The sequence below is a fragment of the Gordonia alkaliphila genome, assembly GCF_023017165.1.
GTDB classification, from domain to species: domain Bacteria; phylum Actinomycetota; class Actinomycetes; order Mycobacteriales; family Mycobacteriaceae; genus Gordonia; species Gordonia alkaliphila.
The window spans coordinates 227,592-341,668 of sequence record NZ_JALKBW010000001.1 but is presented as its reverse complement, the minus strand read 5'-3'; the positions used below and the strand labels follow the sequence as shown (position 1 = coordinate 341,668).

Sequence of the window (114,077 nt, the reverse complement as noted above, 5' to 3'; positions counted from 1 at the left end):
TCGCTGCGGAAACATCTGAACGACAAGCTCGTTCGGTCCGAGACAGCCGCGAAGCTCCAGCAGCGCATCCAGACCTCGGCGGGCAAGGTGACTGGGCAGCTTCGCGGCGTTCGGTCCTTGATTCAGGCAGCACAGCCGCACGCTGTCACGATGGGACAGTCTGCGTTGCAGACGTCTCTCTTGGAGTGGTCGAATGACCTTGCCGCGTTCGAGGCGAAGCTGGCGACAGTCGAGTCCGTCCGTGACGAGTCCGAACGCGTCACCACCGATCCGTTGGACACTCCGTCATCGATCGCTGATGGATTGAAGGCGCTTCGAGCGACGATCGAAGCACTGCCAGACCAGACCACGACCGAGGCCGCACGGACCTTCCTCACTGTTGCCCAAGATCGTTGGACTCAACTACGGCAAGCGCGGGCGAAAGCAACGAAGGCAACCGCAGCTCAGAAAGCGGCGAACGAGGTCTACGAGAAGTACAACTCTGTGGCAGACGCGGCACTGACGACGCTCTACAAGACTGTCGAGACCGACTTCAGCAACTTCTATCGGCAGATCAACTCTGATGACGAATCATCCTTCAAGGCAGGGCTGTCACCCACCGCTGGGAAGCTCGACCTCGAAGTCGACTTCTACGGGCTCGGCATGTTCCCACCGATGGCCTACCACAGCGAAGGTCACCAGGACGGGATGGGGGTCTGCCTCTACCTGGCCCTGATCAGGCAACTCCTCAAATCGGATTTCCGACTCGCCGTTCTCGACGATGTCGTAACCTCCGTGGACGCCAACCACCGACGACAGTTCTGCAAGCTGCTCAAAGACGTCTTCCCTGACGTCCAGTTCATCATGACGACCCACGATGAGGTCTGGGCGCGCCAAATGCAGTCCTCGGGTCTCATCGCTCGACGTTCGCTCGCTCGATTCCACGGCTGGACCGTCGATGGGGGACCGTTCTATGGTCAAGGCGGCGACTTCTGGACTCAGATCGAAGCCGACCTTGCCAGCGACGATGTTCCTGGCGCTGCTCACAAGCTGCGACGCAATCTGGAGTCGTCGCTGGCCGACGTCGCTGCGAGCATCCAAGGTCAGGTCGTGTTCCGCGCCGACAACAACTACGACCTCTCATCCTTCTTCTCCGCAGTCAAAGGCCGACACGGAGATCTACTCAAGAAGGCCACCGCCTCAGCGAACTCGTGGAACAACGACGCCGCGAAACAGAAGGTCGAAGCGTTGAAAGACGAGCGAGCGAAGGCGATCCTCGCTCAGGATGGGGAAAACTGGGCGATCAACGCCCTCGTCCACAACAACGATTGGGCGACCATGACGAAAGCGGACTTCGCACCGGTCGTTGAAGCCTGCAAGCAGTTCCTCGAACTGTTCACCTGTAGTAACGATGCGTGCGACGGGTGGATCTACGTTCTCGGCATCCCTGGAAAGGAAGAAGAACTCCGGTGCTCCTGCGGGGACTTCAACCTGAACCTACGGAAGAAGTAACGCCCTGCCTCGTGTGCTCCACATGGTCGCCCGGAGGTTCATGCGACTGGCTAGTGAAACGTCACCACTTCTCCCGAGTGGCTTGCCGGGGAGTACTTGACCCCGACCTGGTAGCGGCGGACCGTGCCGGTGTCGTCGGGGAACTCCACTGGCACCGTGAACATAAGCGCGTCGTTCTCGGGAGCGGGCTCGCCGTCACGGGTCCCATGGACGAAGCGCAGGTTGAACATGAGGCCGCGCCGGATCTTGGCCTCAATAGCCTGCGCGAGCTCCTCAGGGCTTAGCCCATCTAGCCCGGCTTTGCGCACCGAGGCTCCGTGACCGTCAGCATCGCTCGTCAAGTAGATGAATCGTCGTTCGTCGAGATCAAGCTTCAACTCACTGAGCGGGCTCTGCGCGCCACCAAGCGCGGTCAGTGTGAGCGCGCTGTCTTCGTCGGCCCACTCCGGTACGCCGTTGTCCATGCGGTGCTCGAGTACCACGCCGTAGAGCGTCTGCTCGACTCCGACGATCCGGAAACCGTGGTCTCTGGTGGGCGGGGTAATGTGCGGTGAGCCGTCCTCGTCGGCTGGAACGACGAGCGCATCGCCGTCGCGAATCGCGTACTGCGGAAGCAGCATGAACGACTTGAGTGGAGTCCATGTCGAGCAGTCGATGTATCCCAAGTACGCGACCGTCGAATCTCGCAGCGCGGCGTCCATCGCGCCGACCTGTGTTCGCGACAAGTTCGTGAGATAGAGGACGTAGTACTGCTCAGTGGCCAATCGAGGAAAGTCGTTCGTGCGGACCAGGTTCTCGTCGAGTGCGTTCCACACCCAACCGGGCGGCGCGTTGAGGATGTCGCCCTGGCTGATCGCAGTCCGCTGAGGCCCGTGGCGCCAGAGCGCCGGCAACCAACATTTCGAGAGTTCGAAACCATAGTGGTCGCTCCCGGCGGCGGTGGAGTCGAAGAGGAAGGCGACCTCCGCATGCGTCGCTCGGGGAGTCAGCGCCCACCGCAGGTTAGCGTACTCCACGCCGCCCTTGACGAGTTCGTGGGTCGTCTCGCGATGCAGCGCACGAATCAGGTCGCCGACGTGTTTGCTGTCGAGGTCGAGCGCTGTCGCACTCGATGAGACGTACACATTCGTGTAGTTGTTCAGCGAGTGAATAGTGAAAGCGAGACCTGTTGCGCCGGTAGGTACTTCGGACTCGCTACTCATGTTCCGATCGTCCCACACTGAGTGTTCCGCTTGAGGACGGCGGCTACTCGATCTGAGACGTCACTGTCTTGCTGTCGCGGCCTTGTGATCGACTGTCCCTGTTACTCCGGGTGCGTTCCTGTGTCGGCCAAAGACCCCGCCCCGCAACGACTGCCAGTCCGTCGGTGAGGGTCCAGTGCTCGCTTGGATCACGACAGCAAGTCCTTCGTGTGTGTCCACACCGTCATCCGATGCACGCCGAAGCTTCGACAGATCGAGACCACGCTCTCGCCGTTCGCGCGCGCAGTTCGGATAGCGTCCACTTGGCTTTCTGTCAGCGGTGTTCTAGCTCGTCTCCTAGGGTTCGCTACGACCTCGGGCTCGTCCTCGGCTGCATCTTGAGGCTCGTCGCCAAGACCGAGTTTCGCCTGTTCCCACGCGGAACCCAGCCGCTCGAACCGCTGCCAGGTGTTCGGTTTGAGTCCACCCGCGTCCACCCATGAGAAACCCGCTCTGACCTGCGTCGGAGCGGGTTTTTTCTTGTCGAGACCGTTGGCTGCGGGCTGGCTTCCTGGGGTCGGTTGGGAGTCGGTTTGGCGGACGAAAGTCCTATCGGGTAATCTCGCCGTGTCCTTGCCGATTCCAAATCGTTACCAAACTCGAAACGGACCTGATTGTGCCGCAATTCCGCGTGAATGCCGATAACTCCATGAACCCCGCCGCTGGTCAGACCGGCCGGGGTGGCCGCCATCGCGTCGCTCGGTCGGCCCGGACGTCGATCCCGGTCCGCGTCGGCGCGCTCGCCGCGTTCACCGGCGCTGTCGGCCTGGCTACCGTCTCGGCCGGCGAAGCCGCCGCCAAGCCCGCGGCGAAGTCCGACGCGCCCGTGGTGCTGCCCGGCAACATCACGGTGCCGGCGAACCTGGATCTGCCGAAGGAACTCGACAACGCGATCCGTGGCCTGGCGCTGCCGACGCTGCCCGTTCCCGGCCAGGCCGTGAAGCCCGCGTCCGGAACCGTCACCTCGAACTACGGCGCGCGTTGGGGTGCCCACCACAACGGCGTCGACATCGCCAACAAGATCGGCACCCCGGTATACGCGGTGACCGACGGTGTCGTCCTCGAGTCCGGCCCGGCATCGGGCTACGGGCAGTGGATCCGCGTCCGCCAGGACGACGGCACCACCGGCATCTTCGGCCACGTCGACCAGAGCTTCGTGAAAAAGGGCCAGCGGGTCACCGCCGGCCAGCAGATCGGCACCGTCGGCAACCGCGGCAACTCGACCGGCCCCCACCTGCATTACGAGGTCTGGAACGCCGGTGGCTCGCCGATCAACCCCCACACCTGGCTGGCCAAGCGGGGCGTGCATCTGTAGAGCTTCGCTGCTCCATTAACTTGCAGCAGACGCCGCGGTCCGGTGCCGAATTTCTGGCACCGGGCCGCGGCGTTATGCGTCGGGCTTCGGTCAGGCGAGGGGAGTCCCGGCCCACTCCCGCAGTCGCGGCAGTGGCCAGGTGGTGACGATGCGGTCCGGGTCGATACCGTGCTGCACCGCCCGCACCGCGCCGAGACGGGTGAACTCGAGTTGGCCCGGTGCGTGCGCATCCGAATCGATGGCGAACAGGCAGCCGAGATCCCTCGCCAGGGTGAGTAACTCGTCGGGCGGGTCCACGCGTTCGGGGCGGGAGTTGATCTCCACCGCGGTGCCGGCGGCGGCGCACGCCTCGAAGACGGCCTGCGCGTCGAACGTCGACGGCGGACGCCCTCGACCGGCGATCAAGCGGCCGGTGCAATGGCCGAGTACCTGGACGCGCGGGTTCGACGCCGCGGCCACCAGACGTCGGGTCATCGCCGGGGCGTCCATGCGCAGCTTCGAATGCACCGAGGCGGTCACCACGTCGAGTCGGTCCAGCAGTGCGGGCTCCTGATCCAGCGACCCGTCGTCGAGGATGTCCACTTCGATGCCGCGCAGCAGGGTCAGGCCGTCGTCGTGGGTGCGGTTCCAGGCGTCGATGACGTCGATCTGCTGCGCGAGGCGCTGCGCGCTGAGACCGTGCGCGATGGTCAGCCGTGGTGAATGGTCGGTCACGGCAAGCCATTCGTAGCCGAGTTCGCTTGCCGCAGCGGCCATCTCCGACGGCGGTGCGCCGCCGTCGCTCCAGTCGGTGTGCGAATGCAGGTCACCGCGGAGCAGGGGGACCAGCGTCGGTGCGTCGGGCATCGGCGACGGCGTCTGTTGCAGCCGGTCGAGATAGCCGGGCAGCTCTCCGGCGGACGCCGCGGTGATCACCGAAGCGGTCGCTGTACCGATACCGGAGACCTCGGTGAGCGTAGAAGCCCGCAGCCGTCGGCCGAGTTCGTCGTCGTCCATGGCGGCGACGATCCCGGCGGCCTTGCGAAAGGCCTCCACGCGGTAACTGCGCTGGCGGTCGCGTTCGAGCAGCCAGGCGATCCGCGACAGAGCGGTCACCGGGTCGACGGGCGCGGTCAGCGGGGAGAAGGTTCTCATGCCGGCCCCGGATCGTCGGGATCGCGAATCTCGTCGGTGAGCCAGCCGAGGTAGCGCGCGGCGGAGGCGTGGACGGCTGCGCGCGCCGCGCTGTCGATGATGTTCCCGAACGCCCCGTAGATCCGGTCGTAGGCGACGGTGTCGAGTGCGGCGACGATCTGCCGCACCAGCCTCGGCGACAGCGGGATCAGATTCGGGTAGCTGCGCATGAACGAGACGGTGGCCCGGTCCGGATTCACCATCACCGTGTCGCCGGACAGCAGCGCGCCGCGGCCCTCCGCGGCGGTGCCGATCTGCAGCACGCAGCTGCCGGGGAAATGGCCGCCGCAGCGCACCAGCCGGATGCCCGGTGCGATCTCGCGGTCGGCGCGCCAGTGCACGACGACATCGTCGGGCCGGGTGACCCAGCGTCGATCCAGCTCGTGGACGTACACCGGGACGCGGCCGAGGAGATGACTCAGCGCGACGCTGGCGCCGACCAGGTGCGGATGGCTCGACGCGATCGCCGCGATCGGACCGGCCGCGCGCAGCCGCTCGACGAGTGCGGAGCCGACGAAGCCGGGCGGTTCCCACACCACGAGTCCGCCCGCGGACTCCACCAGGAAGGTCCGCTGCCCGATGCCCACCCGCGGATCGACGGTGAGTTCACGCAGCCCAGGCTCCAGATCGCGGATCGCCACCGACCGCTCTTCGTCGAGCCGGAGCGGCCGCCACTGCTGCCCGGCGGCCGGGACGTACTGCCGGTCGTCGACGCAGATCAGGCACTCGTCCGGTGGCGTGGGTGCGGGCGGATACTCGTTCCCGCACGTAACGCACAGCCAGCTCCGTCGGCCTGCCCGGTCCATCGCCGGTCGACCGGCGATCGGCGCGGATTCGGGTCCGGAGCTCATGCCGCCACCATAGAACGACGGCGTGGCCGATGCGCGACACCCGTTTATCGGACGGGCGTACGGGGTACCTGTCCGGTGATGAACCGACGAGACGACGAACCCGACGCGGCTTCGGGTCAACACGGCAAGGTGGACTCGCCGACCGATCTGACCAAGCCGCAGCTGGTGTACGTGCTGCGCAGGACCGGTCGCGAGTTCTCTCGCGACCAGTGCACCGACTTGGCCGCGGCGCTCACCTATTACGCCGTGCTCTCGCTGTTCCCATCGCTCCTGGTGATCGTCTCGCTGCTCGGTGTGTTCGGGCAGGGTGAGAAGACGGTCGACGCGGTGCTGGACCTGGTCGGCGACCTCGGTCCGTCGTCGGCGGTCGACACCCTGCGTGGGCCCGTCGAATCCCTCGTCGCGGCACCGACGGCCGGGTTGGCCCTGGTGATCGGTCTGCTCGGCGCGCTCTGGTCGGCGTCCGGCTATGTCGGCGCGTTCGGCCGTGCGATGAACCGCATGTACGAGATCGACGAAGGCCGCCCGTTCTGGAAGCTGCGCCCGGCGATGCTCGGTGTCACTCTCATCGTGTTGATTCTGGTGGCATCGATCGGTCTGATGCTCGTCGTCAGCGGACCGATCGCCAAGTCCGTCGGCGACGTGATCGGCGCCGGCGACACCGCGCTTCTGGTCTGGAACATCGTCCGCTGGCCGGTGATCCTGATCCTCGTCGTCATCGCTGTGGCGCTGTTGTACTACGCGACCCCGAACGTGGCGCAACTGAAGTTCCGATGGCTCAGTGCCGGCGCCTCCCTGGCGATCGTGGCGTGGATCCTCGCTTCGGTGCTGTTCGGGGTCTACGTCAGCAACTTCGCGTCGTACAACAAGACCTACGGCGCCCTCGCCGGCGTGATCGTGTTCTTGCTGTGGTTGTGGCTGACCAACCTGTCGCTTCTGTTCGGAGCCGAGTTCGACGCTGAACTCGAACGAGGACGGGAATTACAGTCCGGACTGCCCGCCGAGGGGACCATTCAATTGCCCGCCCGCGACACTTCCGTGTCCGACAAGAAGGCTGCCGCGCGCCTCGAGGACGTCGAGCGGGCGCGTGCACTGCGGTTGTCGCGCGGCCACACCGAGGACCTCCACACCGCTGCGGTCGACGAAGGGCCGCGCCCACCGAAAGGAGCTCGCATGACCGAGTCGGATGACCACGATCGTCCCGCCGAGGAGTTGAGCACCCTCGAATTGATCGAGCGGCTCAACACGCAAGTCACCACCCTGATCCGCACGGCGATGTCGTCGGCGGTCGAGGAGATGAAGAGCAAGGCAGCCGCGTGGGGTGGGTGTCGGGGTCTCCGGGTGGGCGTGCTGATCGCGCTGTTCGGGCTCGGGCGCTCGTGGCCGCCGCGATCCTGGGCCTGGCCACCGTGCTCTCGGGTTGGCTGGCCGCTCTGATCGTCGGCGGTGCGCTCGTCGGGATCGGCGCGATCGCCGCCGGACTGGGCGCCATGCGGGCGCGCGCTGCCGTACCCCCCGTCCCCGAGAAGACGGCGGCGAGCGTTCGCGCCGACGCCGAAACCGTGAAGGAGCACCTGTGAGCAACGAACCGAACAACGACCGCACCGCACACCACGACCCGCTGCCGCCTGCCGTCGATGACACGGTCGCCGACGCGGCCACCACGGACTTCGTCGACCCGGATCTGGCTACGCGGTCGCCCGCGGCGCCGCCCGAGAACGACGACGACAACGACGACACCGACGACGAACCGCCGCCGGTGGCTGAGCAGCGCGCTGAACTCGCCGACACCGTGGACGCACTGAGCGCGCGTCTGGACGTGCGGGAGCGCGCCAGAACTCAGGCCCACGCGAGTGCCGAACAGCTCAAGCAGCAGGCGGGCGGCCACCCGGCCGCGATGGTCGGTGCGGCCGGAGCGCTGGCAGCGGTGGTGGTGACGCTGCTGGTCCGCCGTCGGCGGCGTCGTCGGCCGCCGGCCGATGCGAGGAAATGAAGCCTCCGGGCCGGACCGGCCTAAGCGACTTCGCGGGGCGAGCACCGCGAAGGGACATCCCACACGAACGCAAGTGAGCAGGAGAACGCCATGGGTGCGGTCACCACAACTATGTACAAGCCTCTGTCGTTGGCGACGAGCGTGGTCGGCGGCATGCTCGCCGGCGCGGCGTTCTCGCGAGTATGGGGGCGGTTCAACGATGACGATTCCGTGCCCGATCCGAAGGATCTGCGACGCAGCAAACGCGAAGTGCTGATCGCCGCCGCGGTGCAGGGGTTGATCTTCGGGGTGGTCAAGGCGGCCGTCGATCGGGCAGGCGCCCAGGGTTTCCGCAAGCTGACCGCCTCGAATCCGCCGGTGTCGTGACCCGCTGGTCGGGCGCGGCAGTCCGTTCCGGTGACGACCACCAGTGGACCGCGCCGTCACGGGACACCGGGTGGGGGCACCGCTCGAGTGAAAGTGGTGGCCCGCCGCGCGCCACGTAGCCTGTTGTCGTGCGTTCACCGATTCCGGACTATCTCACCGATGCCCTCCGCGCTGTGGAGCCCGATCAATCCGGCGCCACCGCGGACTACATTCCCGAGCTCGCCCAAGCCGATCCGGACCGACTCGCCGCGGCGCTCTGCACCGTCGACGGCCATGTCTATTCGGCCGGGGATTCCACCGTGGAATTCAGCATCCAGTCGATCTCCAAGCCGTTCGCCTACGCACTCGCACTAGCGGATCGCGGGTTCGACGCCGTGCTGGAGAAGGTCAGTGTGGAGCCGAGCGGCAACGCGTTCAACGAGATGTCGGTGGAGCCGGCGACCGGACGTCCGCTGAACCCGATGATCAATGCCGGTGCCATCGCCACGCACAGCCTGACCGGTCCGCTCGGCGCGACGCCCGACGAACGGGTGGCCCGCGTGATCGACGGCCTCAGCGCCTTCGCCGGACGGCGCCTGGAGGTCGACGAGTCGGTGTACCGGTCCGAGATCGGGCACGCCTATCGGAACCGGTCCCTGGCGAACATGCTGCGTGCCTACGACATCATCGCCGACGATCCACTCGTGGCTGTCGCCGGTTACACCCGGCAGTGCTCGGTGCGGGTGACCACCGAGGATCTCGCAGTGATGGCGGGAACCCTGGCCAACCGGGGCGTGAACCCGCGCACCGGTCGCCCCGTGGTGTCGGCCGCAGTGGTCCGACAGACGCTCAGCGTGATGGCGACCTGCGGCATGTACGACGGTGCCGGCGATTGGATGACCCGCGTCGGCGTGCCCGCCAAGAGTGGGGTCGCCGGCGGTTTGATCGGCGCGCTGCCCGGCCAGGTGGGGATCGCGACCTTTTCGCCGCGCTTGGATCGGCACGGTAACAGCGTTCGTGGGGCCGACCTGTTCACCCGGTTCACCGCGGACATGGGCATGCACCTGATGGAGGTGCCGCCCGCCGGACCGTCGGCGATCCGCAGTCGGCGGATCATCGGACCGGCCGACGACGAGGTCGCGCTCTTCTCGCTGCAAGGCGACCTGCGGTTCGCCGCCGCCGAACGTGTGGTCCGCGAGTTCCAGGAGAATCCGCCGGAGCAGAGTCGGGTGGCGATCAGCCTGCGCCGGGTGTTCTCGATCGATGCCGTCGCCCGCCGGATGGTGCTCGAGGCGGTGCGCCGCCTGACCCTCGACGGGTACGACGTCTACTTGATCGACCCGGACACGGTGCTTCCCGACCCGGACCCCGGCACCGGCGGCCGCGTGCAGGTCCTGCACGACCTCGAAAACTTCGACCCCGCCTGACCCTCCCGCTCCCTGAGCTTCCCTGCCGCTCCCTGAGCTAGTCGAACGGCCGCCCCCGACCCTGCTCCCGCGAGACCTTCCCGCTCGCGCGAGAGGATTCCGTTCCCGCGGCACTTCGGTAGGCCCGCGGGAACGGCGAGCTCTCGCGGGAAGCGGGCCGGGGGAGAGTTGAGTTTCCGTCCGGGGCCGCGCCGACAGTGCGGTGGGGCAGACCAGCGAACGGGTCGTTAGGCGGGCATACCGAGGGTGTAGGCGTCCATGGACAGCGAGCCGGCGGCGTAGCCGTCGACCAGCAGATCCAGCGGATCGCTCTCGGCGAGGCCGGCCAGGTACAGCAGCGGCAGAAAATGGTCGGGGGTGGGCACCGCGGCGGCGAAGTCGCGGTGCCCGTCCAGGGTCAGGATCTCCGACGGGTCGCTGCGCAGCAGGTCGGCGGCGGCCTCGTTGAATCGCTGCGCCCAGGTGAACCCGGCGTCGGGCTGGGAGAAGTCGACGGCGGCCAGGTTGTGCACGATGTTGCCGCTGCCGACGATCAGCACGCCCTGCTTGCGCAGCGGTGCCAACTTCCGGCCCAGCTCCAGGTGGTACTCGAGGCCCTCATAGCCGTTGAGCGACAACTGAATCACCGGGATCGACGCGTCCGGGAAGGCGTGCCGCAGCACCGACCAGGTGCCGTGATCGATACCCCAGCTGTCGGTGTCCATGCCCACCCACGTCGGCTTCACCACCTCGGCCACCAGCTCGGCGATCTCCGGATCGCCGGGTGCGGGGTACTCGACGTCGAACAGTTCCTGTGGGAAACCGTAGAAGTCGTGGATGGTGCGAGGATCGCGCATCGCGGTCACCGCGGTGGCGTTGATATACCAGTGCGCGGAGATCACCAGAATGGCCCGCGGACGGGGCACCGACCGCCCCAAGTCCTCCCAGGCCCGCGTGTACCGGTTGGTCTCGATGGCGTTCATCGGATTGCCGTGGCCGAGGAAGGCCGCGGGCATCAACGACGGGGTGGCAGTGCTCAACGGGGGCGCCCTTCTCCGATCGACGATCTGTGCCGTCGACGGTACGCGCACCAGCCGATATGCCGCGCCGCGTCGCCGGGTGCGACCATACGACTATGACTGCCACGCTCGTCGCCAAAGACGTCTCCGGTGGATACGCCCATCGGGTGCTCTTCGATCACCTCGATCTGACGGTGACGCCGGGCGACGTGGTGGGCGTGGTCGGCGCGAACGGGGCGGGTAAGACGACGCTGCTGCGCGTGCTCGCCGGCGACCTCGCGCCGTTGGCGGGCACCGTCTCGCGGGCCCCGGCCGACGCCTTCGTCGGCTGGCTGCCGCAGGAGCACGACAGGGTGCCCGGCGAGACCGTCGCGCAGTACGTGGCTCGACGCACCGGCTGCGCGGCGGCGACCCGCGCCATGGACGACGCGGCCGCGGCGCTCGCCGAGGACCCGCCCGCCGGCGGCCCGGACCCGGCCGACGTCTACTCAGCCGCATTGGATCATTGGCTCGCGACCGGCGCCCCGGACCTCGACGAACGACTGGCCGTCGTGCTCGCCGAACTGGGCCTGAGCACCGGCGTGCAGGCACCGGAGGACGCGTTGATGACCGCCCTGTCCGGCGGCCAGGTGGCGCGGGTGGGCCTGGCGGCCCTGCTGTGCTCGCGGTTCGACGTCGTGCTGCTCGACGAGCCCACCAACGACCTCGACCTCGACGGCCTCGCCCGACTCGAAGAGGTGGTGGCCGGCATGCGCGGCGGCGTGGTGCTGGTGAGCCACGACCGAGAGTTCTTGTCCCGCTGTGTGACTCGCGTGCTCGAGCTCGATCTGGCGCAGCACGCCAACACCGTCTACGGCGGCGGGTACGACAGCTACCTCGAAGAGCGGGAGGTGGCCCGCCGCCACCGCCGCGAGGAATACGAGGAGTACGCCGAACGCAAGGCCGACCTCGTCGCCCGGGCCCGCACCCAACGCGAATGGTCCAGCCAGGGCGTCCGGAATGCGATGCGCAAGGCCCCCGACAGCGACAAACTGCGCCGCAAGGCCGCCAGCGAATCCAGCGAGAAGCAGGCGCAGAAGGTGCGGCAGATGGAGAGCCGGATCGAGCGGCTCGAAGAAGTGGTGGAGCCGCGCAAGGAGTGGGTGCTCGAGTTCACCATCGGCGCCGCACCGCGCTCGAGCGCGGTGGTCGCCACCCTCAATCAGGCGGTGGTACGCAACGGCGACTTCGTGCTGGGGCCGGTGTCACTGCAGGTCAACGCCGGCGAACGGATCGGGATCACCGGCCCCAACGGCGCGGGCAAGTCGACGCTGCTGCGCGCCCTGCTGGGCACCCAGGAACCCGACGACGGCACGTCGCAGCTCGGCGCCAACGTCGCGGTGGGGGAAGTGGATCAGTCCCGCGCGCTCTTCACCGGAACGCAGCCGCTGGCCGCGCGCTTCGAAGAACTCATGCCCGAGTTCACCACGGCCGACGTGCGCACGCTGCTCGCGAAGTTCGGGCTGCGCGCCGACCACGTGGACCGGCCGGTCGATCACCTGTCGCCGGGCGAGCGCACCCGCGCGGCACTGGCGCTGCTGCAGGCGAAGGGCACCAACCTGCTGGTGCTCGACGAACCGACGAACCACCTCGACCTGCCCGCGATCGAACAGCTCGAATCCGCGTTGGAGTCCTACGACGGCGCGCTTCTGCTGGTGACGCACGACCGCCGAATGCTCGACACGGTGCGGGTGGACCGCCGCTGGCACGTCGACGGCGGGCACGTCGTCGAACTCTAGCGGCGGCAGCTCACGCGAGCATGTCCTTCACCATCGGCACCACCTTCTCGCCGTACAACTCGATGGAACGACGCTGCGCCGCGTGCGGCACCGGCTGGTCGTACTTGAGGTCGAACCGGTCCACCTTCAGGACGTCGAGGGTGGCGGCGATCTTGCGGGCGACGGTCTCCGGGGACCCGACGTAGAGCGAGCCGCCGGAGATCTCCCGCTCGAAATCGCCGGGCGCCGGATCGGGCCAGCCGCGCTCGCGTCCGAGGCGCAGACGGAACTCCAGCCAGCCGTCGTACACGGTCTCGCGCGCGAGTTCGTCGCTCGCGGCGACGAGGCCGGGGGAGTGCACGGCGACGGGTGCGCGCGGTACTTCGAGCTGGTCCTGCGCGCGCTCGAACAGGTCGATGTAGGGCGCGAATCGCTCGGGGGCGCCGCCGATGATCGCCAGGAACAGTCCGAATCCGTGGCGCGCGGTGCGGACCACCGATTCGGGGCTGCCGCCCACGCCTACCCAGGTGGGGATGCCGTTCGCAGTCTCCGGGTATACGCGCTGGTCGGTGAGCCCGGCGCGGGTGCTGCCGGACCAGGTGACCGGCTTCTCGGTGAGCAGCGCCGCCAACAGGCCGAGCTTCTCCTCGAAGAGCACCTCGTAGTCGCTGAGGTCGTAGCCGAACAGCGGGAACGACTCGATGAACGAGCCGCGGCCGGCGACGATCTCGGCGCGGCCGTTGGACACGGCGTCGAGCGTCGCGAAGCGTTCGAAGACGCGGACCGGATCGTCGGAGCTCAGCACCGTGACGGCGGAACCGAGACGGATCTTCTCGGTCCGCGCCGCGATCGCCGATAGCACCATCTCGGGGCTCGACACCGCGAAGTCCGGGCGGTGGTGCTCGCCGACGGCGAAGAAGTCCAGGCCGAGCTCGTCGGCCAGGACTCCGTCCTCGACGAGGTCGCGAATCACCTGCGCGTGCGAGATGGGGTTGCCCTCGCCGTCGTCGGTCAGACCCCCGAAGGTGTCCAGGCCGAACTCGATCTCACTCATGTCGTCTCCGTCGTTGCTGTCGTGGTGGGGAAGTGGGGGGCCGGACTACTGCTGGCGAGCGTTGACCGCGCGCAGGTGCGTCGGCGTGGGCTTGACGACGTGCGCGTCGTACTCGGGGTGGCGGGTCAGCCACTTGGCCACGTAGGGGCAGACCGGGACGATGGCGTAGCCGCGGGCCACGACGTCGGCGACCACGTGCTGAACCAGGAACGACGCCAGGCCCTGACCGCCGTAGGCCTCGTCGACGCCGGTGTGGAACAGAACGCGCTCCACCGTGCCTGCGGCGTCGACGTCGACGTACGATTCCTCGCCGGCCTCGCGGCCGTCGGAGCTCTGGTCGACGAGGACGTAGCGCGACTCGTCGGGGCGGTCGACGACGGCGAAGGTGGTCTCGGTCATGGCGGTTCCTTTCGGGGTGGTCTCCGGGGTGCTACTGCTATTCAACTGTTCGGTGCGGCCGTTGTTCCCGGGCGCGATGCGCGGCGATGCCAGAATGGCGGGCGTGCGGGAGATTCTGCGGCGCGAAGTGACCCTGGCGGTGGTGCTGTCGGCCGCGGCCGGCTACATCGACGCCGTGGGCTACCTCTATCTGGGTGGCAACTTCGTCTCGTTCATGAGCGGCAACACCACGGAGCTGGCGGCCGGCGCAGCCCACGGCGACTGGTCTGTGGTCCGTCTGGTCGCCACCCTGCTCGGCTGCTTCTTCGCCGGCACCGTGCTCGGCGCGCTGCTGGTTCGTGTCGGCGACGGCCGCACCACCGTCCTGACCGCCAGCACGGTGCTGGTGGCACTGACCGCGATCCTGGCCGACGTCACGGACTCCACGATGCCGGCCACGCTGCTGCTGCCGCTGTCGATGGGCGTCATCAACGCCACCTTCCTCACCGCGGGTGAGGCCAGCATCGGCCTCACCTACATGACCGGTGCGCTGGTGAAGGCCGGTCAACGATTGGTCGATGCGTTCTTCGGCGGGCCGCGCATGGTGTGGATACGACACCTGGCGCTCTGGTCGGCGCTGCTCGTGGGTGGCGTGTTCGGGGCGTGGATGTGGTTCCAGACCGGGCTGACCGGGGCGCTCTGGCTGATCGTGGGGGTGCTGGCGCTCGTCACCGTGGCGGTGGTGATCACCCGCCTGCGGACCGGTCGCTTCGCCGCGCCGCCGGAGCGACGCGAGATCGTGGTCCTCGGCCCCGACGCCACCGGTCAGCCGCCGCACTAGTGTCCCGTGTTGGAAATTCATTGTTGGTATCCCTCGGCCAGATGAACGCCTGGCGGCGTTGTCGTCGGTCGCTGTAGCTGCCGCTACGGCTCCCTCCTCCGCCTTGCCATCCGCCCATCTGACTCGCGGGAACCATTCACCAATTTCCAACACGGGACACCAGACAGCGGGCCGAATCGCGGGCGCCGGTACCACTAGGCTGACTGCCATGCCGGAGACCACCGATCAGTTGGCGGCCACACTGCTCGAGGCGCAGGTGGCGTACACCCTGTCCCAGTTGACCGATGACGCGAAGTTCGCAGAATTGGTCGACGACGAGATCGCCTCGTTCATGGTCGAGTCGGGCACGGTGCCGCTGGAGACGGTGATGCCGCGCGCGCTGATCAAGGCCGTGGCCCGCAAGTACACGATGCAGTTCCCGGTGGAAGGTGCGATCCCGGAACTCGTCGGCCAGGTGGCCGGGCGGCTGTACCGGCACGAAGTCCATCGGACGACGGTGCTCTCCGAGGTGATCGACACGCGCCGCTTCGAGGAACTCGCGGCGGTGGCCACCGAACTGCCCGTCGCACGACGGGCCGTCGATCAGGTGCTGGCCAGCCCGGCGACCACCGACACCGTGGTCGAGGTGGTGCAGCGGGCCGTGGAACGCCGTGTGGGCGTGCGCGCCGGACGACGACTCGCCGGACTGGTGGAGCGGTGGACCCGGCGCGGGACCGCCGCGGTCCTCGGGTCGGTGCAGGAGGACTCCGACGACCTGCTGCTGGACGGTCTGCGGGAGTTCTGGCGGGGCCGATCGGGTGACGCCGTCGACGGTTTCCGGGACACGGTCGACGAGGCCGACGTGGAAGACGTCGTGATCCTGGTCTTCGAGTTCTGGCGCAGCTTCCGGCAGACCGACTTCTTCCGAACGCTGCTCGACGCGGGCATCGATGAGGTCTTCGATACGTACGGCGCCACGCCGATCGCCGACGTGCTGGCCGATCTGGGCGTGAGCGAGGCCGATCTGCGCGAAGAGGCCATGCGCTTCGGGCCGCCGGTGATCGGGCATCTGGACACCACCGGTTTCTTGGCGCAGTTGATCCGGCGGCGACTCGCGCCGTTCTACGCCTCCGCGCAGTTCCGTGAGGCGCTCGCGAGTCGCAGGTGATGCACACCATCACGGTCTGCGGCACGATATGCCGGGACGCCCGGCGTCCCGCAATCGTGTTGGGGCGCCGGGCGTCGATCGTGTGTGTCGTTGTAGGTCTACCTCGATGACATCACCTCCAGAGGTCACGTACGTGCTCTTCTGTCACGGCCACACGCCGGGAGGGGAGGCTCCGCTGCCCAGCATTTCGGACCGATCTGGGAACTCGTACGGATACGCATCGACGTGATCGTCGAAGAATTCGATGTCAGTGTGCTGGTCCAGCCAGTCGAGCGGGCTGGCCTCCAGTGCTATACCCATCATGTGCCTCCTCGAAAGAAAGTCCCATCATGAATTCAGCGGCGGCTACCTCAGGTTGATGTCGCGGTGATCGAGGCCTGTGGTTGCTCGGACTGTTCCACCGTGATCTTGCGAGCCTTAGCCTTCTCGTCAACCGGGATGACCACGCTGAGAACGCCGTTGTCGTACTTCGCACTGATGGCCGCGGTATCGATGCCGTCGCCCAACGTCACCTGCCTGCGGTACGTGCCAGCGAATCGCTCGCTGGCAAGCCACTTGACGCCTTCATCAGACGCGACCGATCGTTGGGCGGACAGGGTCAACACGCCGTTGTCGACGCTGACGTCGACCGAGCCCGGATCGACTCCGGGAAGATCAGCGGTCAAAACGTAGCGATCTTCGATCTTGTACAGATCCATCGGCATGAACCGTGGCGTCCGCATGGTTCCGCTTTGCTGCCCACTCAGCACGCCACGAGCCAACGAGTCGAAGTCTGTGAAAGGATCAAAACCAAGCACAGCAACACACCTCCTGTTTCGCTTCCGCACCAGCCCGGCTGCCGGTGCTCCTCATCACTGTGCGATACCTGATTAGCACTCAACGCCATCGAGTGCCAGCTTTTGAGGCGTCAGTCGCTCCATCGAAATAATGATCGCCGCAGCCTCGTTGAGGGGCTGCGGCGATCGTCATACGGCTCGCGCTGATGTCGCTCGTTGGCGGCAGCTGGTGCGTCAGTGGGCCGCTTCGTAGGCGGCGATGATGTCGGCCGGGATACGGCCGCGATCGCTCACGGTTAAGCCGTTCTCGTTGGCCCACGCGCGCACGGCGCGGGTGTTCGTGGTCGACTTGCCGGCAGCGCGACGCGTGCTGCGCCCGCCGACCACGCGGGAGACGCCCACATAGGTGGCCACCGCATCGCGGAACGCTGCGGCATTCTCCGGCGAGGCGTCGAACTCGTAGCTCTTTCCGTCGAGCGACCATCGGACGGTTTCGTAGTCGTCCAGCTCGGCGCCGTCGATGTCGTCGACGATCATGATCTTGGTTCGCTTCGCCATGAAGGGCCCTTCTCGGTGGTTTCTCAATGGAGATATTGCATGAAATATGCGGACGTCCCGAGTCTACAAAAATTGTCGCGAATGTAAAAGGCGAAATGCGTGATCGATATCAGCGAGTAGGAGTGGGGGCGGTGGAACGCTGACTATTGCGGGCGGATTCCCCGAGCAGTTCGGAGGGGGCTCGGTCGTCGCCGTGAATCTCCGCATATCCGTCCGAGGTCAGCGCGAATCCGGCGTTCGAGTCTGATTCGAGGCAGTACAGGCCGTCGACGTCGCTGAGGCAGCTGAAGCCGCCGGCGACAATCGTCGAGCCGAATTCGAGGATGTGCGACCGGAAAAGCACCGGATACAGATTGGCGCAACCGCCCGCCGCTACGGACTCGGAATTCAGTACCGCGAGGTTCCTATTCCATTCGCAACCGGCCGGACTGTTCGGCGGGGGCGTCGTTCGTCCGTCGATCCGATCGCCCGCGCAGACCAGGGCGCCGGAGCCGTTGTTGCCGGTCGAACAGCGAATCGTGCGGTCCGGGGTGGAGAAGTGGACACCGGAGAGGTCGTCGAGTCGTTCGCCGGTATCGGTGGTGGCACCGACGTGGTAATTGCTCACCCCGACCCGCGGTGCCGTCGAGATGGCGCTGGCCATGCTGTCGGCGGCGTCGGTGGTGAAGCTGCGAGTGGACCGGGACTTCGGAGCGGTCGTCGCCGTCGGTGCCGCCGTCGACGACTCGGTGATCAGCGCATTCCTCTCCGGAATCTGAATCGCGGTGGGGCCCTGCTGCTCCTCGAGCAGCCCGCAGGCGCTGGTGGCGGTGAGCGCCGCCGCAGCCAGCGCCGCCGCGGCGAGGCGGAGGGGTCGACGAGTCCGACGTCCGGTGGTCGGCGGGTGCCCGGTGGATCCGTACCCTTGCACTGTGGCCACTCCCAAGATCGTGTTGTTCTACGTGTTCACGCCGCTGCCGGATCCAGACGCTATCCGACTATGGCAGCAGGCGGTCTGCGAGTCGTTGGGCCTGCGCGGCAGAATCATCGTGTCATCCCACGGCATCAACGCGACAGTGGGTGGTGATCTGCCCGACGTCAAACGGTACGTACGCGCCACGCGCAGCTACCCGGCTTTTCGGGATGCCGATATCAAGTGGTCCGAAGGAGTCGGCGACGACTTTCCCCGGTTGAGCGTCAAAGTCCGCCCGGAGATCGTCACCTTCGGTGTCCCCGACGAAGTGGTGGTGGGTGCGGAGGGAATTGTCGGCGGCGGCGACCGATTGTCGCCCGAGCAGGTCCACGACTTGGTCGCCGAGCGCGGAGACGACGTCGTCTTCTTCGACGGACGCAATGCGATCGAAGCGCAGATTGGGCGATTTGCCGGGGCGGTGGTTCCCGAAGTGGAGACGACCCGCGATTTCGTGCCGTTGATCGACAGCGGCGTGTTCGATCATCTGAAGAATCGTCCGGTAGTGACCTATTGCACGGGCGGCGTGCGGTGTGAGGTGCTCAGCGCACTTCTTCGTAATCGTGGATTCACCGAGGTGTATCAGATCGACGGCGGAATCGTCCGCTATGGAGAAGCGTACGGAGACGACGGACTGTGGGAAGGTTCGCTGTATGTCTTCGATAAGCGTATGAGTCTCGACTTCTCGGAGAAGGCGAGGGTTCTCGGCACTTGTGTGAACTGCGGGGCGCCGACCAATCGGATCGCCAACCATCCCGACGAACTCGGGCGGGAGCTCGCGGTGCTCTGTCCACAGTGCCGCCCCGCGTCGCAATGACGGCGCGCGCGGTGCCGGTGGTGGTTCTCGCCGGATTCCTCGGTGCGGGAAAGACCACGGTTCTCAACCACCTGCTGCGCCACGCCGACGGCCGACGATTCGGCGTCCTGGTCAACGACTTCGGCGCGGTGAACATCGACGCGTTGCTGGTGTCCGGGCAGTCCGCGGGCCGACTCGACCTGGCGAACGGATGCATCTGCTGCACCACCGACGCCGAGGGGCTGCGTGAGGCGCTGGCGGCGCTGGCGGCATCGGGCGTCGACGCGATCGTGATCGAGGCCAGCGGGATCGCCGAACCCAAGGCGTTGGTGCGTCTGGTGCTCGCGGCGCGCGACGAGCGTGTGGCCTACGGGGGCCTGGTCTACCTGGTCGACGCCGCGCATGTGGAGCAGACGCTCGCCGAGCATCCCGCGGTGGCCGGCCACGTGGGGGTGGCCGACCTGGTGGTGTGCAGCAAGACCGACCTGGTGTCCGCGGACCAGCTGGCCCGGGTGCGCGGCACGCTCGCCGGGCTGAATCCCACGGCGCCGATCGTGTCGGTGGTCGGGGGAGTGGTCGACCCCGGGTTCTTCGCCGAGGGGATCGGGGGAGTCGGCGAGCACGAGCAGCCGCGTCAGCTCTCGATCGGCGAACTGCTCGACGATGAACCCGACTATCCGCACGGGCACCTGCACGAGGCCTTCGAGTCGGTGTCGCTGGACGCGGCCGGACCCGTCGACCCGCGGCGGCTGGCGGCCTTCCTGGAGCGGCCGCCGGCCGGCGCCTACCGCTGCAAGGGGCTGGCCTTCGTCGACCTGCCCGGGCACCGCGAGCGCGCCTACGAGGTGCACGCCGTCGGCGGATTCGTACGGGTGGGGCGTCGGCCCTGGCCGGGCGGGGTGCGCGCCACCAGTCTGGTGACCATCGGCGCCGGGCTCGACGTCGACGCGACGCGCGCGGCGATGGCCGACGTCCTGGTCCCGGCCGATCCGGCCGACGAGAACGGCATCCTCCATCTGACTCGGCACCTGGTCACAGGCGACTAACGATTTCCCCGGTGTGACGGGGATCGGGTTGCCACGGGTCGACTCCCGCTGATTCACTTGAGGCAGAAGTGACTGGTGTGACTTCTGATGATCTAAGGGGTTGTTCATGTCTGTTGTGTCTGTTCGTCGTCGTGCCCTCGGTGGGTTCGGTCTGGCCGCGGCCGGTCTGCTGACCGCCGGTACCCTCGTCGCGGTCCCCGCGGCGGCCGAACCGCAAGCGCCGAAGGCAGGATCGTTGAGCGGTCGGACGGTCTTCCTGGATCCGGGACACCAGGGGTCCGCCGCCGGGCACTCGTTGAACAAGCAGGTCCAGGACGGCCGCGGCGGCACCAAGGACTGCCAGACCACCGGCAGTACCGCCCTGGGCGGCAAGGCTGAGCACACCATCAACTGGGACGTCGCGCAGCTGGTCAAGGCAGGGCTGGAAGCCGAAGGCGCCCGCGTGGTCTTCAGTCGGCCCGACGACACCGGATGGGGCGGCTGCGTGGACGAGCGGGCCGCCGCCGCCAACGACTCCAAGGCCGACCTCGCCGTCAGCCTGCACGCCGACTCCACCAGTCGCAGTGCCGACGAGGGCAAGTCCGGTTTTCACCTGATCACCCCGGTGCTGCCGGTGCCGGACGCCACCGTCACCTCGGTGCAGGCCGGCAAGGGGCGCCAGGCCACCGAGGCCATGCGCGACGCCTTCAAGCGCTCGGGCTTCACGCCGGCCAACTACGGCGGCGCGAAGAACGGCATCGTGGCGCGCTCGGACATCGCGGGCGTGAACCTGACCCGCGTGCCGATCGTGTTCGTCGAGATGGGCAACCTCTCGAATCCGAAGGAGGCCGAGGAACTCTCGTCCGCGAAGGGTTCGGCCGCCTACGCGCTGGCGATCACCAACGGTGTGAAGAACTACCTCTCCACCGCACCCGCTTCCGAGCCGGTTCCGCTGGCCCCCGGTGAAGCCGGACAGTACGGCGACGCCGGCGGCGACGCCGCCGACCTCGCGGCGCTGGCCGCGGTGGGACCGCTGATCGAGCAGCTCTCGGCCGCCAAGAGCCTCGACGAGGCGCAGGCGATTCTGTTGGCGCAGGGCTCGGACGTCTCCGCGCAGGTGCTCAAGGCGATGCTGGCCGTGGTCTACACCGTCTTCGGCGGCAAGCTGCCCATCTGATCCGGGGCGGCCCGAGCTGGGCGGCGCGATCTGGATGGCGCGATCTGGGCGACGAAGCCACCGGGCACACCGACATCGGCACTAGAGTCGAGGCATGGGACTGCTTTCGAGTGTGAAGACCATCCGCGACCTGTTCTACATGCCGACCCCGGTGCCGAGTTTCGCCGGCCGCAAGGTGCTGATCACCGGTGCGGCCAGCGGGATCGGGAAGGCCGCCGCTGAGGCGGTGGCACGGCGCGGCGGTGAGCTGGTGCTGACCGACGTGCAGACCGGACTGCTCGACCAGGTGGTCGCCGAGCTCTCCGCGACCGGCGGCACCGTGCTCTATCACCGGGCCGGTGACGTGTCCGACTACGACTGGGTCGCCGCCTTCGCGCGCGACGTCGAAGCCGAAGTCGGCGTGATGGACGTGGTGATGAACGTCGCCGGAATCTCGGCGTGGGGCACCGTGGAAAACCTGGAGCACAAGCAGTGGCGGCGCATGGTCGACGTCAACCTGATGGGGCCGATCCACATCATCGAGTGCTTCGTGCCGGCGATGGTGCGGCGCGGCAAGGGCGGCCAACTGGTCAACGTGTCGTCGGCCGCCGGGCTCCTCGCACTGCCGTGGCACGCGGCCTACAGCGCCAGCAAGTTCGGCATCCGCGGGGTGTCCGAGGTGCTGCGCTTCGACCTGCGCAGGCACGGTATCGGCGTCAGCCTCGTCTGCCCGGGCGCCGTCGCCACCCCGCTGGTGGACTCCGTCGAGATCGCCGGGCTCGATCGCAGCAATCCGGTGATCGCCAAGCAGGTCGGCGGTTTCCATCGGATCGCGGTGACACCCGAGCAGGCCGCCGAATCGCTGTGCAAGGGCGTCGTGCGCAACAAGTTCATGGTCTACACGTCGTTCGACACCCGCTTCGGATACTGGTGGGCCCGCAAGTTCGCGCTGCCCTATGAGATCGTCATGCGGATCGCCAACAACCGCTTCGACCACCTCGCGCGGATCAGCGCCGTGAGTGCGGGCGCGTCGGACGCCACCGACTCGTCGTCGACGCCCGCGGATAACCGTGGCTGACGCGTTCTCGTCGGCCGTGCCCGACGACGTTCTCGTCGTCGCCGCCACCCGAGCCGAAGCCGCGCATGTTCCCGGCGCCGCGCAGCTCCTCATCACCGGCCTCGGCAAGGTACGCAGCGCTACCGCGCTCACCCGCCGTCTCGCCGCCGAGCCCGGACGCTACGTGCGCGTGGTGAACATCGGCACGGCGGGCGCCCTGCACCGGCATCACGCGGGCCTGTATCTGCCGTCGACAGTGATCGAGCACGACCTCAGCGCAGCCGACCTGGCCGCCCTCGGCTACCCGGTCACCGACACCTGGGAGATTCCCGGGGGCGACGGTACCGTGCTGGCCACCGGCGACACTTTCGTCGCCGACGAAGGGCAACGGGACCGGTTGGCCGCCCGCGCCGATCTCGTCGACATGGAAGGCGCCGCGCTGGCGCACGTCTGCGCCGACTTCGACGTGCCGGTTCGGCTCGTCAAGGTGGTCAGCGACTACGCCGACGACTCGGCCATGGACTGGCCGTCCGCGCTCGATGCGGCCGCGCGCGATCTCGCCGCCTGGCTGGTGGACAGCCGGTGGGGGCTGGTGCAGGAGAGCCCGGTCCGGGCGTAGTCCGATCTGGCGGGATCAGTCGTCGAGACCGAGTGTCAGATCCTCCACGGCGCCCTGATCGCGCAGCTGCTGGCCTGCGGTGCGGCGCGGATGATCGGCGTTCGGCCGTGCTGGGATCACCTGGGGCTCGGCACGGCGCACCGGACGATTCTGCGATTCGCCGACGGCGGTCGGCGACTTGCGGACCGGCCGCGGCTGCTCAGGAGCGGCCGCCGGCGTGGGACGGGGGCGGGCCGGAGCTCGGCGATCGGTGGCGTCGGGACCGGGACGTGCGGCCGGTCGCGTCGGATCGGCGGGGCGTGCTCCGGCGGCATTCTGTCCGGCAGCGGTGTGGGGTCCGCGACGGGGATCGACCCCCCGGCGTTCCCGAGCCGGCGTTCCGGCCGCGACCGGCGCATCGGCGGTGGGCTCGGGACGACGACGTCGTCGAGCGGCCGAGTCACCGGCGTTCGGCTCGGGGGTCTGCGGTGCACCCTTGCGGGCGGCGTTCTTGCGGGCGCTGTTCTTGGGGGAGGCGGTCCCGCTCTTGGCCGTCGAGCGCGGGGTGCGCTTGCTGCGATCGACCTCGGCCCGGTCGCGGGTCGGGCGGTCCCGCTGGGCGCGGTCGTCGTCCTTGGCCGGGCGACGACGTGCCGTCGCCTGCTCGGCGGCATCCTCGCGGGTGAAGTACCAGCGCGCCACGGCGATCGCCACACACAGCACGAACGTGGTGATGATCCACGGGAAGAGGTTGGAGTACGGCATCGCGATGTTCAGAACGGTCTTGCTCAGGCTCTGCGGTTTGCCGCTGGTGTTGCTGATCGAGACCAGGCTGAACAGCGAGATCAAGCCGATGGTGAGGGTGATCAGCGGTGGCTGTACGGCGGCGGTGAACAGCGCGCGTCGTCGCACCGCGAGAGCGGCCACGACACACCCGATCAGAAAGAAGAGGTTGTAGATCAGACCCAGCGAGGAGTTGATCAGGCTGTCGATGGTGGCGCCGAGCGCGGTGCACCCGGCGGCGATCAGCAGGGCGCCCCACCAGGGCACTCCGACGAATCCGGGCAGCACGCTCTGCTTGTCCGCGGGCACCGGGGTGCGGTTCGTGAGGGTAGAGAGCACGGATCAACGGTACCGGGTGCAGCGAGTGCCATGCAGACGCCAGGCCGGTGGCGTCGTGATCGGTCAGGTGTCGCAGGTCGCAGTGCGGACCGCGACGTCCACCACCGGCAACCGTTCGCGCGGCGGACTGGGAGCGCCGCCGACGTCGCCGAGCGCCTCGAGTTCGGACAGTCGACGGGCCGTCACCGACAGTCGCGAGTCGATCGCGCCGATCGCCGAGTTGTACGACTCCACCGCCCGGCGCAGTGCGCTGCCGGTCTTCTCCAGGTGCCCCAGGACGCCGTCGAGCCGCTGGTACAACTGGCGGCCGAGGGTGTGGATGGTGGCGGCGTCCTCGGCGAGCGCGTGCTGACGCCAACCGAGGGCGACGGTCCGCAGCAGCGCGATCAGCGTGCTCGGCGTGGCGAGGACGACGTTGCGGGCGAAGGAGTAGTCGAGCAGCGTCGGATCGGCGCGCGTGGCGGCCTCCAGCACGCCGTCGCCGGGGAGGAACAGCACGACGAACTCGGGTGAGCTCTGCTGCGCCGCCCAGTACGACTTGGCCGACAACGTCGTCACGTGGCTGCGCACCGCCTGCGCGTGGCGGGTCAGCAGCGTCGCTTCGTCGACGGGACCGGGAGCTCCGGCGGTGGCCTCCAGGTAGGCCGACAGCGGGGCCTTGGCGTCGACGACGATGGTGCGCCCGCCGGCCAGATGGACCACCAGGTCCGGGCGCAGGCGCCGGTCGTCGCCGTTCACGGTCTGCTGGGTGGTGAAGTCGCAGTGCCGGGACATGCCGGACAGTTCGACGATGCGTTCCAGCTGCACCTCTCCCCAGCGGCCGCGGATCTGCGGTGCGTGCAGGGCGCCGGCCAGGCGGCTGGTCTGCTCCTGCAGCCGCACCGAGGTCTGCGCCATGCCGCGAACCTGCTCGGTGAGACCGGCGTAGGCGTGGATGCGGTTGTTCTCGGTGCGCCGCAGTTCCTCCGACAGCTGGGTCAGCGTGTGCCGCAGGGGCTCGACGATGTCGTTCACCTCGTCGCCGAGCACCGCGGACTGCTCGCGCGTGGCCTCAATAGTGGCCGCGCCGACCGTCCCCGCGGTGAGGTGGTGTGCGAACCACCCGGCGACGACGCCGACGATCAGGCAGACGAGGCCGGTGATGGCCAGGGAAGCGGTCATGGCGTCATCATGACGGTCCCCTCCGACAATTCCGCGGGCTCGGCGTGGGCAGTCGGTTACTTCTCGCGGTCGATCAGGGCTTCCTTGATGTCGAGCCCGTAGCGGAAGCCGCCGAGCCCTCCGTTGCTGCGGACCACCCGGTGGCACGGCACGAACAGCGCGGCGGCGTTCTGCGCGCAGCAGGCGGCCGCGGCGCGGACGGCTGCCGCGTTGCCGGCCCGTTCGGCCAGTTCGCTGTAGGTCACCGGGGGACCGGCCGGGACGTCGCGGAGCGCCGCCCACGCGGACTGTAGGAACGGCCCCGAGTGCTGGCGGACCGCGATGCGCGACGGGGCGTCCAGATCGCCCGCGTAGTAGGCGCGCACCGCCTCGACGATGTCGCCGCCGGGCCGCTCCTCGAGGGTCTCGGGTCGCAGCGTCGGGTGGATCAGGGCGCGCAGGTACTCGCCGTCGTCCACCCAGCCGGAGGCGTAGACCACGCCGTCGTCGTCGAACAGGACCGTGAACGGGCCGTCGTCGGTGGCGACGGTGGTGCAGCCGAGGATTGCGGTCGGGGCGGGTGCGTCGGTGGTGGTCATGGCGTGCCTCTCTGGTGCGCCGGGCCGGTGGCCGCGGCGGTCGATGTCAGACGGTGGCGCCACAGGTGCATGGCCGCGTACGACCGCCACGGACGCCATCGTTCGGTACGGGCCAGGTCGATGCCTAGGTCGGCGGCGGCGCGGACGATCACCAGGTCGCCGTGCGGCAGCACGTCGGGATCGCCGGTCACCCGCATCGCCACCTGATCGGCGGTCCACGGTCCGACGCCGTCCAGAGCGAGCAACTCGGTCCGTAACTTAGACGTCTGCGACCCCGCGTGCGGTTCCATCGCGCCGGAGGCGATCGCACGGGCGGCGCCGACCACCGCCCGGGCCAGTCGCCGCGGACCGGCGATCGCGTCCTCGCCGGCAGCCGCGACGGCTGCCGGCGTGGGGAACAGGCGGTCGGGCACCTCCGGTCCGGCGGTGCCGTGCCACGGGGCGGGCTCGCCGAGGTCGGCCACCAGCGCGCCCAACCGGGTGCGCGCGGCGGCCACGCTGATCTGCTGGCCGATGATCGTGCGGAGCAGGGTCTCGTGACCGTCCACCCCGCCGGGGATCCGAATGCCGGGTGCGGCCGCCACCAACGGCGCCAGGATCGGATCGGCCGACAGCGCGGTGTCCACCGCGATCGGGTCGGCGTCGAGGTCGGCGAGTCGACGCAGGCGGTTCACGGCCACGCTCAGGTCGCGCAGGTCCAGGTGCTTCAGGCGGGCGGTCGCGTGGTCGCCGTGCAGGGTCAGCGCGACCAGCGCCGGACCGTGCGGCAGGCGGAGCGTGCGCTGCAGCGTGGCGCCGTCCACGTGCTCGACCCCGCCGACGGCGTGCGCGGCGAACCCCCGGACGGTCCAGTCGACGTCGTACGGGGTGCGCAGCGGCAGGCGGAGCGTCAACGCCGGCCCGGACTGTGCGGCGGCGCCCCGGTAACGCTTGCGCAGTTCGCTCGGCGTGCGGTCGTACGTGTCCCGCAGGGTGTCGTTGAACTGGCGGATGCTGGCGAAGCCCGCGGCGAAGGCCACGTCGGAGACCGGCATGGACGTGCTGATCAGCAGGATTCGTGCGGTGGTGGCCCGGTGCGCGCGGGCCAGTGCCAGCGGCCCGGCGCCGAGCTCGGCGCGCAGCACCCGACCGACGTGGCGAGGCGTGTAACCCAGGGCGCGCGCCAGGCCGTCGACCCCGTCGCGATCCACCACGCCGTCGGCGATCAGCCGCATGGCGCGACTGGCCAGGTCGGCGCCGGTGTTCCAGCGCGGGCTGCCGGGCGTCGCATCCGGCAGGCAGCGGCGACAGGCGCGGAAGCCGCGCGCGACGGCTGCCGCCGAGGTGGGCACGAAGTCGACGTTGCCGCGCTCGGGGGTGCGCGCCGGGCACGACGGTCGGCAGTAGATGCCGGTGGTCCGGACGGTCACGAAGAACTGGCCGTCGAACCGGCTGTCCCGCGCCGACAGCGCCTTGTAGCAGTGCTCGAAGGGGAGTTCGAGCACTGCGGGAACGGCGGCGGGGGCGGTCACAGACACGAGTCTGCCCGTCGCCGAGTCCGTCGGCTAGCGGTTTTCGGACTCGACGATGAGCGAGTGCGCCGCGGGTTGTGACACGCGCCAGTCGCGAGTGTGTGTGACGATTGCACGCGTGAGTAATGAAAACGATGACCTGCGGGACGCGTCGGGTGTCGACGACGCCGAGGCGGAGGCGATCGACCGGGCCGAGGAGCAGGCGCGGAGCGAGCCCGACGACCTGGCGTCGGTCACCGAGCGGGTGATGACCGACCCGCGGACCGGCAAGCCGTATCCGAGTCGGTCGCGCGTTTTCCTGACCGGACTCCGCTCGTCGGCCATGGTGTCGATGCAGGCGATCCTCGTGCTGGCCTTCCTGGCCGTGGTGATGTGGATCCTCGGCAAGCTCTGGGTGATCGTGCTGCCCGTGGTGCTCGCGATCATCATCGCGACTGTGCTGTGGCCGCCGGTGCGGTGGCTGCGTAAACGTCGGGTGCCGCCTGCGCTGGCCGCGCTGAGTGTCGTGCTGTTGGCGTTCCTGGTGGTCGGCGGCGTCATCGGGGCCATTGCGCCGTCGGTGATCGATCAGACACCGATCCTCGTGAACCACGCCATCGACGGCGTCAAGAAGGTTCAGGACTGGGTGCAGGGGCCCCCGCTGAACGTCGACGACCAGCAGATGTCCGGCTTCGTCGACACCATCATCGAGAAGCTGCAGAAGAGCGCCACCACCATCGCGTCGGGCGTGTTCAGCGGTGTCGGTGCCGCCACGTCGGTCTTGATCACCGGCTTCACCTCGCTGGTGCTGGTCTTCTTCTTCCTCAAGGACGGGCCCAAGTTCATTCCGTGGCTCAACCGCACCGTCGGCATGCCGACCGGCTCGCACATCGGCGAAGTCCTGATGCGCATGTGGAACACGCTCGGCGGGTTCATCCGGACCCAGGCGATCGTGAGTGCCGTCGACGCCGTGCTGATCGGTATCGGCCTGGTGGTGCTCGACGTGCCGCTGGCCGGGGTGCTGGTGCTCATCACGTTCATGGGCGGCTTCGTGCCGATCGTCGGTGCGTTCGTCGCCGGCGCCCTCGCGGTGTTGATCGCCCTCGTCGTCAACGGGCTGACCACGGCGCTGATCGTGCTCGCGATCATCCTGCTGGTGCAGCAGCTGGAGGGCAACGTCCTGTCGCCGTGGCTGCAGTCCAAGGCCATGGAACTGCACGCGGTCATCGTGCTGCTCGCCGTGATGCTGGGCGGCACGCTGTTCGGCATCATCGGCGCCTTCCTGGCCGTTCCGACGGCGTCGTGCCTGGCGGTGCTGTTGCGCTACGTGCTGGAACAGATCGGGATGGCGGCCGGTGAGCGGATCGTCGCCGAGGACGCCGAAGCCGAGGCCGCGGCGTCCCAGAAGCGCAAACTGATGTCCCGGTTCCGAGCCGGATCTCAGGGCGGTCCGAGCGCGTCCTGACTAGGCGATAGACTCAACTCCCGTGAGTCTCACCCTCGGAATCGTCGGACTGCCCAACGTCGGCAAGTCCACCCTGTTCAACGCGCTGACCCGTAACGATGTGCTGGCGGCCAACTACCCGTTCGCCACCATCGAACCCAACATCGGGGTGGTGGAGCTTCCGGACGTGCGGCTCAATCGTCTCGCCGAGATCTTCGCCAGCGAGAAGATCCTGCCCGCCGTGGTCTCGTTCGTCGACATCGCCGGCATCGTCAAGGGCGCCTCGGTGGGTGAGGGCATGGGCAACCAGTTCCTGGCCAACATCCGCGAGGCCGACGCCATCTGCCAGGTGGTGCGCGTCTTCGCCGACGAGGACGTGGTGCACGTCGACGGCCGCGTGGACCCCACCGCCGACATCGAGGTGATCGAGACCGAGCTGATCCTCGCCGACATGCAGACCCTCGAAAAGGCGCTGCCGCGGCTGGAGAAGGACGCAAAGAAGAACAAGGAACTGGCGCCGCTGGCCGACGCCGCGCGCACCGCGCAGGAGCTGCTCAACAGCGGCAAGACCCTGTTCTCGGTGCAGGACTCCTTCGACCTGTCGAGCGTGCGCGAGCTGCACCTGCTGACGGCCAAGCCGTTCCTGTACGTGTTCAACGCCGACGAGTCGGTCCTCACCGACGACGCCCGCAAGCAGGAGCTGCGCGACCTCGTCGCCCCGGCCGACTGCGTGTTCCTCGACGCCAAGGTGGAGAGTGAACTGCTCGAGCTGGACGAGGACGACGCCCAGGAACTGCTCGACTCGATCGGCCAGGACGAGCCGGGCCTGCGTCAGCTGGCGCGCGCCGGCTTCCACACCCTCGGTCTGCAGACCTACCTGACCGCCGGGCCCAAGGAGTCTCGCGCCTGGACCATCCGCCAGGGCGACACCGCACCCAAGGCCGCCGGCGTGATCCACACCGACTTCGAGAAGGGCTTCATCAAGGCCGAGATCGTCTCGTTCGAGGACCTCGACGAGGCCGGCTCGATGAACGCGGCCAAGGCCGCGGGCAAGGTCCGCATGGAGGGCAAGGACTACGTCATGGTGGACGGCGACGTCGTCGAGTTCCGCTTCAACGTGTAGGCCTGCCCGAATAGGAGATGGGGGACTTGCGGCAGGTGGACAAGGAAGTGCACCCGCGATATGCATTGTCGTTCACCAGCGGAGGCCTCCTGTCCCGTGAGGGTGAAATCATCGCCGCGGTCTACCTCGACTCTCGCGACTGGCAAGCGGCCCGTGCCCGAGTGGTCGACGAGAACCTTTTGCAGGCCCGTAGCACCTCATCGCTGATCAGACTCGCACGCGAGACCATTCAGCGACTTGAGGCGCTCGACGATGGCGAAATCGAACTGCTTGTCGATAGCAGCCCTACGGAACAGCATCATCTGATGTGGGCCGCGGCGTGCCGTCGCTACACGCTGATCGGGGACTTCGCCGAAGAGGTGCTGCGCGAGCGGTTTCTGCTGATGACGCCGACGCTCGACACCGACGACTTCGACCGGTTCATTGCGGGCAAGAGTCTCTGGCATTCCGAGCTCGACGACCTGAAACCGTCGACGCGGCAGAAGCTTCGGCAGACGTTGTTCCGGATGCTCCGCGAGGCAGATTTGTGTACCGATGCCGGCGCCATCGTCCCCGCCGTGATGTCCGAGCGTGTCGCCGAGATCCTGGACCGCCGCACGCCCAGTGACCTCCGATTCTTCCCGACGACCACACCATTCACCTCCTCAGGCAGTCAGGTGCAGCGATGAGATCGACCCAGCGAAACCTCGCTCACGACGAGACGCATGTCTACAACGTGCTGCGCAGCGACCGGTTCTTGAGGATGGAGGGTCTCTCCAAGGAGGTGCCCTTCTTCATCTATCACTTCCCGCCCGCCTGGGCACTCGACGTCGACGCCATGCGTGGTCGGGTCACCACGAAGCTGCAGAGCGATGAGGGGATCAGCGTGGTCGAGATCAATCTCTACGATCTCGCTGTCGAACTCCTCACCGAGCGGGGGGTCTGGGACCGCGTTCTCCAGGCGGAGCCGGTGATGGACAAGATCGAATTCCGCGAGATGCTCCAGGGCATGCTCGATCCTCACGATCACCTCGCCCCGGCGATCCGCGCCCGGCTGGACGTCGAGCCGAGAACCGAGCCCAACACGACCGTCGTCTTCCTCACTGGAAGCGGCGAGGTGTTTCCGTTCATCCGCACACACACGGTGCTGGAGAACTTGCAGAGCGTGGTGGTGGGACACCCGATGCTGACGTGGTTTCCCGGGACGTACGAGTTCACCCAGTCGGCCGGACACCAGCTCCGCGCGCTGAACCTGGGCGCGAGTGACAACTACTACCGGGCCAAGGACATCCTGGAGCAGGAGGCATGACTGTGACCACGATCAACGAGATCTTCGCCAAACCGATCGACCGCTCGATCGAGGGCGTCATCAAGGCCGACGACACCTCCCAGCTCGCGACGGAGGTGGAGGAATACGTCCTCACCAACGAGGCCGCCAAGGGCGTCGAGCAGGTGCTGGAGGCGTACACGAACTACACGAACGCCAATGGCGTCTGGATCTCCGGCTTCTTCGGCTCGGGCAAGTCGCATCTGCTGAAGATGCTGGCCCATCTCCTCGGCGACATCGACGGCCACGATTACCCGCGTGCCGATGTCTGCGCCCAGTTCCAGGCGAAGGCCGACGATGCATTCCTGCCGCCGTTGATCGACAAGGCCGCGCGGATCGAAGCGAAGAGTCTGCTGTTCAACATCGATCAGAAGGCCACCCTGATCTCGAAGGACCAGAACGACGCCCTGCTGAAGGTGTTCGTGAAGATCTTCGACGAGTCCCGCGGCTACTACGGCAACCAGGGTCACATCGCCCGTTTCGAACGCGACCTCGACTCTCGAGGCCAGTACACCGCCTTTCAGGAGTCCTTCGAGCGGATCGCGGGTATCCCCTGGACCCAGGGGCGCGAACAGGCGGCGCTCGAAGCAGGCAACATCGACGCCGCTTTCGCCGAGGTCAACGGTTCCGAGAGCCCCGGCATCATCCGCCAGTACAGCGCGAACTACTCGGTCTCGATCGAAGATTTCGCTGACGAGGTCGCGGCCTGGCTCGACCGGCAGCCTGACGGCTACCGGCTGAACTTCTTCGTCGACGAGGTGGGCCAGTTCATCGGAGCCAACACCCAGCTCATGCTGAACCTTCAGACCATCGCCGAATCGCTGGCCACCAAATGCCGGGGGCGGGCGTGGATCTTCGTGACCTCGCAGGAGGACATGGAGAAGGTTGGCGGCGACCGCACCAAACAGCAGGCCAACGACTTCTCCAAGATCCAGGCCCGCTTCAAGAACCGGCTCAAACTCACCAGCCAGGACGTCGAGGAGGTCATTCGCAAGCGTCTGCTGGCCAAGACTGATCGCGCGAGCACCGAGGTCGAGGCGATCTACAGCGCGGAGCACGCAAACTTCAAGACCCTGTTTGATTTCGTCGAGGGCCGGCACTACCCGAACTACCGCGACGAGCAGCACTTCGTCGGTACCTACCCGTTCGTGAGTTACCAGTTCCCGCTGTTCCAGGCCGCAATCGAGTCGATCAGTGACCACAACCTCTTCGAGGGCCGCAACAGCTCGGTCGGTGAACGCTCCATGCTCGGCGTCGTGCAGGAAGTCGCCATCGGCCTCACCGGCCGGCCGCTCGGCACCCTCGCATCCTTCGATCGGATGTTCGAGGGCATCCGGGCATCGCTCAAGTCCGCGAATCAGCGCGCGATCCTGAGCGCCGAGAACGCTCGCGACAGTGGCAAACTCAGCGCACTCGCGGTGCGGCTGCTCAAGGCGCTGTTTCTCGTGAAGTACGTCGACAGCTTCAAAGCCACGCCCCGTAACCTCACGGTGCTCGTCTACGACCGCTTCGGAACCGACCTGACGCAGCTCGGCCGGGATGTCGTCGAGGCGCTGAACACGTTGGAGGCGCAGACCTACATCCAGCGAAACGGCGACCTGTACGACTATCTGACCAACGAAGAGCAGAAGATCGAGCAGGAGATCAAGGACGTCGACATCGACAGTGCGGAGGTCTCCGCGAAACTCAACAAGTTGCTCGCCGAGTCGGTGGTGAAGACCACGAAGGCCACCGCCAAGAACGGCCAGATCTTCCCGTTCGGTTACAAACTCGACGGTGTTCCGTACGGCAAGCAGTACGAACTGTCGCTGCACTTCATCAGCCCCGAAACCGATTTTTCTCTGGAACAGATCAAGATGCAGAGTGCCGGGTTCGATGAGCTCCGGGTGGCGCTTCCGGTGGAAGCCAACCGGATCCTCGCCGATCTGCGACTGCTGCTGAAGACGGAGAAGTACGTCAAGCGGGCTCAGGGCTCCAGTCGCACGGCGGTCGAGACTCGGATCCTCGGCGAGAAGGGTTCTCAAAATGCCGAGCGGGAGAAGGAGATCGTCGAACGTCTCCGGGCTGCCGTGGGGTCGTCGACCCTGATCCACAATGCCGGTGTCCTCGAGGCGAGTGCCACCGACCCGCAGATGCGCGTGAACGACGGTTTCGGGAAGGTCATCGCGGCCACCTACACCAATCTGGGCATGCTCGGCGGGAAGACCTTCGGGGAGCAGGATCTGGGTGGGCTGGTGAACCCGATCGACGATGCGCTCGACGGAATCGGCGGGCACCTCGACGTTCCCTCCGACGATGTGCTCGCTCATCTGGCGATGCGGGGCAAGCGGCACGAGATGGTCACGATGAAGCAGCTCGTCGAGCGGTACACCACCAAACCGTACGGCTGGGACCAATGGTCGGTCGCGGCCGTGGTCGCTTATCTCGCGGGGCAGGCGAAGATCGAGATCCTTCTCGACGGGAAGACTCTCGCGCGCACGGAGACCGTCGGGGCGCTGCGCAATACCCAGCGGTACCCGAATCTGATCGTCGCTCCGCAGCGAGTCTATGACCAGAAGGTGGTGAACTTGTTCCGGAAGTTCGTCATCGAGTTCACCGACGACGGCGCCGTCACCAAGGATGCCGCCGAACTCGGCCGCGTCGGCAAGGAACACCTCGAAGCCAGACTCGCCGAGCTGAAGGCACTGCGCTCGGGCGCCGGCGGCTACCCGTTCATCGCTCAGCTCGACGAACCGATCGAACTCCTGGCCGAGCTCAGCAGCAATCCGGCGGATTGGTTCGTCGAGAACTTCGCCGGCGCCGGCGATCTGCTGGACGCGAAAGACAATGTGATCGATCCGATCAAGGCGTTCCTCAACGGCAATCAGCGCACCATCTACGACGACGCCAACGCCTTCATGCAGGCGAACAGCACCAACCTCGCTTATCTGCCCGCTGGAATCGCTGACGGGATCGCCAGCGCACTCGACGACGCTCAGATCTTCCGCGGCAACAAGACCACGAAGCTCGGCAATGCGGTCGAAGCCGTGCGGGAGCAACTCGATGACGTGATTGTGGCTGAGCGGGCCGCAGCAACGTCCAAGATCGATGACTACTGGAAGCAGGTTCCGGTGAGCGCGGCGTATGCGGCCGCCACGGAGACTGCTCGTCAGTCGGTGACCCGACAGGCCGAGCAAATGCTGGCGCGCGTCCAGCAGGAAGCGCAGATCCCCACGATCCGGCACCTTGCTGCGCAATTCGACGACACGGTCTATCCCGCGATCCTCGACGAGCTCGAAGCATCGAAAGCTGCGTCGGCTGCCGGGCCAGAGGGCTCCGACGACGGTAAGACACAGATTCCGGACAAGCCGACACCCCCGGTGAAGCAGAGCATTTCGATCAGGAAGCTCGCGCTGCCGGGCGCAGGTGGGGTCCTCGAAACCGAGGAGCAGGTCGATGCCTACCTGGATCAGCTTCGCGCGATTTTGCTCGCGACGATCAGCGACAACAAGCGCATCACCCTCTGACAGGCCCGAATCTCTTCACACGACACCGGTTAAAGGACGACGCATGGACACCAAGCCCCTGGAAGGTTTCGCGAAGGCTGCCCGCCGCGAACTGATCGTCGCCGTCGAGGCACGGGTATCGACGGTGCTCGCCGCCGGGTCCGTCGCACGCAGTGAGCGCGCCGACACCGTGCGCGCCCTGGAATCGGAGATCGCCGAGCACGGCCGCGAGCACGTGATCGACAGGGTCGCCTACACCTGGTTCAACCGCCTCATCGCATTGCGCTTCATGGACGCTCGCGGCTACACCGACGCCGGGGTCGTCTCGCCGGCGTCGGGTCAGGCCCACGGCCAGCCGGAGATCCTCGCCGACGCCAAACGCGGCGATCTCGACACCGAGGTGGTCGGTGCGCGCGCACACGAGCTGATCATCGACCTGCTGGACGGCACCCGCCGCAGCACCGACGCCGAGGGCGAGGCCTACGCGCTGCTGCTCACCGAGTACTGCCGGCACTGGCACAAGACGATGCCGTTCATGTTCGAGGCCGAGGGCGCGTACACCGAACTATTGGTGCCCGCCGGCCTGCTCGCCGACGGTTCCGTCCTGTCCCGGGCCCGCGAGGTCCTCACCGAGGACGTCTGCGACGACGTCGAGGTGATCGGCTGGCTCTACCAGTTCTACATCTCCGAGCGGAAAGACGAGGTCTTCGCCGGGTTCAAGAGAAACAAGAAGGCCGGCGCCGACGAGATCCCGGCCGCCACACAGCTGTTCACCCCGCACTGGATCGTCCGCTACCTGGTGGAGAACTCACTCGGCCGGCTGTGGATGCTCAACCGGCCGGCCTCGCGACTGGTCGAGCAGATGGACTACTACATCGCGCCCGTCGAGGAGGAAACCGACTTTCTGACGGTCTCGGGCCCGGAAGAGCTGACGGTGATTGACCCGGCCTGCGGCTCGGGCCACATGCTCACCTACGCCTTCGACCTGCTGTACGCGATCTACGAGGAGGAAGGCTACGCGCCGTCGGAGATCCCGAGCCTAATCCTCACCCACAACCTGCACGGCACCGAGATCGATCCCCGCGCCGGGGCGCTCGCTGCCTTCGCGCTCACCATGAAGGCCCGCGCGAAGGACCGTCGCTACTTCACCCGCTCGGCCTCGCGGGCTGAGCCCCGGCGAAACCCGAAGATCTGCGTGATCGAGCCGATCTCGTTCACCCCCGATGAGCTGGACCTGCTCGTCACGAAAGACGGCGACCGCGACGCCGAAGAATCGTTCTGGAATCAGTTCCGCGATGCCGACACGTTCGGATCGCTGATCCGACCGGATGCGGACGCGACCGCACAGGCGGCAGTGGTCTTGGAAGGACTCAAGGACCAGGAAGCGACCTTCTACTACGACACGCTTCTTCGCGCGCGCAGGGCTGTTGCGCAGGCCGAGATGCTGAGTCGCCGGTACTCGGTGGTCACCGCGAACCCGCCGTACATGGGCGCGAAGCAGATGAGTGCGCCCCTTGCACAGTTCATGAAGGACGAGTACCCGGACGGCAAGTCCGACCTCTTTGCCGCCTTCATCGAACGCTGCGCCACCCTCGCACAGCCGCGTGGAGCGGCGGCAATGATCACCATGCAGTCATGGATGTTCCTCAGCTCCTACGAGAAGCTCCGAGCCTCCCTTCTTGCACAGCAGCGAATCGTCTCGATGCTGCACCTCGGCGCTCGCGCCTTCGACTCGATCGGTGGCGAGGTTGTCTCCTCGACCGCGTTCGTCTTGGAGAACGTGCCGCCGGAGAGTCGAAGTGCTGCCCGCGAGCGTGCGGGCACCTTCATCCGCCTCGTCGATGGGACGTCAGAAGCGGAGAAGGTCGCCGCGCTGAGAACTGCCCTTGAGGTCCGGACCAAGGCTGCAGGCTTCCACCTGGCGTCGGACGCAGATTTCACGGCCATCCCTGGCTCCCCGATTGTCTACTGGCTCAGTGAAAAGATCCGTACTGTGTTTAGGGATTCGCCAGCCCTTGCGAAGCGCTCACGCTCTGCTAAGGGCCTCGTGACGGCGGACAACGCTACGTTCGTGCGCTTCTGGTGGGAGGTCTCGCGAGCCAATACTGGATTTGGCTTTGCAGGTCGCGACGACGCGCAGCTATCGGGAAAACGGTGGTTCCCGTACGCAAAGGGAGGCGAGTTTCGCAGGTGGGCCGGGAACATGGACTCCGTCGTCGATTGGGAGGACGATGGGCGACGTCTCCAGACAACCTTGACTACAGATGGATCTAGGGTTCGTGCGACCAACTTGAACCTCGATCGCATCTTTCGGCCGGGTCTTGCGTGGACAGTTGTCACCTCGGGCGAGCAATCGTTTCGTATGGCGCCCAGAGGGTCTCTGTTCGACGCTGCCGCAGGGTTGTGCCAGTCGGACAATGATGACGTGCATCTCGCGATTCTCAACTCGCAGGTGGCTTCGGTGCTGCTCGCGGCGATAAATCCGACTCTGAACCTGCATCCCGGCTATCTGGGTGCAGTGCCAGTGCCCCCGAGCGCCGACGGCTTCCTCACCGATGGAGTGACGCGCCTGGGCGACACGTCAGAGCATGACTGGGATTCGTCTGAAACATCGTGGAACTTTGAGATGAACCCACTCGTTGCGCTCGGCTGCCGGGAGATCGGATTGCCGACTAGTCCAACCGGCTAGCTGAATCACATGCTCTCCGAACGAGTGGGTTCCAGGAAAAGTCCCATGAATCCTCGAAGGAATCGTAATCATCCCGGGCGTTCTGTATGCACTCGGCAGCCTCGATGTCAAGGGTGTTGAGTCCTGGAGCTAGCGGAACCAATGCGATGTCGCCAGGCTGGAAATTCAGCGTGGGCGCCAAGAACCCTAAGAATAGGTCATTCGCCGTGCTGTTCAGGAACGCACCCAGCCTGCCAAGCCCCTGATCTGCGAATAGAGTGCAGCCACCGTTATCGAAAAGTGCGCCCGGGGGCGTATATCGCGCGGAGAAGCCGCCGGAAGAAACAGTTCCCCACGAGAATCCTTCTCGTTTCATGAAATCGAGGTTTCTTAGAGTTGGCTTTCGGGACGCCCAGTCTTTTCGGGCCCGGATCGCCGCGCCGTCAAACTCCCAGTTCACGACGACGTCACGGTTTCCGTACCAGCGTCGGAAACCTCCGCCTTTGTTGTAGGGAAGCCACTTACCTTGATGAGCTCCGTCGACTGCAAGTTGGCGACAAGACACTTCCCACCACATACGTAGGAACTCGGCGTTTTCGCCGGTGTCGATGCCCTTGCGGGGAGCTGCAACGTGGCCAAGCGGAGTACCAGTTGCGAAAGCGGCCCGCATCTTTTCACTGAGCCAGTAGACAATCGGGGAGCCGGGGATGGCCGCGAAGTCGGCCCCCGAGGCGAGATGAAAACCCGTGCCTTCCGTCCGCTGGGCAAGAGCAATCCGTAGATCGTGCTCCTTGCGGTCGGAGCCGAGTGGCGTCAGGCGGATGAAGGGGGCGCGGCGGCTGCGGTTACCTGCCATTGAGAGGACGAAGGCGGCGTTGGCGCCAAAGATGTCTGGGTGGTTGGAGACGTCACGCATGTGGACGAAGGAGCCGAATGCGTGGCCGTTCAGCAAGCGAAGCCGTAGTGCCTCGAATGACTTGATCGACATCCACGTGTCGCCGATGACAATGGCGAGCAGTCCAGCATCGTGTGCAAGTTCAATGCCTCGAACGACGAACGCGCCGTAGAGGTCCTGCTTCACGTCCGGGAATTCGTCCTTCATGAACTGTGTTGCGAAGAGCCCCGTCGGTTCACCGGGGTGCGCGCGCAGCCGTCCCACATCACGTCGCCGGGCTGCGTTGGCCACCATCGATGGCTACCCCGATGGCTACCCCGATGATCAGCGCGGCGGCTCCTACCGTGGATTCATGTCCAGGCTCAAGCAGCGCAGCAAAGGAATAGGGTCGGTCTACCGGAACTCGCGGGGGCAGTGGGTCGCCTCGATCGAAGCCGGTTGGACCGAGCGCGGTGGGCGTCGCCGTATCACGCTGAAAGCACGCACCGAGGCCGCAGTCCGCCAGCGGCTCGCCGAGGCTCAACAGCGGATCGCCGCCGAGGGGTCTACCGCCCGGACCTTCGGCAGCATCACGGTCAAGCGGTGGGCCGACCGGTGGCTCGAACATCGGCAGCGCATCGTGCGGCCGGGCACCTACGTCTCGGATCGGTCGGGGGTGAACCGCTGGATCGTGCCGACAATCGGGCATCTACGCCTCGATGCGCTCGTGCCCGCTGACATCCGGAAGCTGATCTCGGCCCAAGAGGACGCCGGGCTTGCCCTCGCCACAATGCAGCGCACGCACGCGGTGCTCGGTAAGATCCTCTCCGACGCGGTCGCCGAGGGATACCGGGTCCCGCAGAATGTCCGGGAGGCGGGTAGTCCTGGTGCCGGGCACTCCCCACGGCAGGCGCTCAGTGCCGCCGCGGCAGCAAGAATCCTCGCCGTGGCCACGAACCGCCCCGATGCGTCACGATGGGTCGCGGCGCTCGTGGAAGGTCTGCGTCCCGCCGAGGCGCTGGGGCTGACCTGGGACATGGTGGATCTCGACGCCGAGACGATGACGCTGGCCTGGCAGCTCAAAGCGCTGCCGTATGTCGAGTTCAGGCAACCCGAGAGCGGGTTCCGGGTTCCCCGGGGCTTCGAGTCCCGGCACCTCCACGGGGCCTACCATCTGGTCCGGCCGAAGACCCGCGCCGGGAGCCGGGTCATCCCGCTCGTGCCGTGGCTCGCCGAAGCACTCGCATCGTGGGCAGACCGCGCACCGTCGTCTCCCAGCGGGCTCGTTTGGCCCCGCAGTGACGGCACCCCTCGATCCGCGGAACTGGACCGGCGGCATTGGTACCAGATCGCCGAGGAGGCGAACGTGACGGTCACTCTCCCCGATGGCAGCAGTCGAAGGCCACTGCTGTACGAGGCGCGGCACACGGCGGCCACGCTGCTCCTGGCCAACGGGATCGACGAGACCACCATCAAGGCCGTGCTCGGGCATTCGTCCGTGCTGAGTACCCAGCCGTACCTGCACACCGATCACGAGAGAACTCGAGCGGCGCTCGCCGTGTCCGCGAAGATGGTCGGCCTCTCCCGGTAGCCTGGGGAGGCTCACTTCGGCTACCCCCATGGCTATCCTTCGCACCGGACGGCGGTGCGAATCGAGGCCCTGGTCCACCTTCGTAAGGAATCCTGTTGAAGACGCTTGAACAGACTGTTGCGCAGCATCGGGACGAGTGGGCGGCGCGGTCGCGCGCTCAGCAGCGGCTGGAGATCGAGAACAACGAGGCCGTCGCGCGACTCTACGGACTCGAGGACGAAGTACCGTCGCATGTTCCGCTCGAACGCGTGTCCCTCACCAATAACTCCGCGTTCCGGTGGCCGAACAAGACACCCGAGGAACGCGACGCCCTGTTCGCGGAGTCCGCCATTGTGGATCTCGCCTCGTATGCCGTCGGTTGCATGTTCGGCCGCTACAGCCTCGACGAGCCGGGGCTGATCCTTGCCGACCAAGGTGCAACGCTGCAGGACTACCTCGCGAAGGTGCCCTCGCCAGCGTTCATGCCAGACACCGACAACGTGATCCCGTTCGTCGACGACGGCTGGTTCGAGGACGACATCGTCGAGCGATTCCGGCAGTTCCTTAAGGTGGCGTTCGGCGCGGAGCACTTCGAGGAGAACCTGCGGTTTGCCGAGGAGACGTTGGGCGTCAAGACACTGCGCGACTACTTCATCACCAAGTCGGGCAAGTCGAAGTTCTACGACGATCACATCAAGCGCTACAAGAAGCGCCCGATCTACTGGATGTTCTCCAGCCCCAAAGGTTCTTTCAACGCGCTCATCTACCTGCACCGCTACACGCCGGCGACCGTCTCGACTGTGCTCAACGAGTACCTGCGCGAGTACGAGAACAAACTGCAGAAGGCCCTCGAACGGGCCGAGGCGGCGGCCGCCGGCGGATCATCAGCGAAAGACCAGAAGGAAGCCGACCGGCTGCGGAAGGTGCTGGCCGAACTGCGCGACTACGAGCACGATGTGCTCTACCCGCTGGCCACCCGGCAGATCGACATCGACCTCGACGACGGCGTCAAGGTGAACTACCCGAAGTTCTACCCGGCGGTGAAGAAGATCGCCGGCCTGGAGGCGGCCGATGAGTGACGGCGAGATCATCCTGTACCAGTCCGACGACGGCGCACAGGTGCAACTGCGCGCATCGGACGGCACGGTCTGGCTCACCCAGGCGCAGATCGCTGAGCTGTACGCCACTTCGGTGCCCAACGTCGTCCAGACGATCAAGCGAATTCTCGACGATGGTGAGGTGACCGAGGCAACTATTAATTCTGAGTTAGTAGTTCGCGTCGAAGGCACCCGGCAGGTGCGTCGCGAGGTGAAGATTTACAACCTCGACATGGTGCTCGCCGTCGGGTACCGCTCCACATCGCCGCGCGCCGTGCAGTTCCGGCAGTGGGCCACCAGCGTGCTAAGCGAGTACCTCGTCAAGGGCTTCGCGATGGATGACGCCAAGCTCAAAGCCTCCGACGGGTGGGATTACTTCGACGAGTGGCTGGAGCGCATCCGCTCCATCCGGGCCTCCGAGAAGCGCTTCTACCAGAAGGTCCGTGACCTGTACGCGACCTCGATCGACTACGACTCGAAGTCGCCTGCCTCGCAGACGTTCTTCGCGACCGTCCAGAACAGGATGCTCTGGGCCGTCACCGGCCACACGGCCGCCGAGATCGTGAAGGTACGCAGCGACCCCACCGCACCGAACATGGGTCTTACCACCTGGTCGGGCTCCGTGGTCCGCAAGGGCGATGTCGTCACCGCGAAGAACTACCTCGCGAGTGACGAGATCCGCGAACTCGACCGGGTCGTGACCATGTACTCGACTACGCGGAGGACCAGGCCAAACGCCGCGTCGCCATGACGATGGCCGACTGGACCAAGAAACTCGACGCGTTCCTCGCCTTCAACGACCGCGAGCTCCTCACCCACGCCGGAACCGTGCAGGCCAAGGTTGCTCAAGCGCTCGCAGAGGAACGCTACGTCGAGTTCGATTCGGCCCGAAAGAAGCAGGCCGCGCTGGAAGCCGATGCGGCAGACCTAGCGGCGCTGCGGGCGCTGGAAGCGAAGGCCGAGGAGAAGTCCGATGAGTGAGCTGGCGCGATCGTCCCCAGCATTTCCTGACCGAGAGATTGTGGCCCCACTGAGGCAACAATCGGGGTGGAGTGTCCCTGCCCGCACCCTCGGCCCGGCCCGCGACAGTGAGGATGAGGAATGAGCAAGGCTCCCACGATCGCCGACCACCTCGCGGATCGCTTCGACGCCGGAAGGATCGTCGTATGGCACGACCCGGACGGCAGCTACGCGACCGAACTCGACACTCTCGCGCCAGGCGACGTGACGGTGCTGCGGGTCTCCGACGACGAGTTCACGATCAAACACCGGGTGTTGCGTGACGAGCCGGCAGCGAAGTTCCTGATCTACCGCTCCGGCGATGTGCCCGAGGGCGTCGGGAACTGGCTGCTCGACGTCGAGCTGACCTACGGTCCGGTGTTCACTGCCGACCGCGGCGCGCTCCTGCGGTCCGATCTCGGGCTCACCGCGCCGGGCTCCGAAGAACTGATCAACCGTTACCCGTCGTTCTTCGACGACGCGAAGCTGGTGACCCGGCTCAAGGCGCTACCACTGATCGGTGACGATGTGACGGTGGTGCAGGCGCAGATGTGTGCCGTCCTGCTGAACCAGAAGGAACACAGCTTCTCCGAACTCACCCGCACGCTGTTGATCCAGCACTCCGACGGCGACACCTCCGGATTCGCTGCGTTGGCCTCCCACGGCCTCGCGGACTTCTACTGGCGCGGAGCCTCCGACATCTACGGGTTCACGTCGCAGGCGCCGACAATGGCGGGGCTGGTGCTGTGGATGTTTCAGCGCGCGGTTGGCGGGTTCGACGTCAGTGAGTCGAATAAGGTCAGGAACCTGGCGCTCGACTTCCGCGGCTTCCGCGATTCCAAACGCAGCAGTGCAGCGATGAAGTCGCTGGCCCGCACCGTCGAGCGCGACCTCGACTACCCCGATCGCGTCGGTGAGATCGAATGGGAAGCATTGCTGGAAACCGACGTCTTCGACGCCAGTGAGCGGGAGGTGATCCGGCGTCTCGTCGAAGGGATCAGCGTGAAGACGATGTCGCATCGCGGCATCGTCGATGCGATCAGCAGCAGGCGCCGCGACAGCTTCTGGTTCGACGACTACGCGACCCTGTACGCGGCGCTGAGCGCCGCGGCCGAGCTGCTGCCGGCCATCCGGAACGCCGTGCTCCAGGTCACCGGCTTCGACGACGGCCTGACGCGCTATCGCGACGAGTGGTTCCGCATCGACCAGCGCTATCGACAGTTCACCCAGGCCTACCTGACGGCCGAGTTCAAACAGCCGATCGAAGCACTGGCCGAGCTCGTCGAAAACGCCTATGTCACCGATTTCCTCGTCCCGCTGGCGGTGGCGTGGCAGCAGCAGGTCGACACGGTCGCACAGTGGCGCACCACCGGGCTCACCGCGCAATCGTCGTTCTACGACCACTACGTCGCCCCGACCCTCACGGGCCGAAAGAAGGCCGTCGTGATCGTCTCCGACGCGCTCCGCTACGAGGTTGCCGAAGAACTGAGCAGCAGAATCCGCGGTGAGAACAAATTCTCCGCGTCGATCGAGGCGATGCTCGGAGTGCTGCCGTCGTACACGCAACTCGGGATGGCGGCGCTGCTCCCGCACACCACGCTGGCACATTCCGCAGAAGGCGACGTAGTGCTGGTGGACGAGCAGAAGTCGGACGGCACCGCGAATCGCAGCAAGATCCTCGGCGCGGTCGGTGGCTGCGCGATCCAGGCGACGGACTTCCTCGCCATGAAGCCTGCCGACCGGCGTGACCTGTACTCGTCCAATCAGGTGCTGTACGTCTACCACGACACGATCGACGCGACCGGCGACAAAGCCGTCTCCGAGCACCGAACCTTCATGGCGGCAGCGGATGCGGTCCGCGAACTGATCGACATCGTCAAGAAGCTCGCGAGTGCGAACGCGACGAACATCATCGTCACCGCCGATCACGGGTTCCTCTACCAGCGGTCCAAGCTGGCTGAGCAGTTCAACCTGACGGTGAAGCCGCAGGGCGAACAGATCGTGAAGTCGAAGCGCCGCTACGTCCTGGGGCGCGGCTTGAAGAAGGACTCCGCGTTCACGACCTTCCAAGCCGATCAACTGGGACTGGCGGGCGATCTGGAAGTGCAGATCCCGAACTCGATCCAGCGGATCGTGCAACCCGGAGCCGGATACCAGTTCGTGCACGGCGGTGCGTCACTGCAGGAGATCGTGGTGCCGGTGGTCGCGATCAACAAGAGCCGCAGCGACACGGTGGAGCCGGTGAACGTCGACATCCACCCCGAGTCGGATCGGATCACGACCGGACAGGTCGTCGTCAAGCTGTACCAATCGGCGAAAGTGGAGCCGCACAAACCCGCGCGGCGTCTGCGGGCCGGCCTCTACTTCGGAGAGACCCTGATTTCCGACGAACCGGAGATGACCTTCGACTCGAGCAGCGACGCGGGACGTGACCGATTCCAAAGCGTCACCCTGCTTCTCAGTAAGGAGGCGGACGAGGCCAACAACCACAGCGTCGAGTTCCGGCTCTCGGAGCCGATCGAGGGCACCGACCAGTGGAAAAAGTACAAGAGCGCGCCGTACACGATCAAACGCGCCTTCGCCGGCGACGACGGATGGGATTTCTGATGAGCGACCACATCGACCTGACCGAGGCGGCAATTGTCGGCCAGTCACCCGATGAGGGCCCTGCCGACACCGTGGCGGAGCCGACGGCGTTGGACCGCAAGATCAACGCGCACTTCCCGGGAGCGGTGGTGCGGAAGGACCTCGTCAAGGCAGTCAAAGGCAACGCGATCGTGCCGTCGTATGTGCTGGAGTACCTGCTCGGGCAGTTCGCCGCGACTGACGACGAGGCGACGATCCAGGAGGGCATCGAGAAGGTGCGCCGAATCCTGGCCGAGCACTACGTGCACCGCAACCAGTCCGAGTTGGTGAAGTCGAAGATCCGTGAGAAGGGTCGCTTCCGGATTATCGACCGGGTCAGCGTGACTCTGAACGAGAAGGCCGACGTCTATGAGGCGTCGTTCGCGAACCTCGGCATCAGCGGCGTGCTGGTGGAGCCGAGCACGGTGAACGCGAACCAGAAACTCCTGGTGGGTGGCGTCTGGTGCCTGTGTGACATCGAGTATTTCCACAGCGAGGACGCCCGTGCGACGCCCTGGATTCTGGGCCGATTGCAGCCGATCCAGATGTCGAGTTTCGACTACGACGGCTACCTCGCCGCGCGGGCCGAGTTCACCACCGATGAGTGGATTGACCTCCTGATCCAGTCGATCGGCTTCAACCCCGAGATGTTCGGCCGCCGCGCGAAGCTGCTTCAGCTTATCCGGCTGATCCCATTTGCAGAACGCAACTACAACCTCGTTGAACTCGGCCCGAAGGGCACCGGAAAATCGCACATCTACTCGGAGTTCTCGCCCCATGGCATGCTGATCTCCGGCGGTGAGATCACGGTGCCGAAGCTGTTCGTGAACAACGCCAACGGGAAGATCGGCCTCGTCGGGTATTGGGACGTCGTCGCCTTTGACGAGTTCGCGGGTAAGAAGAAGCGCGCCGACAAGGCGCTGGTCGACATCATGAAGAACTACATGGCGAACAAGTCCTTCTCCCGCGGCGTCGAGACGCTCGGAGCGGAGGCATCGATGGTTTTCGTCGGCAACACCTCGCGTACTGTGCCCTACATGCTCAAGCACTCCGATCTCTTCGACGAGCTTCCAGAGAGCTACCATGACCCGGCCTACCTCGATCGGCTGCATTGCTATATTCCGGGCTGGGAGATCGACACGATCCGCGGCGAGATGTTCTCCAGTGGCTACGGTTTCGTCGTCGACTACATCGCCGAAGTCCTCAAATCTATGAGGAACCTCGACTACTCCGATCGCTACCAGCAGCACTTCTCGCTCGGCCCGGATATCTCCACCCGCGACCGCGATGGGATCCACAAGACCTTCTCCGGCCTGATGAAGCTGCTCTACCCACACGAGGAGGCTACCGCCGAGGAGATCGAGGAGATTCTGCTCTTCGCGATCGAGGGCCGAAAGCGTGTCAAGGACCAGATTTTGCGCATGGACGACACCATGGCCGCGGTGAAATTCGGGTACAGATCCCTCGACGGTGAGTGGACGGCCGTCACGACCCTGGAGGAAAACCAGTACCCGGCGCACTACCACCGCAATCGCCCCGGCGCTGCGGCGAAAAGCAACGATCTTGATCTGCCGACCCCACCCTCGATGGGTGCGGGCGGCTCGGAGGTCACGGCCGTTCCTGCCCCCGTTGAGAAGGAATTGCGTGAAGGGCACCGAGATTTCGTTGAGAATCAACGCGGCGTCTCCTACGAGACCCTCCTTATGCCGTACTTACGGGGAGCAGCCGAGATCGAGTTGCATGATCCGTATATTCGGTTGAGCCACCAAGGCCGGAACCTCGTTGAACTGCTGGCCTCGATCGCGTCGGCCAAGGACCCCGCAGACGAGGTGACGGTCAAGCTCTTCACCGTGCTTGACCCAGACGCTGAGATTCAGAAGAGACAGCTGCAGATGCTCAACCAGATCATGCAGGGAGCGGCGCACCAAGGCATCAAGCTTGAAGTGGGCAAGGACCCCGGTGGCCACGATCGCTGGATCCGCACGGACAACGGATGGCGCATCAACCTCGGTCGCGGCCTCGATATCTTCCAAAAGCAGGATGGCGGCTGGTTCGACTTCGGCAGTACACGTCAGGAGTTTCGTCAAGTGCGGGCATTCGGGGTGACCTATATCCGGGATCAGCAGTAACCTGACACAGAGCTCCTCGACTCGCATGGTGAATCGCACTGGGACCACCGGTCGAGGAAGTCCTCGGATGCCCGGCGTGTCGACGTGTGAGGGCTGGCGTGCCACGGGCACAAGCGTCGGTGGTGTGGTGCTGCTCGCGCGGAAGCGCGCTGGCGTCGGTCAGGCCGAGACGAGCTGACTGTGCGTGGCGGCCCCGCGGCTCAGCAGCCCCGAGGAGACCAACTGAGCTGCGAAATCGCCGATGGTTTCGTCGGTCGGACGTGGGTTGTGGCCCAGCTCGGTCACTGCCTTGCGGCGGTCCTCGGTCGGAGACTCGGTCAGGGCGGCCAACGAGGCGCGGGTGAGTACGTCTGAGCCCAAAGCGTTGGAAATCGGCTCGACCACCGGCATGACCGCCGACAGCGCCGATGACGGGAAAGTCACCATCGGACCGCGACGACCGCAGCGTCGTGCGGTGGCGCGCACCAGATCGGACAACTGGTGGTAGTGCCCGCCCAGCAGATAGTTCTCCCCGGTCCGGCCCTTTTCGCCGGCCAGCACCAGACCGGCGGCGACATCGCGCACGTCGACGAAGTCGAAGCCGCCACGGATGAAGGCCGGGACACGGCCGCGCGCCGCATCTCGCAAGATCCCGTTGACTCGGGACATGGGGACCGGGTCGATCGGACCGATCACCGCGGTGGGATTGCAGATGACCGCGTCCAGCCCCTGGTCGACGACGGCGCGCAACTCCACTTCGCCCTGATACTTGGAGCGGTCGTACACCGGCAGCGCAGGATCGACGGAGCGCACGGACTGCTCGTTCATGTCGCCCACCAGCGAATACTGGTTGTAGGAATGAATCGAGCTGCAGTGCACCATTCGGCGGACACCGGCGTCGAGAGCGGCCTGCGCGACTACCCGCACGCCCTCGGTGTTGATACGCCAGGCCATCTCATTGCGGTGGGCCAGGGTGATGACCGCCACCAGGTGGTACACCACTTCGACGTCCGCTAGCGCTGCGCGCATGGCAGCGGGGTCCAGAATGTCGCCGACAACGGTGGTCACGTTCGGTCGGACGTCGGTGCGGGGGTTGGGGGACTTGTCGATCGCTACGACGTCATGGCCCTCTGACGCGAGGATGTTGACCAGGTTGGTCCCCACAAAACCGGTGGCACCCGTGACGGCAACCTTCATCTCATCTCCCGACGTTTCCGCATGTCCCCAGCGCGATGTCGCGCGAGGTGTGACCTATGTCCTATGTTAGAACGTGTTCTAGTTTGTGGAAGGTAGGTGGCTTTGTCAACCAAGCAGAGTCTGCTCACTGCAGCCGGCGGATCGCCCGCGGCTGTGGCGCGGCACGATAAGGCAGGGTGGCTGGCGCTCTTCGGGCGACCTGGCCTGGTCAACGACCCGGTCGGATCCGCACCGCATCGGGGCGTCGATCAGCTGTCGGCCTTCTACGACACCTTCATCGCGCCCAACGACATTCGTTTCGAGGTGCACCACGACATCGTGTGCGGACACGATGTGGTGCGCGATGTGACCCTGGAGATCGGGATGAGCGAGGCCGTGCGATTGCGGGTGCCCGCGCACCTGCGGTACGCCATGACCGCCGACGCGCGCATCGACGGGCTCTACGCACATTGGGAGTTGCTGCCGATGGTGGGGCAGCTGCTGGCCAACGGAGTGCCGGCAGCCGGCGTCGGTGCGCGGCTGTCCGGTGCGATGCTGCGGAATCAAGGCTTCGGTGGAGCGCTGGGCTTCGCGCGGGGCTTCGCCGGGGTGGGTTCGCGGGCTAAGCGACGGAGCGAGGACTTCCTGGGGGCACTCAGCGCCGGAAACCACGTCGATGCGTCGGCGCACCTCGCTCCGTCGTGCTCGCTGCGGTTCGGCGGTGCAGCTGTCCCGGAGATCGCTGAGATGGCCGGGCGGATGCGCGACTGGAAGGTCGGCAAAGTCATCGCCGCGGGCAACGTCGTCTCGGCGACGATGGAATCCGCTGGCGGGCCTGCGGTGGTGATGCTCGAATACCGTCGACGGGCCATTGTGTCGATGGTCGTGTTCATCGACGACGACAACTGACGACTCAGGTACTTCAGTCTCCCGGGACGCTGTGGGTTGCGCACTGCGACTTCGCTCGCTCCCTGTGGCGGTGAACTGGCACTTTCCGCCGGAAGAACTAGGGTGGGTGGGGCGTCTGACCACCCGATTCTTCACCTCATAGAGGAGCCTCGAGCAATGAGTTTTTCTGTCTACCTGTCCGGCGAGATTCACACCGACTGGCGCGCGGAGATCGAGCGCGGTGCGAAGGCCGCCGGACTGGACGTGGTCTTCACCTCGCCGGTGACCGACCATCCCGCGAGTGATGCCGCCGGAGATGTCCTCGGCGCCACCGAGAGTGGGTTCTGGCGTGATCATCAGTCCGCCAAGGTCAACGCCATTCGTACGCGCACCCTGATCGCCCAGAGTGACATGGTCGTCGTGCGCTTCGGGGACAAGTACAAGCAGTGGAACGCCGCTTTCGATGCCGGCTACGCCGCCGCGCTGGGCAAGCCGTATGTGACCCTGCACGACGAGAACATCGTCCATCCGCTCAAGGAGGTCGACGCCGAGACCCAGGCCTGGTGCACCACCACCGACCAGGTGGTGGAGATCCTGCGGTACGTGCTCAAGGCGTGAGCTCATGAACCCGGGCAGCACAGACCCGCAAGCTCGACAACGACAGCCATCCCCGGCGCCAGTGGAGAAGGAGTCACCGTGGAACTGAGCATGGAGAAGGGCAACCAGTTCGTCGAAGAGACGCAGTCACCCGAGGGTGCTGCGGCGTGGAAGCAGCAACTCGATGAGTTTGCTCCCGGCGCGTCGGATTGGGTGGTCGGTGCGGTCTTCGGTGGCACGTATCAGCGCGAAGGCCTCCAGCTCCGCGATCGGCAGATGCTCAACATGGCGGCCCTGGCGGCGATGGGTGGGACCGAACCGCAGTTGACCGGTCACATCAAGACGGCCGTCGACGTCGCCAGCATGACCAAGGAAGAAGTCGCCGAGTGCTTCGTGCACCTGATGCCGTACATCGGGGTGCCGAAGACCCTCGCGGCCATGCGCTGCATGAAGGCGGCGTTCGGCGACCAGTAGTACCGCCGTGCCGGACGTTGCGGGCCCTCGGGTCAAGCTCCCGATTGACTATTCCGTTCGCGCGCGGCTCAGCAACGCGCGCGGGAACGGAATCGTCAATCGCGAAGCGCCGTGCATTTGCTTTACGCTTGATCCGTAGGAGTGGTCCGCTGCGTTCGGAGCATGTCATGGCGATCGATCTGGAAGTGTTCGGATCGGCGACGGTGTCCGAGGAGGCACTGTCGGCCATGCTCACGCGCCGATGGGGGACGCGCTCGGTGTCGCTGCTTAGTGCGCATGCCGCGGAGTTTCCCTACGACGTTCCCTCGCTGACCACCGCCGGGCGCTTCGCTGTCACGGGAACCGCGCTCGTCGACGACGTCCAACGCGAATTCTCGTATTTCGTCAAACACATCCGTGAGTGGTCGCTGTCTCCGGAGTTCGCCTTCGTTCCGGTGGAAATCCGTGAGTGGGCGCGGACCACGGTGCCGTGGCGGACGGAGGCGGAGGTCTATTCGTCGGATCTCGCGGCGGAGCTGCCTCCGGGTTTGGTGATGCCGGACGCGATGGTGCAGGCGATCGATGATTCGTCGTACGCGGTGTGGCTCGAGATGGTGGACGTCGACCAGAGCGAGTGGGACCTGGAACGGTATGCCGAGGCGGCCCGGCTGCTCGGTCGGTTCGCTGCGTCCGGTGCGGTCCGGGCCGTCGCAGAAACCGTCTCGCATGACTTTCGGATTCAGTTCTACGTCGAAGGCAGGGTCCGGCACGACGTGCTCCCGGTCCTCCGATCCGACGTCTGGGACCATCCGACGTTGACCGCCGAATTCGGTGAGCTTCGCGGGCCGATGCTGGCGGCGGCGGAGCGGGTCGATGCCATCGTCGCGGAGTTGTCGGCGATGCCGCACCTGGCCGCCCACGGGGATGCGTGCCCCAACAATCTGCTGGTGCGGCCCGACGGAACGGGCTTCACGCTGATCGATTTCGGCTACTTCCGGTTGCTACCGGTGGGGTTCGACCTGGGGCAGCTGCTCATCGGAGACGTACAGCTCGGCAAGCGGAACGCAGACGATCTCGCCCGGCGGGATGCCGTCATCGTTGAGGCGTACGCCGACGGCCTGGCGGACGAGGGCGAGTCGATCGACATCGAACTGCTCGAGCGCGCGCACGCACTGCAGCTCATGCTGTTCAGCGGCCTGTCTGCAGTGCCCGTCGAACTGCTCGACCGTGACCCGGACGACGGGATGCGGCGCCTCGTCGCCGCGCGCGCTCGGATGGCAGCGCACAGCCTGCGGCTCCTGGAGACCACCGCGACGTCCGAGTGAACTGCCCGAATGATCATCGACGCCACCGACGGAGACGAGCAGATGAGCATCAAACTGGAGAATGTCGCGATCGCGGTGCGGGATCTGGACGCCGCGATCGCGTTCTTCACCGACCTCGGCCTCACCGTGCTCGGCACGGACACGGTGCGCGGGGAATGGGCCGACACCGCCGTCGGGCTCGACGGCAACCACGTCAAGGTCGCGATGCTCGCCACTCCGGACGGGCTGGGCCGGCTCGAACTCTTCGAGTACCTCCATCCCGCAGCGATCGACACCGAGCCGACCCGGCCGAACGAGATCGGGATGCACCGCGTCGCCTTCTCGGTCGACGATCTCGACGACGCACTGGCCATCGCGGCTCGGCACGGCTGCTATCCGCTGCGGGGCGTGGCGCGCTACGAAGACGCCTACAAGCTCACCTATGTCCGCGGTCCGAGCGGGATCATCGTCATGCTCGCCGAAGCTCTGACACAGCCCCGCGAATAGGTGACGGCTGGTTCGAGTTAGCCAGGTCGAGTGAGCCAGCTCGAGTGAGACGGATGGGTAGGTGGGATTTCCACAGATTCATTCGTACTTGTGTTCCTGTCGTACGTGAGCGATAACATAGACGTAGTCGAGATGGGATCAACGATTCCAAGCTCGCGGAACACGAGTGGCTGGGTGACCGATCGTCGCCGGCTCGACCGGTTCCACCGCTATTGGCTTCTCATGACCTTCAGGAGTGGGCGTCATGGACGCAGCAACTCTCACCGCCTTCGCCGATCTGATGAGCGATGACCTCACTATCCCCGTCGGTACCGACATCGATGCGCCGGCGAATCTGGGGCAGTTCTTGGCTCGGGCGCGGGCGGTCGACGATGACCGCGAGTTACTGGCTGTGACCGCGGCGGTTCTGCGGTTGCGCAATGTGGCGGACTATTCGGTGGCCGCGACGTGCGCGGCGATCGAACGAGTCGGTTTGCCGGCCCGGAAGCATGTGCGGTCCGCTGCGGCGATTCTCGCCGAGCTCGGTGCGGCGCCGGCGGTGGCCTATCGTGCCGGCCGGCTTGGGCAGGCGATCGCCGACGAGAACCTTGTTCCGGCCATTCGTGGATTGCGTGATGGTGCGGTGTCGGCGGAGCACGGCGATGCCGTGGCGAGCGGACTCGGGCACGTGGCGGGTCGGGTGGACTTGTCCGACGAGGATCGCCGGAAGATCGTGCATTCGTTGCTGGTGCAGACTTCGCCGGCGCGGGTGAGGGAGAAGGCTCGGGCCTGGGCGATCAAGCTGGCTCCGGAGGTTCCGGCTGACGGGGAGGTTTCGGTCGCCGAGCGTGACGATCTGAACGAGATGACCTTGAATCGGACCGATGATGGTCGGGTGGCGGTGACGATCGACTTCGACATCGTGGCCGCCGAGGAACTCAGCGCGGCCTTGGATCCGCTGACGCGGCCGGTGCCGGAGCCGGATGGTTCTGCGGATCGGCGGTCGGCCAAGCGGCGGCGTGCGGATGCGATGGCGCAGGTGGTGCGGACGTATCTGTCGCATTCGGAGCGTCCCGAGTCCGGGGGAGTGTTGCCGCACGTGACGTTGTCGGTGCCGGCGGCGGTGGTGATGAACGGGCAGGTACTCGATTCCGGCGCGGGACTTGGTGCGGGACAGATGATTTCAATCCCGATGTCTGAGGACGAGACGGCGGTGCCGTGGCTCGGGTTCGGCGGACCGATCTCGGCGCGGACGGCGGAATTGATCATGTGCGAGGCGTCCGTCGCCCTGGCACTGCTCGACGATAACGGTGTGCCGTTGAATGTCGGTCGAGAGAAGCGACTGTTCACGCCGGGTATCCGCAAGGCGCTGGTCTTGCGGGATCGTGGTTGCGCCTTCCCGGGTTGCGGTGTTCCGCCGTCGTGGTGCGACGGACACCACGTGGAGCATTGGGAGCACGGAGGGGTGACGAGCTTGGACAACGGTGTCCTGCTCTGCCGCCGACACCACACCCTCATCCACCACGGTGGATGGGAAGTCTTCATCGGCCACGATCGGCAGCCGTGGTTCACCCCGCCGGCCGATCCCGACCATCCGAAACGTCGACGCGAACCGATCCGGTCGAACGCGCGACGAACCTTGACCTTGTCGACCAGCGCTGCGTGAGGCGCGTGAAACCAGTGCCGGGAACGGTTCCCGACGCGATGTGTTGTTTGAAAATTTCATAGTGTGCCTGCCATGGGGTGGGCCCGGGCGGTCACGGGGACCGCTCGGGCCCCGCCGGGGGCGACCGCACCGAGGACCAGGATGGGTGTGACCATCCGGTGGCCTCGCCACTAATCCACCCGGTCCGGCCTTCGATCCCGTGCGGTAATGGCCCGGAGTCTGGTCCAGCACAATCGGTGCCGCGCTCGCGCGCGGTGCCTAGGCTGGAAGTTGAACCACTGGATCAACGAGGAGAAGACGGCATGGGCCAGTTCGACGGACGGGTAGCACTCATCACCGGCGGTGCGCGAGGACAGGGTCGCGCGCACGCACTGGAGTTCGCGCGTGAGGGCGCCGACATCGTGCTCGCCGACCGGTGCGCCACCCCGGAGATGATGGGCTACCCGCTGGCCACGGCCGACGACCTGGCCGAGACCGCACGACTGGTCGCCGAGACCGGCGCCCGCGTGATCACCGAGACCCTCGACACCGCCGACCGCGCGGCCGTCGAGGCGCTGGTCGCCCGGGCGACGGCCGAGTTCGGACGCATCGACATCGCCGTGGCCAACGCCGGCGTCTCCATGCCCGGCTCCATTCAGTCGCTCTCGGAGGCGGCCTGGGACGAGGTGATCGCCAGCAACCTGACCGGCGTGTTCCACACCGTCGCGGCCGTCGCGCCGGGCATGGCCGAGCGGGGCTACGGCCGCATCGTCACGGTGGCGTCGATGATGGGCCGCATGGGCGGACCCAACATCGTCGGCTACGCGGCCTCCAAGTGGGGTGTCATCGGTCTGACGAAGAGTGCCGCGCTCGACCTGGCGCCGTCCGGCGTCACCGTCAACGCCGTCGCGCCGGGCAACGTCTCCACCCCGATGATCCACAACGACGCGCTCTACTCGCTGATGCGCCCGGATCTGGAGTCGCCCACCGCCGACGACGTCGCGCCGGTCTTCACCAGCCTGCACGCCCAGCCGGTGCCGTGGGTGGAGGCCGAGGAGATCACCCGCGTGGTCACCTTCCTCGCCGCCGAGGGCAGCGCGCACATCTCCGGCATCGTCGTGCCGGTCGATGCGGGCAACGCCGCACGCGTCACCGGCTAGTGTCGCGTGTCGTTAATTAGTTTATGGTTCCTGGGTTGAGATAATTGGCTATGGCGAATTCTCCTGCACCGGCCCTGGAACTGCGTGATGGCGATGCGGATGAGCTCGATCAGTTGTTGCGATCGACTACAACGCCGGCCGGTCTGGTGCGTCGGGCGCGGATCGTCACGCTCGCTGCCGACGGAATGGCTAATTCTCGGATCAGTGAGGTTGTGGGAACCTCGATACCGACGGTCATCAAGTGGCGTTCCCGGTATCTCCAGGACGGACTCGCGGGGCTCCTCGACGCCGAAAGGCCCGGTCGGCCACGGCATCTCGATCACGCCGATATCGTGTCGGCGACGTTGATGCCGCCGCCGAAGAAGTACGGGGTCACGCACTGGTCGTCGCGGTTGTTGGCCGGGCATCTCGGCATCGGGAACGCGACGGTCGCCCGGGCCTGGCGCGAGTACGGGGTTGCGCCGTGGAGGTCGGGAACATTCAAGTTCTCCACCGACCCGGAACTGGTCGCCAAGGTCACCGATGTCGTCGGCTTGTACCTGGAGCCGCCGGAGAACGCGATCGTGTTGTGTGTGGACGAGAAATCGCAGATCCAAGCCCTGGACCGCACTGCGCCGATGCTGCCGATGCAGCCCGGGCAGATCGAACGCCGCACCCATGACTACAAGCGCCACGGCACCACCACACTGTTCGCGGCGTTGGAGATCGCGACCGGGCAGGTGACCGCAGCGGTCAAGCCCCGACACCGCCACCAGGAGTTCCTGTCCTTCCTGCGGCAGATCGACCGCACCTACCCCGACCAGGAACTACACCTGGTCATGGACAACTACGCCACCCACAAGAAAGCCGAAGTCCGCAACTGGCTCGAACAGCATCCGAACATCCACGTCCACTTCACCCCGACCTCTGGATCGTGGCTCAACCTCGTCGAAGTCTGGTTCGGCATCATCGACCGACAAGCCATCCGCCGAGGCGTCTTCACCTCAGTCAAAGACCTCAATGCAAAGATCCGAGCCTTCATCAACGGCTGGAACGACCGCAAACACCCCTTCGTCTGGACCAAGAACGCCGAGGACATTCTGAAGAAAGCCCAACCGAAAACTAATTAAAGACACGCGACACTAGCTACAGGACGGCTTCTTCCCTCGTCCCGGTGGACGGTCGCTTGCCGCCGCGCTGTGCCGCGGCGGCGGCGACCACCACCAGGGCGATCCCGAGCAGTTGCACCGGCGAGGGCAGCTGGGTGAGCACGATCAGGCCGATGAGCACCGCGAGGGCCGGCTCCACCGACAGCAGCGTGCCGAACGCGGTCTGGGTCATCCGGCGCAGCGACGCCATCTCCAGCGCGAACGCGATCACCGGGGCCAGCAGTGCGATACCCGCCGCGGTGGGGAGCACCCACCAGAGCACGTCGCCGCCGAGTACCTGGGGCAGCCCCATCGGCAGGGCCACCAGGGCCGCGACCGGGATGGTCAACGACAAGCCGCTGATTCCCTCGAACCGGCTTCCCACGTGCTGGGTGAGCACGTTGTAGGTGCCCCAGCAGGCGCCGGCGAGCAGCGCGAAAGCCACGCCCAGCAGGTCGATCTCGCCGCGCCACGGCTCGGTCAACAGCAGCACGCCGGCCAGGGCCACCAGCGGCCAGATCAGCGCCTTGCGATGCGGACTCATCACCGCGGCCACGACGAGCGGCCCGAGGAACTCGATCGATACCGCGGTGCCCAGTTCGATGCGCTCGAGCGCGGACAGGAAGAACGTGGTCATCAAGCCGGTCGCCGCACCGAGCGCCAGGAGCGCGGGCACGTCGCGTCGACGAATCGAGCCGAACTTGGGCGGCGAGATCAGCCACAGCAGGGCCACGCCGAAGCTCAGCCGCAGCCACGCGGTGCCCGCCGGACCCACCTGCTCGATCACCCGCACCGAGAGTGCGCTGGCCATCTGGATGCCGAGCATCGCCGCGACCGCCATCGACCACGCCGGCACCTTGGCCGGCAGGTTCTGCCCGATCATGACCGCATCGTCGCGCTCGGTGCGCTCCGCTCACGCATCGGAATGCTCCGCCCGATGGGCGCCGCCGATACCCGGCTCATACACCGCAAGGGTGAAGCGGGCGAGCGCGTCGGTGTGGTTGGCGTAGGAGTGGGCGGCGTCGGCGCGGAAACTGAGCGCGTCGCCGGGGCCGAGCCGGTGAACGTGGTCCTCGACCTGCACGGTGAGCTCGCCCGAGTCCACCCGCAGCAGTTCGCGGGTGCCGGGCGCGTGCGCCTCGGTGCTGTGCACGTCGCCCGGGCCGAGCGTCCAGTCCCACAGCTCCACGATGTCCGGCGATTCGGTGCCGGCCACCAGCACGGCGCGGCCACCGTGGGCGCCGGTCCACAGCACCGCGCCGTCGCCGTGGCGAATCACCGTGCCCACCGGTGAGGGCGGCTCCTCCACCAGCGTCGGAAGCCCGACGCCGAGCGCCGCCGACAACCGCAGCAGGGTGCCCAGACTGGGATTGGTCGCTCCCTGCTCCACGTTGACCACCATGCGTCGGCTCAGCGTCGCCTTCGCGGCGAGCTGATCCAGCGTCCACGATTTAGCGTTCCGCTCCCGCTTCACGCGTTCGCCGATCGCGCGGGCCAACCGTTCGGTGTCCTCCTCCATGGAGTGCACGATATTGCACTATTGAGTGCACTGGCGAATCAAGGCTGCGGTCGTCTCCGCCGCAAACGGGGGCCGGTCAACCATTGCGCCGCGTCGATACACCGCGCCAGAATCGGAGGGTGAGGAGATCGACATGGGCACTCTGAGTTACACCGCGACAGTCTCGATCGACGGTTTCGCCGCCGACTCCGACGGCGACTTCCAGTGGTCGGCACCCGACGACGAGGTGTTCGCCTTCCACGTCGAGCGGATGGGGCCGATCTCCACCGAGATCCTCGGCCGCAAGACCTATCTGCTCATGCGGTACTGGGAGCACGAACCGGCGGACGACCCGTGGGGTCCACTCGAGAAGCAGTTCGCGCAGGCCTGGCGTGACCTACGCAAGGTGGTGGTCTCCACGACGCTCACCGACTCCGACCTCGGCGCCCCGCACACCCGGCTGGTGCCCGAACTGGACCTGGCCGAGCTGCGGCGCATCGTCGACGAAGAGCCCGGCGAGGTCGAGATCTTCGGGCCGACCACCGCGGCCGTCGCGATTCGCGCCGGCCTGGTGACCGACTTCCGATTCTTCATCGTGCCCAAGCTGGTCGGCGGGGGCCTGCGCGCCCTACCGGCCGACGCCCGGCTCGACCTGCAACTGGTGGAGCAGCGCGCCTACGGCGACACGGTGTACGTGCACTACCGGGCGCGCCGCTGACCCACCAGAGTTCGGCCGGCTCAGGCCGAGGCGCGCGGCGCCCCGATACCGGGATCGATCTGCACCGGACCGTCCTTGCCGGGCTCCACATCGAAATCGAAGATCGACGTCGGGATGTACACCGTGGCGCACGAGTTCGGAATGTCGACCACCCCGGAGAAGCGACCCTCGATGGGCGCGGCGCCCAGCAGCAGGTAAGCCTGCTCGGGGCTGTAGCCGAACTTGGTCAGGTAGTCGATCGCGTGCAGGCAGGCGCGCTGATAGGCCAGCTGCGAGTCCAGGTAGCGCTGCTCGCCGTCGAGCGTCACCGAGGTGCCGGAGAAGGCGAGGAACTTCTCGTAGCGGGGCCCCACGTCGCCGCCCGGCAGGAAGATGGCGTTCTCGCTGACCCCGTAGGTCTCCATGCCGCCCTTGATCAGGTCGACGTGCAGATCGATGAAGCCGCCCATCTCGATGCCGCCGCAGAAGGTGATCTCACCGTCGCCCTGGCTGAAGTGCAGATCGCCCACCGACAGGTTCGCGCCGTCGACGAACACCGGGTAGAACACGCGGGTGCCGCGGGTGAGGTTCTTGATGTCCTGGTTGCCGCCGTTCTCCCGCGGCGGCGCGGTGCGGGCGGCCTCGGCGGCCGCGGCGGTGAAGGCGTCACCGGTCAGCGAACCGAGCAGGGCGTGCTCGGGCTCCGGCGGCAGCGCCAGCGGCGGCACGCGCTCGGGGTCGGTGGCGATCAGCGCGGCCTCGCGCGCATTCCACTTGCCCAGCAGCTCCTTCGACGGCGCGGTGCCCATCAGCCCGGGGTGGATCATGCCGGTGAAGCTGACGTGCGGGATGTGCCGGGAGGTCGCGGTGTGGCCCTGGAAGTCCCACACCGCCTTGTAGGCGTCGGGGAACTGGTCGGTGAGGAAGCTGCCGCCGTTCTGCTTGGCGAAGATGCCGGTGTAACCCCAGCCCTGACCGGCGAGCGGGCCGGAGTCCTCCTGCGGGATCGGCCCGACGTCGACGATGTCGACGATCAGCAGGTCGCCGGGCTGCGCGCCCTCCACCGCGAACGGGCCGGACAGGGTGTGCACCGTCTTCAGCGGCGCGTTCAGGATGTCCTCGGCGGAATCGTCGTTCACGATGGCGCCGTCGAACCATTCCCGGCAGTGCACGCGGAAGGTGTCGCCGGGCTTGACGGTGACCGCCGGCGGGATCGCGTAGTGCCACCGGTTGTGACCGAGGATCTCCTGTTCGGTGAACTTCTTGGTCGAATCGAGTGGGAATACGAGCTCGGGCATGGGAGCGGTCCTTTCACACTGGAGTTGGCCGGCGCAACGGTGGGTCAGGGGCGCGGCAGCTTGGCGTGCAGCGGATTGGTGGATCCACCGGCGGCGCGACGACCACCGCTGGGAATCCGGTCGACGACGGCGGGCTTGTCGGCCGTCGCCTTGGTGGCGTCCAACAGGTTCATCGCGCTGCCGCCGCGCCCCAGGTGCGGGGAGCTGATGCCGCGACGGGCCGCCGCGCCGCAGGCGCAGTCGGTGGAGTCGGGCACGTCGGCCATGGAGAACGAGGCTTCGAATCGCCCGCACTCGGCGCAGTGAAACTGATAGATCGGCATGGAGCCTGGGACCTTCCCTTCGAGGTGGGCGCGGGTCGTCGGCCGCGCGTGGCGGGTGGGCGTGGTTGGCACGCTACCGGGAATCGGGACGGTCCGCCCGGTTGTCCGGACAGGTCCCGCCGGGCCGGTTCACGCGGTCGGCGCCTCGCTGAGCGTGCGCTCGCTGGTGAACTCGCGAACCCGCCCGGTCCGCGGATCGGTGAACGCCAGCGAACGGGCCAGCAACTGCAGCGGCAGCGCCGGGTCGTCGGCCGTCTCCGGCAGCAGCTCGGGGTAGCGGCGCTCGCCGAGGATGGGCGCGCCCAGGGCAGCCAGGTGCACCCGCAGCTGGTGCATGCGACCGGTGTGCGGGCGCAGTGCCGTGTGCAGCACCGAACGGCCGGCGGCGCTGACGCCGGTCCCGAGGACCTCCAGCGCGGTCTCGGCATTGGGTGGGCGGTCCGGGTCGACGAACACCCGCGGATCGTTGCGGTCCGCGGCCGACCGGTCGCGGTAGATGTGGTTGCGGTAGACCAGCGGGAAACGGTGTCCGGCCAGGTGCGGGTGGTCGGGATCCCAGTCGGCCGGCAGCGCGGACACGGCCTCGTACACCTTGGTGACCGTCCGTCGCTCGAACAACGATTGGTAGGCGCCGCGCGAGGAGCGGCGCGCCGAGAACAGGACCAGCCCGGCCGTGGGCCGGTCGAGGCGATGGATCGGAGCGATCTCCGGGTTGTCCAGACGCACCCGCAACCGCACCAGCGCCGACTCGCGCAGATACCGCCCGCCCGGCGTGGTGGGCAGGAAGTGCGGTTTGTCCACCACGATCAGGTCGTCGTCGACGTGCAGGATCTCCTCGCGGTACGGCAGCGGCTGCTCGTCGGGGAGTTCCCGGTAGTACCAGAGGAACTCGTGCCGTCCGAGGGGCGTGTCGGCGGCGAGGGGCGCGCCGTCGGTGCCGACGATCTCACCGTCGGCGAACCGCCGGTGCAATTCGTCGGCGGCGATGTGACCGAAATGCTCGACGACGAACGCGGCGACGGTGGGCCAGGGCCCGTCGGCGGGCACCCGCAGGCGGGTCGGTCCGACCCCGTCCTTCATCGGGAGCGGAGCAAGCATCGACACCCCACCATCCTCGCATCCGCCGGTCCGACGGATACCGGACTAGCGTCGCGGTTGGAGTGCGAGTTGTGTTGCGGGGCGCGCGCGCAGGCCGCCGTCAACGGCCAACTGGCTGACGGCCTCCCGGTAGGCCCGCTCGATCAACTCGTCGGCCCGGCTGAAGTCGCGCGGACTGATGTCGAGGGGACACGGGGACGGCAGCACGATCAGGTCGGCCGCACCGGCGTACTGCTCGATGTCGCGGATCAGTCGCTTCTGCACCAGCAGGGTGGTGGCGTGCAAGACGATGTCGGCGGCGTCGTCGGGCACCTCCGCCGGGGCGCACCGGTACCCGGTGGGCAGGACGTACACCGTCTCTGCACCGGCGATGATGGCGGGCGCAAGCGAGGTGTTGTCGGCGACCCCGCCGTCGACCAGGGTGCGGCCGCGCCAGATCACCGGCGGCAGCAGTCCGGGGATCGCGCTGCTGGCGAGAACGGCGTCGGCGGCCGGGCCCCAGCCCAGATCCACCTCGCCGCCGGTCAGGAGGTCGGTCGCCACCACGATCAGTGGGATCTGCGCATCCTCGAGCACCGTCAGATTCACATGCCGGTCGATCAGCTTGCGCAGACCGAAATCGCTGAACAGCGACGGCCTGCGCCCCCGCACGGCGCTGAACAGGTACTTGGGGTCGGGCGGAAACACGTCTCGGGCGCGCAGCGAGCGCCAGATCTGCGCCAACTCGTCCACGGCCGCGGTGGTGAGGCCCCGCTCGGCGATGAACGCCGCGTTGAGCGCGCCCGCCGAGGTGCCCACGATGAGGTTCGGGGTCACCCCGTGTTCGGCGAGGGCGCGGAGCATGCCCACCTGCCTCGCACCCAGATTGGCGCCGCCGGACAGTACGATCGCCGTGCTCATCGTCTACCTCCGCGAACCAGGGTAGGCCGCGTCAGTCCCGCTCCTCCAGCAGTCGGGAGATCTGAAACTGGCGCACCAGGAACCGCTTCTCGTCGAGCTTCTTGCGGCGCATCCACTGGGTCACTTCGGCATTGCACTTGCTGGCATTGCACGACCGGCAGGCCGGGACCACGTTGCCGAGCGTGTACCGGCCGCCCCGGGAGATCGGGAGGATGCAGTCCCGCTGCGGCGCCTCATCGGGCTCCTCGCAGTAGGCGCAGCCGCCCCATTCGGCGACCAGCGCCGTCCACTGTGCGTCGGTGAGATCGTGGTCGGCGGCCGACATCCGCCGGCGTCGACGACGTGCGTACACCGCGGAACGGCTGCGACCTGCCATGGGTGCAGATCCTAGGTGAGGTCGTCGGGCAACACGCCGACGGGCTGCTACCTCCAGCTAGCACCGCAGGCAGGGGCGTGACGGGGGTGTGGGCCCTCTCGCATTCTCGAACTACGTTCGCGGAAAATCACAAACAGGTGGAGAATGTCTGCGACGAGTTAGACACGGATGTTCCACAAGAACTTGCGATCCGACCGAGCTGAAAAGAGTCGATACCCTAATGACCTCCGACAACCAGAAGATCATCTACACGCTCACCGATGAGGCCCCGCGCCTGGCCACCGAAGCCTTCCTGCCGGTGGTCCGCACGTTCGCCGAAGCCGCCGGCATCGATGTGACCACGAGCGATATCTCCGTCGCCGCGCGCATCCTGGCCGCCTTCCCCGAGCGATTGACCGACGAGCAGCGCGTCCCGGACAACCTCGCCGAACTCGGGCGCCTCACGCAGTCGCCGGACACCAACATCATCAAGCTGCCCAACATCAGCGCCTCGGTCCCGCAGCTCAACGCCGCCATCGCCGAGCTGCAGGACAAGGGCTACGACATCCCCGACTTCCCGCAGGATCCGAAGACCCCCGAGGAAGAGGAGATCCGCGACCGCTACTCGGCATGCCTGGGCAGCGCCGTGAATCCCGTGCTGCGCGAAGGCAACTCGGATCGTCGGGCGCCGAAGGCGGTCAAGGAGTACGCGCGGGCCAACCCGCACAGCATGGGCAAGTGGTCCATGGCCTCGCAGTCGCACGTCGCGCACATGACGCACGGCGACTTCTACGCCGGTGAGAAGTCGATGATCCTCGACCACGCCTGCGATGCGCGCATGGAGGTGGTCACGCCCGACGGCAAGACCCACGTGATGAAGACCGTGCCGCTCGACGACGGCGACGTCATCGACTCCATGTTCATGAGCAAGAAGGCGCTGCTGGAGTTCTACGAAGAGCAGCTCAACGACGCCAAGGAGACCGGCGTCATGTTCTCGCTGCACGTGAAGGCCACCATGATGAAGGTGAGCCACCCGATCGTCTTCGGTCACGCGGTCAAGGTCTTCTACAAGGACGCCTTCGCCAAGCACCAGGAACTGTTCGACGAGCTGGGCGTGAACGTCAACAACGGCATGGTCGACCTCTACGAGAAGATCGACACCCTCCCGGCCTCCAAGCGCGAGGAGATCGTCGAAGATCTGCACCGCTGCCACGAGGGCCGCCCGGAGCTCGCCATGGTCGACTCGGCTCGCGGCATCTCGAACTTCCACTCGCCCAGCGACGTGATCGTCGACGCCTCCATGCCGGCCATGATCCGCATCGGCGGCAAGATGTACGGCGCCGACGGCCGCAAGAAGGACACCAAGGCCGTGATGCCGGAGTCCACCTTCGCGCGGATCTACCAGGAGATCATCAACTTCTGCAAGACCAACGGCGCCTTCGACCCGACCACCATGGGCACCGTGCCGAACGTCGGTCTGATGGCGCAGAAGGCTGAGGAGTACGGCTCGCACGACAAGACCTTCGAGATCCCCGAGGGCGGCGTCGCCAACATCGTGGACGTCTCCACCGGTGAGGTCCTGCTGTCGCAGGACGTCGAGGCCGGAGACATCTGGCGCATGTGCATCGTCAAGGACGCGCCGATCCAGGACTGGGTGAAGCTCGCGGTGACCCGTGCGCGCGCCTCGGGCATGCCGGCTGTGTTCTGGCTCGACCCGTACCGCCCGCACGAGAACAACCTCATCACCCTGGTGAACAAGTACCTCGCGGACCACGACACCGAGGGCCTGGACATCCAGATCATGTCCCAGGTGCGCGCGATGCGCTACACGCTCGAGCGCGCCATGCGCGGCCTGGACACCATCTCGGTGACCGGCAACATCCTGCGCGACTACCTCACCGACCTGTTCCCGATCTTGGAGCTGGGCACCAGCGCCAAGATGCTGTCGATCGTGCCACTGATGGCCGGCGGCGGCCTGTACGAGACCGGTGCCGGCGGTTCGGCGCCCAAGCACGTCAAGCAGCTGGTGGAGGAGAACCACCTCCGCTGGGATTCGCTCGGCGAGTTCCTGGCGCTGGCCGCCAGCCTCGACGACCTTGGTCGCAAGAACGACAACCCGAAGGCGACGATCCTGGCCGAGGCGCTCGACGCCGCGACCGGCAAGCTGCTGGAGAACCGGAAGTCGCCGTCGCGCAAGACCGGTGAGCTCGACAACCGCGGCAGCCAGTTCTGGCTGGCGCTGTACTGGGCGCAGGAACTGGCCGCCCAGACCGAGGACGCCGAGCTGGCCGCCGCCTTCGCACCGCTGGCGGAGAAGCTGGCGGCCGACACCGACACCATCCTGGCGGAGCTTTCCGACGTCCAGGGTCGTGCGGTGGACCTCGGCGGCTACTACGAGCCGGACACCGAGAAGCTGCACGCGGCGATGTGCCCGAGCGCCACGCTGAACGCCGCACTGGCGAGCGCTCAGGCCTGACGCCTTCCGCGCACCGCATCGCGACCGGCCGCCGAGCTCACTCGGCGGCCGGTTCGCATCCGCGCCGAGTCAGTCCGGAGGAGGTGCTGTCGCCGCCGTGGGTTCCGGGTCCGTGGGCGGCTCGGGGCGGAGCCAGAGCCAGATGCAGACCACGGTCATGATCGACGACGCCACCAGCGGGATCCACAGGTGCGGGGTCAGCCACAACAGCAGTGCCGCCGCGAGCAGCATCATCACGGTGGCCAGCCATTTGGCCCGACGACGCAGCGCGCCGTGCGCCTGCCAGTCGGTGATCATCGGGCCCAGGCGGGGATGGCTGAGCAGACGGTGGTGCAGGCGTTGCGAACCGCGGGCCGCGGCGAACGCGGCCAGCAGAATGAACGGCACCGTCGGCACCACCGGAAGCACGATGCCGATCACCCCGAGCGCGAGCGCCAGGTAAGCGACGAGCCACCAGAACCAGCGAAAGCGCGTCGTGGGGGCCATACCGAGAATTCTATGGGCGCACGCGGACTGAGGTCAGTGGCGCAGATCCCACGCTCGCGGTTGCCGAGATAATCCGGGCCGTCGACGACACAATGGCAGCCATGACCGAGAACAGCACCGCCGTGACCGTCGAGGTGGTCGACCCGATCGCCACCCTCACCCTCCGCGCGCCGCAACGCCGCAACCCGTTGTCCAAGGACACCATGCGCACGGCCACGCGCCTGCTGCGCGAGCTCGACGCTGATCCGCAGGTGCGGGTCATCGTGATCGCCGCCGAAGGCCCGGCGTTCTCCGCCGGGCACGACCTCGCCGAAGTGGCCGGCGCCGAGCTCGACGATCAGCGCGAGATCTTCGGCGCCTGCTCGGATCTGATGCTCACCCTCCACGAGGTGCGCCAGCCGGTGATCGCGAAGGTCGCTGGGATGGCACTGGCCGCCGGCTGCCAGCTGGTGGCCACGTGCGATCTCGCGATCGCCGCCGACACCGCCCGCTTCAGCACCCCGGGCGTCAAGATCGGACTGTTCTGCTCCACCCCGATGGTGCCGCTCACCCGGGCCGTCGGACGCAAGCGCGCCATGCACATGCTCCTCACCGGGGAGATGATCGACGCGGCGACGGCCGCCGACTGGGGCCTGATCAACCAGGCGGTGCCTGCCGACGAGCTCGACCGGGCCGTGGCGCAGCTCGCCGCCTCGATCGCCGCCTCCAGCAGCGCCACCCTGGCCATCGGCAAGCGGGCCTTCTACGACCAGATCGACGTGTCCGAGCCCGCGGCCTACGAACTGATGTCGGAGACCATGGCCGTCAACGCCGTGATTCCCGACGCTAAGGAAGGGATCTCCGCGTTCCTGGAGAAGCGCCCGCCGGTCTGGTCCGACCGGTAGGCGGGTCATCGGCAGCGGGGCGTCCGGCACACTGGAGTGCATGAGACCCGGTGAGCAGGCCCCCGCATTCGCATTGCCCGACCAGACCGGCACGGTGCGGCGGCTCGACGAACTGCTGGCCGCCGGTCCGGTGGCGCTGTTCTTCTACCCGGCGGCGTTCACCCCGGGCTGCACCAAGGAGGCCTGTCACTTCCGCGACCTGGCCGCCGAGTTCGCCGCGGCCGGTGTGCAGCGGATCGGTATCAGCGCCGACGCGGTGGAGAAGCTCGACCGGTGGACCGTCGAGCACGGCCTGGACTTCCCACTGCTCGCGGACGTGTCCGGGGAGGTCGCGAAGGCCTATGGCGTGCAACGGGGTTCGCTGCTGCGCACGATCGGCATGCCGACCAAGCGCACCACCTTCGCCATTCGGACCGACGGCACGATCGCCGACGTCATCGCCTCGGAGGTCAACATGACCGTGCACGCCGACCGGGCGCTCACCGCGCTGCGGAGTTGAGAACGGCGGTTCAGTCGGCGTCGAGCGCGGTGACCGGGATCCCGTAGGGCAGGAAGCGCACGCGACGGCCCGGATCAGTGTTGTGCTGATGCGCGCGCAGGGCGTCGAGTTCGGTGGGGAACACCTGCTCCACCCGCGCACCGCCCTCGTCGCTCGCCACGATGGCCCAGACGCCGCTGTCGGAGTCGGCGCTGACCACCGGCGCTTCCGGGCGCGGCGCCTCCCGGCGGGGACGCGCGGCGGCATCGGAGAGGGTGGACCAGGCGAGTTGGCCGCCCTGCCCGGCCAGAAACTTGCCGATCATGTCCTTGAGGCCGTCGCCGACCTCCCGCGTGAAGCGGTCGAAGTCGTCGTCGCCGGGGCCGAACGAGCCGCCCGAGGCGGAATTGCTGGGGGACATGGGCGCTCCTCGCCGATCGCGAACGTATTCGACGTCCACGGTACGCAGTTTCGCGATCAGCGGCCGGTCCAGCGAGGCTCCCGCTTCTGCACGAATGCCAGGATGCCCTCGCGAGTGTCCGTGCTGACCAGGATCTCGTCCAGCACCGCCAGGCTGTCCTGCACCGCCTGCACGGTGTCGGGCTGCGTTTCGGCGTCGGCCATCGTCGACAACGAGGCGCGCACCGCCGTGGGGGAGGCCGCCAGCACCTCGGCGGCCACCTCGCGGGCCAGGTCGAGCACTCCGCCCGGTGCGGCCACGCGGGAGACCAACCCGTGGGTGAGGGCTTCGGCGGCCGTCAGACGGCGGCCGGTGAGGATCAGGTCGCGGGCCAGCGCGGGCGGGAGCACCCGCGGCAGCCGGACCAGACCGCCCGCGGCGGCGACCAGCCCGACCTTCACCTCGGGCAACCCGAACGTGGCGTGCTCGTCGGCGACGATCAGGTGGCAGGCCAGGGCCACCTCCAGGCCGCCGCCGAGAGCGAAACCGTTGACCGCGGCGATGATCGGCTTCGGCTTGTGCCGCCGCGACGTGAGGCCGCCGAAACCGTTGGCCGGGGTCGCGAGTCCGCCGCCGCCGGCGCTGGCCGCGAGGTCGTTGCCCGACGAGAACGCCTTCTCGCCCGCGCCGGTCAGGATCGCCACCCACAGGTCCGGGTCGGCGAAGTAGGCGTCGAAGATCTCGTCCAGCTCTTGATTCGTGTGCGCGGTCAGCGCGTTCCGCGCCTGCGGCCGGTTGATGACGATCTCCAGCAGGTGGCCGTCGCGCCGCACGATCACGTCCGAGTAGTCGTCGCGGAAGCCCACCGCACGCCGCGGGTGCAGCCGCTCCATGGTGTTCTCGTCGACGGTCACGGTGTTGCGCGTCGGCGACGAGCGCACCCAGATCGGCGTGCCGATCGGATCGCCCAGGAGACGCTCGGCCAGTACAGCGTCGTTAGGGTCGGCCAGGCCGATGAACCGGGAGCCGTCCTCCAACCGGCCGACCACCACGCCGACGGGCGCGTCGCGATCGGGGTCGAGGACGGTGAACGACTCCACCGTCGCGGGCCCGTCGGGGAAGCGGGACAGTGGGATCCGCGGACCGCGGTCCAGGCATTCCTGCAGCGCCGCCGAGCGGGACGGACGCCACGGTGCGGGCGCGGTGGAGTACACGCCCACCGACATCTTGCTCAGCAGGCCGCCGTTGGCGGTCACCAGACCGCGGGTGCCCGGGGCGCTGCGCACCCGGTCGACGATCTCGGCGATACCGTGCATCGAATAGTTGTTGCCGGGGCCGCCGAAGTACGGCAGCCCGCCGGTCGCGGTCAACCCGCGCGGGTCATCGGCGCGCAATCCCAGCGCGTCGGCCACCGTCGATACGACGATGGGGAAGCAACTGTAGAGGTCGAAGGCGGCGATGTCGTCGGGGCCGACGCCGGCCATGTCCAGGGCCTGCGCCAGCGCGGCATCGGAGGCTGGGGTCGCCGATAGCTCCGGGCGCTCCAACACGGGGGCCTCGGCGGCGTCGGCGTGGCCGTGCAGGAACACCCAGCGGGTCGGATCGATCCCGGCGGCCGCCGCCTCGCCGACGGACATCATCAGCACCGCGGCCGCCTGGTTCACGTGGTCGCGCGCGATCAGGCGCCGCGTGTACGGGGTCGCGACGACGCGGTTGTTCTCCCCGGGCGTCGCCAGTTCGGCGGCGGTGTGCTCGCGGGGCGCCGCCGCGTACGGATTGCGGGCGGCCACCGCGGTCATCGGGGCGAACAGCTCGCCCATCTGCTGCGCGTACTCCGCCGCGGACAGACCCAGGCGGTGCCGGCGGGCGTTCTCGAGCAGGGCGTACTGGTGGATCGGCAGCATCACCCCGTGCTTGACCGATTCCACCGAGGTGAGCCCGGCGATGCCGAAGCCGCGGTCCTCGAGCTGCCCGCCGACCTCCTCGGTGTAGTCGGGCGCCGGATCGATGCGGCCGGCCAGCGCCTGCCGCACCGTCGACATCACCTCGGCGCCGAAGAGCAGAGTCGGACCGCACCGGCCGGCGGCGATCTCGGCGCCGAACTCGTTGACCAGGTGCTGCGGGCTCTGGCCGCCGGTGATCTCGGCGACGGCTCGGCGCGGGTTCATGCCGGTGCGCGCCGACACGGCCCGCGGCAGGTTGTCCGGCCGACCGAACGGCGATTGCGCTGCGGGACTGGAGATCTCGAAGGAGCGCGTCGCCGCCACCACGTCCACGGCGGCCGCCAGATCTGTCGCGGCGCCCGCATCGGCCAGCGCTGCGCGCACGGCCCGCGCGGCCAGGTCGGCCTCGCTCAGCGCCGCATAGTCGGCGTCGTCGGGCCGCTCGGCGGCCTGCCCCACCCCGACGATCACCGGGGTGGACGGATCGACTCCGTGGATCAACGTGCTCTCATCAGGCATGTGCGTGCTCCCTCGTACGGTAGTACTCGGACCCTACGGGCGACGTCGCCCGAGCGAGAGAGGAGGTGCGTTGACCGAGTTGGCCCCGCAGGACGCCGACATGTTCTGGCGTGCGCAATACAGCGCGACCGACCAGTTCGCGCTGTATTGCTTTGCCGCGGAACGCGATTGCGCAGCCGCCGAGATCCTCTCCGCACTGCGGGCGCGGGCTGACCGACTTCCGCGGCTGCACCTGCGGGTGGCGCCGGCCCGCCACGATCTCGCGTTCCCGCGGTGGTGCGCCGCACCCGTCGTGGACGCCCAGTTCCGACATCACCCCGGCCCCCGGTCGTGGGACGACTGCCGGGCGGCGGTGGCCGGGCTGCTCACCGACCGCCTCGACGCCACCGCACACACCTGGCGGCTCCACCTCGTCGGGCCGGTCGAGGGGGTGCCCCGCGCGGCGGGTCTCGCGTGGGTGGTGGTGCTGCAGGTCTCGCACGCCCTCGCCGACGGACGGGGTGTGGCCGATCTCGCCCGAGCGCTGCTGGGTCCCGAGCCGGTCGACGAACCCCCGTCGCCGGCGGGACCGCCGCCGGGCCTGCTCGCGGTGGTCGGCGGCGCCGTCGCCGCGCCGGCGCGCGTGGCCGCCGGGATGGCGCTCGGGATCGGGGCCTGGCGCCGGTCCGCCGTCGATTCCGCTGCCTCCGACGCCGCCGAACCGGGCTCGCCGGCCACCGCGGCCACCGTGCTCAATCGGGTCGCCGGTGATCGACGTCGGATCGACGTGGTCGTGGCCGATGCGTCCGCACTGCGCATAGACGGCGCCACGGTCACCGTCTCGGTGCTCGCGCGGCTCGCGGAGGTCCTCGGCAGGAACCTCGGCATCGACGACACCACGTCGGCCGTCGAACTCACCGTCGGCCGCGAACCAAGTTCGGACCGACAGCGGCAGGGCCGCAACAACTTCCACAACGCCGGCATCCGGCTGCACCCGGAACTCGCACGGGCCCAACGGGTGCGGGCCATCGACGCCCAGATCCGCGCCGCGCGGGAGCGGGACCAGACGGCGGGGCGGCGGCTCGAACGGCGCGCCGCAGCGGCCACCCCGGCGGTGCTGCGGGCGTTGGCGGTGCGGCTGACGCCCACCGACGTCGCCCCCGCCGCCGTGGTCGGGGCCACGGTGGTCTCCTCGGTGCACCGTGGACCGGCCGATCTGACCCTCGCGGGCGGGGCCGTCCTGTTCACCGCGGGTTTCCCGGCGCTGTCGGCAGCGCACGCGATGACCATTGGGGTGCACGCCATCGGCGGGGTCGTCGCGGTGTCGATCACCACAGACCCGGATGCCGTCGATGCCGATTGCCTGGTCCCCCTGTTGGCGGCTGCTCTGGACGGTTAGGGTCCAGGCATGAGCTACGTCACTGAGAATCCGGCCACCGGAACCGTGGAACGCACCTTCGACACCATGAGCGACGCGGACGTCCAAGACGTCCTCGCACGCTCGGCCGCCGCGTACGCGCAATGGCGGCTGTCGCCGATCGACGAGCGGGTGCGCATGCTCCGCGACACCGCGCAGGCCTACCGCGATCGGGCCGACGAACTGGCCGCCATCATCGCGCGCGAGATGGGCAAGCCGCTCAACCAGGCCCAGGGCGAACTCGCCCTGACCGCCATGATCTACGACTGGTACGCCGAACACGGTCCGGCGCTGCTGGAGACCGAGGAACTCGCCCCGCAGGGCGCCGCGAGCTCCACCGTCACCCGCGAGTCGGTCGGACCGCTGCTGGGCATCATGCCGTGGAACTTCCCGTACTACCAGGTGGCGCGCTTCGCGGCCCCGAACCTGTTGCTGGGCAACACCATCGTCCTCAAGCACGCCCCGATCTGCGCCGCGTCGTCGCAGGTGATGGAAGAGATCGCGCACGCCGCGGGGGTGCCGCGCGATGCGTACATCAACGTGTACGCGAGCAACGAGCAGGCCGCGACGATGATCGCCGACAAGCGGATCCAGGGCGTCTCGCTGACCGGCAGCGGCCGGGCCGGCGCGGCGGTCGCGCAGACCGCGGCCGCGCACTTGAAGAAGTCGGTGCTCGAACTCGGCGGTTCGGACGCCTTCATCCTCCTGGACACCCCGGATGTGGCGGCCACCGCCGCGGGCGCCGCCGCGCGCCGGATGATGAACTGCGGCCAGGCCTGCAACTCGCCCAAGCGGTTCATCGTGCACGAGGACCTCTACGACGGCTTCGTGGCCAACCTGACGGCCGCGGTGGAGGCCATGGCGGTCGGCGACCCGACCGATCCCGGTACCGCCATCGGTCCGCTGTCGTCGGTGGCGGCGCGCGACCAGGTGGTCGGCCAGGTCCAGCGTGCCGTCGCGCAGGGCGCGACCCTGCACACCGGCGGGGCAGCGCTCGAGGGCCCCGGCGCCTTCATGGCCCCGGCCGTGCTCACCGGCGTGACCCCGGACATGGACGTGTACTCCGAAGAGGTCTTCGGCCCGGTGGCGATGGTCTATTCGGTGAGCAGCGACGAGGAGGCCGTCGCCTTGGCCAACGACGTCGACTACGGACTGTCCGGCTCGGTCTGGAGCTCGGACGTCGAGCGCGCCAGCGCCATCGCCGACCGGCTCGACGTCGGCATGGCCATGGTCAACGAGCACGGCACGTCGCTGCCCGGCCTGCCCTTCGGCGGCGTCAAGGCGTCCGGTTACGGCCGGGAACTCGGTCCGTGGGGACTGGGCGAGTTCGCCAACCTGCGTCTGCGTCGTATCGCCAAGTCCTGACGTTTCACCAAGTCCTGACGTGACCTGAGCGCGCGACCGTCGCGGCTACTCGATGTAGTCGTCGACGGTCGCCGCGCTGATGCCGCGCGGAGTGCCGCGAGTCAACCGCTTGGGCAGACGGTCGGCGAGCCCGCCGATCGGCGCCACCGATCGATTCAGTAGCTCGACCACCTCGTTGAGATGGTCGACGGTCTCCTGCATCGCGGACAGGTTCGACGGCAGAGCGGCCAGCGTGTCGGACAGCTCGGCGAACTTGTCTAGCGGACCGTCCGGGGCGATGATCTGCTCCAGCGCGCCGCCCTCGCCGACGAGCTGGTCGAGCAGGCCCTCGTCGCTGGCCGCGCGATCGAGCACGCCGCCCGGCTGGGCGAGCTTGGTCAACACGCCGTCGGGCGCGGTCAGCTTGTCGATGACGCCGCCCTGGCTGGTCAGTCGTTCCAGGATGCCCTCGTTCTCGGTGATCTGATCGATCACCCCGCCCGCCCGCGTCAGACGGTCCAGCGGACCGTCCTTGGCGGCGATGCGCATCAGGGCGCCGTTCTCGTCGGTCAGCAGGTCGATGGCGCCGCCCGGCTGCGTGAGGCGATCGAGGATGCCGTCGTTCTCGGTGAACTGGTCGACGACGCCGCCGGCCCGGGTGAGCCGGTCGATCGGGCCGTCCTTGGCGGCGATGCGCATCAGCGCGCCCTTCTCGTCGGTCATCTGATCGAGCAGGCCGCCGCGCTCGGTGAGCTTCTCGAGAAGTCCGTCCGGCGCCGTCAACCGGTCGATTACACCGCCCGGCTTGATCAGCCGATCCAGCGGCCCCCCGGTGGCCAGGAGTCGGCCGAAGGGACGATCGGGGCTCATCAGGTCGGCGACCTGCGCCAGAATCACCAGCGGCGCGCGGACCGTCGCGACCTCGCCCTCGCCCTGGAGACCGAGCGCGCTGTTGACCTCGGACTCGATGCTGTTGGCAGCCACTCGGGCCACGTTGATCGTCGACTCGATGGTGCTCAGCACCACGCCGGTGGCCGCGAAACCGAGCCGGATCGGCGTGGTCACCAGGCCACGGGGGTCGGGCAGCTTACTCATAGGCCAGAACTCTACCGTTACCGATGGTCACAACAACCCCCTCGGCCGACGGGGACCGTGTCGGCGTCGACCCCCTATTTCGCATCAGCCCTTTTCCGCGGCGGCCCGCTTCTTCGCGGCCTTCTTGTATTCGCGGACCTTCAGCAACGACTCCGGATCCACCACGTCGGCGATCGACCGGTAGCCGTCCTCACTGAAATCCCCGGCGATCTTCTCCCAGCCGTCCGGGCGCACGTCGAGTTGTTTGCCCAGGAGGGCGACGAACATCTTCACCTTGGCCTTGCCGTAGCCGGGCAGGCCCTCGAGGCGACGTGCCAGATCGCGGCCGGTCGTCGCCTCCGTCCAGACACGCGCGGCGTGGCCGTCGTACTCGTCGACGACGACCCGGGCCAACTGCTGGATACGCGCGGCCATGGATCGGCCGTAACGATGGACCGCCGGGGGAGTGGCGCAGAGCTCCGCGAACTCCTCGGGGTCAGCGTCGGCGATCGTGACCGGGTCGAGGGTGCCGAAGCGCTCGAGGATCTTCACCGGTCCGGCGAAGGCGCGCTCCATCGGGAACTGCTGATCCAAGAGCCCGCCGATGAGCAGGGCGAACGGGTCGCGGGAGATGAGCTCGTCGGCGACGGGATCCATCGTCAGGTGTAGGTCGGCCATGAGGCCATGCTAATCGGGCTCGGGGCTAATCGGGCTCGGGGCTAATCGGGCTCGGGGCTAATCGGGCTCGGGGCTAATCGGGCTCGGGGCTAATCAGCCGCGGCGACGTCGGTGGGCTGGCAGACTCTGCTGACATGTCCCGCCGCTCGCGCCTCGTCCGTCCCTTCGCCTCGCTGGCCCTCGCGGCCGCCACCGTCGCCGGAGGCGTCGCGGTGGGGGAGGCGCAGGCCGCGCCGGAACTGCGCAACTACGTCAAGACCATCCGGTGCGACAGTGCCAACCCGTTCCCGGCGCCCCGCGTACCGATCACGGTGGACGTGTGGAATCAGGTGCGCTTCCCGTCCGACGGTCTGCCCGGGCCCGCGATCGAACTGATTGCCAGCAGCCCGCGCCCGCAGGGGCTGCTGCCCAACACCGGGATCTACACCATGTCGACCACGGTGAACTGGCACAACGTGACCACCGGCAAGCGCGGCGTGGTGCGCGTGCCTACCCGCGCGAACCGCATCACGTGGCAGGCCGTCCTGCACCCCGGTGCGGGCCAGGTGAACTTCCGCATCACGCAACGCATCGGCGCGTTGGTCTTCGTGCCCATGGTGAACCCGCAAGTGTCCACCTGCCGGGGTTCCGCACGGGCCTGACGCCTGTCGACGCCGACCCGCGCGGACGGACCGCGACCTAGAACAGGCCCTCGAGGTAGGTGAGGACGGCGGCCTTCTCCTGACGATCACCGTCGGCGGCGTCGGGCGTGAAGTACGTCTTCGCGGTCACCTTATTGCTGGCGAGCTGTGCGTCGGCCAGGTACCGCAGCGCCTCGTGGACCTGGTTGGCGTCGTTGCGCAGCGTCTGGCTCATCATCAGCGGACGGCTGAAACCGTTGCGCGGCAACGCGAGTGAACGTCGCAGCGACGCCGCCAGCTTCGGGCTCGACGCCACCGACTTGCTGACGAGATCGCCGAGGGCCACACCCTTCACGGCGTCGCGCAGGTCGGGCGCGCACATCGTCTGCGCCTTGGTGACCAGCTGCTGGCCGGTCTTCGACAGCACCGAGGCCACGTCGTCGGCCTCCAGGGAGGCCAGCGCGTAGACCACGTCGGCGGTGATCGTCTCGGAGACCGCGGGCGAGGAGGGCTTGAGGCCGCTGATCAGCACGTCGATGCCGGCCGGGATGCTGGTGGCGACGGCGCCCTGGAAGTCGCTGTCGCGTCCCTGCCACTGGGTGCCCTTGCGCGCCAACTCGATTGCGGCGGCAGCACCCTGCGCTTCGCCGAGCACCGCCCACTGCGGGGCCACCGAGCCGTCGACCACGACGCCGGCGAGGACGGCGTCGAGCAGGTTGCGAGCGGTCACCGCATGATCGATGTACTGGGGCGAGGTGCCGGCGCCGACCATCCCGTAGTCCGGGGTGATGACGGCGAAACCGTTGCGCAGCAAGGCGGCGACGGTGTCGCGATTGCCGGCGACCGGGCCGCTGGAGGCGTTGCAGGTCTCCGCGATGCCGTAGCCGGCGGGAGCGTTGACCACCACCGGCCATCCCCCCGCGGGTGCCTTGCCCTTGGGTTCGAGGATGGTGGCGATCGCCAAGTGCAGGCTGTCGTCGACGCCGGTGGTCCAGTAGCTGTACCGCTGTCCCGCCGCCGCAGCGGTCGGCAGCGAATCCTGGAGCAGCTGCTGGTTGGCGTAGACCGCGCCCGCGGTCTGGCCGGGCGCCGATCGGCTCGGCTGGCTGGGCTGAGCCGTATCCGGCTCGGCGAACGCCTGCGTCGCTGTCACCACGCCGCCCGCGGCCAGCGCGGCCACGGCGGTGGTCGCGGCCAGTGTCTTGCGGAGACGGGGGGACTGAAGGCGGGAGCGGCGGGGATTCATGAGCGTTCTCTGTTCAATTCAAGGATCCAGGGATCGGGGTTCCATCAAGGGATCGGGGGGGATCAGCAGAGCGGAAGCCGCCGACGCGCCGGACCGGTCGGCCGCGGCACGCCGGTCGGGCGGTGCCGACTCAGGAGGCGGGGGTGTCGACGATGCCGACCGCGGGCAGGAAGAAGCAGGTGCGGCCCGCGTTGGTGGTGGTGCCGAACACCGCGGTCAGGATCGACCCCTGGCCGGTGTCGACCCGGGCCATGCGGATCGGTGCCGACCGGGTCAGCGCCTTCAGGGCCGCCGAATCAGTGATCTCCGAGACGGGCTTCAGATCGGCCAGGCCGCCCTTCATCGACGCGGTGTTGAACCACGCCACCTGGAAGTTGTCGCGGGTGTGGCCGGCCGGCGGGAGCAGGGCGTAGGCGGTCTGGTCGGCGCTCAGTGCCGACGTGATCTCGGTGAGATCCTGATTCTGGTCGAGCAGATCGCCGAGTGCGCCGATGCCGAGGCCGTCGAGCAGGTCGCCCAGGGCCTCGCCTGCGGTCTTGTCGCCGACCTTGGGGAACGGTCCGGGGAAGCCGACGGCGGGCGCGGTGACCAGGCCGAGCGGATTGTCGTCGGTGGGGGTTCCGCAGAACGGGGCGAAGGCCGGGGTCAGCGCCTTGGCTCCGGTCAGTCGCTCCAGGGCCTCCAGCCCGCTGCCCGCCACACCCAGCGGGCTGTCGACGTCATTGGCCGCCGCGGGGCGGGTGCGGGCAGTGCCGGGTCCGCGGGAGCCGGTGCCGGGGCCGCCGGGTCCGCAGGTGCCGGTGCAGCGGGGTTCGGGTCGGCCGGTGCCGGTGCCGGTGCGGTCGGGCTCGCGGGCGCCGCGGGATCGCCGTCCGTGCCCGGCAGCAGCGAACTCGGATCGAGCTGGCCGCCGGCCTCCAGGATCGCCTGCAGCGCTTCGGTCGTCATCTGATCGCCGCCCGCGGCCTTCAGCGCGCGTAGCGCGGCGGCCAACTCGGCGTCGAACGGAATCTGGCCGAGCGACAGGGCTTGCAGTCCGCCGGCGAGCAGCGCCGGGGCCTGCGATACCGGTTCGGCCTGGGTGGGTCCGGTGCCGATGAGGGCGGCGGCGAGTGCGGCGGCCACGGCGATGGCGCCGGTACGAGCGGCGGGGCGAAGGCGTGCGGCCACGGCGAAACTCCTCACGAGTACGTGAAACAGATGGGACTAATGTTGCTTATGTTAAAGAACAACAGTCTTGTGACTTCTTTGCAAGTCGCCGAGTTCTTACCGTGACCTGATCGCGACCCGCAGGAGATTCCCGCATGCAGGGGGTGGCCGGCGGACGGTCCGTCGATGCGGACGGGCCCCGACGCCGAATCGGCGTCGGGGCCCGCTGAGCTGGGCGACCGGTGTGGTCAGATGATCGCGGTACCGATCGTGGGCGCGATGCCGCAGGTGATCCGCTTCCCCTTGATCTTGGTGGTCACGTTGCCGTGGATCGTCGAGACGATCCGGCCGCGGCCGGTATTGGCGATCGCGGTGAAGGTGCCCGGGCCCTTCTCGGCGTTGATCTTCGCGTTCGGCAGCAGGCGCTGCTGGCCGGTCCGGCCGTTATCGATGTTCAGCCAGGAGACCCACAGTGAGCGGGCGGTGTTCTTCTGGGCGACGCCGGTGCCGAGGCTCGTGTAGACGTAGCCCGCCTGGCCGCGCTTGGGGCCGGGGGCCGGGGCCTTCTGCGGTCCCGCGGTCACCAGGGCCATGCCGACCGAGTTGCCGTTGCCGGGCATGCAGCCCAGGCCGATGGTCGGGTAGAGGAACTGCTGGATGCGCGGCTTGTTCGGTCCGCTCGGCAGCTGCGGCGAGTCGTCGTCCTTGGCGGCCGGGGTGCGCAGCGCGGCATCCTCGCGGGCGTGGACGGCGGCGGCCTCGGTCGCGCCGGGCTCGCCGAGGAAGTCGATGAGCTGACGGAAGGTGTCGGCGGCCTCGGCGGGGAGCAGGGGGTTGTCCGCCATCGAGCGCACGTCCGCGAGCAGCTTGGTGTTCACCTGGCCGTCCGAGTCGCGGGTGGCCACGGAGCCGATCAGGGCCGGGGCGATCGCCCCGAGTGCGTCGAGAACCTGCTGATCCACCTCGGGCGCGTCGGCGGCGTCCGGGATGGGGAGCTCTTGTGCCTGATCCGATTGGGGGGCGGGCGCGCCGGGCTCGGCGTAGGCGGCCGGAGCGGTGAAGGCCAGTGCGGCGGCCAGCGACAGCGCGGCGAGCGAGGCCGGGGCTACTCGGGTGCGGGTGCGAACGGTACGCACAGCGGAGTTCCTAACGTTCGAAAACAGTCTGCGGGCGAGTGTAACCACACTTGCCTGAAACTACTGTGGCAATTGTTGCCAGTGTTACCAAAGTGATGTGTGACGGCAGTGTCGAGCGGTAGGGGTGTCGTCGACGGCGCGGACTCGGTAGATTCCTGAACGGTCGCCGGACACCCCGGAGCCGACCCAGATCTGTTCTGCCCCAGATATGTTCCGCGGCAGATCTATGTTCGCCTAGATCTCTACCGCATCGCATCTGTCAGGAGACCCGCTGTGAAGAAGCTGTCCCGTCGCACACCGGTGGCGCTGCTCGCCGTCGGCGCCCTCGTGGCGACGCTCACCGCGTGCACCAGTGACTCGTCGGACACGACGGTCACCGTCCTCACGCACAACTCCTTCGAGCTGCCGAGCTCGCTCATCGAGGAGTTCACCGCCGAGACCGGTTTGAAGGTCGACTTCGTCGCGTCCGGCGGCGCGGGCCAGTTGTCCTCGGTGGTCTCGCTGAGCGCTGGAAAGCCCAAGGGGGACGCGGTCTTCGGCATCGACAACACGTTCGCCGCGCGACCGATCGAGGCCGGTGCGCTCGATCCGTACACCTCGCCGCTGGCCGGGGAGGGCGCCGATCGCTATGCGGTGCCGGACTCGGAGAACGAACTGACCGCGATCGACCACGGCGACGTCTGCATCAACATCGACGAACAGTGGTACGACCGCGAGGGCATCCCCGCGCCGACCGGTTTGGACGACCTGAAGGACCCGCAGTACGCGAACCAGGCGGTGCTGCTCGATCCGGCGACGTCGTCCCCGGGCATGAGCTTCCTCCTGGCGACCATCGGCACGTACAAGGACAAGGCGCCCGACTACTGGCGTGCACTGATGGACAACGGCGCGCAGGTGGTCTCCGGATGGGAGATCGCCTACAACCAGCTCTTCAGTGCCGGTGAAGGACACGGCACCAAGCCCATCGTGGTCTCCTATGCGAGTTCGCCCGCGGCGACGCCGGGTACTCGCGCCCTGCTGTCGGGCTGCTTCGCCCAGATCGAGTACATCGGGGTGCTGCGCGGTGCGGCGAACGTCGACGGCGCGCGTAAGGTGATCGACTGGATGCTCAGCCCGCAGGTGCAGGCCGCGCTCCCGACGTCGATGTACGTCTACCCGGTCCGTGAGGGCACGCCGCTGCCGCAGAACTGGCGTCTGCGCGCGCCGGCGCCGCAGTACACGGTGACGATGTCGCCGCAGTACATCAACGCCAATCGGGAAGCCTGGTTGAAGGATTGGCGAGCCACCGTCCGCTGATGACGGTTCCGCCGCCCGCTCCCTCGACCCGTCGGTTCGGCCGACGGGCCGCGGGCGCGCTGCCGGCCCTCGTCCCGCTGCTGTTCGTCGGGGCGCTGTTCCTCGCGCCGCTGGCCGCCTTGGCGAAGCGGGCGTTCGACGACGCCGACGCGGTGTCCCTGGCCGAAGCATGGCGGCGCACCGAGGCGCTGGACCTACTGGGCGTGACGGTGGGCATGGCGGCGGCGTCGGCGGTGCTGGCGGTGCTGGTCGCGGCACCGATCGTGTGGCTCGTCTCCACCGTCGATCTGCCCGGCATGCTGGCGGTGCGCGTGCTGGTCACCCTGCCGTTCGTGCTGCCGACCGTGGTGGTCGGCGTCGCCTTCCGCGCGTTGGGCACCGGGCTGCTCGACGGCTTCGGCCTCGACTCCGGGCTGGGCGCGATCCTGCTGGCGCACGTCTTCCTGAACGTGGCCGTGGTGGTGCGCGTGGTCTCGGCCGTCTGGCAGCAGGTCGATCCGCAGGCCGTCGTCGCCGCCCGCACCCTGGGGGCTTCGCCGTGGCGGGCCTTCCTCGACGTGGTGGCGCCCCGCCTGGTGCCCGCCGTCGCGGCGGCCGCGGCGCTGGTCTTTCTGTTCTGCTCCACCAGTTTCGGCGTGATCGTGATTCTCGGCGACGGTCGGGTGCGCACCCTGGAGACGGAGATCTATCAGCAGGGGGTGGGGTACTTCCGGATCCCGGAGGCGGTCTCGCTCTCGTTCCTGCAGATCCTGCTGGTGGTGTGCGCCCTGCTGTTGGCGCGGCTGCTGGGGCGGTCGGCCCCGGCCACCAGCGACCGCGGCGGCCGTCGACAGCGCCCGCGCGGGTGGGTCTGGTTCGCGGTCTTCGCGGTCTCGGCGTGGACGGTGCTGTGGCTCGTGGTGCCCATCGGTTCGCTGGTGGTGCGCTCGCTGCGGCCGGGCGGCCAGTGGTCCACCGCGGGCTACCGGGTGCTGTTCGACGACGCCTCGTCGGTCAGCATCGCGGACTCGCTCCGCTACTCGGTCAGCAGCGCCTTCGCGGCGATGGTCATCGCGGTGGCGGTGGGCCTGATCGCCGCGACCGTCATGACCCGGCGCCGCGATGCGGTGGCCAAAGTCGGTGCGGCCCTGGCGATTCTGCCGCTGGGGGTGAGCGCGGTGACCCTCGGTTTCGGATACGTGGTGCTCACCACCTACCTCCCGCGGGAGGTGGGGACGTCGTCGCTGCTGATCCCCGCGGTGCAGGCGCTCATCGCCATCCCGGTGGTGATCGGCATGGTGGTGCCGGCGCTGGCCGAGGTGCCGCAGCGGCGCCGCGATGCCGCCGCCGTGCTCGGCGCCGGTCCGGCGCGCGTGTTCTGGACCGTCGACCTGCCGATGATCGGTCGATCCTTGGGCGCCGCAGCGGGTTTCGCGTTCGTGATGGCGATGGGGGAGTTCGGCGCCACCACCTTCCTGGCCCAGGCCCACACCACCACGCTGCCGGTCCTCATCGGTTCGCTGATGGGCCGGCCGGGCGCGGACAACCTGGCCGCCGCGATGGCGGCCTCCGTACTGTTGGTCGCTGTGAGTGCAGCGGTGGTCTTCTTCGTCGAGCTCGCCGCGCCGCGCGGCGCGCAGGCCGCGGTGGGAGGGCGACGATGAGTGTTCTGCAACTGCGCGACGTGACCGTCCGTTACGGCGCCACCACGGTGCTCGACGGCCTGGACTGGGCGGTGGGTGCCCAGGACAGTCCGGTCACTGCGCTGCTCGGGCCGTCCGGGTGCGGGAAGTCGACGCTGCTGCGCGCCATCGCCGGCCTGGAGCCGCTCGCACGCGGCGCGGTGACCTGGGACGGTCAGGACTTGGCGGCCGTGCCGGTGCACCGGCGCGACTTCGGCGTGGTGTTCCAGGACGGACAACTCTTCTCCGGTCGCACCGTGGGCGCGAACGTCGCCTACGGTCTGCGGCGACGCCGCTGGACGCGTCCGCAGATCGCGGCGCGCATCGAGGAGATGCTGGAGCTGGTGCAGCTGCCCGGTATCGCGGCCCGCCGCGTCACCGAACTGTCCGGCGGGCAGGCGCAGCGCGTCGCGCTCGCCCGCGCGCTGGCCCCGCGGCCGCGTCTGCTGCTGCTCGACGAGCCGCTGGCCGCCCTCGATGCGCGGCTGCGGGAGGACCTGGCCTTCGCGATCGGCGACATCGTCCGCGCGGCGGCCACCCCGACGGTGGTGGTGACCCACGACCGCGCCGAAGCCGCGCTCCTGGCCGACGAGGTGTCGGTGATGCGCGCGGGGGTCATCGTGCAGACCGGAGCGCCCGCGCACCTGTGGCGCCGACCGGCCGACGACTGGGTCGCCGACTTCCTCGGCGCGACGTCGCAGCTCGATGCCCGGGCGACCGACGGCCGCCTGGTGACCGTGTTCGGAGAACTCGATGCGACCGCCTTCGGGGCGCTGCCGGACGGACGGTGCCGACTCGCGCTGCGACCGGAGTCGGTACTCGCGGCGCCGGTCTCCGCGGAACCGGACGCCCCGGACGCCCCGGCGGCCGTGGGCGTGGTGACGCACGTCGCGGCGCTGCCGTCCGGACTGCGTCTGCGTGTGCGGACCGACGTGCTCGGCGAGATCGATGCGCTCGCCGAGCGGCCGGTGCGGATCGGCGATGCGGTGGCTCTGACCCTCGATCCGGCTCACGTGGGGGTGATCGGACTGTGAGATTCGTCGTAGCCGGGGCCGTGGTCCGGGAGCGCGTCGAGCGCGAACTGCTGCTGGCGCAGCGGTCCTATCCGGCCGACGTCGCGGGGCTGTGGGAACTGCCCGGCGGCAAGCTCGCGCCGGGGGAGACCGCCCCAGCGGCGCTCGTGCGCGAACTGACCGAGGAGCTCACGGTCACCGTCCGTCCAGGGGCGGCGCTGACCCAACAGGTGCTGCTCCAGCCCGACCTGACCCTCATCGCGCACTGGGCCACGCTCGTCGACGGCGTGCCGCGGGCCGTCGAGCATCAAGGTCTGACCTGGGTGGATGCCGACGGATTGGCGTCGATGGCCGCCGGTGGAGAGCTGGTGCCCGCCGATACCGCGTGGGTGCCGGAGCTGCTCACTTACCTTCGCGGGCGGGATTCAGCCGGGCCTTCTTGAGCGCCTTGCGCGCTTCCTTCTTGGACATGCTGTCCAGGTCCAGCTTCTGCATCCGGTGGATCACCACCGGGCAGCGCAGGCACCGAGTGCTCTTCTTGCAGCACTTTTTCTTCGGGGTCAGGTGCGCGACCTTCGCCGGATCCGGTTTGCCCATACCTCTCACGGTACGCCCACCGGCGCGCCGCGAGGGCCGGGTGCGGATCGCGCACCGGGGTGCGGTACGGGTACTCTGATGAGGTTAATTTTCACCGCGAGCGATGCCGTCGTGCTGAGGCCGGGTGGAACCAAAGAGAGCGAGAGAGACCTTCAGTGAGCCCTGTCACCAACTTCCGCAACGTCGCGATCGTGGCGCACGTCGACCACGGTAAGACCACCATGGTCGACGCGATGCTGCGCCAGTCAGGCGTCTTCGGCGAGCGCGCCGAACTCGTCGACCGCGTGATGGACTCCGGAGACCTCGAGCGCGAGAAGGGCATCACCATTCTCGCGAAGAACACCGCCGTTCACCGCCGCCAGCCCGACGGCACCGAGTACGTCATCAACGTGATCGACACCCCGGGCCACGCCGACTTCGGCGGCGAGGTGGAGCGCGCACTGTCGATGGTCGACGGCGTGGTGCTGCTGGTCGACTCGTCCGAGGGCCCGCTGCCGCAGACCCGCTTCGTGCTGCGCAAGGCGCTGGCCGCGTCGCTGCCGGTGATCGTGGTGGTCAACAAGACCGACCGTCCCGATGCGCGCATCAGCCAGATCGTCACCGAGGCGCAGGATCTGCTTCTGGACCTGGCGTCGGACCTCGACGATGAGGCCGCCGAAGCCGCCGAGCTGGCCCTGGAGCTGCCGGTGCTGTACGCCTCCGGCCGCGCAGGCATCGCCAGCACCGTCGAACCCGCCAACGGCTCGGTTCCCGAGGGCGACAACCTCGACCCGCTCTTCGACGTCCTGATCGACAAGATCCCCGCGCCCAAGGGCGACCCGGAGGCTCCGCTGCAGGCGCACGTCACCAACCTCGACGCCTCCCCGTTCCTCGGTCGACTGGCCCTGGTCCGCATCCACAACGGCATGCTGCGCAAGGGGCAGACCGTCGCGTGGTGCCGCGAGGTGGACGGCCGGCCCGTGATCGAGAAGGCCAAGATCACCGAGCTGCTGCAGACCGTCGGCGTCGACCGTGCGCCCGCCGAGGAGGCCGTGGCCGGCGACATCGTCGCCGTCGCCGGTATGCCGGAGATCATGATCGGCGACACCCTCGCCGATGCCGACAACCCGGTGCCGCTGCCGCGCATCACCGTCGACGAGCCCGCCATCTCGGCGATCGTCGGCACCAACACCTCGCCGCTGGCCGGTCGGGTGAAGGGCCACAAGCTCACCGCCCGCATGGTCAAGGACCGTCTGGATAGCGAGCTCATCGGCAACGTCTCGCTCCGTGTGGAAGACATCGGCCGCCCCGACGCGTGGGAGGTGCAGGGCCGCGGTGAGCTGGCGTTGGCCATCCTCGTCGAGCAGATGCGTCGCGAAGGCTTCGAGCTGACCGTCGGCAAGCCGCAGGTGGTCACCCGCAAGGTCGACGGCAAGGTGCACGAGCCGTTCGAGCACCTCACCATCGACGTGCCCGAGGAATACCTGGGCTCGGTCACGCAGCTGCTGGCCGCCCGCAAGGGTCGTATGGACCAGATGAACAACCACGGATCCGGCTGGGTGCGCATGGAGTTCACGGTGCCCTCGCGCGGTCTGATCGGCTTCCGCACCGACTTCATGACCGAGACCCGCGGCACCGGCATCGCCAACGCGGTCTTCGCCGAGTACGCGCCGTGGGCCGGCGAGATCCGCGCCCGGCACACCGGTTCGCTGGTGTCCGACCGCGCCGGTTCGGTGACCCCGTTCGCCATGATCCAGCTCGCCGACCGCGGCACCTTCTTCGTGCATCCCGGCGACGACACCTACGAGGGCCACGTGGTCGGGATCAATCCGCGACTGGAGGACCTCGACATCAACGCCACGCGTGAGAAGAAGCTCACCAACATGCGGCAGTCGTCCGCGGACGTGATGGAGACCCTCGCCAAGCCGATGGAGCTCGATCTCGAGGCCGCGATGGAGTTCTGCGCCGCCGATGAGTGTGTCGAGGTGACGCCCGAGGTGGTGCGCGTGCGTAAGGTCAACCTGGACAGCACGACCCGTGCCCGTGAGCGTTCGCGGGCGAAGGCGCGCGACGCGAACGCCTGACGAGCGAGGAGTCCGATGAGTCGATGGGCGCGGTTCGGGCGTCGTAGCACCGTGGCGGCCATGGCCGGTCTGGTCGCGGTGAGTGCGACCGCTTGCATGAGTGATCCGCCTCCGCCGGTTCGGGAGACCCTGCAGACTCCCACGCCGAACGAGTATCCGGACGAGCGGACCGTCTACCTCGCCACGGACTCGATCGGCGCCGGTTTCAATCCGCACCTGGGTGCCGATCAGAGCGTGGTGACCACGGCGATCGCGGCGATGACGCTGCCGAGCGCGTTCGTCCCGGAGAGCACCCCGGCCGGCGAGGTGTGGCGGCTCAACGACGTCCTGCTCACCTCCGCGGAGGTGACCAGCACTGAGCCGTTCACGGTGACCTATCACCTGGTGAACGACGCCCAGTGGTCCGACGGACTGCCGGTGACCGGCGACGATTTCGCGTACCTCTGGCAGCAGATGGCGCGCCAGCCCAACGTCGTCGGTCAGGCCGGTTACCGCGCGATCAAGAACGTGCAGACCTCCGGTGGCGGCAAGGTGGTCGCGGTGACCTTCTTCGACGAGTACCCGGCGTGGCGCGAGCTGTTCACCAACCTGCTCCCGAGTCACAAGCTGCGGTCGGATCCGATCGGTTTCCAGACCGGGATGGACAAGGGCAAGCCGGTGACCGCCGGGCCGTTCTCGGTCTACTCGATCGACCGGGCCCGCGACGAGGTGCGGCTGATCCGCAACGATCGGTACTGGCGCACGCCGCCGGCCCTGGACCAGGTGGTGCTCCGTCGCGCGGGCACCGAGCCGCAGATGGCGCAGACCGTCCGCAACGGCGACACCGACGTGGCGTCGTTGACGGCCGGACCGGCGAGCGCCGCCGAACTGTCGGCGATCCCCGGGGTCCGCAGCGCTCGCACCCCCGCCACCCGAACGCTGGTGGTGAACCTGAACACGCGCGCCTCGGTCATGAAGGAGCTGCCGGTGCGGCAGGCCGTCCTCGGCATGCTCAACGGCGGCGTGATCACCGCGGCCGCGGCCGGCGACGACGTGGTCGCGCCGTTCGCGAACACCGTGTACGCGCCGTCCGAGCGCGGCTACTTCGAGGTCGATCGCGCCCGCCCGAGCGCCGACCAGGTGCACCGCTGGCTCACCTCGGCCGGTTACGAGCGGGGCGTGCCCCGCGAGCGTCCCGCGCCGAAGACGCCCGGGACGAGCAGTTCGGTGCAGCCGTCGAGCGAGGTCCCCACGACCAGCGCGCCGCCCACCACCACCGCGGTGAAGAACGCACCGGAACTTCCGTACGGCGTCGCGCCGTATCTGAAGGACGGCAGGCCGCTGGTGGTGCAGATCGGCGCCACGAACACCGATCAGCGCGCGATGTCCGCCGCCGAGAACATCGCCGACCAACTGCGCGGCCAAGGCGTGCGCGCGGCGGTCCGCGGGCTGAGCAACACCGAGCTGTACGGCCAGGCGCTCTCCCGCGCCGAGGTCGACCTCGTGGTGGGCTGGGCCTCCGCCGGTATCGACCCGGCCGCGGCACTGGCCTCCCAGGTGGGCTGTCAGGAGCCGCCCGCTGGCACCGAATCGGGTGCGCACACCGTGGAACCGGAGGCCGATCCGGCCGTCGACCACAGCGTGCTGCCCACGCCCACCGGCTCGGCCGGTACGCCGGCACCGTCCGGCACGAAGGACGAGGGCGAGTCCGACCCGGACGCGAGCTACATCGGCAACATCTCCGGTCTCTGCGACCCGGAGCTGATCGCCCTGGCCGCGACCGCGATGACCGAGTCCGATCCGACCGCCACGCTGACCACCGCCGAACCGCTGCTGGCCGCCAAGGCGGTGTACCTGCCGATCTACCAGGACTCGGTGTTCGTCGCCGTCACCGACAAGGTGACCGGGGTGCCGGTGACCGGCCCGATGCAGGTCGGCATCTTCGGTGACGCCGTGGCGTGGAGGCAGTCGTGACCGCAGTCGGCCGACGGCGCCTGTTGGTGCTGCACGCGCACCCGGACGACGAGTCGATCATGACCGGCGGCATCATCGCGCACTACCTGGCCGCGGGCGTGGACGTCCGCGTCCTCACCTTCACGCTCGGGGAAGAGGGCGAGGTGATCGGTGACGAATGGGCCGAGCTCATCGCCGATCGCGCCGATCAACTCGGCGGTTTCCGGATCTCCGAACTGACGGCCGCGCTCGCCGCCCTCACGCCGCCCGGATGTGCGCCGGTGCGACCGCGCTTTCTCGGCGGCGCCGGCCGGTGGCGGGATTCGGGCATGGCGGGCACCCCGTCGGCGCAGCACCCGCGGGCGCTGGTGCAGGCCGACGCCGACCTGCTGGCGCGGACCCTGGCCGACGAGATCGTCGCCTTCGATCCGCACGTGATCGTCACCTACGACGTCGCAGGCACGTACGGGCACCCCGACCACATGCGGGTGCACGAGATCTCGCACCTGGCGATCCCGCTGGCCGCCGCGGAACTGGGGCACGGCGCCAAGGTCTACGAATCGGTCACCGAAGCGGGGGGACTGGCCGCCGGGCAGGCGCGCATCGGCGATGTGCCCGCCGGCTGGCGTCGACCGGAGCCCGGTGAGCTGGCCAGCTACCCGGACGAGGCGATCGGTGCCGCGGTGGACGTCTCCGACGTGTACGCGGCCAAGGTCGCCGGACTGGCGGCGCACGCCACCCAGATCACGGTGGCGCCGTCGGGCACCGAGTTCGCGCTGAGCAACAACATCATCCAGCCGATCCTGCCGACCGAGTACTTCCTGCGGGTCGGCGACGACCTCGACACCCCGGCGCAGCGCGAGACCGATCTGTTCGCGGGTCTGCCGTGACCGCGGGCGAGCGCGTCGAACTGGCACTGGTGACGGTGGCCGCCGGCCTCCTGACCGTGCTCTGCTGCGCCTTCCTGATGATCTCGGTGGGGCCGGTGCCGTTCCCGGTGACCGCGCTGCTGGCCGGACTCGGCAACTTCGGCCTGGTGTGGCTGGCCGCGCAGTACACCGATTCCGCGTGGCGATTCGCGCCGCTGGCCGTGTCCGGGGTGGTGATGATCGTGGCGATGATGCCTATCCCCGGCGACTTCCCCGGGTGGATCACCGGGCTCCCGATGCTGCTGATGCTGCTGTTCGGCCTGGGGCTGCCCGCCTCGGTCGCCGCCCGTCTGCGGTGAGGAAGCACGGCTGTCTACAGTGGGTCGTGTGACCCTCGAAGTCGATCCCACCCCCTCGGCACTGCGGCGCGCTCTTCGTCGGGCGCACGACGGCGTCACCCTCAATCAGGACGAGGCCGCGGTCCTGATGGCCGCGCGCGGGGACGATCTGACCGCCCTCTGCGAGGCGGCCGCCCGCGTCCGTGACGCCGGCCTGGAAGCCGACGGGCGGGCCGGGCAGATCACCTATTCGCGCAAGGTCTTCATCCCGCTGACCCGCCTGTGCCGCGACCGCTGCCACTACTGCACCTTCGTCACCGTGCCGGGCAAACTGGCCCGCGCCGGACAGGGCGCGTTCCTCGAACTCGACGAAGTGGTGGCGCTGGCCCGCGAGGGCGCCGCACTCGGCTGCAAGGAAGCGCTCTTCACCCTCGGCGACCGGCCCGAGGACCGCTGGCCCGCCGCGGCCCAGTGGCTCGACGAGCGCGGCTACGACTCGACGCTCGACTACGTGCGCGCCGCGTCGATCCGGGTACTCGAAGAGACCGGTCTGCTGCCGCACCTGAATCCCGGCGTGATGAGCTGGGAGGAGATCAACCGGCTCAAGCCCGTCGCACCGTCGATGGGCATGATGCTCGAGACCACGGCGCGGCGGCTGTTCACCGACAAGGGCGAATGCCACTACGGCAGTCCGGACAAGGACCCCGAGGTCCGCAAGCGCGTGCTGGTCGACGCCGGGCGCCTGTCCGTGCCGTTCACCACCGGGATCCTGGTCGGTATCGGGGAGACGCGCTTCGAGCGCGCCGACTCGATCCTGGAGATCCGCAAGGTGCACAAGGCTTTCGGGCAGGTGCAAGAGGTGATCGTCCAGAACTTCCGGGCCAAGCCGGACACCGCCATGGGCGCGGTGCCGGACGCCGAGATGAGCGAGTTCCTCGCGTCGGTCGCGGTGGCCCGCCTGCTGCTGGGGCCGAAGATGCGGATTCAGGCGCCGCCGAACCTGGTGTCGGAGAACGAATGTCGCGCGCTGATCGCGGCCGGCGTGGACGACTGGGGCGGCGTCTCGCCGCTGACCCCCGACCACGTCAACCCGGAACGCCCGTGGCCCAACCTCGACGATCTGGCGCGCATCACCGCGGCGGGCGGATACACGCTGACCGAGCGGATCGCCGCGCAGCCGCGCTACGTGCTGGCCGGCCAGCCGTGGATCGACCCGCGGATCGCCGGTCACGTGGCCGCGCTGTCCGATCCCGTCACCGGGCTGGCCCGCGACGTGCTGCCCACCGGGCTGCCGTGGCAGGAGCCGGACGAGGAGTGGGGGTCGTCGGGCCGCATCGATCTGAACACCGAGATCGACGTCGACGGCCGCAACACCGAGACCCGCAGTGACCTCGGCAGCGCCTTCGGCGACTGGGACACTATCCGCGAGCAGGTGCTCGCGCTCGGCGACCAGGGGGCGCCGCGCCGCCTCGACTCCGAGGTGGCCAGTGCCCTCGCCCGCGCCGAGAACGACCCGGCCGGACTGTCCGACGACGAATACCTGACGCTGGCCACCGTCGACGGCGACGGCCTCGAAGCCCTGGCAGCCCTGGCGGATGCGATCCGCGCGGACGTGGTGGGCGACGACGTCACGTACGTGGTGAACCGGAACATCAACTTCACCAACATCTGTTACACCGGCTGCCGGTTCTGCGCGTTCGCCCAGCGCAAGGGCGACGAGGATGCCTTCACGCTGTCCACCGAAGAGGTGGGCGACCGGGCGTTCCAGGCGCACCTCGCCGGCGCCACCGAGGTGTGCATGCAGGGCGGCATCGATCCCGAGCTGCCGGCCTCCGGGTACGCCGACATCGTGCGCGCCGTGAAGGCCCGGGTGCCGTCCATGCACGTGCACGCCTTCAGTCCGATGGAAGTGGTGAACGGCGCCGCCCGCTCCGGCGAGTCGGTACGCGAGTGGCTGCTCGGTCTGCGTGAAGCCGGGCTCGACTCCATTCCGGGCACCGCCGCCGAGATCCTCGACGACGAGGTGCGGTGGGTGCTCACCAAGGGCAAGCTGCCGACCGCGTCGTGGATCGACGTGATCACCACGGCGCACGAGGTGGGCCTGCGCTCGAGTTCGACGATGATGTACGGCCACGTCGACGCGCCCCGGCACTGGGTGGGGCACCTGAACGTGCTGCGCGACATCCAGGACCGCACCGGCGGGTTCACCGAGTTCGTGCCGCTGCCCTTCGTGCACCAGTCGTCGCCGCTCTACCTGGCCGGCGCCTCGCGACCCGGCCCCACGCAGCGGGACAACCGGGCCGTGCACGCGCTGGCGCGGATCATGCTGCACGGCCGGATCGACCACATCCAGACCAGCTGGGTGAAGTTGGGCGTGGAAGGCACACGCGCGATGCTGCGCGGCGGCGCCGACGACCTCGGCGGCACCCTGATGGAGGAGACCATCTCCCGGATGGCGGGCTCGGCGCACGGCTCGGAGAAGACCGTCGCCGAACTGCACGAGATCGTCGAGGGCATCGGCCGCACCCCGCGCCAGCGGAGCACCGAGTACGGCCGCGTCGACTCACCCGTCGCCGCTCGCCCCACCCTCGCCGTCGTCGACTGATCCGAGCCGGAAGGCGGCAGCCCAGCCCGGAGGCGTCCTCCGGGCTGGGCTACTGAGTGGCTGAGGCTCGGCTCAGCGGGCGCCGAACATCTTGGCGAGACGGCCGGGCTGCTTCTCGTGGCCCGGGCAGCGCTTGCTGGCGGGCACGCCGCGCATCACTTGGTCGACGTGCTGGCCGCAGCCGCGCCAGGTGACTTTGCCGCAGGTCTTGCAGGTGGCTTGCTGACACATGATGGTTCTCCTAAAAGTGACTGATCGGGGGATCTGCAGGGTGGTCAGGGGACCAGTTCGGGGTGGACGGCACGCAGGGTGAGCATGCCGCCGGACAGGTTGGCCGATTCCAGGCCGGACTGCCGGAGGATCCGGTAGGCCAGGTAGCTGCGCTTGCCGCTCTGGCAGTACACGCGGATCGGGCGGCCGGCCGCGGCCTCGCGGATCTCGTCCAGGCGCTCGCGCACCTGGGTGTGCGGCACCAGCAGGGCGCCGTCGACGTGGCCCTCGTCGTACTCCTCCCGGCTGCGCGCATCCAGGAGGAAGTAGCCGGGCTCGTCGAGCTGATCGGCGTACCAGAGGTCCAGCTCACCGTCGAGCACGTTCTCGGCGATCATGCCGGCCAGGTTCACCGGGTCCTTGGCCGAGCCGTACGGCGGTGCGTAGGCCAGGTCCAGGTCGATGAGCTCGGGGCCGGTCATCCGGTTGGCGATGGCGGTGGCGAACACGTCGATCCGCTTGTCCACACCGTCCGGGCCCACGCCCTGCGCGCCCAGGATCAGGCCGTCGGAGGTGCGCAGGTGCACCAGCAGGCTCATCTGGACGGCGCCGGGGAAGTAGCCGGCGTGGTTGTCTGCGTGCAGGTGAATGGTGCGGTACTCGATGCCCGCGGCGTCCAGGGCGCTGCGATTGGCGCCGGTCAGGGCGGCGGTCAGCGAGCCGACGCGGACGATGGCGGTGCCCAGCGGATGGGGGATCGGCCGCGCGGTGTCCGGGTTGACGATGTGATCGGCCACCAGGCGTCCGGCACGGTTGGCCGGACCGGCCAGCGCGACCGGGCGGCGCAGACCGGTGATCCGGTCAGTGGAGATCACGGCGTCGCCGACGGCCCAGATGCCGTCGAGGTTGGTGCGACCGTGTTCGTCGACGATGAGCGCGCCGCGCTCGTCGGCCACACCGGCGTCGAGGAATACCTGGGTGTCCGGACGCACGCCGACCGAGAGGACCACCACGTCGGCGGGGATCCGCGTGCCATCGGCGAGCACGACGACGTCCTCGTCGGATCCCGACTCGATGGCGGTGGCGCCCACGCCCTCGTGGACGGTGATGCCCATCGCGGTCAGCTCGGCGCTGATCCGGGCGGCGATCTCCGACTCCAGGGGAGGCAGCACGTGCGGGGCCAGTTCCACGACGTCGACGGCCAGGCCCTGCATGCGCAGGCCCTCGGCGGCCTCGAGGCCGATGAAGCCCGCACCGAGCACGACGGCACGCTGGGCGCCGTCGGTGACGGTGTCGCGCATCTGCACGGCATCGCCCACCGTCCGCAGCGTCTGCACGCGCGGGGAGTCGAGGCCGGGCAGCGGCGGGCGGATGGCGGAGGCGCCGGGGGAGAGCACGAGGGCGTCGTAGGCCACCGTCTCGACGCCGGCGTCGCTGCGCACCTGCACGGTCTTGGCCGCGGGGTCCACGGCGATCACGTCGTGGCGGATGCGCACGTCGATGTCGAGCGCTTCGCGCAGCGATTCCGGGGTCTGCACCAGCAGGTCCGCGCGGTCGGTGATCTCGCCGCTGACGTAGTAGGGCAGGCCGCAGTTGGCGAACGAGGGATGTTCGCCGCGTTCGAAAACGATGATCTCAGCGTTCTCGTCCAATCGCCGGGCCCGCGCCGCAGCGCTCATTCCGCCGGCGACGCCGCCGACCACAACAATTCTCATGATTGCCTCCTCCGTGGGTCCAACTATACCCACGGGGGTATCTATTCCGGGACTGGTGTGGGCTTGTTCACTCTCGTTTTTCTCGGGCTGCGCATAAATCCGCGCCGGTGAGGGGGTATGCCCGCGTCGCCGATGCAGACCTCGGCGGCATGCCGGTTAGGCTGTCATAGTTGTCTGAGACTTTCCGGTGCGATCAGCCCTCGAACCGGAGTTCTGGCGTGTGTGAAGAGGAGAGACGTCGTGACCTACATCATCGCTGAGCCGTGTGTGGATGTGCTCGATCGGGCGTGCGTGGAGGAGTGCCCCGTCGACTGCATCTACGAGGGCGGCCGGATGCTGTACATCCAGCCCGACGAGTGCGTCGACTGCGGTGCGTGCGAGCCGGTGTGCCCGGTCGAGGCGATCTTCTACGAAGACGACGTGCCCGACGAGTGGGAGCCCTACTACGCGGCGAACGTCGACTTCTTCAGCGAGCTCGGCTCGCCCGGCGGCGCCAGCAAGGTCGGCAAGGTCGACTTCGACCCGCCGTTCATCAAGAACCTGCCGCCGATGGGCGAAGAAGCCTAGCGGTGGCCCATCGCCTGCAGCCGGTCAGCGCGACGCTGCCCGACTTCCCGTGGGACTCCCTCGCCGACGCGAAGGCGCAGGCGAGCGCCCACCCCGGCGGAATCGTCGACCTGTCGGTCGGCACCCCGGTGGACCCGGTGGACCCGATCATCCGGCAGGCACTCGCCGACTCCTCGGAGTTCCCCGGCTATCCCGCGACCGTCGGCACCCGTGAACTGCGCGACGCCGCCGTCGCCGCGCTCGCTCGGCGCTTCGGCATCGACGGGCTGGACGAGTCGTCGATCCTCCCGGTGATCGGCACCAAGGAAGCCATCGCCGGGTTGCCCGCACAGCTGGGCGTACCCGCCGGCGACCTGGTGGTGATCCCCGAGGTGGCGTACCCGACCTATGAGGTCGGCGCGCTGCTCGCCGGTGCACGTGTGCTCCGCGCCGACTCGACGGTGGCGGTGGGGCCGGAGCGCCCGGCGCTGCTGTTCCTGAACTCGCCGTCGAACCCGACGGGCAAGGTGCTGCCGGCGGACCACCTGCGCAAGGTGGTCGCGTGGGCGCGCGAGCGCGGCGTCGTGGTGGTCTCCGATGAGTGCTACCTGGGCTTGGCCTGGGACACCCCGGCCGTCTCGATCCTGGATCCGGCGATCTGCGGCGGCGACCACACCGGCCTGATCGCCGTGCACTCGCTGTCCAAGGTCTCCAATCTCGCCTCCTACCGGGCCGGTTTCCTGGCCGGAGACACCGCGCTCATCGCCGAGCTCCTCGCGGTGCGCAAGCACGCGGGCATGATCGTGCCGTACCCGGTGCAGGGGGCGATGATCGCCGCCCTGAACGACGACGTGCACGTGAACGAGCAGCGCGAGCGCTACCGCCTGCGCCGCGACACCCTGAAGGCCGCATTGGGCGCGGCGGGGTTCACCGTCGACCACTCCGAGGCAGGCCTCTACCTGTGGGCCACGCGGGGCGACGACGCGCGTGCGACCGTCGACTGGCTCGCCGAGCGCGGCATCCTGGTGGCCCCCGGCGACTTCTACGGACCGCAGGGCGCCCGCCACATTCGGATGGCGTTCACCGCCACCGACGAACGCGTCGCCGCCGCGGCCGCCCGCCTAGCCTGAGTACGGCCGAAAAGGCGGGCGGCGCGGCGCCGGAGGACATCAGTCGTTGGCGTGCAGGGCTTCGTTGAGCTCGATGCCGTCCCCCTGCGAGGCGGTCACCTCGACGGTGCCGGTCTGGGAATTGCGGCGGAACAGCAGGTTGTTGCGGCCGGCCAGTGCGCGCGCCTTGACCACCTTGCCGTCCGGTCCGGTCACCTTGGTGCCCGCGGTGATGTAGAGCCCGGCCTCCACCACGCAGTCGTCGCCGAGGGGGATGCCGCAGCCGGCGTTGGCGCCGAGCAGGCAGCGGCGACCGATCGAGATGATCTCCTTGCCGCCGCCGGACAGCGTGCCCATGGTCGACGCGCCGCCGCCGATGTCGGTCCCGTCGCCGATCACGACGCCCGCCGAGATCCGGCCTTCCACCATGGAATGGCCCAGGGTGCCGGCGTTGAAGTTCACGAAGCCCTCGTGCATCACGGTGGTGCCCGACGCCAGGTGCGCGCCGAGGCGCACGCGATCGGCATCGCCGATGCGGACGCCGCTGGGCACCACGTAGTCGACCATGCGCGGGAACTTGTCGACGGAGCTGACGCTGACCGGGCCGCGGGCCCGCAGCCGGGTGCGGGTGGCTTCGAAGCCGTCGACGGCGCAGGGGCCGAAGTTGGTCCAGACGACGTTGGCCAACAGACCGAAGATGCCGGTCAGGTTCTGGCCGTGCGGGCGCACCAGGCGGTGTGAGAGCAGATGGAGGCGAAGGTAGACGTCGTGGGCGTCGACCGGCGGCGCCTGCAAGTCGGCGATCACGGTGCGGACCGCGACGGTACTCACGCCGCGGGCGCCGTCCACGCCGACGGCCTCGATCAGTTCCCGGGGGGTGTCCACATCGCTCAGGAGCACTGTGCCCGCGTCTTCGCTCGGATCGGTGATCAGCTGCGGATCGGGAAACCAGGTGTCCAGGACGACACCGTCGTCGGTGAGCGTGGCGATTCCGATGGCAGTTGCACCTTGAGTAGTCACGGAGAGATCTTACCCGCCTCACTACAGTGGATCCGGTGAGCGTTCCCGACCTGAACCTGCGTGCCGATCCCGTCGACCTGACCGCCGCCCTGGTGGACATCGCGAGTGTGAGCCGCGACGAAACGCTGATCGCCGACGCCGTCGAGGCGGCGCTGCGCGCGCAGACCCGCGGCTTCGAGATCGCCCGGTTCGGCAACAACGTGCTGGCGCGGACCCGGCGCGGCGCCGCCTCCCGTGTGATCCTGGCCGGACACCTGGACACCGTGCCGCTGGCCGACAACGTCCCGTCGTGGCGGACCGACACCTCCGAGGAGGGCGACGTGCTGCACGGCTGCGGCACCGTCGACATGAAGTCGGGGCTCGCGGTGTTCTTGCACCTGGCCGCCACTCTCGACGATCCAACGCACGACCTGACGCTGATCTTCTACGACTGCGAGGAGATCGCCGCCGAGTTCAACGGGCTCGGCCGGATCGAACGCGAGAAGCCGGATTGGCTGGTCGGCGACGTCGCGATCCTCGGCGAACCGACCGGCGGTCTCATCGAGGCGGGCTGCCAGGGCACGCTGCGCGTCCGCTTGGCCGCCACCGGAACCCGCGCCCACTCGGCGCGCGCCTGGATGGGCGAGAACGCCATCCACAAACTGGGCGGCGCGCTGGTGACGCTCGGCGCCTATGTGCCGCGCCGCGTGGACATCGACGGCTGCGAGTACCGCGAGGGACTCTCGGCGGTCGCGGTGGCCGGGGGAGTGGCAGGCAACGTGGTGCCCGACGCCGCGCACCTGGACGTGAACTTCCGCTACGCCCCGGACCGCACGCCCGAGCAGGCCCTGGCGCACGTGCGGGAGGTCTTCGCGGCCGAACTCGCCGACGGTGTGCTCACCGCCGCAGTGACCGACTCGGCGCCCGGCGCACTGCCCGGACTGGCGCAGCCCGCGGCGGCGGCCCTGGTCGAGGCGGCCGGCGGCCGTTTCCGCGCCAAGTACGGGTGGACCGACGTGGCCCGCTTCGCCGCCCTCGGGGTGCCCGCGGTGAACCTCGGTCCGGGCGACCCGAGCCTCGCGCACCGTGCCGACGAGCGGGTTCCCGTCGCCCAGATCTACGAGGTGACCGAGGTGCTCCGCCGCTACCTCCGCGTGTGAGCGTCCTCAGTGCGTGAGCGTCCCGGTGCCGCCCGGTTGCTAGCGTGAAGCCATGAGCGATCTGCGGCCCGAGCCGCTCGAGGACGACGTGCCCGTCGACGGCACCCAGGTGCGTTACGCGGGCGCCGCCCAACTCCGCGTCGGCGAGGACCAGCAGTACGTCACCAGCGACGAGACCCTGCTGGAATGGGTCGATCCGCGCGACAGCGCCCTGCTGCTCGAGCGCACCGTGCGCGATTCCTGGCGCGTGCTGCGCATCCAGTCCGAGTTCGTCGCCGGATTCGACGCGCTGGAGAAGGTCACCGAAGCGGTGACCGTCTTCGGCACCGCCCGGTCGGTGCCGGGCAGCGTCGAGTACGAACTGGGCGTCGAGGTGGGGCGACGACTGTCGGAGGCGGGCTTCGCCGTGATCACCGGTGGGGGTCCGGGCGCGATGGAAGCCGCCAACAAGGGCGCCTTCCTGGCCGGCGGCGAATCCATCGGACTCAACATCGAGCTGCCCTTCGAGCAGCACATGAATCCGTACCTGACGCTCGGCATGAACTTCCGGTACTTCTTCGTCCGCAAGACGATGTTCGTCAAGTACGCGCAGGCCTTCGTCTGCGTGCCCGGCGGCATCGGCACCCTCGACGAGCTCTTCGAAGCGCTCACCCTGGTGCAGACCGGCAAGGTCAAGCGCTTTCCGATCGTGCTGATCGGCCGCGACTTCTGGAGCCCACTGGTCGATTGGATGCGCGGCACCCTGCTCGCCGGCGAGAAGATCAGTCCGGAGGACCTGGAACTGATCACGGTGGTGGACACGCCGCAAGAGGCCGTCGACGTGGTGATCGCGTCGGGGATCCGATGAGCGCGATCTGCGTCTACTGCGCCTCCGGGCCGGTGGATCAGACGTACCTCGATCTCGCCGAGCAGACCGGCGCGGCCATCGCCGAGGCCGGCCTGACCCTGGTGTCCGGCGGCGGCAACGTGGGCATGATGGGCGCGGTGGTGCAGGGTGCGCGGGCCGCCGGCGGCTACACCATCGGCATCATCCCGGAGCACCTGATGGCCGCGGAAGTAGCCGACACCGACTCCGACGAGCTGATCGTCACCGGCACCATGCGCGAGCGCAAACGCCTGATGGACGAGCTCGCCGACGGCTTCATCACGCTGCCGGGCGGCATCGGCACCCTCGAGGAACTCTTCGAGACCTGGACCGGCGGCTTCCTCGGCGTGCACGACAAGCCGATCGCGCTGCTCAACCACGAGGGCTTCTACGATCCGATGCTCGCCTGGCTGCGGGACCTGGCCACGCGGGGCTTCGTCGCACAGCATGCCCTGGACCGACTCACCGTGGTGCCGGACCTGGCCGGTGCGCTCGCCGTAGCTGACTCGACGGTAAGGTAGCGTCACTCGCCCAGCATCCTCGAGAAGGAAGTCTCCTCGCCATGACCCAGCAGACCCGTCGACGTCCCGGCCTCGAACGAAACCGGGTCGGCGTCGCCGACCTGCTCAAGGGCGCGGTTGAGATGGCACCGGATCTGCTGTCCATGGCGCGGCACGCGCCCGGCATGGTGCTGCGTTCGCCGGACGCCGCCAAGACGATCGGCTCGGTCTTCGCGAACCTGGCGGCCAAGTACCCGGATCGCCCGTTCGTCCGCTTCGACGGCGCGACGCTGACCTACGGGGAAGCCAACCGGGTGGTCAATCGGTACGCGGCGGTCCTCGCCGAGCGCGGCGTGGGCGTCGGCGACGTGGTCGGCATCCTGGCCGAGAACAGCGACACCGACCTGCTGGTGATTCTGGCGACGGTCAAGCTGGGTGCGTCGGCGGGCATGTTGAACTACAACCAGAGCGGCGCGGTGATCGACCACAGCATGACGCTGCTCGACGCCAAGGTGCTGATCCGCGACCCGCGGTGCGTCGAGGCCTGGGAGACGATGCGCCCGGAGCGGCGCCCCGAGCACGTCCTGGACTTCGACGAGCTCGACGCGGCCGCCGCGGGCAAGCCGGACGCCGATCCGGCGGTGACCGCGACCCTCCCGGCGTCGACCAACGCCTTCCTCATCTTCACCTCGGGCACCACCGGCCTGCCCAAGGCCAGCCGCATGAGCCACAACCGCTGGCTCGCGAACTACTCCGGCATCGGCGGACTCGCGGTGCGGCTGCGGCCCAGCGACACCCTGTACGTCCCGCTGCCGATGTACCACAACAACGCGCTGTCGGTGTCGCTCGGTGCGGTCCTGGCCGGGGGCGCATGCATCGCGATCGGCCGCAAGTTCTCGGCGAGCCGGTTCTGGGACGACGTGATCGCCAACCGGGCCACCGCCTTCTGCTACATCGGTGAACTGTGCCGCTACCTGCTCGCGCAGCCCGCTCGACCGACAGACCGTCAGCACGCGGTGCGGGTGATCGTCGGCAACGGCATGCGCCCGGAGATCTGGGACGAGTTCGCCGAGCGCTTCGGCATCGAGCGCGTGGTGGAGTTCTACGGGGCCAGCGAACTGAACCTGGCCTTCGTCAACGCCTTCAACGTCAAGCGCACCGCCGGCTTCTGTCCGCTGCCGTTCAAGGTGGTGGAGTACGACGCCGACGGCAGTCCGCGCCGCGACGCGGACGGTCGACTGCGCTCGGTGCGCAAGGGCGAGCCCGGGCTGCTGATCGCCGAGATCAGCGCGCGGGTGCCGCTGGACGGCTACACCGACGACGCCGAGACCGAACGCAAGGTGATCCGCGACGCGTTCAAGCCCGGCGACGCGTACTTCAACTCCGGCGACCTGGTCCGCCAGCAGGGCTTCTTCCACATCGCCTTCGTCGACCGCCTCGGCGACACCTTCCGCTGGAAGGGCGAGAACGTGGCGACCACCGAGGTGGAGGCCGCGGTGGCCGGCGATGCCGCGGTAGAGCACGTGGCCGTCTACGGCATCGAGGTCCCCGGCTGCGACGGCCGCGCAGGCATGGCCGCGGTGTCCCTGGCCGAGGGCGCCGTGCTCGACGGCAAGGAGCTGGCCGACCGGCTGTACGCGGACCTGCCGTCGTACGCGCTGCCGCTGTTCCTACGGCAGGTGCCGGAGATCGAGGCCACCACCACGTTCAAGAACCGCAAGGTGGAGCTGCGGGACGAAGGCTACGCGGACACCGGCGACGATCCGGTGTGGGTGCTCAAGGGCAAGGCCGACGGCTACGTCCCGTTCTATGCCGAGTACCCCGCCGAGGTCGCGGCGGCCAAGGCCCCGCGCTGACCGACGAATCGGCACTGCTCCATGATGGAGGGATGAGCCCGCCCGAGCCGTCGACCACCCTGTGCGGGCGTCCGGTCGCCACCGATCGGGCGCTGGTGATGGCGATCGTCAACCGCACCCCGGACTCCTTCTACGACGGCGGCAGCACGTTCACCGACGACGCCGCGATGGCGCGCATCGACACGGTGATCGCCGAGGGCGCCGACATCGTCGACATCGGCGGCGTCAAGGCCGGTCCCGGCGAGGAGGTCGACGCGGCCGCCGAGGCGCAGCGCGTGGTGCCGATGATCGCGTGGATCCGGCAGCGGCACCCCGAGGTGCTGATCAGCGTCGACACCTGGCGCAGCGAGGTCGCCGCGGCGGCCTGCGATGCGGGGGCGGATCTGATCAACGACACGTGGGCGGGGACCGACCCGGAGCTGGTGGCGGTGGCCGCCGACCGCGGCGTCGGGCTGGTGTGCTCGCACACCGGCGGCGCCGTGGTGCGGACACGCCCGCACCGGGTGGCCTACGACGACGTGGTCGCCGAAGTGACCGCCGAGCTCACCGCGTCCGCACAGCGGGCCGCCGATGCCGGGGTGCGCCGCGACGGGATCCTGATCGATCCGACGCACGACTTCGGTAAGAACACCCACCACGGGCTGGCCCTGCTGCGTCGTCTCGACTGCCTCGTCGACACCGGCTGGCCGGTGCTGATGGCGTTGAGCAACAAGGACTTCATCGGGGAGACGCTGGGCGTGGCGTTGCACGAACGGGTGGCCGGTACGCTGGCGGCGACGGCGTTGGCCGCCGCCGCGGGTGCTCGCGTCTTTCGCGTTCACGAAGTCGCTGACACCCGCCGCGTGCTCGACATGGTCGCGTCGATAGCCGGCACGCGACCGCCTGCCCGGACGGTCAGAGGATTGGCATGAGCAAGGACATCTCCGCAGCCGCGGCGGCCACCGGGCCCACGACGCTGGGTGCACAGGCACCGTGGTCGCACACCCATGCCTGGGACAGGCCCGCGTGGACCGTCGACGAACTCGTCGAAGCCAAGGCCGGGCGGACCGTTTCGGTGGTGCTGCCCGCGCTCAACGAAGCCGATGCGGTGGCCGGTGTGGTGGCCTCCATCATGGGGCTGGTCGGCACCCTGGTCGACGAACTGGTGGTCCTGGACTCCGGGTCCACCGACGACACCGCTGCGATCGCCCGGGCCGCCGGTGCGCGCGTGGTGGCGCGCGACGACGTGTTCGGCGACCTGCCGCCGCGCCCCGGCAAGGGGGAGGCGCTGTGGCGCTCGGTGGCGGCCACCACCGGCGACCTCATCGCCTTCATCGACGCCGACCTGATCGACCCCGATCCGATGTTCGTGCCCCGACTGCTCGGCCCGCTGCTCTTCGACCCGGACATCCACCTGGTCAAGGGCTACTACCGGCGCCCGCTGCGTTCGGGCGGCGCGCAGGTGGCCGACGGCGGCGGCCGCGTCACCGAGCTGTCGGCCCGACCGCTGCTGACGGCCCTGAAGCCCGAACTGGGCGAAGTGATCCAGCCGCTGGGCGGCGAATACGCAGGCACCCGCGAGCTGTTGTCGTCGGTCCCGTTCGCCGCGGGCTACGGCGTCGAGGTGGGTCTGCTGATCGATACCTATGACCGCTACGGCCTCACCGGGATCGGGCAGGTGAACCTCGGCACCCGCGCTCACCGCAACCGCCCGCTCTCCGAGCTCGCGGTGATGAGCCGACAGATCATCGCGACCCTGCTGCAGCGCTGCGGGATCGAGGACTCGGGAGTGGGACTGACCCAGTTCGTGCCCGGCATCGACGGCACCTTCTCTCCGGTCACCACCGAACTCGCGGTGGCCGACCGACCGCCGGTGGCCGCGTTGCTCGGTGACCGGCCCGGGGCCGATCGGTAGGGTGGCGCCGTGGTGACCATCGTGCTGTACGTCCTCGGCCTGATCCTCGTGGTGGCCGTGGTCTTCGCCGTGGTGTGGTTCGTGTTCGGGCGCGGCGAGGATCTGCCGCCGCTGCAGAAGGGGACCACGCTCACCCGCCTGCCGCGGGTCGGGATCACCGGCGATGACGCGCGGGCACTGGTGTTCCAGCAGGTCACGCGCGGTTACAAGGCGCAAGAAGTGGACTGGGCGGTGGAGAAGCTCGCGCGCGAGATCGACGACCTGCGCGCGGTGGTGCACGATCTCACGGTGCGGGCCGCGGAAGACGAGGCGGCCGCCGACACCGGGCCGATCCCACTGGTAGACCCGTCCCGGCGACAGTGACGAGATCTGCGCCACGTATCATGGACGCAGATTGACATGTGTCTGGGAAGGGAGCGCGAGAATGGCAGCGATGAAGCCCCGAATGGGTGACGGTCCTCTGGAGGCGGTCAAGGAGGGGCGCGGCATCGTGGTGCGCATTCCGATCGACGGCGGTGGTCGTCTGGTCGTCGAACTGAACGACGAAGAAGCCGCAGCCCTCGGTGAGGTCCTCCGCGAGGTCGTGGCCTGACCGAAGTCGCTTCAGATACCGGGCGGCGCGGGGCTCGCGCCCTGCGCTGCCCGGTCTGCGCAGGGCCCCTCGACGTGGTCGAGCGCGGCCTGCAGTGCGCGCACGCGCACCGCTTCGACCAAGCCCGACAAGGGTATGTGGCGCTGCTGAGCGGCCGAGGCAATCGGCATCGCAGCGACACCGCACCCATGGTCGCCGCCCGTCGTCGTCTGCTCGACGCGGGAGTCTTCGATCCCGTCGCGCAGGCGCTGGCCGCCGCGATCGACCCGGAAGCCGCCGTCGTCGTCGACGCCGGCGCGGGCACCGGACGTTACCTCGCCGCCGTCCTCGACGCGGCGCCGCGGGCCGTCGGTATCGGTCTGGATCTCTCCAAGTACTGCGCGCGGGCCGTCGCGCGCGCCCACCCGCGCGCCATCGCGGTGGTCGCCGACCTGTGGGAGCCCATCCCGGTGGCCGACGGCACGGCCGACGCGGTGCTCTCGGTCTTCGCGCCCCGCAACGTGGCCGAGACCGTGCGCATGCTGGCGCCGGACGGACGCTGGCTGCTGGTGACGCCCAACCCCGGACATCTGCACGAGGTGCGGGAGCCGCTCGGCATGCTCGAGATCGGCGCCGACAAACTCGACCGCCTGCACGCCGACCTGACCGCGGGCGGACTGCAGGTGCGCGACAGTACCCCGCTCGCCGCCACCGCACTGCTCGACGCCGAGCAGCTCGCGGATCTGGCCGGCATGGGGCCGGCCGGCTTCCATCGCACCGAGGACGAACTGCACGCCGCGGCGCAGGCCCTCACCGCGGCCGCCGAGGCGCTGCCGGTGACGCTCGACGTGACGCTGACCGTCGCCGTCCCCGCCGCGAACTGAGCCGGGTACCGGGCGGTAGACCGTTCGACCGAGGCCGAAGGTCCGTGATCGTTCACGCCCGTCGCCCACGCGCGCGGGGTTGGCGATATGTTGGTGGGGTGAGATCACAACCGCACGTGCTCGGAATCGTTCTCGCTGGGGGCGAGGGGAAACGGCTGTACCCCCTGACCAAAGACCGGGCCAAGCCTGCGGTGCCCTTCGGCAGTTCGTACCGACTGATCGATTTCGTCCTGTCGAACCTGGTGAACGCCGGGTATGAGCGCATCTGCGTCCTGACCCAGTACAAGTCGCATTCGCTGGACCGTCACATCTCGCAGACGTGGTGGTCGTCGGGCTTCCACGGCGAGTTCATCACCCCGGTCCCGGCGCAGCAGCGGCTCGGCCCGCGCTGGTACACCGGCAGCGCCGACGCCATCTACCAGTCGATGAACCTGATCTTCGACGAGAAGCCCGACTACATCGTGGTGTTCGGTGCCGACCACGTGTACCGGATGGACCCGGCCCAGATGGTGGAGCAGCACATCGCCACCGGCGCCGCGGTGACCGTGGCCGGTATCCGGGTGCCGCGCAAGGAGGCCATCGCCTTCGGCTGCATCGAGGCCGACGCCGATCGACGGATCACCGACTTCGTGGAGAAGCCGAGCGACCCGCCGGGCACCCCCGACGACCCGGACGTCACGTTCGCCTCGATGGGCAACTACGTCTTCTCCACCGAGGCGCTGGTGGACATGCTCCGCAAGGACGCGGCCGATCCCGACTCCGACCATGACATGGGCGGCGACATCATCCCGGCGTTCGTCGAACTGGAGCAGGCGTACGTCTACGACTTCGACAGCAACGTGGTGCCCGGGCAGACCCCGGACGATCAGGGCTACTGGCGCGACGTCGGCACCATCGACGCCTTCTACGAGGCACACATGGATCTGGTGTCGGCCAACCCCGTCTTCAACCTCTACAACGAGCGCTGGCCCATCCGCGGGGAGACCTCGCACCTGCCGCCGGCCAAGTTCATCCGCGGCGGCAGCGCCAACGACTCCATGGTCGGTGCGGGCTGCATCGTCTCCGGCGCCACCGTGCACAATTCGGTGCTCTCGACGGACGTGGTGATCGACGAAGGCGCCGTGGTGCAGGGCAGCGTCCTGATGCCGGGCGTGCGCATCGGCGCGAACGCGGTGGTGCGCAACGCGATTCTCGACAAGAACGTCTGCGTGCCCGAGGGCGGGCAGATCGGCGTCGACCTCGAGTCCGATCGCGAGCGATTCACCGTCAGCAGCGGCGGGATCGTCGCCGTCGCCAAGAACGAGACCGTCTGATCCGGCTCCTCGCCGGGCCGGGTGCTTTGTTCGGGTGCCGGGTCAGGGGAGGAGACCGGCGTCCCGCAGCGCGGACCGACCGAAGGCGATGAGGGTCGGCACCGACTCGGCGTCGACCTCCGCGGGCAGGGCGTCGACCGGCCACCACGCGAGGTCCGTCGACTCGCTGCTGCGCACCGGTGTCGGCGGCGTGCCGTCCGCGGTGGACGGTGCCACCGCGGCGTAGCGGACGTCCAGGTGCCGGGTGGGCTGTCCCAGCGAGCAGGTGATCGGGTGGGTGTGCAGGTGCACGGGGCCCGGGGACAGCACCAGATCGGGCAGCCCCGATTCCTCGGTGGCTTCACGCAGGGCGGCCGCGTCGATACCGGTGTCCTCCGGTTCGCAGTGCCCGCCCAGCTGCACCCATTTGCCGACCCGCGGGTGCAGCGTCAGCAGGACGTGCTCACCGGTCGCATCGAAGACGATCGCCGAGCCCGTCAGATGCCCGGGGACACAAGCCCGCTCGCACGGATTCGGGGCCGCGTCGAGGAAGGCGAGGTAGGCGTGGCGCAGCGAGTCCTGCTCGGCGTCGGGTGCGGCCCACTCCGCCAGTGCGGCACGGGTGTTGGGAATCATCACAGCTCGATCACCAGTCCTTCGGTGGCGGCGGCGGCCCGCAGGGCGCTCTCGGTTTCCGGACGGCCGACGGCCACCGCGCCCAGCGGCGCCCAGTCGGCCGGCAGATCCAGCACCCGCCGCACGGTGGGGGCGGCGAAGATCGTCGAACCGATCCAGCAGCTGCCGACGCCGCGCGTCGACAGCGCCACCAGGAGGTAGCCCACGGCGGCGCCCGCGGCGACGGTGAACATGGTGGTCTCGGCGTCCGTGCGGCGCGCGTCCGGGTAGTCGTGCATGCCGTCGCGGGTCAGCACCGGAATCACGAGTTCCGGTGCGTCGTAGAGGATCTGGCCGCGGGCCACGCGCTTGGCGATCGACTCGGCGGTCTTGCCGTCGCCGGTCAGGTCGGCGCGCCAGTCGTCGGCCATCGCGTCGAGCAGTGCGCGACGACGGGCGGGGTCGCGGACCCACAGGAAGCGCACCGGATGGGTGTGGTGCGGGGCCGGTGCGGTGAGCGCTTCGGCGAAGGCCGCGTGCATCACGTCCGGGTCCACCGGGCCGGGGGCGAACGTGCGCACCGACCGTCGTGTCCGCAGCGCCTCGGTGCGCCCCTGGGCGAGGGCGTCGTCGGTGCCGAGGCGGAACAGGTCCGACGCGGGATCGCGCACCAGGTCGCGGGCCGCGCTGCCGTCGTCGGTCGGCGTCAGGCCGCGGACCACGGCCACCGGTACGCCGGCGGCCTTGCCCTTGACCAGATCGGCGGCGGCCGCCAGTTCGTCGGCCACCGCGATGTCGGTGACGCGCAACAGGTTTCCGTACGGGTCGACGGTGCCGTCGTAGGCGTGCCGGACGGCGATCCCGGCCGCGCCGATGGCCACGTCGGTCTGGCCGGCCCGCCAGGCGCGGCCCATCGTGTCGGTGACGAGAACCGCCACCCGACGGCCGCGGGCGGCCAGGGCGGCGCGCAGGCCGGCGGCGCTGGCGTCGGGATCGACGGGCAGCAGGGCCAGTTGGTCCCCGGCGACGTTCGACGCGTCGATGCCCGCGGCGGCCTGCACCAGTCCGTTGCGGTTCGCGGTGATCAGGAGTTCGTCGCGCCGCGCGACGACACGCACCGCTTCGTCGACGATCAGCTTGCGGCGCAGGGCATCTCGCGCCTCGGGGTCGGTCGGGGCGGGGACCAGCCGGTCTTCGATCTTGGAGAACACCTTGCTGGTCACCACCACCACGTCGCCGTCGGCGATCCACGGTGCGGCGGCCAGCAGTTCGGCGGCCAGGTCGCTGTCGGGAGTGAACTCACCGAGCCCGGTGACCGGCCGGATCTCGACCGTCCCGGTGGCGCGGTGATCCACGGGAGCACGGTGATCCATGGGGGCGAGCGGCGGATCGGCAGCGGTCACAGCTGCACTCCGACCAAGGCACAGGCGGCGCGCACCATGTCCGCGGTGGCGACCGGGTCGGTCATCAGCAGGGGCGCGGCGGCGATCGCGATGCCCGGGACCGGGTCGGCGGCCGCGGCATCGCCGGGGGCCACCAGCCAGCCGTCGAGCAGACCGTTGCCGCTGCGGGCGCCGTAGTGCTCGGCGATGGCGCGCGCGGTGGTGTCCACGCCGATCACCGACAGACATTCGTCGGCCATGCCGCGCAGCGGCCGATCGTCGATCACCGGGCTGATGCCGACCACGGGAGCGGTCGTGTTGCGCAGCGCCGAGCGGATCCCGGGGACGCTGGTGATCGCGCCGATGGAGACCACCGGGTTGCTGGGCGCCAGCAGCACCACGTCGGCGTCGTTGATCGCCTCGACGACCCCGGGGGCCGGGGCGGCGTTGCCGTCGACCTGGACGAAGCCGTGCGTGGGCACCTGGGCGCGGTGGCGCACCCACCACTCCTGGAAGTGGATCGCCACCCGCTCGCCCGGCTCGCCGCCGGGGGCGTCGATCAGCACGTGCGTCTCGTGCCGATCGTCGGTCACCGGCAGCAGCCGGACACCGGGCTGCCAGCGCTTGGACAGGGCGGCGGTGATGTCGGACAGGCGGTAGCCGGCGTCGAGCATCTGGGTGCGGAGCAGGTGCGTGGCCAGATCGCGGTCGCCGAGTCCGAACCAGTCCGGATCGGCGCCGTAGGCGGCCAACTCCTCCTTCGCGTGGAAGGTCTCGCCGCGGCGCCCCCAGCCCCGTTCGGTGTCGATGCCGTCGCCGAGGGTGTACATGCAGGTGTCCAGGTCGGGACAGATGCGGACGCCGTGCATCCAGGCATCGTCGCCGACGTTCACCACCGCGGTGACCTCGTGCGGGCCCCCCGCAGACTCGCCCGTCGCGGGGAAGGGTGTGGGGCCGAAGACTTCGCGCACACCCTGCAGGAACCGGGCGCCGCCGACGCCCCCGACCAGTACCGTCACCTTCACAGCGTTCACCCTACGGCGGCGGCTCGGGGAACGGACGATCGGGCGGGGCGGCGGCGGAGCTCGGGCGCGACACGCCGATCATGCTCCTGATACGAGAGTGCATCCCGGGCCTCGTCGGTGGCGGGTGATATCAAGGAAACTTCGCCGTTCGCTTGATTTTCGCGGTCGGTTCCGTGTGTAATCACAGGAGTGTGATTCTTGCCGTTGGTTCCTTGACAAGGGCTGAGGTGGGGGCCAGATCACATTGTTGAAGGACACCGGCACTGATCATCGAGCAGGGAGGGCAGGAATGACCTTTGCGGGGAATGGTGATCCATTCGGAAACACGACGTCGTCGTCGGTCTTCGTCGGCGACAGCAGCCATCTTTCGCTGGTTCGTGGCGAACTCGACGCCTACTTCGAAGCGGTCGAGGACGAGTGGCAGGATCGTGCGCTCTGCGCGCAGACCGATCCCGAGGCGTTCTTCCCGGAGAAGGGCGGATCGACGCGGGAAGCCAAGCGCATCTGCCACGGCTGCGAAGTGAAGGCGGAATGCCTGGAGTACGCACTCGGCAACGATGAGCGCTTCGGCATTTGGGGCGGACTCTCCGAGCGGGAGCGACGACGCCTCAAGCGCGGCATCATCTGAGTAGCCGCCACTACTGAAACTTGTCGACGGGCCCGGCAGATCACTGATCTGCCGGGCCCGTCGGCGTCGGTGGCTACGGTGGCCCCGTCGCCGGTTCGAGTTCTCCTGGAGCGTCAGTTCTCCGGGCCCTGCTCGACGGTCTCCTCGTCCACTCCGAGGTAGGTGGCGACCTGCTGGATCAGCACCTCGCGCAGGATGTCCGGGAGGTCGTCGTGCCGGGCCCGCAGCTCCAGCGGTCGCCGGAAGAGGATGAGTTGCGCGCGCGTCGGACGTCCGGCCTCGTCCACCCCGGCGGGGATCAGGCGGGCCAGCGGCACCGGGCCGTCGGCGGTGACCTCCTCCGGCCACTGCACGGTCTCCAGGTCTCGCGGAATCATGCGGGGGATGTCGTCGACCGCCACATCCAGTCCGGTCAGGCGCTCGTGCCAGAGTCGATCGATCTCGGCGAAGGCGATCACCGCCGTGTGGTCGAACTCGCCGGCGCGGGTGCGGTAGGCGGGGAGATGGGGCGGCAGCACCGGGCTGCGCAGTCCGCGGCCGCGGCGGTCGCGTGCGGGGCGCGGCGGGCGCAGAAGCTCCAGGTGATCGGCCGGATGAAAGCGCATGTCACGAGTCTAGTGCCCCCGAGGGGGCCGCCCGGTTTGCGTGTCGATGCCGGGTACAACGTCCCTGCGCGATAGGCTGCTCGGTGTGAATGCTCCCCGTCAGTGCTGCCGTCCCGGGTGCTCGCGCCTCGCTGTGGCGACCCTGACCTTCGTGTATGCGGAATCGACCGCCGTGATCGGCCCGTTGGCCGGTCCCGACGAACCGCATTCGTGGGATCTGTGCTCCGATCACGCCGATCGCATCACCGTGCCGCGCGGGTGGGAACTGCTCCGCAGTGAGCGGGAGTTCGTCCAGCCCGCCGAGGACGAGGAACTGACCGCGCTGGCCGACGTGGTGCGCGAAGCGGGCGGTGCCGCACGCGCCGGCCTGCCGCCGATGCCCTCGTTCACCGCGCGCGTCGACAGCGACGACTCGAATCCGGGGCGCCATCGCGCCGATCGCCGGGCCGTTCCCGCGGCACCGGCGCCGGGCCCCCGACCCGGCCGCCGCGGACATCTGCGCGTGCTGCCGGATCCGGTCGACTGATCGCGCGCCCCGAGTCGTGTGATTCATGCCGGTAACCATCGAAGTTCTCGACGACACGGAGTTCTTGCACTCCGCTGACCGCCACGGTCTTCTGCACGCCGCCGCGATGGCCGGCGCGCAGGTCCGCGCGGTGGCCGAAGCACAGGCCGAAGGCGTCCTCGAACCGCTCGCCGATCTCCGCCCCCGCGCGGTGGTGGTGGTGACCGGTTCGTCGGCCCTGTCGGTGCGCGCCGCCGCCCTGGTGACCGCGGTCTTCGCCGCCCGCATCGACGTTCCGATCGTGGTCGCTCCGACGCTCCCGGGCTGGATCGGACCGTTGGACGTGGTGGTGGTGCTCGGCGCGGATGCCGGCGACCCGCAGCTCTCCGACGCGTTGGCGCGGGCCGCGCGTCGTCGTGCCGAAGTGGTGGTGGCGGCGCCGCTGGAGGGACCGCTGCGCGAGGCCGCCGGTGTCGGCCGGCCCGGAGCGATGACGTTCGTCGACCTGTCGCCGCGCCTGCCGATCGATCCGCGTTTCGTCTTCGCCGGGCAGGTCGCGGCGCTGGTGGCGGTGTTGACCGGGTTGACGACCGTGCGTCTGACCCCCGCGGCACCGGCGCTCGCCGAGGTCGCCGAGCACCTCGACGCCGAGGCGGCCGCCGACCATCCCGGCCAGGAGAGTTTTCACAATCAGGCCAAACTGTTGGCGCTGCGGACCGCCGGGCACCGGCTGGTCTGGGTCGGGGACACCCCCGGCGCGGCCGCGGTGGCCGCTGCGGTGGCCGCCGCCTTCTTCGACATCGCTGTGCGCACCGGGGCGGTCGCCGACGAACCGCGCGCCCTGGCCGCCCTGACCGCGTCGACCGCGTCCGGCGGCGCCGTCGACTCGCTCTTCTACGACCCGGAGTTCGACGGACCGGCGCCGAGCGAGCCGCTGCGCGGGTTCTGGGTCAGCACCGCCGATCGGTCCGGGGCGCTGGCCCGGCGCCTCGGCGGCCGGGAGATCGACATCGTCACCGAGCAGACCGAGGAGCTCGGCCTCGACGAGTTGCCACCGCGAGGCGGAGCGGAGACGGTGGTCGACACACCGGCGGACCTGACCGCGTACTTGGTGGTGGTCGTCCGGGCCCAATTGGCAGCCGCCTACGCGGCCTTAGCCGAAGCAGACGTGTGAGGAGCCGGCCGGCGGCCGCAGGGGAGAAGGACAGGAGAACGGCATGAAGGTACTTGCGGGGATGATCCGTCCGTACGCGTGGGGATCGCGGACGGCGATCGCCGAGTTGCAGGGGAGGCCGTCGCCGTCGGCGCATCCCGAAGCCGAGCTGTGGTTCGGTGCCCATCCGGCGTCGCCGGCGCGTCTGGACGGCGAATCGGAGGATCTGCTGTCGATGATCGACGCCGATCCGGTGGCCGCGCTCGGCGCACCCACCGCCGAGACCTACGACGCGCGGCTGCCGTTCCTGGTCAAGATCCTGGCCGCCGACGAGGCCCTGTCGTTGCAGGCGCATCCGAGCGCCGAGCAGGCCCGGGCGGGTTTCGACGCGGAGAATCGGGCCGGGCTGGCCGCGGATGATCCGCGCCGCAACTACCGCGATTCATGGCACAAGCCGGAGATCGTGGTCGCCCTCGAGGACGACTTCGAGGCGCTGGCCGGGTTCCGGGATCCGCACGAGACGGTGGAGCTGCTGCGCAGTCTGCAGGTCCCCGGGCTCGATTCGGCCCTCGGCATGCTGGCCGGTTCGCCCGATGCGGACGGCCTGCGCGCGGTCTTCACCACCTGGCTGACGCTGCCCGAGCGAGTGATCATCGAGCTGGTCCCGGAGGTGCTCAACGGCGCCGTCGCGGTGCTGGGTCGCGGTGAGACGCGCTTCGCGGACGAGTTGCGCGCGGTGCTGGAACTGGGCGAGGCGTATCCCAACGATCCCGGTGTGCTGGCCGCGCTCCTGCTGAACTTCCTGCGCATGCGTGCGGGCGAGGCGATCTATCTTCCGGCCGGCAACCTGCACGCCTATCTGCGGGGCACGGCCATCGAGGCGATGGCGAACTCGGACAACGTCCTGCGCGGCGGACTGACCCCCAAGCACATCGACGTGCCCGAGCTGCTGCGCGTGCTCGATTTCCGACCGGTCTCGCGGGACACCCTGATGCCCGCGGTCCGCTCCGTCGGCGCCGAACGCATCTATCTCACGCCGGCACCGGAGTTCCTGTTGTCGCGCATCGAACTCGACGGCACCGGGCTGCGGTTGCCGTCGAGCATCAGCTTCGACATGCCCGGACCGCAGATCCTGACCGTCACCGCGGGCCGGATCGAGGTGGACGTGGCCGACGGCGAACGCCGCGTGGTGTCCCAGGGCGAGGCGCTCTGGGTATCCGACGACGATCCGGACGTGACCGTGCATGCCGGCTCCGCGCACACGATCTTCTTCCGGTCGCGGGTGCCGCTCGATCCCGGCGCATAGCGCCGGACTCTCTCGCCGACCAGAGTGTGAGGTTGTGGCGCTCAGCGCACCACAACCTCACACTCTGTTGCCCACTCGATACGCGGCGCGTCTCGGCCTAGCCGTTCACCGGGATCGATGCGCGTACGAACGCGTCCTCGGCGGGGGTGCTGACTGGGCGGATCCGCAGCGATCGGCCGCCGCCGGTGACCGTCGCGCGGTCCGGATCGTCCGGGTCGGCTCGCCACGCCGGGACGTCGGCGGATGCCACCGGTCCGGGCTCGGTCAGACGCAGCACCGTGCAGCCGGCGAGCGGTCCCAGTCGGTGGTCGGGACGATCGTCGACGAGCAGCGTCGCCGGACCGTCGGAGGCCGGGTGGAGCAGGCGCGGATCGGCCACGGCGTCGATCAACCCGGCCCACCGGCGCGGCCGGTCGGTGAAGACGGCGGCCCCGCCGCCGACGGCGACCAGTCGTGCCACCAGACGTTGCGCGGCGGTCAGGTCGCCGGAGATCTCGGCGAGCGGAACGTCGGGACCGGCCAGCCGCAGGGTCACCGGTCGGCCGTGCCGGTCGGCGCCGACGATCGGCCCGGCGCCGTCGCACGGAAGAACGGTGTCCGCCAGCGTGTCGACGGATCGGTCCAGGGGTGCCTCGGGCCAGGCGGTGCCCGGCAGCGGCGGGCGGTCTGCGGGCAGGGGCTGCCAGCCGTGCGACGCCCCGACTGCGGGCTCGGCGGCCGCGGCGGGGAGCCGGACGCGGGCCCGCACCACCGGACCGTCGGCGCGAACCAGGCACTGGACCGCGGTGGTTCCCGCGCCCGCTGCCCGCCACACGGACTCCAGTGCTTCCGGGAGTCCGGTCGGTGCGCTCGGCAGCACGGTGAAGGCGGGGCCGCGCGCGTGCTGGACGGTGGTGAAATCGGTCAGCTCGGCCGCGGTCAACGCGGTCGTCGCCACACCGTCGGCGGCGAGGAGCGCCGCGAATCGGCGCGTGATCGATCGGCACGCCCGCAACGCCGCCGCGGTACCGGAGCCGTAGCCTGCGACCAACTCGGGGTGGTCCAGGGGAGCGAAGGCGAGCACCACGTGCACACGGCGGCTGCCGGCGATCGACAGCGGTCCGGTGAGGGTGCGATACGCGGCGGCCGCGGGGCCGTGGCGCGGACCGCTGTGGCCTTCGGTCATCACGGTGATCACCGTGGCCGCACCCTCGGGCCGAGTCATCCACTGCCGCAACGTATTCCCCGCGATGCCGGGGAGGCCGTCGCCGGCCGACCACGGCGCGGCGAGGCGGTGCGGAGTGGGCGGGGCGGGCCGCACGGCCAGCACGGTGACGAGGGTGCCGTCGAGGTACTGGACGCCGAGGAAGCCCTCCGGGCACGGCACGTCGAACGGCGCGGATCCCGGCCCGATGCCGTGCCGGACCGGCGGCACTGATCGACGTCTCTGCATGTGTCTGCCTCCCCCGAGCGACATTGCGGCAATCCTCGGCGCATTCCCCGAAAGCGCCTGGCGTCACCCTACTGCCGCACTACGGTGTGCAGCACGGGATTGACCGGGGGGATTCGATCGGGGGGTCGAGTGTCGAGACAGATGACGACGCGCGCGCAAGTCAGCGGATACCGGTTCGGGCTCGCACGCGCCGAGCACGCGTTGGTGCGCCGCGACGCGCGCATGCTGCACGATCCGATGCGATCCCAATTCCGCGCGCTGATCGCCGGTGCCGTGGTGGCGCTGCTGGTGGTCGCCGGAGCGGGGATCTACGGGCTGATCGCGCCGGCCCCGTCGGTGGCACAGGCCAAGATCGTGACCTCCGACGCGGGCGGGCTCTACGTCCTCGTCGACGACGTGATGCATCCGGTACCCAATCTCGCGTCGGCCCGCCTGGTGGTGGGCGAACCGTTGCCGGCCAAGACGGTGGCCCAGAGCGCGGTGAGCCGCTATCCGCGCGGATCGGCGCTGGGCATCCCCGGCGCGCCGGTCGCCCTGCCGGGCCCGGCGGACCGGGCGGTGTCGTCGTGGTCGGTGTGCGACGACCCCGCCGGCGGCACCGCGGTGGTCGCCGGGACCCTCGCCGCGGATCCGGCACCGAGCCCGACGGGCGCTCTGGTGCGGTCGGGGTCGGGTGAATGGCTTCTCTACCAGCAGCAACAGCGCGGTGGGTGGCGTCCGGTGCGCGCTCGGGTGCAGCCCTCGTCGACGGCGGTGCGACGGGCACTCGGCATCGACGGCGCCACTGCCCGGCCGATCAGTCCGGCGCTGCTCAACGCGTTCCCGGCCGAGCCCGAACTCGCGGTGCCGGAGATCGCCGGCCGCGGCGGGCCGGGGCCGGGGGCGCTACGCGCCGAGCCGGTCGGCACGGTGATCCGGCTGCTCGGCGTCGACGGCCGGGCGTCCTACTTCGTAGTCCTGGCCGAGGGCGTGCAGCCGCTGTCGGTGGCGGCTGCCGAAGCGTTGCGGGGCGCCGACGTCGGCTCGGCGGGATCGGTGCGGGAGGTGTCGCCGGGTGTGTTGAGCAGGGTGCCGGTGGTGCACCGGCTGCCGCTCGAGCACTTTCCCGCCGGACCCGTCGCCCTCACTCCGGCCGGAGCGGTGCTGTGCCGCCGATGGGAGTACGCGGGATCGAGCGCGGCGGCGCGCGAATCCCTGACGGTCACCGAGCGACTGCCGTTGCCGACCGGAGCGCGCGTGGTGGGACTGCGGGCCGGCGACGGCGACGGACCCGCGCTCGACGGCGCGTATCTGCGACCGGGGACCGGCGAACGGGTCGAAGTGGCGGGTGCCCAGTATTACGTGACCGACGCCGGCGTCCGCTACCGCTTGGTGGGCGAGGACGTGGGCACCGTCCTGGGGCTGCCGACGGCGGCGCGCCCGGCACCGTGGCCGGTGCTGTCGCTGTTGCCGGCGGGGCCGCAGTTGGCACGGGAGTCCGCGCTCGTCGAGCGCGATCTGCCCCGCTGATTTCCCCGGCGGGGCAGCGGTCAGGAGCGCGTGGACAGACCCGCGGCGAGGACGCGGATCATCTGCTCCCAATCGTCGGCTAGCGCCGCGGGGGTCATGCCGAGCACGTCGAGCTGGTGGCGGACGGCGATGGCCTCGATGGGCGCCTGCACCGCGACGGCGACCGTGGCGAGATTGCCCGCATAGCCCAGCTCGCCGAGGAGGTACTGCACGTGCCGGGTGGACATCGCCCACACCGGGTGGCTCAGCCGATCCGGATCGTCGGCCCCGGCCTCCAACAGGATGTCGAGGTGGTCGACGGTCATCTTGAGGCGGGCGCGACCGTAGGCGATCAGCCGGTCGAGCGCGGGCGCGCCCGGTCCGAGCGGCTGCGGGCCGGACAGGAAGTTCTGCTGCAGTTCCAACTCGGAATGATCCAGCAGCGCCATCATCAGACCGGTGCGGTTGCCGAACCGGCGGAACACGGTGCCCTTGCCGACGCCGGCGGCCCGGGCCACCGCGTCCATCGTGACGGCGGCGGCGCCGTGGTCGT

Annotated in this window: 107 protein-coding genes and 2 pseudogenes (2 of these 109 cut by a window edge); 67 read left to right on the top strand and 42 right to left on the bottom strand. The window is 68.6% G+C overall.

The genetic code is table 11. The features are described from left to right. Positions 1–1,491, top strand: partial view of an ATP-binding protein gene (locus tag MUG78_RS01625; protein WP_246991566.1) — the 3' portion only. It extends 960 nt beyond the left edge of the window; only the last 1,491 of its 2,451 coding nucleotides appear in the window; its start codon lies beyond the left edge, outside the window; its stop codon occupies positions 1,489–1,491. Positions 1,492–1,541: 50 nt separating this feature from the next. Here the strand turns inward: MUG78_RS01625 and MUG78_RS01620 are convergent, their stop codons facing one another. Beyond that, a complete protein-coding gene (locus tag MUG78_RS01620) occupies positions 1,542–2,693 on the bottom strand; it encodes a hypothetical protein (protein WP_246991558.1) in 1,152 nt (383 codons plus the stop codon). Positions 2,694–3,381: 688 nt separating this feature from the next. On the opposite strand from MUG78_RS01620, the gene MUG78_RS01615 reads away from it, so the two are divergent. Next, positions 3,382–4,047 carry a M23 family metallopeptidase gene (locus tag MUG78_RS01615; protein ID WP_246991556.1) on the top strand — a complete coding sequence of 222 codons (666 nt, stop codon included), beginning with the start codon at positions 3,382–3,384 and terminating at the stop codon, positions 4,045–4,047. 90 nt (positions 4,048–4,137) lie between these two features. On the opposite strand, the gene MUG78_RS01610 is transcribed toward MUG78_RS01615, so the two are convergent. Further along, complete coding sequence (locus MUG78_RS01610) at positions 4,138–5,181, bottom strand: PHP domain-containing protein (protein ID WP_246991555.1); 1,044 nt, start codon at positions 5,179–5,181, stop codon at positions 4,138–4,140. Further along, positions 5,178–6,026 (bottom strand): MBL fold metallo-hydrolase, encoded by an 849-nt coding sequence (locus MUG78_RS01605; RefSeq protein ID WP_246996745.1) that lies wholly within the window; start codon positions 6,024–6,026, stop codon positions 5,178–5,180. The genes MUG78_RS01610 and MUG78_RS01605 overlap by 4 nt, the downstream gene beginning before the upstream one ends. Before the next feature lie 123 nt (positions 6,027–6,149). Between MUG78_RS01605 and MUG78_RS01600 the strand changes: the two are divergent. From MUG78_RS01600 to MUG78_RS01580, 5 genes and pseudogenes are all read left to right on the top strand, one after another. Further along, a pseudogene (locus MUG78_RS01600) lies at positions 6,150–7,181 on the top strand (YihY/virulence factor BrkB family protein); the annotation flags it as partial. Between the two features lie 299 nt (positions 7,182–7,480). Continuing rightward, the gene (locus tag MUG78_RS18220; RefSeq protein WP_308221318.1) at positions 7,481–7,651 is read left to right on the top strand and encodes a phage holin family protein; all 171 of its coding nucleotides are present in this window, start codon (positions 7,481–7,483) and stop codon (positions 7,649–7,651) included. Next, a complete protein-coding gene (locus MUG78_RS01590; protein WP_246991553.1) occupies positions 7,648–8,064 on the top strand; it encodes a DUF3618 domain-containing protein in 417 nt (138 codons plus the stop codon). The genes MUG78_RS18220 and MUG78_RS01590 overlap by 4 nt, the downstream gene beginning before the upstream one ends. A gap of 90 nt (positions 8,065–8,154) precedes the next feature. Further along, entirely contained in the window at positions 8,155–8,430 is a 276-nt protein-coding gene (locus MUG78_RS01585; protein WP_246991551.1) for a DUF4235 domain-containing protein, read from the top strand. Between the two features lie 128 nt (positions 8,431–8,558). Further along, positions 8,559–9,836: a glutaminase gene (locus MUG78_RS01580; RefSeq protein WP_246991549.1), complete on the top strand. Its 1,278-nt coding sequence runs from the start codon at positions 8,559–8,561 to the stop codon at positions 9,834–9,836. A 227-nt stretch (positions 9,837–10,063) separates the two neighbouring features. On the opposite strand, the gene ygiD is transcribed toward MUG78_RS01580, so the two are convergent. Then, on the bottom strand, positions 10,064–10,831 hold the full coding sequence (ygiD, locus tag MUG78_RS01575; protein WP_246996743.1) for a 4,5-DOPA-extradiol-dioxygenase: 768 nt from the start codon (positions 10,829–10,831) through the stop codon (positions 10,064–10,066). Between the two features lie 119 nt (positions 10,832–10,950). Between ygiD and MUG78_RS01570 the strand changes: the two genes are divergently transcribed. Beyond that, entirely contained in the window at positions 10,951–12,612 is a 1,662-nt protein-coding gene (locus tag MUG78_RS01570; RefSeq protein WP_246991547.1) for an ABC-F family ATP-binding cassette domain-containing protein, read from the top strand. A gap of 10 nt (positions 12,613–12,622) precedes the next feature. Here MUG78_RS01570 and MUG78_RS01565 read toward each other — a convergent pair whose 3' ends face one another. Together MUG78_RS01565 and MUG78_RS01560 are read right to left on the bottom strand one after the other, a co-directional pair. After that, entirely contained in the window at positions 12,623–13,645 is a 1,023-nt protein-coding gene (locus tag MUG78_RS01565) for an LLM class flavin-dependent oxidoreductase (protein WP_246991545.1), read from the bottom strand. Positions 13,646–13,690: 45 nt separating this feature from the next. Continuing rightward, complete coding sequence (locus MUG78_RS01560; RefSeq protein WP_246991544.1) at positions 13,691–14,044, bottom strand: GNAT family N-acetyltransferase; 354 nt, start codon at positions 14,042–14,044, stop codon at positions 13,691–13,693. Here MUG78_RS01560 and MUG78_RS01555 point away from each other — a divergent pair. Continuing rightward, entirely contained in the window at positions 14,043–14,864 is an 822-nt protein-coding gene (locus MUG78_RS01555; RefSeq protein ID WP_246991543.1) for a YoaK family protein, read from the top strand. The two genes, MUG78_RS01560 and MUG78_RS01555, sit on opposite strands and share 2 nt — an antisense overlap. A 208-nt stretch (positions 14,865–15,072) precedes the next feature. Beyond that, the gene (locus tag MUG78_RS01550; protein ID WP_246991542.1) at positions 15,073–16,011 is read left to right on the top strand and encodes a hypothetical protein; all 939 of its coding nucleotides are present in this window, start codon (positions 15,073–15,075) and stop codon (positions 16,009–16,011) included. A 144-nt stretch (positions 16,012–16,155) separates the two neighbouring features. Here MUG78_RS01550 and MUG78_RS01545 read toward each other — a convergent pair whose 3' ends face one another. The 4 genes from MUG78_RS01545 to MUG78_RS01530 all read right to left on the bottom strand — a co-directional run bounded on the left by MUG78_RS01545 (position 16,156) and on the right by MUG78_RS01530 (position 18,264). Beyond that, a complete protein-coding gene (locus tag MUG78_RS01545; RefSeq protein WP_246991541.1) occupies positions 16,156–16,314 on the bottom strand; it encodes a hypothetical protein in 159 nt (52 codons plus the stop codon). A gap of 47 nt (positions 16,315–16,361) precedes the next feature. After that, a complete protein-coding gene (locus MUG78_RS01540; protein WP_246991540.1) occupies positions 16,362–16,808 on the bottom strand; it encodes an Hsp20/alpha crystallin family protein in 447 nt (148 codons plus the stop codon). Positions 16,809–17,021: 213 nt separating this feature from the next. Beyond that, the gene (locus tag MUG78_RS01535; RefSeq protein ID WP_246991539.1) at positions 17,022–17,345 is read right to left on the bottom strand and encodes a histone-like nucleoid-structuring protein Lsr2; all 324 of its coding nucleotides are present in this window, start codon (positions 17,343–17,345) and stop codon (positions 17,022–17,024) included. Between the two features lie 109 nt (positions 17,346–17,454). Then, positions 17,455–18,264: a hypothetical protein gene (locus tag MUG78_RS01530; protein ID WP_246991538.1), complete on the bottom strand. Its 810-nt coding sequence runs from the start codon at positions 18,262–18,264 to the stop codon at positions 17,455–17,457. On the opposite strand from MUG78_RS01530, the gene trhO reads away from it, so the two are divergent. The 5 genes from trhO (at position 18,257) to MUG78_RS01505 (ending at position 22,947) form a co-directional block, all read left to right on the top strand. Next, positions 18,257–19,111, top strand: a complete 855-nt coding sequence (gene trhO / locus MUG78_RS01525; RefSeq protein ID WP_246991537.1) for an oxygen-dependent tRNA uridine(34) hydroxylase TrhO — start codon at positions 18,257–18,259, stop codon at positions 19,109–19,111. The two genes, MUG78_RS01530 and trhO, sit on opposite strands and share 8 nt — an antisense overlap. Then, entirely contained in the window at positions 19,108–20,136 is a 1,029-nt protein-coding gene (locus tag MUG78_RS01520) for a CobW family GTP-binding protein (RefSeq protein WP_246991535.1), read from the top strand. Before trhO ends, MUG78_RS01520 begins: the two co-directional genes overlap by 4 nt. Positions 20,137–20,242: 106 nt before the next feature. Further along, positions 20,243–21,292: an N-acetylmuramoyl-L-alanine amidase gene (locus MUG78_RS01515; protein WP_246991534.1), complete on the top strand. Its 1,050-nt coding sequence runs from the start codon at positions 20,243–20,245 to the stop codon at positions 21,290–21,292. Between the two features lie 94 nt (positions 21,293–21,386). Then, positions 21,387–22,349 (top strand): SDR family oxidoreductase, encoded by a 963-nt coding sequence (locus MUG78_RS01510; protein WP_246991532.1) that lies wholly within the window; start codon positions 21,387–21,389, stop codon positions 22,347–22,349. Further along, positions 22,342–22,947, top strand: a complete 606-nt coding sequence (locus MUG78_RS01505; RefSeq protein ID WP_246991530.1) for a nucleosidase — start codon at positions 22,342–22,344, stop codon at positions 22,945–22,947. The genes MUG78_RS01510 and MUG78_RS01505 overlap by 8 nt, the downstream gene beginning before the upstream one ends. A 15-nt stretch (positions 22,948–22,962) precedes the next feature. Here the strand turns inward: MUG78_RS01505 and MUG78_RS01500 are convergent, their stop codons facing one another. The 4 genes from MUG78_RS01500 to MUG78_RS01485 form a co-directional block, all read right to left on the bottom strand. Then, positions 22,963–24,048 carry a DUF6542 domain-containing protein gene (locus MUG78_RS01500; RefSeq protein WP_246991528.1) on the bottom strand — a complete coding sequence of 362 codons (1,086 nt, stop codon included), beginning with the start codon at positions 24,046–24,048 and terminating at the stop codon, positions 22,963–22,965. Between the two features lie 63 nt (positions 24,049–24,111). After that, positions 24,112–25,209, bottom strand: coding sequence for a DNA recombination protein RmuC (locus MUG78_RS01495; protein ID WP_246991526.1), 1,098 nt, complete (start codon positions 25,207–25,209; stop codon positions 24,112–24,114). Between the two features lie 56 nt (positions 25,210–25,265). Further along, a complete protein-coding gene (locus tag MUG78_RS01490; RefSeq protein ID WP_246991521.1) occupies positions 25,266–25,787 on the bottom strand; it encodes a methylated-DNA--[protein]-cysteine S-methyltransferase in 522 nt (173 codons plus the stop codon). Next, complete coding sequence (locus MUG78_RS01485; protein ID WP_246991519.1) at positions 25,784–27,298, bottom strand: DNA-3-methyladenine glycosylase 2 family protein; 1,515 nt, start codon at positions 27,296–27,298, stop codon at positions 25,784–25,786. The genes MUG78_RS01490 and MUG78_RS01485 overlap by 4 nt, the downstream gene beginning before the upstream one ends. 247 nt (positions 27,299–27,545) lie before the next feature. On the opposite strand from MUG78_RS01485, the gene MUG78_RS01480 reads away from it, so the two are divergent. From MUG78_RS01480 to pglX, 6 genes are read left to right on the top strand one after another with little or no spacing between them, the layout of a single operon-like run. Further along, the gene (locus MUG78_RS01480) at positions 27,546–28,742 is read left to right on the top strand and encodes an AI-2E family transporter (protein WP_246996742.1); all 1,197 of its coding nucleotides are present in this window, start codon (positions 27,546–27,548) and stop codon (positions 28,740–28,742) included. Positions 28,743–28,764: 22 nt separating this feature from the next. Then, on the top strand, positions 28,765–29,844 hold the full coding sequence (gene ychF, locus MUG78_RS01475; RefSeq protein ID WP_246991517.1) for a redox-regulated ATPase YchF: 1,080 nt from the start codon (positions 28,765–28,767) through the stop codon (positions 29,842–29,844). A 35-nt stretch (positions 29,845–29,879) separates the two neighbouring features. Beyond that, on the top strand, positions 29,880–30,512 hold the full coding sequence (locus tag MUG78_RS01470) for a DUF1819 family protein (protein ID WP_246996740.1): 633 nt from the start codon (positions 29,880–29,882) through the stop codon (positions 30,510–30,512). Positions 30,513–30,559: 47 nt separating this feature from the next. After that, on the top strand, positions 30,560–31,132 hold the full coding sequence (locus MUG78_RS01465) for a DUF1788 domain-containing protein (RefSeq protein WP_246991515.1): 573 nt from the start codon (positions 30,560–30,562) through the stop codon (positions 31,130–31,132). Then, on the top strand, positions 31,129–34,656 hold the full coding sequence (brxC, locus tag MUG78_RS01460; RefSeq protein WP_246991513.1) for a BREX system P-loop protein BrxC: 3,528 nt from the start codon (positions 31,129–31,131) through the stop codon (positions 34,654–34,656). The genes MUG78_RS01465 and brxC overlap by 4 nt, the downstream gene beginning before the upstream one ends. 43 nt (positions 34,657–34,699) lie before the next feature. Continuing rightward, the gene (gene pglX / locus MUG78_RS01455; protein WP_246991511.1) at positions 34,700–37,324 is read left to right on the top strand and encodes a BREX-1 system adenine-specific DNA-methyltransferase PglX; all 2,625 of its coding nucleotides are present in this window, start codon (positions 34,700–34,702) and stop codon (positions 37,322–37,324) included. On the opposite strand, the gene MUG78_RS01450 is transcribed toward pglX, so the two are convergent. After that, entirely contained in the window at positions 37,308–38,405 is a 1,098-nt protein-coding gene (locus MUG78_RS01450; protein WP_246991509.1) for a BREX-1 system adenine-specific DNA-methyltransferase PglX, read from the bottom strand. The two genes, pglX and MUG78_RS01450, sit on opposite strands and share 17 nt — an antisense overlap. A 76-nt stretch (positions 38,406–38,481) precedes the next feature. Between MUG78_RS01450 and MUG78_RS01445 the strand changes: the two genes are divergently transcribed. From MUG78_RS01445 to brxL, 5 genes and pseudogenes are all read left to right on the top strand, one after another. Continuing rightward, positions 38,482–39,768, top strand: coding sequence for a tyrosine-type recombinase/integrase (locus tag MUG78_RS01445; protein WP_246991507.1), 1,287 nt, complete (start codon positions 38,482–38,484; stop codon positions 39,766–39,768). A gap of 95 nt (positions 39,769–39,863) precedes the next feature. Continuing rightward, positions 39,864–40,826, top strand: coding sequence for a BREX-1 system adenine-specific DNA-methyltransferase PglX (locus MUG78_RS01440; protein WP_246991505.1), 963 nt, complete (start codon positions 39,864–39,866; stop codon positions 40,824–40,826). Beyond that, a pseudogene (locus MUG78_RS01435) lies at positions 40,819–41,825 on the top strand (virulence RhuM family protein). The gene MUG78_RS01440 and the pseudogene MUG78_RS01435 overlap by 8 nt, the downstream one beginning before the upstream one ends. A 120-nt stretch (positions 41,826–41,945) precedes the next feature. Continuing rightward, positions 41,946–44,450, top strand: coding sequence for a BREX-1 system phosphatase PglZ type A (gene pglZ, locus MUG78_RS01425; protein WP_246991500.1), 2,505 nt, complete (start codon positions 41,946–41,948; stop codon positions 44,448–44,450). Then, complete coding sequence (gene brxL / locus MUG78_RS01420; RefSeq protein ID WP_246991499.1) at positions 44,450–46,597, top strand: BREX system Lon protease-like protein BrxL; 2,148 nt, start codon at positions 44,450–44,452, stop codon at positions 46,595–46,597. The genes pglZ and brxL overlap by 1 nt, the downstream gene beginning before the upstream one ends. A gap of 159 nt (positions 46,598–46,756) precedes the next feature. Here brxL and MUG78_RS01415 read toward each other — a convergent pair whose 3' ends face one another. Further along, positions 46,757–47,773 (bottom strand): NAD-dependent epimerase/dehydratase family protein, encoded by a 1,017-nt coding sequence (locus MUG78_RS01415; RefSeq protein ID WP_246991498.1) that lies wholly within the window; start codon positions 47,771–47,773, stop codon positions 46,757–46,759. 96 nt (positions 47,774–47,869) lie between these two features. Here MUG78_RS01415 and MUG78_RS01410 point away from each other — a divergent pair, with 96 nt between their 5' ends. The 8 genes from MUG78_RS01410 to MUG78_RS01375 all read left to right on the top strand — a co-directional run bounded on the left by MUG78_RS01410 (position 47,870) and on the right by MUG78_RS01375 (position 55,394). Further along, complete coding sequence (locus MUG78_RS01410; protein WP_246991497.1) at positions 47,870–48,661, top strand: nuclear transport factor 2 family protein; 792 nt, start codon at positions 47,870–47,872, stop codon at positions 48,659–48,661. 156 nt (positions 48,662–48,817) lie between these two features. Further along, positions 48,818–49,258: a YtoQ family protein gene (locus tag MUG78_RS01405; protein WP_246991496.1), complete on the top strand. Its 441-nt coding sequence runs from the start codon at positions 48,818–48,820 to the stop codon at positions 49,256–49,258. Positions 49,259–49,336: 78 nt separating this feature from the next. Further along, positions 49,337–49,711 carry a carboxymuconolactone decarboxylase family protein gene (locus MUG78_RS01400; protein ID WP_246991495.1) on the top strand — a complete coding sequence of 125 codons (375 nt, stop codon included), beginning with the start codon at positions 49,337–49,339 and terminating at the stop codon, positions 49,709–49,711. 17 nt (positions 49,712–49,728) lie between these two features. Further along, entirely contained in the window at positions 49,729–51,015 is a 1,287-nt protein-coding gene (locus MUG78_RS01395; protein WP_246991494.1) for a phosphotransferase, read from the top strand. Positions 51,016–51,057: 42 nt separating this feature from the next. Continuing rightward, positions 51,058–51,501, top strand: a complete 444-nt coding sequence (locus tag MUG78_RS01390) for a VOC family protein (RefSeq protein WP_246996738.1) — start codon at positions 51,058–51,060, stop codon at positions 51,499–51,501. A 244-nt stretch (positions 51,502–51,745) separates the two neighbouring features. Then, complete coding sequence (locus tag MUG78_RS01385) at positions 51,746–53,146, top strand: HNH endonuclease signature motif containing protein (protein ID WP_246991492.1); 1,401 nt, start codon at positions 51,746–51,748, stop codon at positions 53,144–53,146. A gap of 302 nt (positions 53,147–53,448) precedes the next feature. Then, entirely contained in the window at positions 53,449–54,285 is an 837-nt protein-coding gene (locus MUG78_RS01380) for a mycofactocin-coupled SDR family oxidoreductase (RefSeq protein ID WP_246991491.1), read from the top strand. 50 nt (positions 54,286–54,335) lie between these two features. After that, on the top strand, positions 54,336–55,394 hold the full coding sequence (locus MUG78_RS01375; protein WP_246991490.1) for an IS630 family transposase: 1,059 nt from the start codon (positions 54,336–54,338) through the stop codon (positions 55,392–55,394). A 16-nt stretch (positions 55,395–55,410) separates the two neighbouring features. Here the strand turns inward: MUG78_RS01375 and MUG78_RS01370 are convergent, their stop codons facing one another. Together MUG78_RS01370 and MUG78_RS01365 are read right to left on the bottom strand one after the other, a co-directional pair. Then, on the bottom strand, positions 55,411–56,295 hold the full coding sequence (locus MUG78_RS01370) for an EamA family transporter (RefSeq protein WP_246991489.1): 885 nt from the start codon (positions 56,293–56,295) through the stop codon (positions 55,411–55,413). A 30-nt stretch (positions 56,296–56,325) separates the two neighbouring features. Continuing rightward, the gene (locus MUG78_RS01365; RefSeq protein WP_246991488.1) at positions 56,326–56,931 is read right to left on the bottom strand and encodes a helix-turn-helix domain-containing protein; all 606 of its coding nucleotides are present in this window, start codon (positions 56,929–56,931) and stop codon (positions 56,326–56,328) included. A gap of 133 nt (positions 56,932–57,064) precedes the next feature. Here MUG78_RS01365 and MUG78_RS01360 point away from each other — a divergent pair, with 133 nt between their 5' ends. Continuing rightward, complete coding sequence (locus MUG78_RS01360; protein ID WP_246991487.1) at positions 57,065–57,628, top strand: dihydrofolate reductase family protein; 564 nt, start codon at positions 57,065–57,067, stop codon at positions 57,626–57,628. A 20-nt stretch (positions 57,629–57,648) separates the two neighbouring features. Here MUG78_RS01360 and fmdA read toward each other — a convergent pair whose 3' ends face one another. The 5 genes from fmdA to MUG78_RS01335 all read right to left on the bottom strand — a co-directional run bounded on the left by fmdA (position 57,649) and on the right by MUG78_RS01335 (position 61,602). Continuing rightward, positions 57,649–58,905, bottom strand: coding sequence for a formamidase (fmdA, locus tag MUG78_RS01355; RefSeq protein WP_246991486.1), 1,257 nt, complete (start codon positions 58,903–58,905; stop codon positions 57,649–57,651). A gap of 44 nt (positions 58,906–58,949) precedes the next feature. Beyond that, a complete protein-coding gene (locus MUG78_RS01350) occupies positions 58,950–59,228 on the bottom strand; it encodes an FmdB family zinc ribbon protein (RefSeq protein ID WP_246991485.1) in 279 nt (92 codons plus the stop codon). A gap of 129 nt (positions 59,229–59,357) precedes the next feature. Beyond that, on the bottom strand, positions 59,358–60,326 hold the full coding sequence (locus MUG78_RS01345) for a pseudouridine synthase (RefSeq protein WP_246991484.1): 969 nt from the start codon (positions 60,324–60,326) through the stop codon (positions 59,358–59,360). Between the two features lie 45 nt (positions 60,327–60,371). Continuing rightward, a complete protein-coding gene (locus MUG78_RS01340) occupies positions 60,372–61,226 on the bottom strand; it encodes a patatin-like phospholipase family protein (RefSeq protein ID WP_246991482.1) in 855 nt (284 codons plus the stop codon). A gap of 31 nt (positions 61,227–61,257) precedes the next feature. Continuing rightward, on the bottom strand, positions 61,258–61,602 hold the full coding sequence (locus MUG78_RS01335; RefSeq protein WP_246991480.1) for an HNH endonuclease: 345 nt from the start codon (positions 61,600–61,602) through the stop codon (positions 61,258–61,260). Positions 61,603–61,822: 220 nt separating this feature from the next. Here MUG78_RS01335 and MUG78_RS01330 point away from each other — a divergent pair, with 220 nt between their 5' ends. Further along, positions 61,823–64,057: an NADP-dependent isocitrate dehydrogenase gene (locus MUG78_RS01330; RefSeq protein ID WP_246991478.1), complete on the top strand. Its 2,235-nt coding sequence runs from the start codon at positions 61,823–61,825 to the stop codon at positions 64,055–64,057. A gap of 69 nt (positions 64,058–64,126) precedes the next feature. On the opposite strand, the gene MUG78_RS01325 is transcribed toward MUG78_RS01330, so the two are convergent. Next, positions 64,127–64,543 (bottom strand): YbaN family protein, encoded by a 417-nt coding sequence (locus tag MUG78_RS01325; protein WP_246991476.1) that lies wholly within the window; start codon positions 64,541–64,543, stop codon positions 64,127–64,129. A 101-nt stretch (positions 64,544–64,644) separates the two neighbouring features. On the opposite strand from MUG78_RS01325, the gene MUG78_RS01320 reads away from it, so the two are divergent. Both MUG78_RS01320 and MUG78_RS01315 read left to right on the top strand, forming a co-directional pair. After that, positions 64,645–65,427, top strand: a complete 783-nt coding sequence (locus MUG78_RS01320; protein ID WP_246991474.1) for an enoyl-CoA hydratase — start codon at positions 64,645–64,647, stop codon at positions 65,425–65,427. 40 nt (positions 65,428–65,467) lie between these two features. Then, positions 65,468–65,926 (top strand): peroxiredoxin, encoded by a 459-nt coding sequence (locus tag MUG78_RS01315; protein ID WP_246991472.1) that lies wholly within the window; start codon positions 65,468–65,470, stop codon positions 65,924–65,926. A 10-nt stretch (positions 65,927–65,936) separates the two neighbouring features. On the opposite strand, the gene MUG78_RS01310 is transcribed toward MUG78_RS01315, so the two are convergent. Both MUG78_RS01310 and MUG78_RS01305 read right to left on the bottom strand, forming a co-directional pair. Then, on the bottom strand, positions 65,937–66,326 hold the full coding sequence (locus MUG78_RS01310; protein WP_246991470.1) for an Rv0313 family protein: 390 nt from the start codon (positions 66,324–66,326) through the stop codon (positions 65,937–65,939). Positions 66,327–66,382: 56 nt separating this feature from the next. Beyond that, positions 66,383–68,767, bottom strand: a complete 2,385-nt coding sequence (locus MUG78_RS01305; RefSeq protein WP_246991468.1) for an acetyl-CoA acetyltransferase — start codon at positions 68,765–68,767, stop codon at positions 66,383–66,385. 70 nt (positions 68,768–68,837) lie between these two features. Between MUG78_RS01305 and MUG78_RS01300 the strand changes: the two genes are divergently transcribed. Together MUG78_RS01300 and MUG78_RS01295 are read left to right on the top strand one after the other, a co-directional pair. Then, entirely contained in the window at positions 68,838–70,145 is a 1,308-nt protein-coding gene (locus MUG78_RS01300; protein WP_246991466.1) for a wax ester/triacylglycerol synthase domain-containing protein, read from the top strand. 9 nt (positions 70,146–70,154) lie between these two features. Continuing rightward, on the top strand, positions 70,155–71,528 hold the full coding sequence (locus tag MUG78_RS01295) for an NAD-dependent succinate-semialdehyde dehydrogenase (RefSeq protein WP_246991465.1): 1,374 nt from the start codon (positions 70,155–70,157) through the stop codon (positions 71,526–71,528). A 45-nt stretch (positions 71,529–71,573) separates the two neighbouring features. On the opposite strand, the gene MUG78_RS01290 is transcribed toward MUG78_RS01295, so the two are convergent. Together MUG78_RS01290 and MUG78_RS01285 are read right to left on the bottom strand one after the other, a co-directional pair. Further along, the gene (locus tag MUG78_RS01290) at positions 71,574–72,602 is read right to left on the bottom strand and encodes a hypothetical protein (RefSeq protein WP_246991463.1); all 1,029 of its coding nucleotides are present in this window, start codon (positions 72,600–72,602) and stop codon (positions 71,574–71,576) included. Positions 72,603–72,686: 84 nt separating this feature from the next. Beyond that, positions 72,687–73,259 (bottom strand): HhH-GPD-type base excision DNA repair protein, encoded by a 573-nt coding sequence (locus tag MUG78_RS01285; RefSeq protein ID WP_246991461.1) that lies wholly within the window; start codon positions 73,257–73,259, stop codon positions 72,687–72,689. Between the two features lie 134 nt (positions 73,260–73,393). Here MUG78_RS01285 and MUG78_RS01280 point away from each other — a divergent pair, with 134 nt between their 5' ends. Then, positions 73,394–73,900, top strand: a complete 507-nt coding sequence (locus MUG78_RS01280; RefSeq protein WP_246991459.1) for a hypothetical protein — start codon at positions 73,394–73,396, stop codon at positions 73,898–73,900. Positions 73,901–73,937: 37 nt separating this feature from the next. Here the strand turns inward: MUG78_RS01280 and MUG78_RS01275 are convergent, their stop codons facing one another. The 4 genes from MUG78_RS01275 to MUG78_RS01260 all read right to left on the bottom strand — a co-directional run bounded on the left by MUG78_RS01275 (position 73,938) and on the right by MUG78_RS01260 (position 77,410). After that, complete coding sequence (locus tag MUG78_RS01275) at positions 73,938–75,125, bottom strand: alpha/beta hydrolase (protein ID WP_246991458.1); 1,188 nt, start codon at positions 75,123–75,125, stop codon at positions 73,938–73,940. 130 nt (positions 75,126–75,255) lie between these two features. Next, a complete protein-coding gene (locus tag MUG78_RS01270) occupies positions 75,256–75,825 on the bottom strand; it encodes a hypothetical protein (protein ID WP_246991449.1) in 570 nt (189 codons plus the stop codon). Then, entirely contained in the window at positions 75,789–76,295 is a 507-nt protein-coding gene (locus tag MUG78_RS01265) for a hypothetical protein (RefSeq protein ID WP_246991447.1), read from the bottom strand. Before MUG78_RS01265 ends, MUG78_RS01270 begins: the two co-directional genes overlap by 37 nt. A 227-nt stretch (positions 76,296–76,522) precedes the next feature. Continuing rightward, positions 76,523–77,410: an Rv1157c family protein gene (locus MUG78_RS01260; protein ID WP_246991445.1), complete on the bottom strand. Its 888-nt coding sequence runs from the start codon at positions 77,408–77,410 to the stop codon at positions 76,523–76,525. 273 nt (positions 77,411–77,683) lie between these two features. Between MUG78_RS01260 and MUG78_RS01255 the strand changes: the two genes are divergently transcribed. Genes MUG78_RS01255 through MUG78_RS01240 form a run of 4 tightly spaced genes read left to right on the top strand, consistent with a single transcriptional unit; the run spans position 77,684 to position 81,823 of the window. After that, positions 77,684–78,706 carry a thiamine ABC transporter substrate-binding protein gene (locus MUG78_RS01255; protein ID WP_246991443.1) on the top strand — a complete coding sequence of 341 codons (1,023 nt, stop codon included), beginning with the start codon at positions 77,684–77,686 and terminating at the stop codon, positions 78,704–78,706. Beyond that, positions 78,706–80,349, top strand: coding sequence for an ABC transporter permease (locus tag MUG78_RS01250; protein WP_246991441.1), 1,644 nt, complete (start codon positions 78,706–78,708; stop codon positions 80,347–80,349). Before MUG78_RS01255 ends, MUG78_RS01250 begins: the two co-directional genes overlap by 1 nt. Continuing rightward, positions 80,346–81,401 (top strand): ABC transporter ATP-binding protein, encoded by a 1,056-nt coding sequence (locus tag MUG78_RS01245; RefSeq protein WP_246991439.1) that lies wholly within the window; start codon positions 80,346–80,348, stop codon positions 81,399–81,401. Before MUG78_RS01250 ends, MUG78_RS01245 begins: the two co-directional genes overlap by 4 nt. After that, positions 81,398–81,823, top strand: a complete 426-nt coding sequence (locus MUG78_RS01240; RefSeq protein ID WP_246991437.1) for a (deoxy)nucleoside triphosphate pyrophosphohydrolase — start codon at positions 81,398–81,400, stop codon at positions 81,821–81,823. Before MUG78_RS01245 ends, MUG78_RS01240 begins: the two co-directional genes overlap by 4 nt. Here MUG78_RS01240 and MUG78_RS01235 read toward each other — a convergent pair. After that, positions 81,783–81,977 carry a hypothetical protein gene (locus tag MUG78_RS01235; RefSeq protein WP_246991435.1) on the bottom strand — a complete coding sequence of 65 codons (195 nt, stop codon included), beginning with the start codon at positions 81,975–81,977 and terminating at the stop codon, positions 81,783–81,785. The two genes, MUG78_RS01240 and MUG78_RS01235, sit on opposite strands and share 41 nt — an antisense overlap. 155 nt (positions 81,978–82,132) lie before the next feature. Here MUG78_RS01235 and typA point away from each other — a divergent pair, with 155 nt between their 5' ends. Genes typA through MUG78_RS01210 form a run of 5 tightly spaced genes read left to right on the top strand, consistent with a single transcriptional unit; the run spans position 82,133 to position 89,784 of the window. Continuing rightward, positions 82,133–84,040 (top strand): translational GTPase TypA, encoded by a 1,908-nt coding sequence (gene typA / locus MUG78_RS01230; protein ID WP_246991433.1) that lies wholly within the window; start codon positions 82,133–82,135, stop codon positions 84,038–84,040. 15 nt (positions 84,041–84,055) lie between these two features. Continuing rightward, positions 84,056–85,993 (top strand): ABC transporter family substrate-binding protein, encoded by a 1,938-nt coding sequence (locus MUG78_RS01225; protein WP_246991431.1) that lies wholly within the window; start codon positions 84,056–84,058, stop codon positions 85,991–85,993. Beyond that, positions 85,990–86,862: an N-acetyl-1-D-myo-inositol-2-amino-2-deoxy-alpha-D-glucopyranoside deacetylase gene (gene mshB, locus MUG78_RS01220; RefSeq protein WP_308221317.1), complete on the top strand. Its 873-nt coding sequence runs from the start codon at positions 85,990–85,992 to the stop codon at positions 86,860–86,862. Before MUG78_RS01225 ends, mshB begins: the two co-directional genes overlap by 4 nt. Beyond that, positions 86,859–87,200 carry a hypothetical protein gene (locus MUG78_RS01215; protein WP_246991429.1) on the top strand — a complete coding sequence of 114 codons (342 nt, stop codon included), beginning with the start codon at positions 86,859–86,861 and terminating at the stop codon, positions 87,198–87,200. The genes mshB and MUG78_RS01215 overlap by 4 nt, the downstream gene beginning before the upstream one ends. 19 nt (positions 87,201–87,219) lie before the next feature. Further along, positions 87,220–89,784, top strand: a complete 2,565-nt coding sequence (locus MUG78_RS01210) for a bifunctional FO biosynthesis protein CofGH (RefSeq protein WP_372493076.1) — start codon at positions 87,220–87,222, stop codon at positions 89,782–89,784. A 72-nt stretch (positions 89,785–89,856) separates the two neighbouring features. On the opposite strand, the gene MUG78_RS01205 is transcribed toward MUG78_RS01210, so the two are convergent. Together MUG78_RS01205 and MUG78_RS01200 are read right to left on the bottom strand one after the other, a co-directional pair. Continuing rightward, positions 89,857–90,015: a DUF8730 family Cys-rich protein gene (locus tag MUG78_RS01205; RefSeq protein ID WP_246991425.1), complete on the bottom strand. Its 159-nt coding sequence runs from the start codon at positions 90,013–90,015 to the stop codon at positions 89,857–89,859. Between the two features lie 44 nt (positions 90,016–90,059). Continuing rightward, on the bottom strand, positions 90,060–91,709 hold the full coding sequence (locus MUG78_RS01200) for an FAD-dependent oxidoreductase (protein WP_246991423.1): 1,650 nt from the start codon (positions 91,707–91,709) through the stop codon (positions 90,060–90,062). Positions 91,710–91,949: 240 nt separating this feature from the next. Here MUG78_RS01200 and fdxA point away from each other — a divergent pair, with 240 nt between their 5' ends. Together fdxA and dapC are read left to right on the top strand one after the other, a co-directional pair. After that, positions 91,950–92,276, top strand: coding sequence for a ferredoxin (gene fdxA / locus MUG78_RS01195; RefSeq protein WP_246991421.1), 327 nt, complete (start codon positions 91,950–91,952; stop codon positions 92,274–92,276). A gap of 2 nt (positions 92,277–92,278) precedes the next feature. Continuing rightward, entirely contained in the window at positions 92,279–93,385 is a 1,107-nt protein-coding gene (gene dapC, locus MUG78_RS01190; protein WP_308221316.1) for a succinyldiaminopimelate transaminase, read from the top strand. Between the two features lie 39 nt (positions 93,386–93,424). On the opposite strand, the gene dapD is transcribed toward dapC, so the two are convergent. Then, positions 93,425–94,384 carry a 2,3,4,5-tetrahydropyridine-2,6-dicarboxylate N-succinyltransferase gene (gene dapD, locus MUG78_RS01185; protein ID WP_246991419.1) on the bottom strand — a complete coding sequence of 320 codons (960 nt, stop codon included), beginning with the start codon at positions 94,382–94,384 and terminating at the stop codon, positions 93,425–93,427. Positions 94,385–94,419: 35 nt separating this feature from the next. Between dapD and dapE the strand changes: the two genes are divergently transcribed. From dapE to glgC, 10 genes are all read left to right on the top strand, one after another. Further along, a complete protein-coding gene (gene dapE / locus MUG78_RS01180; protein ID WP_246991417.1) occupies positions 94,420–95,523 on the top strand; it encodes a succinyl-diaminopimelate desuccinylase in 1,104 nt (367 codons plus the stop codon). Positions 95,524–95,575: 52 nt separating this feature from the next. Further along, complete coding sequence (locus tag MUG78_RS01175) at positions 95,576–96,370, top strand: LOG family protein (RefSeq protein ID WP_246991415.1); 795 nt, start codon at positions 95,576–95,578, stop codon at positions 96,368–96,370. Further along, entirely contained in the window at positions 96,367–96,909 is a 543-nt protein-coding gene (locus tag MUG78_RS01170) for an LOG family protein (protein WP_246991413.1), read from the top strand. The genes MUG78_RS01175 and MUG78_RS01170 overlap by 4 nt, the downstream gene beginning before the upstream one ends. A 41-nt stretch (positions 96,910–96,950) precedes the next feature. Beyond that, positions 96,951–98,744 carry a long-chain-acyl-CoA synthetase gene (locus MUG78_RS01165; RefSeq protein ID WP_246991407.1) on the top strand — a complete coding sequence of 598 codons (1,794 nt, stop codon included), beginning with the start codon at positions 96,951–96,953 and terminating at the stop codon, positions 98,742–98,744. A 32-nt stretch (positions 98,745–98,776) separates the two neighbouring features. After that, positions 98,777–99,655, top strand: a complete 879-nt coding sequence (gene folP / locus MUG78_RS01160) for a dihydropteroate synthase (protein WP_246991406.1) — start codon at positions 98,777–98,779, stop codon at positions 99,653–99,655. Next, the gene (locus tag MUG78_RS01155) at positions 99,652–100,638 is read left to right on the top strand and encodes a glucosyl-3-phosphoglycerate synthase (protein ID WP_246991405.1); all 987 of its coding nucleotides are present in this window, start codon (positions 99,652–99,654) and stop codon (positions 100,636–100,638) included. Before folP ends, MUG78_RS01155 begins: the two co-directional genes overlap by 4 nt. A 9-nt stretch (positions 100,639–100,647) precedes the next feature. Continuing rightward, positions 100,648–101,001: a DivIVA domain-containing protein gene (locus MUG78_RS01150; protein ID WP_246991404.1), complete on the top strand. Its 354-nt coding sequence runs from the start codon at positions 100,648–100,650 to the stop codon at positions 100,999–101,001. Positions 101,002–101,062: 61 nt separating this feature from the next. Further along, positions 101,063–101,230, top strand: coding sequence for a DUF3117 domain-containing protein (locus MUG78_RS01145; RefSeq protein ID WP_246991403.1), 168 nt, complete (start codon positions 101,063–101,065; stop codon positions 101,228–101,230). Then, positions 101,227–102,093: a putative RNA methyltransferase gene (locus tag MUG78_RS01140; RefSeq protein ID WP_281499893.1), complete on the top strand. Its 867-nt coding sequence runs from the start codon at positions 101,227–101,229 to the stop codon at positions 102,091–102,093. The genes MUG78_RS01145 and MUG78_RS01140 overlap by 4 nt, the downstream gene beginning before the upstream one ends. Before the next feature lie 98 nt (positions 102,094–102,191). After that, entirely contained in the window at positions 102,192–103,406 is a 1,215-nt protein-coding gene (glgC, locus tag MUG78_RS01135) for a glucose-1-phosphate adenylyltransferase (protein ID WP_246991401.1), read from the top strand. A gap of 42 nt (positions 103,407–103,448) precedes the next feature. On the opposite strand, the gene MUG78_RS01130 is transcribed toward glgC, so the two are convergent. From MUG78_RS01130 to cofD, 3 genes are read right to left on the bottom strand one after another with little or no spacing between them, the layout of a single operon-like run. Further along, complete coding sequence (locus MUG78_RS01130) at positions 103,449–104,021, bottom strand: NUDIX hydrolase (protein ID WP_246991400.1); 573 nt, start codon at positions 104,019–104,021, stop codon at positions 103,449–103,451. After that, positions 104,021–105,373, bottom strand: a complete 1,353-nt coding sequence (locus MUG78_RS01125; protein WP_246996733.1) for a coenzyme F420-0:L-glutamate ligase — start codon at positions 105,371–105,373, stop codon at positions 104,021–104,023. The genes MUG78_RS01130 and MUG78_RS01125 overlap by 1 nt, the downstream gene beginning before the upstream one ends. A 26-nt stretch (positions 105,374–105,399) precedes the next feature. Further along, positions 105,400–106,407, bottom strand: a complete 1,008-nt coding sequence (gene cofD, locus MUG78_RS01120) for a 2-phospho-L-lactate transferase (protein WP_246991399.1) — start codon at positions 106,405–106,407, stop codon at positions 105,400–105,402. A gap of 289 nt (positions 106,408–106,696) precedes the next feature. On the opposite strand from cofD, the gene MUG78_RS01115 reads away from it, so the two are divergent. Beyond that, positions 106,697–107,035: a WhiB family transcriptional regulator gene (locus MUG78_RS01115; RefSeq protein ID WP_246991398.1), complete on the top strand. Its 339-nt coding sequence runs from the start codon at positions 106,697–106,699 to the stop codon at positions 107,033–107,035. 113 nt (positions 107,036–107,148) lie between these two features. Here the strand turns inward: MUG78_RS01115 and MUG78_RS01110 are convergent, their stop codons facing one another. Next, on the bottom strand, positions 107,149–107,640 hold the full coding sequence (locus tag MUG78_RS01110; protein WP_246991396.1) for a metallopeptidase family protein: 492 nt from the start codon (positions 107,638–107,640) through the stop codon (positions 107,149–107,151). A gap of 85 nt (positions 107,641–107,725) precedes the next feature. Here MUG78_RS01110 and MUG78_RS01105 point away from each other — a divergent pair, with 85 nt between their 5' ends. Genes MUG78_RS01105 through manA form a run of 3 tightly spaced genes read left to right on the top strand, consistent with a single transcriptional unit; the run spans position 107,726 to position 110,604 of the window. Beyond that, on the top strand, positions 107,726–108,166 hold the full coding sequence (locus MUG78_RS01105) for a DUF3499 domain-containing protein (protein ID WP_246991395.1): 441 nt from the start codon (positions 107,726–107,728) through the stop codon (positions 108,164–108,166). Between the two features lie 25 nt (positions 108,167–108,191). Continuing rightward, positions 108,192–109,319, top strand: a complete 1,128-nt coding sequence (locus MUG78_RS01100; RefSeq protein WP_246991394.1) for a hypothetical protein — start codon at positions 108,192–108,194, stop codon at positions 109,317–109,319. 43 nt (positions 109,320–109,362) lie between these two features. Continuing rightward, positions 109,363–110,604: a mannose-6-phosphate isomerase, class I gene (manA, locus tag MUG78_RS01095; protein WP_246991393.1), complete on the top strand. Its 1,242-nt coding sequence runs from the start codon at positions 109,363–109,365 to the stop codon at positions 110,602–110,604. Between the two features lie 97 nt (positions 110,605–110,701). On the opposite strand, the gene MUG78_RS01090 is transcribed toward manA, so the two are convergent. Next, on the bottom strand, positions 110,702–112,036 hold the full coding sequence (locus MUG78_RS01090) for a type VII secretion protein EccE (protein ID WP_246991392.1): 1,335 nt from the start codon (positions 112,034–112,036) through the stop codon (positions 110,702–110,704). A 141-nt stretch (positions 112,037–112,177) separates the two neighbouring features. Here MUG78_RS01090 and eccB point away from each other — a divergent pair, with 141 nt between their 5' ends. Beyond that, entirely contained in the window at positions 112,178–113,545 is a 1,368-nt protein-coding gene (gene eccB, locus MUG78_RS01085; protein ID WP_246991391.1) for a type VII secretion protein EccB, read from the top strand. A 20-nt stretch (positions 113,546–113,565) separates the two neighbouring features. On the opposite strand, the gene MUG78_RS01080 is transcribed toward eccB, so the two are convergent. Then, positions 113,566–114,077: the 3' portion of a TetR/AcrR family transcriptional regulator gene (locus MUG78_RS01080; RefSeq protein WP_246991390.1), read on the bottom strand. It continues 124 nt past the right edge of the window; the window shows 512 of its 636 coding nt (coding positions 125–636); its start codon lies off the right edge, out of view — the gene reads right to left on this strand; the stop codon is at positions 113,566–113,568.

Excerpts from the sequence above, each read along its gene's own strand:
- MUG78_RS01620 (WP_246991558.1), bottom strand. The coding sequence starts at position 2,693 with ATGAGTAGCGAGTCCGAAGTACCTACCGGCGCAACAGGTCTCGCTTTC.
- MUG78_RS01615 (WP_246991556.1), top strand. The coding sequence starts at position 3,382 with ATGAACCCCGCCGCTGGTCAGACCGGCCGGGGTGGCCGCCATCGCGTC.
- MUG78_RS01610 (WP_246991555.1), bottom strand. The coding sequence starts at position 5,181 with ATGAGAACCTTCTCCCCGCTGACCGCGCCCGTCGACCCGGTGACCGCT.
- MUG78_RS01605 (WP_246996745.1), bottom strand. The coding sequence starts at position 6,026 with ATGGACCGGGCAGGCCGACGGAGCTGGCTGTGCGTTACGTGCGGGAAC.
- MUG78_RS01585 (WP_246991551.1), top strand. The coding sequence starts at position 8,155 with ATGGGTGCGGTCACCACAACTATGTACAAGCCTCTGTCGTTGGCGACG.
- ygiD (WP_246996743.1), bottom strand. The coding sequence starts at position 10,831 with ATGCCCGCGGCCTTCCTCGGCCACGGCAATCCGATGAACGCCATCGAG.
- MUG78_RS01570 (WP_246991547.1), top strand. The coding sequence starts at position 10,951 with ATGACTGCCACGCTCGTCGCCAAAGACGTCTCCGGTGGATACGCCCAT.
- MUG78_RS01565 (WP_246991545.1), bottom strand. The coding sequence starts at position 13,645 with ATGAGTGAGATCGAGTTCGGCCTGGACACCTTCGGGGGTCTGACCGAC.
- MUG78_RS01555 (WP_246991543.1), top strand. The coding sequence starts at position 14,043 with ATGGCGGTTCCTTTCGGGGTGGTCTCCGGGGTGCTACTGCTATTCAAC.
- MUG78_RS01560 (WP_246991544.1), bottom strand. The coding sequence starts at position 14,044 with ATGACCGAGACCACCTTCGCCGTCGTCGACCGCCCCGACGAGTCGCGC.
- MUG78_RS01550 (WP_246991542.1), top strand. The coding sequence starts at position 15,073 with ATGCCGGAGACCACCGATCAGTTGGCGGCCACACTGCTCGAGGCGCAG.
- MUG78_RS01545 (WP_246991541.1), bottom strand. The coding sequence starts at position 16,314 with ATGATGGGTATAGCACTGGAGGCCAGCCCGCTCGACTGGCTGGACCAG.
- MUG78_RS01535 (WP_246991539.1), bottom strand. The coding sequence starts at position 17,345 with ATGGCGAAGCGAACCAAGATCATGATCGTCGACGACATCGACGGCGCC.
- MUG78_RS01520 (WP_246991535.1), top strand. The coding sequence starts at position 19,108 with ATGACGGCGCGCGCGGTGCCGGTGGTGGTTCTCGCCGGATTCCTCGGT.
- MUG78_RS01515 (WP_246991534.1), top strand. The coding sequence starts at position 20,243 with ATGTCTGTTGTGTCTGTTCGTCGTCGTGCCCTCGGTGGGTTCGGTCTG.
- MUG78_RS01510 (WP_246991532.1), top strand. The coding sequence starts at position 21,387 with ATGGGACTGCTTTCGAGTGTGAAGACCATCCGCGACCTGTTCTACATG.
- MUG78_RS01495 (WP_246991526.1), bottom strand. The coding sequence starts at position 25,209 with ATGACCGCTTCCCTGGCCATCACCGGCCTCGTCTGCCTGATCGTCGGC.
- MUG78_RS01490 (WP_246991521.1), bottom strand. The coding sequence starts at position 25,787 with ATGACCACCACCGACGCACCCGCCCCGACCGCAATCCTCGGCTGCACC.
- MUG78_RS01480 (WP_246996742.1), top strand. The coding sequence starts at position 27,546 with ATGACCGACCCGCGGACCGGCAAGCCGTATCCGAGTCGGTCGCGCGTT.
- brxC (WP_246991513.1), top strand. The coding sequence starts at position 31,129 with ATGACTGTGACCACGATCAACGAGATCTTCGCCAAACCGATCGACCGC.
- pglX (WP_246991511.1), top strand. The coding sequence starts at position 34,700 with ATGGACACCAAGCCCCTGGAAGGTTTCGCGAAGGCTGCCCGCCGCGAA.
- MUG78_RS01450 (WP_246991509.1), bottom strand. The coding sequence starts at position 38,405 with ATGAAGGACGAATTCCCGGACGTGAAGCAGGACCTCTACGGCGCGTTC.
- pglZ (WP_246991500.1), top strand. The coding sequence starts at position 41,946 with ATGAGCAAGGCTCCCACGATCGCCGACCACCTCGCGGATCGCTTCGAC.
- brxL (WP_246991499.1), top strand. The coding sequence starts at position 44,450 with ATGAGCGACCACATCGACCTGACCGAGGCGGCAATTGTCGGCCAGTCA.
- MUG78_RS01415 (WP_246991498.1), bottom strand. The coding sequence starts at position 47,773 with ATGAAGGTTGCCGTCACGGGTGCCACCGGTTTTGTGGGGACCAACCTG.
- MUG78_RS01405 (WP_246991496.1), top strand. The coding sequence starts at position 48,818 with ATGAGTTTTTCTGTCTACCTGTCCGGCGAGATTCACACCGACTGGCGC.
- MUG78_RS01390 (WP_246996738.1), top strand. The coding sequence starts at position 51,058 with ATGAGCATCAAACTGGAGAATGTCGCGATCGCGGTGCGGGATCTGGAC.
- MUG78_RS01385 (WP_246991492.1), top strand. The coding sequence starts at position 51,746 with ATGGACGCAGCAACTCTCACCGCCTTCGCCGATCTGATGAGCGATGAC.
- MUG78_RS01380 (WP_246991491.1), top strand. The coding sequence starts at position 53,449 with ATGGGCCAGTTCGACGGACGGGTAGCACTCATCACCGGCGGTGCGCGA.
- MUG78_RS01375 (WP_246991490.1), top strand. The coding sequence starts at position 54,336 with ATGGCGAATTCTCCTGCACCGGCCCTGGAACTGCGTGATGGCGATGCG.
- MUG78_RS01370 (WP_246991489.1), bottom strand. The coding sequence starts at position 56,295 with ATGATCGGGCAGAACCTGCCGGCCAAGGTGCCGGCGTGGTCGATGGCG.
- MUG78_RS01365 (WP_246991488.1), bottom strand. The coding sequence starts at position 56,931 with ATGGAGGAGGACACCGAACGGTTGGCCCGCGCGATCGGCGAACGCGTG.
- MUG78_RS01360 (WP_246991487.1), top strand. The coding sequence starts at position 57,065 with ATGGGCACTCTGAGTTACACCGCGACAGTCTCGATCGACGGTTTCGCC.
- fmdA (WP_246991486.1), bottom strand. The coding sequence starts at position 58,905 with ATGCCCGAGCTCGTATTCCCACTCGATTCGACCAAGAAGTTCACCGAA.
- MUG78_RS01350 (WP_246991485.1), bottom strand. The coding sequence starts at position 59,228 with ATGCCGATCTATCAGTTTCACTGCGCCGAGTGCGGGCGATTCGAAGCC.
- MUG78_RS01345 (WP_246991484.1), bottom strand. The coding sequence starts at position 60,326 with ATGCTTGCTCCGCTCCCGATGAAGGACGGGGTCGGACCGACCCGCCTG.
- MUG78_RS01340 (WP_246991482.1), bottom strand. The coding sequence starts at position 61,226 with ATGAGCACGGCGATCGTACTGTCCGGCGGCGCCAATCTGGGTGCGAGG.
- MUG78_RS01335 (WP_246991480.1), bottom strand. The coding sequence starts at position 61,602 with ATGGCAGGTCGCAGCCGTTCCGCGGTGTACGCACGTCGTCGACGCCGG.
- MUG78_RS01330 (WP_246991478.1), top strand. The coding sequence starts at position 61,823 with ATGACCTCCGACAACCAGAAGATCATCTACACGCTCACCGATGAGGCC.
- MUG78_RS01325 (WP_246991476.1), bottom strand. The coding sequence starts at position 64,543 with ATGGCCCCCACGACGCGCTTTCGCTGGTTCTGGTGGCTCGTCGCTTAC.
- MUG78_RS01320 (WP_246991474.1), top strand. The coding sequence starts at position 64,645 with ATGACCGAGAACAGCACCGCCGTGACCGTCGAGGTGGTCGACCCGATC.
- MUG78_RS01315 (WP_246991472.1), top strand. The coding sequence starts at position 65,468 with ATGAGACCCGGTGAGCAGGCCCCCGCATTCGCATTGCCCGACCAGACC.
- MUG78_RS01310 (WP_246991470.1), bottom strand. The coding sequence starts at position 66,326 with ATGTCCCCCAGCAATTCCGCCTCGGGCGGCTCGTTCGGCCCCGGCGAC.
- MUG78_RS01305 (WP_246991468.1), bottom strand. The coding sequence starts at position 68,767 with ATGCCTGATGAGAGCACGTTGATCCACGGAGTCGATCCGTCCACCCCG.
- MUG78_RS01295 (WP_246991465.1), top strand. The coding sequence starts at position 70,155 with ATGAGCTACGTCACTGAGAATCCGGCCACCGGAACCGTGGAACGCACC.
- MUG78_RS01290 (WP_246991463.1), bottom strand. The coding sequence starts at position 72,602 with ATGAGTAAGCTGCCCGACCCCCGTGGCCTGGTGACCACGCCGATCCGG.
- MUG78_RS01285 (WP_246991461.1), bottom strand. The coding sequence starts at position 73,259 with ATGGCCGACCTACACCTGACGATGGATCCCGTCGCCGACGAGCTCATC.
- MUG78_RS01280 (WP_246991459.1), top strand. The coding sequence starts at position 73,394 with ATGTCCCGCCGCTCGCGCCTCGTCCGTCCCTTCGCCTCGCTGGCCCTC.
- MUG78_RS01275 (WP_246991458.1), bottom strand. The coding sequence starts at position 75,125 with ATGAATCCCCGCCGCTCCCGCCTTCAGTCCCCCCGTCTCCGCAAGACA.
- MUG78_RS01250 (WP_246991441.1), top strand. The coding sequence starts at position 78,706 with ATGACGGTTCCGCCGCCCGCTCCCTCGACCCGTCGGTTCGGCCGACGG.
- MUG78_RS01245 (WP_246991439.1), top strand. The coding sequence starts at position 80,346 with ATGAGTGTTCTGCAACTGCGCGACGTGACCGTCCGTTACGGCGCCACC.
- MUG78_RS01235 (WP_246991435.1), bottom strand. The coding sequence starts at position 81,977 with ATGGGCAAACCGGATCCGGCGAAGGTCGCGCACCTGACCCCGAAGAAA.
- MUG78_RS01225 (WP_246991431.1), top strand. The coding sequence starts at position 84,056 with ATGAGTCGATGGGCGCGGTTCGGGCGTCGTAGCACCGTGGCGGCCATG.
- MUG78_RS01205 (WP_246991425.1), bottom strand. The coding sequence starts at position 90,015 with ATGTGTCAGCAAGCCACCTGCAAGACCTGCGGCAAAGTCACCTGGCGC.
- MUG78_RS01200 (WP_246991423.1), bottom strand. The coding sequence starts at position 91,709 with ATGAGAATTGTTGTGGTCGGCGGCGTCGCCGGCGGAATGAGCGCTGCG.
- MUG78_RS01175 (WP_246991415.1), top strand. The coding sequence starts at position 95,576 with ATGAGCGATCTGCGGCCCGAGCCGCTCGAGGACGACGTGCCCGTCGAC.
- MUG78_RS01170 (WP_246991413.1), top strand. The coding sequence starts at position 96,367 with ATGAGCGCGATCTGCGTCTACTGCGCCTCCGGGCCGGTGGATCAGACG.
- MUG78_RS01165 (WP_246991407.1), top strand. The coding sequence starts at position 96,951 with ATGACCCAGCAGACCCGTCGACGTCCCGGCCTCGAACGAAACCGGGTC.
- folP (WP_246991406.1), top strand. The coding sequence starts at position 98,777 with ATGAGCCCGCCCGAGCCGTCGACCACCCTGTGCGGGCGTCCGGTCGCC.
- MUG78_RS01155 (WP_246991405.1), top strand. The coding sequence starts at position 99,652 with ATGAGCAAGGACATCTCCGCAGCCGCGGCGGCCACCGGGCCCACGACG.
- MUG78_RS01145 (WP_246991403.1), top strand. The coding sequence starts at position 101,063 with ATGGCAGCGATGAAGCCCCGAATGGGTGACGGTCCTCTGGAGGCGGTC.
- MUG78_RS01130 (WP_246991400.1), bottom strand. The coding sequence starts at position 104,021 with ATGATTCCCAACACCCGTGCCGCACTGGCGGAGTGGGCCGCACCCGAC.
- MUG78_RS01125 (WP_246996733.1), bottom strand. The coding sequence starts at position 105,373 with ATGGATCACCGTGCTCCCGTGGATCACCGCGCCACCGGGACGGTCGAG.
- MUG78_RS01115 (WP_246991398.1), top strand. The coding sequence starts at position 106,697 with ATGACCTTTGCGGGGAATGGTGATCCATTCGGAAACACGACGTCGTCG.
- MUG78_RS01110 (WP_246991396.1), bottom strand. The coding sequence starts at position 107,640 with ATGCGCTTTCATCCGGCCGATCACCTGGAGCTTCTGCGCCCGCCGCGC.
- MUG78_RS01100 (WP_246991394.1), top strand. The coding sequence starts at position 108,192 with ATGCCGGTAACCATCGAAGTTCTCGACGACACGGAGTTCTTGCACTCC.
- manA (WP_246991393.1), top strand. The coding sequence starts at position 109,363 with ATGAAGGTACTTGCGGGGATGATCCGTCCGTACGCGTGGGGATCGCGG.
- MUG78_RS01090 (WP_246991392.1), bottom strand. The coding sequence starts at position 112,036 with ATGCAGAGACGTCGATCAGTGCCGCCGGTCCGGCACGGCATCGGGCCG.
- eccB (WP_246991391.1), top strand. The coding sequence starts at position 112,178 with ATGACGACGCGCGCGCAAGTCAGCGGATACCGGTTCGGGCTCGCACGC.